This is a genomic window from Roseivivax sp. GX 12232 (genome assembly GCF_021272185.1).
GTDB lineage: Bacteria > Pseudomonadota > Alphaproteobacteria > Rhodobacterales > Rhodobacteraceae > Roseivivax.
The window spans coordinates 166,120-279,670 of record NZ_JAJSEC010000002.1 but is presented as its reverse complement, the minus strand read 5'-3'; the positions used below and the strand labels follow the sequence as shown (position 1 = coordinate 279,670).

Here is a 113,551-nt window from a genome sequence, read left to right as displayed (position 1 = left end):
TCCCCCAAAGGCCCGACCCCGCCTGCGGGATTGAATGGATGCGCGCTTACACCGCCCGGCACGGCTTGGCAAGGGGCCGGGGGTGGTTTTCGCCGCTCAAGGCGGCAGGCTGCCGGAAGGGGCGCAAGGGGCCACCCGGGCCCCCTGCCCTCAAGCCTCTTACAGGAACACCCGCTCGACGAACCAATAGGCCCCGACGAGGCCGATGGCGGCGGAGGCCGGCACCGCCACGAAGGTCTGGTAGGCGTTCAGCTTGTCGACATTGGTCGCCGCCAGGAGGCACAGGAGCGACAGCGCCGCCAGCGGCACCAGGAAGAGCGGCGCGGAGACCTCGAAGGCGGCCAGCACCTCGGTGTTGTTCAGAAGCACGCTCAGCGCCACGAAGACCAGCGCCAGCACCCCGTAGAAGACCTGCCCGGTGCGGTCGTTGAAATCCAGCGCATCGACGCGCAGCGCCACCCAGACCACCAGGAAGGCCACGGCGATCACCGTGAGCTGGCCCAGCTCCACGCCGATGTTGAAGCCCAGGAGCGCCGGGATGAACTGGCCTGGCGGCAGGCCGAACTCGCCCAGGACGCTGGCGAAGCCCAGCCCGTGCAACAGCCCGAAGATGAAGACCACCAGCGGTCGCCAGCGCGAGAACCCGCGCGAGAAGATGTTCTCGAAGGCGACGAAGACGATCGAGGCCGCGATGATCGGCTCGACGATGCTGCCGGGCACATTGACGATGCCGAGCGCGCCAAGCGCCAGCGTCACCGTATGGGCCAGGGTGAAGGCCGAGACCTGCCAGAGCAGCGGGCCGAATTTCGGCGTCAGGAAGAAGAGGCCCAGGACAAAGAGGATATGGTCGAGGCCCATGGGCAGGATGTGTTCGAAGCCCACGGGAATGTAGCTCAGGAAGGCGCCGAGCCCGCTTTGTGCGCCGCCGCCCGCGAGCGCGATGGGCTCGGAGGGTGTGCCGCCTTCGAGGTAGCCAGTGAAAGGCGCCTCGACGCCCTGCTGGCGCAGGACCAGCATGCCCCAGTCGGCGGGCCAGGTGACGGTCAGGCTCTGGGCACCCTCCGGCAGCGGCGCGGAGAAGCTCAGCGCCGTGTCGCGCGGCAGCTCGGTGTTGCCGACCGGGCCCGGGGCGATTTCCGTGAGCTCCAGCGCCACCGCCTCGCCGCCGGCGGTGATCTCGATCCGATCCGCGATCTCAGCCGCGCGGGCCTCGATCTCCTCGGTCAGCGCCTGTGGCTCCAGCGCCCGCAGCGCGTCGATCCGGTCGGTCTCGTCCAGGGTGTCGGTATCGGCCACCCCTTCGAGGTCGGCGCCCGCCAGGATGGCCTCGGCGTTCAGCGTCACCTCGAGGCTCAGGCCCTCGGGGGTGGTGGTCAGATCGCCCACCGCCGGGCGCACCTCATGGGCTCCGGCGAGCCCCGCTGTCAGAAGGAAGAAGAGAAGGCTGAGACACCGAAGCATGACGCAAGAACCTGTTCAAAAAAAATTGCCTGCGCCAAGACTTGGGGCTGGGGCTGCATTGTCAATAGCGCAGGCGGCAGGGGCCCGCCGGAATTGCCCGGAATCGCGCTTGCGGCGCGGCGCGGCTTTGGCCAAAACCCGGGTATGAGCCAGACACCCGACATTCTGTGCATCGGATCGGTCCTCTGGGACGTGATCGGACGGTCGCCCTCGCATATGGAGAAGGGCTCGGACGTGCCGGGCCGGATCATCCGGCTGCCGGGCGGCGTGGCGCTGAACATCGCCATGACGCTGGTACGCTTCGGCATGCGGCCCGCGCTTCTGAGCGCGGTGGGCCGCGACGCCGAGGGCGAGGACCTGGTGCGCCAATGCGCGGGGCTGGGCCTCGAGACGGCGCATCTCTACCGCTCCGACGACCTGCCGACCGACCGCTACATGGCGGTCGAGGGGGCCAACGGGCTGATCGCCGCCATCGCCGACGCCCATTCGCTGGAAGCAGCCGGGGCGAAGATCCTGCGCCCGCTGCGCGAGGGGCCGCTCGGGGATGGGAATGCGCCCTACTCCGGGCCCGTGGCGCTGGACGGCAACCTGACCAGCACGCTGCTCGAGGAGATCGCGCATGACCCGCTGATGGCGGCGGCCGACCTGCGCATCGCGCCGGCCTCGCCGGGCAAGGCCGAGCGGCTCCTGCCCTTCCTGCGCGCGGGCCGGGGCACGCTTTACGTCAACCTCGAAGAGGCGGGCATCCTCTGCCAGACCCGCTTTGCCGAGGCCTCCGAGGCCGCGCGGGCGCTGATCGCGCGCGGCGCGGAACGCGCGCTCGTCACCGACGGTTCGGCGCTGGCCGCCGATGCCGATGCCCACCAGGTCCTGACCCGCGAGCCACCGCGCGTGCTGGTCACACGGGTGACCGGCGCGGGCGACACCTTCATGGCGGCGCATATCGCGACCGAAGCGGGCGGCGCGGACCGCGAGGCCGCGCTGAGCCGGGCGCTGAACGCCGCCGCGCAATATGTATCCGGAGACACCCCCTCATGAGCCTTGTGCATCTGTCCGCCCCCGTCGCCGCCGCGCTAGAGGCCGGAAAGCCGGTGGTGGCGCTGGAATCGACGATCATCACCCATGGGCTGCCGCGCCCGCAGAACCTCGAGGTGGCGCGCCGGATCGAGACCACCGTGCGCGAGAACGGCGCCGAGCCCGCGACCATCGCGGTCCTCGAAGGGAAGCTCTGCGTCGGGCTCGAGGACGCGCAGCTTGAGTGGCTCGCCGATGCCGAACGGGTGGCCAAGCTCAGCCGCGCCGACATGGCGGTCTGCATGGCCGAGGGGCGCACCGGGGCGACCACCGTGGCCGCGACCATGATCGCCGCGCGCATGGCGGGCATCGAGGTCTTCGCCACCGGCGGGATCGGCGGCGTGCACCGCGGCGCCGAGCAAAGCTTCGACGTCTCTGCCGACCTGCAGGAGCTGGCGCGCTCGCCGGTGACCGTGGTGGCCGCCGGGGCCAAGGCGATCCTCGACCTGCCGAAGACGCTCGAGGTGCTGGAAACCCTCGGCGTGCCGGTCATGGCCTATGGGCAGGACATGCTGCCGGCCTTCTGGTCGCGCTCGGCGGGCCTGCGGGCGCCCTTGCGCATGGACAGCCCCGGGGTAATCGCCCGGGCCCATAGGATGCGCCGCGAGATGGCGCTTGATGGCGGGCAGCTCGTGGCCAACCCGATCCCCGAGACGGCCGAGATCCCGCGCGCCGAGATGACGCCGATGATCAGTCGCGCCATGCAGGACGCCGCCGATCACGGCATCACCGGCAAGGAGGTCACGCCCTACCTCCTCCAGCGCATCTATGAGCTGTCCGAGGGCCGCTCGCTCGAGGCGAACGTGGCGCTGGTCCTCAACAACGCCGCCCTCGGGGCCCGGATTGCCGCGGAATTGGTCGCAGAGCGTCCCTGAGGGGCCTTCCGCGCCGGAAAGCCGTTGTAGTTCGCGCGGCGGCGTCTTAGCTCTGTCCCGGGGACAGGGGTAATTTGGGAACATGACCGAGCCTTTTGACACCAAACCGCCGAAGCCGGGACTTCTGTCGCGGCTGCGCGCGTCCTTCCTGACCGGGATCGTGGTCATCGCGCCGGTCGGGCTGACCATCTGGCTGATCTGGACGGTGATCGGCTGGATCGACGCCTTCGTGCTGCCGCTGGTGCCGGCCCGCTTCAATCCCGAGGAATACATCGGCATCAACCTGCGCGGCATCGGGGTCATCTTCCTGTTGCTGTTCACGATCCTCGTGGGCTGGGTCGCCAAGGGGCTGATCGGCCGCTCGCTGATCCGCTGGGGCGAAAGCCTGGTCCTGCGCATGCCGATCGTGCGCTCGGTCTATTCCGGCGTGAAGCAGATCGCCGAGACGGTCTTCGTGCAGTCCGAACGCAGCTTCGAGAAGGCCTGCCTGATCGAATATCCGCGCAAGGGCATCTGGGCGATCGGTTTCATCTCGACCGACACCCGCGGCGAGGTGGCCGACAAAGCGGTGACAAGCGGCGGGCTGGTGTCGGTCTTCGTGCCGACGACGCCGAACCCGACCTCGGGATTCCTGCTGTTCTTCCCCAAGGAGGACGTGATCGAGCTCGACATGACGCTCGAGGAGGCGGCCAAGCTGGTGATCTCGGCGGGGCTGGTCTATCCGAACTCCAAGGATCCGACGCAGCCGCCCGCCCAGCAGGTCGAGCCGCCCGCCCGCGCGGCGGAGTGACGGGCGGAGGCTGGGGCTTTTGAGGCGACGCTTGGAGGCTTCTGGGGCCTGCTGAGACCGTTTCCTCGAAGGCCGAGATTTGCCCTCACAAACGCCGCGCCGACTGCCGAGGCGCACCTCTTGTCTCAGACACACCGGATCACCCGGCCCCGCGCCCTGTCCTTCAGTTGAACATGGCCACCAGGTCCGCGGTCTGCCGATGGCCCAGGTCGTCGCGGTGCTCACTCAGGAACCGGTCCGCCGCCGCGCGGCCGGCGTCGCGCAGCTGGCCGATCAGCGTCGGCACCGGCACCATCTTCGTCGCGACCGAGAGATCCGTCATCAGGTCGTCGTCGGCGATCATATGCACCAGCACGTTCTTCATCCGCCCCGGCAGCACCGAGCCGTCGGCCAGGAGTCGCTGCACGAATTCCACCGCGCGCAGCTCCTTCAGGAGCGCGGAGTTGAAGCTGATCTCGTTGATCCGGTTGTGGATCTCGGGCGCGGTGGTGGGCAGCGTCTCGCGGATCAGCGGGTTGATGTTCACGATCACCACGTCGTCGGGCAGATCCTTGGCGTAAAGCGGGAAGAGCGCGGGATTGCCGGAATAGCCGCCGTCCCAGCAGTATTCCGGCTTGCCCGAGATCGGGCAGGTCACCTCGACCGCCTGGAAGAGCGTCGGCAGGCAGGCCGAGGCCAGGATCGCCTCGCGGGTGATCGCCTCGCCGGTGAAGACCCGGATCTTTCCGTCGCGCACGCTGGTGGCCCCGACAAAGAGGCGCGGCCCCCCTGCCCCGCAGACCCCGCCGAAGTCGAGCTGATCGACCACCGGCGCCAGCGGATTGCGGTAATACGGCCCCCAGGCATAGGGCGAGATCACGCGGTTCGCGGTGTCGCCGATCGCGTAGCCCGGCGAATATTCCAGCGCCAGCGAGGTGATGCCGGGATGCGGCAGCCAGGCGTTCATCCAGTCCGGCAGGCCCAGCGTCTTGACCTGGGTGACCTCGTTCCAAAGCCAGGCGAGCCTCTCGCGGGCGCCTTCGCGGCCGCCGGCCTGCCAGCCGCATTTCAGCGCCGCGCCGTTCAGCGCCCCCGCCGAGGTGCCCGAGATCGCGGCGATCTCGACCTCCTCGTCCTCGAGGATCCGGTCGAGCACGCCCCAGGTGTAGGCGCCATGCGCGCCGCCGCCCTGCAGGGCCAGGTTGATGCGTTTGGTCATGGCGTCGCCCCTTCCTGCCTGCTGGAACGGGAGCTAATGCCGCAGCGCGGCATTGCAAGGTTCAGCCGAGGGCGTAGCCCGCCCCGCGCACGGTGCGCAGCACGTCTTCGCCGCCGTGCTGGGACAGCGCCTTGCGCAGCCGTCCGACATGCACGTCGACGGTGCGGGTGTCGACATAGACGTCGCGCCCCCAGACCCGGTCGAGCAGCTGCTCGCGGCTCCAGACCCGCCCCGGCTTCTCCATGAAGGTCGAAAGCAGCCGGAACTCGGTCGGCCCGAGCTTCAGGGGCTGGCCGTCGCGGGTCACGCGGTGGGTCTCGGCGTCGAGCAGGATGTCCTGGTATTCGAGCTGCTGGCCCGCCGCCGCGGGCCGGGTCCGGCGCAGCTGCGCGCGCACCCGGGCCATGAGCTCGATCACCGAATAGGGTTTCACCACGTAGTCGTCGGCGCCGGTCTCGAGGCCGCGCACGCGGTCGACCTCTTCGGAGCGGGCCGAGAGCATGATCACCGGCACGCCCCGCGTCTCGGGGCGGATCTTGATCTGGCGGCAGACCTCGATGCCCGAGAGCTTGGGCAGCATCCAGTCGAGGATCACGATGTCGGGCTGCTCCTCGTCGAAGAGCAGCATCGCCTCCTCGCCGTCCTCGGCCCGGGCCACGCGGAAGCCCTCGGCCTCCAGGTTGTAGCTCAGAACCTCGCGCTGCGCGGCCTCGTCCTCGACCACCAGCACGATCGGTTTCGCCCCGGACATGCCTCGTTACCCTTCCTTGGGATCCAGCGAATAGGTCGCGTCCGACGAGGTCTTGTCGGCTTTCTCGCGCGGCAGGTCGCCGCGTTCGCCGGAGACCACGAAGACCACCTGTTCGCAGATCGAGGTCACGTGGTCGCCCATGCGCTCCACGTTCTTGGCGATGAAATGCAGGTGCATGCAGGCGGTGATGTTGCGCGGGTCCTCGAGCATGAAGGTCAGGATCTCGCGGAAGATGGTGTTGTACATCCGGTCGAGCTCTTCGTCGCGCGCGATCACGTCGCGGGCGAGCTCGGCGTCGCGCTGGATATAGGCGTCGAGCGCGTCCTTCAGCATCAGCTCGACCTCGCGCGCCATGCGCTTCAGCGAGGCGCCGACCCCGGCGACGGGCTGGAGCTGCGCCAGGACCCCGGTGCGCTTGGCCATGTTCTTCGACAGATCGCCGATGCGCTCGAGGTTGGCCGACATCCGCATCACCGAAAGCACCAGCCGCAGGTCCGACGCGGTGGGCGCGCGCAGGGCCAGCACCCGCGCCGCCTCGTCGTTGAGGCTGTCTTCCAGCGCGTCGACCGCCCGGTCGCTGGCGCGCACCTGTTCGGCCAGCTCCTCGTCGCGGGTCGCCAGGCTCTGGGCGGCATCCCGGATCTGGGTCTCCACCAGGCCGCCCATCTTCATGATCTGGGCCTGGATGCCTTCGAGGTCGCGGTCGAAGGCCGAGCTGATGTGGGGCGTCATGTCACTCATGTCTTATCCGATCCGTCCGGTGATGTAGCTTTCGGTCCGGCTGTCCTGGGGGTTGGTGAAGATCTTGTCGGTCTCCCCGTATTCCACGAGATTGCCGAGGTGGAAGAAGGCGGTCTTCTGGCTGACCCGCGCGGCCTGCTGCATGGAGTGGGTGACGATCACCACGGAGTAATCCTGGCGCAGCTCGTCGATCAGCTCCTCGACCTGGCCGGTGGCGATCGGGTCGAGCGCCGAACAGGGCTCGTCCATGAGCAGGATCTCGGGCTCGGTGGCCACCGCGCGGGCGATGCAGAGCCGCTGCTGCTGGCCGCCCGAGAGCCCGGTGCCCGGCGCGTCGAGCCGGTCCTTCACCTCGTCCCAGAGCGCCCCGCGGCGCAGCGCCCGCTCGACGATCTCGTCGAGCTCGGCCTTGTTCTTGGCCAGCCCGTGGATCTTCGGCCCGTAGGCCACATTGTCGTAGATCGACTTCGGGAAGGGGTTCGGCTTCTGGAACACCATGCCGACCTTGGCGCGCAGCTGCACCGGGTCGACGCGCTTGTCGTAGATGTCCTCTCCGTCGATGCGGATCGAGCCTTCGATGCGGGCGATGTCGATGGTGTCGTTCATGCGGTTCAGGCAGCGCAGGAAGGTCGACTTGCCGCAGCCCGACGGGCCGATGAAGGCCGTCACCGTCTTGTCGAGGATGTCGACCGAGACGTCCTTGATGGCGTGGGTGTCGGCGTAATAGACCTGCACGTCCTTCGCGGCGATCTTGACGTCTTTGGCGCTCACTTCTCTCTCCGCTCGGGTTGGATTGTCGTACATGATGATAACTCCTTACCAGCGGCGCTCAAACTTGCGGCGCAGGATGATCGCGATGGCATTCATCGCGAAGAGGAAGACCAGCAGGATGATGATCCCGCCCCAGGCGCGCTCGTAATAGGCCGGATCGGCGCGTTTGGCCCATTCGTAGATCTGCGCGGGCATGGCCGAGTTGGGGTCGAGGAACCCCGAGGCGAGGCCGTCGGGATAGTTGGTCGCGATATAGCCCACCATGCCGATCAGCAGCAGCGGCGCGGTCTCGCCCAGGGCCTGCGCGAGGCCGATGATCGTGCCGGTCAGGATGCCGGGCAGAGCCAGCGGCAGCACGTGGTGGAAGACCGCCTGGGTCTGCGAGGCGCCCACCCCCAGCGCCGCGGCGCGGATCGAGGGCGGCACCGCCTTCAGCGCCGCGCGGGTCGAGATCACGATGGTCGGCAGGGTCATCAGCGTCAGCGTCAGCCCGCCCACGATGGGCGCCGACTGCGGCAGCTCCACGACCTGGATGAAGACCGCGAGCCCGAGGATGCCGAAGACGATCGAGGGCACCGCCGCGAGGTTCGAGATGTTCACCTCGATCAGGTCGGTGAAACGGTTCTTCGGCGCGAATTCCTCGAGGTAGATCGAGGCGGCGACGCCGATCGGCAGCGACAGCCCCAGCACCACCAGCATCATGAAGAAGGAGCCCAGCATGGCGACCCCGATGCCGGCCTGTTCGGCGCGGCTTTCCGAGGCGTCGGTGCCGGTGATGAAGTCCCAGTTGAAGGATTTCTGGACCAGACGCTCGGCGCGCATGGCGTCGATCAGGTCGAGGTGCTCGGGGTCGATGTTGCGGTCGCGCTCGGCGCTGGCGCGGTCGACCCGGCCCTTGAGGTAGCCATCGGTGCGCGAGCCCGCGAGGATGCGCACCTCGAGCCGCTCTCCGATCAGTTCGGGGTTTTCGATCACCCGGTCGCGCACCTGTGCGGCCGCCGAGGCCGAGATCAGCGGCCCCATGTCGCCGGCGCCGCCGAAGCTCTCCTCGAAGCCCAGCTCGCGCGCCTGTTCCCAGACCGCCTCCTGGATCAGGGGCTTGTAGGTGAAGGTCGTCGCCTTGGAGGGTTCCTCGCGGTCGAGCTTCTCGGGATCGAGATAGACCGGCACCTCGATGAAGGTCTGCTGGAAGGCCGAGACGCCGTTCCAGAGGATCGAGCTCAGGAGCACCACCAGGAAGAAGACCCCGGTCGCGATGGCGGCGATGCCATAGGCGCGGAAGCGGCCCTCGGCGGCGTTGCGCTTGCGGGTGTTGGCATCGGCCGAGATGATCGACCGGCCCTGACCGGAGGCGGCGGCCGGGCTGGCAGAGGCGTTGGCGTCGGTCATTCGTACTGCTCCCGGTACTTGCGGACGATGTAGAGGGCGAAGACGTTGAGCGCGAGCGTCAGCACGAAGAGCGTCATGCCGAGCGCGAAGGCCACCAGCGCCTCGGGCGAGGCGAAATCGGCGTCGCCGGTCAGCTGGCTGACGATCTTGGCGGTCACCGTGGTCATCGCCTCGAAGGGATTGCCCGAGATCCGCGCGGCGGCACCGGCGCCCAGCACCACGATCATGGTCTCGCCGATGGCGCGCGAGGCGGCCAGCAGCACCGCGCCGACGATGCCCGGAAGCGCGGCGGGCAGGATCACCTGCTTGATGGTCTCGGACTGGGTGGCGCCCAGCCCGTAGGAGCCGTCGCGCAGCGACTGCGGCACGGCGTTGATGATGTCATCGGAGAGCGAGGAGACAAAGGGGATGAGCATGATGCCCATGACCAGACCGGCGGTCATCACCGCGGTGCCCGCGGGCATGATGCCGATGCCGCCGTCGCCGAAGACCTTCATCAGAAGCGGCCCGACGGTCAGCAGCGCGAAGAGGCCGTAGACGATGGTCGGGATGCCGGCGAGGATCTCGATCGCGGGCTTGGCCACGGCGCGCACCTGCCTGGTGGCGTATTCCGACAGGTAGACCGCCGCGAAGAGCCCGATCGGCACCGCCACCAGCAGCGCGATGAAAGAGATGTAGAGCGTGCCCCAGAGGAGCGGCAGAATGCCCAGCTCCGAGCCGCCGCCGAAGGAGGGCGACCAGGTGGTCGAGAAGAAGAAGTCGCTGGCGGGATAGAGGCGGAAGAACTCGATGGTGTTGAAGACCAGGCTCAGGACGATGCCGATGGTGGTCAGGATCGCGATCGAGGCGGCCAGGATCAGGAGCGCGCGGATGCCCTGCTCCACGGTGTTGCGGGCGCGGAAGTCCTTGCGGGACTCGGCGATACCGTAGATCAGGCCGGCGAGCGCCAGGGCCAGCACGACCACGGTGCGCAGCGTGCCCGCGGTGGCGCTGAGCGCGCGGTAGTCCTGCGCCGAGATCAGCACCTGAGCGGTCACGTCGGAGCCAAGCGCCACGCCCGCGTCGGCGAGCCGCGCGCGCACGTCCGAGGTCTCGACCCGCATGGTCTCGGCCTCGTCGAAGGTCATGCTGCCGCGCGCCACGGCCACGTCGAGCCCGTTGGCCACCCGGCGCACATCGGCCATCACCAGGCTCGTCGCCCGGTCCGAGCGCGAGGCTTCCTCGGCGATGTCGCTGCGGATCATCTGCTCGACCGCGAAGGGCTGCAGCACCAGCCAGAGCGCCATCATCAGAAGCGCCGGCACGGCGACCTTCATCGCCACGTTGGTCCCGTAATAGGAGGGCAGCGAATGCAGGCGGCGGGCGTCTCCGCCGGCCCCGGCAAGCGCCCGCTGGCGTCCGCCGACATAGCCGATCACGGCCAGCGCCAGAACGATGAGGATCAGCCAGGATGACGGCATGGTCTGTGGCTCCGCTGTCTTGGGCAGTCAAAAAGGGAAGGGGCGGCGATATAGCGGCCGCCCCTTCCCGTCAATCATTGCGGGCCGGTTAGGAGCCGGTGCCCATGACGGTTTCGTTCTCGATCTTGGCCTGGGTCTCGGCCAGTTCCGGGTCGGGCACCAGGCCGTAGTTGGCCAGCGGTCCGCCGGGGCCGGCGATCTCGTCGGCGACGAAGAAGGAGGCGAATTCCTTCAGGCCGGGGATGACGCCGATGTGGGCCTTCTTGATGTAGAAGAACAGCGGGCGCGAGACCGGGTATTCACCGGCTGCGATCGACTCGGTGGTCGGCTCGACGCCGCCCATGGTGGCGACCTTCAGCTTGTCGGTGTTGTTCTCGTAGAAGGCCAGGCCGAAGACGCCGACACCCTCGGGGTTGCTGTCGATGCGGGCCAGGGTCTCGGTATAGTCGCCGTCGATGTCGACCGAGGCGCCATCGGTGCGGACCGCCATGCAGGCGTCCTCGGCGTCGTCCTCGGACATGCCGCCGTCGAGCATAGCCTGCATCGCGCCGGTGTCTTCGCAGCCCTGCAGCAGGACCTTCTCTTCGAAGACCTCGCGGGTGCCGTGCTTGGTGCCCGGGATGAAGGCCGCGATGTCGACCGCCGGCAGATCGGCGTTGGCATCGGCCCAGGTGGTGTTCGGGTTCTCGACCAGCTCGCCGTCGACGAGGATCTGTTCGCCGAGCGCGTTGAACCAGTCGGAGGGCTCGAAGGCGGTGAAGGCCGGGCCGTCGATCTGGCTGGCGAAGACGATGCCGTCATAGCCGATGCGGACCTCGATGATCTCCTCGACGCCGTTGGCGGCGCAGGTCTCGACCTCGCCGCTGCGGATGGCGCGCGATGCATTGGCGATGTCGATGGTGTTCTCGCCCACGCCTTCGCAGAAGCGCTTCAGGCCCGCCGAGGACCCGCCCGATTCCACGACCGGGGTCGGGAAGTCGAAGTTCTCGCCGAAGGCTTCGGCGACGATCGAGGCATAGGGCAGAACGGTCGAGGAACCGGCCACCTGGACGTTGTCGCGCGACTGCGCGAAGGCCGGAGCCGCGACGGCCAGCGCCAGTGCGGAGACGGTGAGGGTCTTGGTCATGAATCACTCCATTCGAGTGTGTGTTTTCCTATCGGACGAGCGCTCCCGAGGAAGCGAACTCGGCGCGACGCCTAAAGATCACCGCTGAAGCTTTTGTGACGGGGATGTAACAGTTTCATGACAGCGCCCCGGGGAATCTTCCCGAATTCGCCCCGAGGCATCACGATAAAGCCAGCGCCCTAGCCGGGCCCCTACCCCGGAATACCTTTTTGTCGGCGGGATTGGGCCGCAATCTCGTCCGCAATCGCCCGGAATTCCGCCGCCTTCGCGGGGTAAGATAAAATAATGGTCCGAGATCTGACATATTGGGGCGCAGCCCTGCACAATGGCCCACCGCTGAGTTTCCGGGCCTGGCTGACCGATGCGATCGTCAATCTCGCCGGGCTGATTCTGGCCCTCGGGGGGGCCGCCTTCCTGATGGGCTGGGCCACGGTTTCGGGCGCCTCGGGGCCGGTGCTCATGGCGCTGTCGCTTTATGCCGCGGCGCTGGTGGCGAGCTTCCTGGCCTCGCTGGTCTACAACTCCGGGCCCTGGCACGCGCAGCGGCCGCTCCTGCGGCGGCTCGACCACGCGGCGATCTACATCAAGATCGCGGGCACCGCGACGCCCTTCGCGGTGATCGTGGCCTCGCCCTTCGCGCTGTCGATGATGTCGCTGGTCTGGGTGCTGGCGCTCTACGGCGCCTCGCGGAAGCTGTTCTTCTGGTGGAAGCCCGGGCGTTTCGACCCCTTCGTCTACCTGGGCCTGGCCTGGTTCTCGGCGCTGCCCATGGTGGCGCTGCCGGGGCTGGTGCCGCAGGCGACCATGTGGCTGATGCTCGCGGGCGGGCTGATCTACACCGGCGGGGTCTATTTCTACATGCGCCACGACTGGCCCTATGCGCGGGCGCTCTGGCACATCTGCGTGCTGGCCGCCGCGAGCGCGTTCTACGCCGCGGTGATCCTCGGCGCGCCGGGCCGGCTGTTCTGAGCGGAGAGGGCGGGGCCTGCGCCCGCCGGCTTGTCCCTCACCGCCCCACTTAAGTCAGTGGAGAGACCCGCCGCCCCGGCCAAATCTCACTTGCCGAAGCGCCGCATCTCCACCGTCACCACGCCCGAGGCATCAGCGCGCACGACCGCCAGGTCGCCGTAGTTCAGAGGCGCGGGCCCGGGCAGCGACAGCGCCTCCCAGAGCGGCGCGATATTGCCCTTGTTGCCGACCCAGAGCAGCGCCCGCGCCTCGTTCCCCGGCAGGATGCGCGCGGCGATGCGCGAGTCGGGCACCGTCTCGATCTCGAGGTCCTGCACCGCGGCGACCGGCGCGGCGGTGGCGCGGTTCCGGGCGTAGCTCGTGGAATAGATCCGGTCGATCGGCGCCTCGGCCAGGGCCAGCGCCAGCGCCTCGGCGCGGGCGACGCCAGCCTTGGTCAGCGCGTCGCCGTCCTTCTCGCCGTGGCGCACGACGTAAAGCGTGGTGCCCGGCGCCAGCCGCGCCTGGGGCCCCGGCCCCGCGCAGCCCGCAAGCACAAGCGCGCCCGCGCCCGCCAGGAATATCCGTCGGTCCATCTGGTCATCCTCCCCCGTCCTGTCCCGGCGGAAAGACTGCCCCGCGCGGGACGCCCTTGGCAATCGCCTAGCGCGGCAGGATGACCTGCACCTCGGTGCCCTGGCCGGGGGTGGAATCGATCCGCACGCGGCCGCGGTGGCGGTTCACGATGTGCTTGACGATGGCGAGCCCCAACCCGGTGCCGCCCTTCTCGCGCGAGCGGTGGGAATCGACGCGGTAGAAGCGTTCGGTCAGCCGCGGCAGGTGCACCGGGTCCATGCCCGCGCCGGTGTCGCGCACGATGATGCGCACGCCCTCGTCGCGGACCGGCGCCTCGTAGCCCGGCCGGGTCACCGCGATGGTCACCCGCGCGCCTTTCCCGGCGTATTTCAGCGCGTTCTCGGTGAGGTTCACCAGCACCTGCCGCAGCTGGTCGGAATCGCCCCGGACCTCGACGCTCTCGGGCAGTTCGGTGACGATCTCGATGCCCGCGTCCTCGGCGATGCGCGAGAGCCCGAGCGCCACGGATTTCACCAGTTTCGCCAGGTCGAGCCGCGCGGTCGGGCGCACCCGTTCCTCGGCCTCGACGCGGCTCAGCGACAGAAGGTCCGCGATCAGCCGGTTCATGCGCTCGGCCTCAGCCTCCATGACGCCCAGGAAGCGCTCGCGCGCGGCGGGATCCTCCTTGGCGGGGCCCTTCAGCGTCTCGATGAAGGAAATCAGCGCGGTGAGCGGCGTCTTCAGCTCGTGGCTGACATTGGCCACGAAGTCGCGGCGCATCTGCATGGCGCGTTCGAGCGAGGTCTCGTCCTCGAAGCTGACCAGCACGCCGGTGCCGGGCACCGCCTTCACGCTGACCCGGAAGGTGGTGTCCTGCTGGCCGTCGTTGGTCAGGTAGCGCGCCTCGCGCGGCTGGGCGTCGCGCATCACCGCCTCGACGGCGTCCAGCACCACCGGCTGGCGCAGCGCGGTGATGAAATGCCGCCCCACGAGGCCCCGGCCCAGCATCTGCCGGGCCTTGTCGTTGGCCGCCTCGATGCGCTCGTCGCGCCGGATCAGGAGCGCGGCCAGCGGCATCGCCTCGAGGAAGGCCTCGGAGGTCATCCCCGCGCCGCCCGGGCCGCGGCGAGCCCCGCGTCGAAGGCGCCAAGCAGCGCCTCGGGCTCCTCGAGGCCGACGGAGACGCGGAACATGCCCTCGGAGATCCCGAGCGCCGCGCGGCCCTCGGGCGTCAGCGCGCGATGCGAGGAGGAGGCGGGATGCGACAGCGTGGTGCCCACGTCGCCCAGCGTCGGCGCGAAGGCCAGCGACTCCGCGCCCTTGGTGAAGGCATTGGCCGCGGCGCGGCCGCCCTCGATCTCGAAGCTGACCATGTTGCAGCCCTGCCCGGCCAGGAGCCCCTGCGCGCGGTTGCGGTCGGGGTGATCGGCGCGGGTCGGGTAGAGCACCTTGGTGACGCCCTCCTGGCCCGCGAGATGCGCGGCCAGCCGCTCGGCGCTGTCCTGGGTGCGGGCGAAGCGCAGGTCGAAGGTCATCATGCCGCGCTCGGCCAGCCAGCAGTCGAAGGGCGAGGGCGTCATGCCCGTCGTCACGGCGAAATCGCTCATCGCCTTCTGCTGGGCGGGATCCTTGGCGGCGACCCAGCCCAGCGTCACGTCGGAATGCCCGGCGAGAAGCTTGGTCACCGAGTGGATCACCACGTCGGCGCCGTGCTCGGCGGGCCGGATCGCGGAGGGGGTGGTGAAGGTGTTGTCGACGACCAGCGTGACGCCGCGCGCGCGGCAGAGCTCGGCGATGCCGTCAAGGTCCGCGACCCGCAGCGTCGGGTTCGAGACCACCTCGATCAGCGCCAGCTTGGTCTCCGGGCGGAAGGCGGCGGCGAAGGCCTCGGCGTCGGTCGGATCGGCGCGCGAGGTGGCGATGCCGAGGCGCGGCAGATCCTCGGCCAGGAGCCGCAGCGAGCGGCCGTAAAGCTGGTCGCCGCCGACCACGTGGTCGCCCGCCCGCGTCAGGCCCAGGAGCGCCGCGGTCACCGCCGCCATGCCCGAGCCCAGCGTCAGCCCCTGCTCCATGCCCTCGCGCCGGGCCACGGCGCGGGCCAGGGAGACGGCGTTGGGATGGCCCTCGCGGGCGTAGGTATAGCCCTGGACCCGGCCCTCGTATTGATCGTCGAGCGAATCCGGCGTCTCGGAGGCATAGACCACCGAAGGCTGGATCGGCGGGACCACCGGGCGCGAGGCGCCTTCCTCGAAACCGTCGGGGCGTTGCAGGGTGCGTTTGGTGCTCATGCACATCTCTCCTCAGGGCGGGCGCCATGCGCGCCGCGGATCATCGTCAAAAACCGTCGGGCGGCCGTCGGGGGCGCCGCGCTTAAAGCGCGGTCAGCCCCTCGCGGAACCGCCGGGCGTTCTCCTGGTATTTCCGGGCCGAGAGGCGCAGACTCTCGATGGCCTCGGCGTCGAGCTCGCGGACCACCTTGCCGGGCATGCCCATGACCAGGCTGCCGTCGGGGATCTCCTTGCCCTCGGTGATCAGCGCGCCCGCGCCGATCAGGCAGTTCTTGCCGATCCTGGCGCCGTTCAGGATTGTCGCGCCCATGCCGATCAGGCTGTTCTCGCCGATCACGCAGCCATGCAGCATGACCTTGTGGCCGATGGTGCAGCCCGCGCCCACCGTCAGCGGAAAGCCGGGATCGGTGTGGCCCACCACGTTTTCCTGGATGTTGGTGCCGTCGCCGATGGTGATCGGCTCGTTGTCGCCGCGCAGCGTCGCGCCGAACCAGACCGAGGCGCCCTGCCCCAGCGTGACCTGGCCGATGACATTGGCGTCCGGCGCCACCCAGGCATCCCCAGCCAGCTTGGGCGAAACCCCGTCCAGTGCGTAAAGCGTCATGGCTGTCCCTCCTCGAACTCCGATTGCAGGTGACGGACGTGATCGGTCAGCCCGGGCTGCTGGCTGCGCCGCAGCCGCGTGGCGGTGACGATGGACTTGAGCCGCGCCTCGGTCTCGTCGAGGTCCTGGTTGACCAGCACGAAGTCGTAGCCGTCCCAGTGGCTGATCTCGTCCCAGCTTTTCTGCATCCGCTTGGCGATCACCTCGGGGCCGTCCTGGCCGCGCCCCTCGAGCCGGCGCTTCAGCTCGGCGATGGAGGGCGGCAGCAGGAAGATCGACAGCGTGTGCATGCCGAGCGAGGAGTTGCGGATCTGCTGCGCGCCCTGCCAGTCGATGTCGAAAAGCACGTCGTGCCCGGCCTCGATGGCCTCGGCCACGGGCCCGCGCGGCGAGCCGTAGAAATTGCCGAAGACATGGGCGTGTTCCAGCATCTCGCCCTCGGCCACGAGCCGCTTGAACTCGGTCTCCGAGGTGAAGCGGTAATCCGTGCCGTCGACCTCGCCGGGACGCGGGGCGCGCGTGGTGGCCGAGACCGAGAAGACGATGCTCTCGTCCCAGGCCCGGAGCCGCCGCGCCAGGGTGGATTTGCCCGCGCCCGAAGGCGAGGAAAGGATGATCAGAAGCCCGCGCCGGGATGCCTCCATGCCGCTCACTCCACGTTCTGTACCTGTTCGCGCATCTGCTCGATGAGCGTCTTCAGCTCGAGCCCCACCTCGGTCAGCGGCGCCGAGCCGGCCTTCGAGCAAAGCGTGTTCGCCTCGCGGTTGAACTCCTGCATCAGGAAGTCGAGCTTGCGCCCCACCGCGCCTTCCGCCGCGAGCATGCCCCGCGCCGCGGCGATATGGGCGCGCAGCCGGTCGATCTCTTCGGTGACGTCGGATTTCACCGCGATCAGCGCCAGCTCCTGGGCGATGCGGGCCGCGTCGAGCCCCTCGGTGTTGTCCATGACGCGCGCGAGCTGCGCCTTCAGCCGCTCGGCCTGTTCGGGCCGGCGCGCCTCGGCGCGGGCCTCGGCGGTGTCGATCAGCGTGGCCATCCGGTCGAGCTGGCCTTTCAGGATCTCGCTCAGCGCCGCGCCCTCTTCGGCGCGGGCGGCGATGAAGGCCTCGAGCAGGGCGTCGAACTCGTAGACCAGCTGGCCGCGCAGCACCTCGGGGTCGTGGCGGGTCTGGACCTCTTCCATGACACCCCGCAGGCCCAGCACCTCGGCGGCGCTGGCGGGCGTGAGGCTCAACCCCTCGGTCCGGGCGGCGGCCTCGACGCGGGTCAGCGCCGCCAGCACGTCCGAGAGCGCCGCGTCGTTGACCGACTGCCGCGCCGTGGCGGTGCCCGGGGCGAGCTTCAGCGAGACCGAGACCGAACCGCGGGCCAGCCGCGCCTGGGCCCGGGCGCGCAGCGCGGGCTCGAGCCCCTCGATCCAGTCGGGCACGCGCAGGCGCAGGTCCAGCCCCTTGCCGTTCACGCCGCGGATGTCCCAGGCCCAGGACAGCCCCTCGGTCGCCCCCTCCGCCGAGGCAAATCCGGTCATCGAATGCCGCATGTGGCGCGACCCTCCCGCACGTCGTCTCGCTCCCGGGTTACGTGAGCCCGGGGGGCAAGGCAAGCGCGGGCCGCTGTTAACCAGCGGTAACGAAACTTGCGGCAATTTCAGGAAAATCCGCCTAGTTAAGGCTTTGGTAACGACGTTGACACAGGATCCGCCAAGGGGCTGGCGGTGCCGTTGCAAGTGAGGACCCGCGCATGACCCGCCCGACCCGGACCGAGACTGGAGTGATTTCCATGCTGACCCACAGCCAGGCGCTGCAACGCGCGCCGCTGGCGATCATCGACGCCTATTGGCACGGCTTGGCCGAGGTCTCGGGCGAGGTGCCGGCGCGAGCGCAGATCGACCCCAGGGCGATCGAGGATGCGCTCGACAACGCCTTCCTGCTGCACCACCTGCCCGAGGGCGTGACCCGGGTGCGGGTGGCGGGGCTGCATCTGAACGATCTTGCCGGCAAAGAGGTCGCGGGCCGGCCCCTGGGGGATCTCTTCCACCCCGAGGCGCGCGAGGAACTGGCGCGCGGGCTCGCGGCGGTCTTTTCCGGGCCCGCCGCGCTAAGCCTCCGGCTGAGCGCGCCCGAGGGCTTCGGCCAGGACGCGCTCCTGGGCGAGATGACGGTGCTGCCGCTCCGCGGCGAGCGCGGACAGGCCGATCGGGCCATCGGCGGGGTGGTGACCTCGGGGCCGATCGGCCAGACGCCGCGCCGCTTCGCGATCGAGGAGTTGGAGATCACCCCCATCGAGGGGCTCGCCCCCCTGCCCGCGCCCCGCCAGGGTTTCGCCGAACCCGCCGCGACCTGGGAGCCCGCGCCGCTCTCGGGCCAGCATCTGCGGTTGGTGATTTCCAACGACTGAGGGGCTGAGCTGCCTGGCGTCCTGAGGGGGCGGGCGCAGACTTAGACTACTGAGAACGCAACGAAAAACGCGCCCCGGTTTGATCTCGGGGCGCGTTTTTTCTCAGAAAATGCGGTCAGCTGTGGCTCGGAACGCTCACGGCCTGCCTCTTGCTTTAGAGACAGTCACAATCCGGCGCTCCGGCGGTCCGTCCAAGGGTCGCCCCGGCCCGCCCCAAGGATTATCGCCCTCACTCCGCCGCAGTCGTCAGACCGCCCGGCGGTGCGGCGAGGACCGAGGCATAGGCCGCCTGCCCGCCCGCATAGGCCATGGTCGCCGCCAGCATGCCCGCCTTCGAGCCGCAGTCGTAGCGCACACCCGAGAAGCGGAAGCCGCAGAGGCCCACGGTCTCGACGCCCGCGGCGATGGCATCGGTGAGCTGGATCTCTCCACCCGCGCCCGGCGGCAGCCCGTCCAGCGCCTCGAAGATGCTCGCGTCGAGCAGGTAGCGCCCGACCACCGCCTGGCGCGAGGGCGCCGCCTCGGGCGCCGGTTTCTCGACCATGCCGCGCGCGAGGATCAGCCCGCCTTCGCGGCCGGTCGCATCGAGCACGCCGTAGGAAGAGACCTCCTCGGCGCCGACCTGCATGGTGGCGACCATATGGCCGGCCCGCGCGGGGTCATAGGCGTCGATCATCTCCTTCAGGCAGCCCTCGCCGCCTAGGATCAGGTCGTCGGGCAGCACCACCGCCACCGGCCCCGGCAGCACCTCGTCGCGGGCGCAAAGCACCGCGTGGCCCAGGCCCAGCGGCTCGGGCTGCATGACGAAGCGCACCTGCATGGCGTCCTCGTCGACGGCATTGTCGTGCAGCATCTCCGCCAGCCGCGCCTTGCCGCGCTCGCGCAGGGTGGCCTCGAGCTCGGCATCGGCGCGCACGTAGCGCTCGATCGCCTCCTTCGAGGGGTGGCTGACGAAGATCATCCGCTCGATCCCGGCCTCGCGGGCCTCGTCGATGGCGAACTGGATCAGCGGCGTGTCGAGAACCGGCAAGAGCTCCTTCGGCGTCGCCTTGGTGGCGGGAAGAAAGCGGGTTCCGAGCCCCGCCACGGGGAAGATCGCGGTTCTGACCCGGCGGTCTCTGGCGGTTGGCGTGCGGTCCATGTTCAATGCTCCTTGCGGGTCTGCGGTCGGGCGGCGCCCGGCCTTCTGAGAAAAAGGGTATGGATGCCTCAGCTTAAGTCAAAAGCGCCGCGCCCCGTTCCCTCGAGTGCCCGGCGGGCCCGGGGTGACGTCGGCTAACCCCTTGATTTCGCGTCATCGGCCCCAGGTCCATTCGGGCCGAGACCTGCCGCATTTCGCGCCGTTTCGCTGCAATGCGGCGGCTCACCCTTCGAAATCGGCAGCCCGCCGCTGAATTCCTGTGCGTGGCCGCGAAAAATTGCCTAAAGAAGGGGCAGAGCGGCGCCCGGGCCCCTGCCCGGCCCGGATCGGGGCCCGCGGTCTGGACGATTCCGCCGCACCCCCTAGCCTTTTTCCTAGGCGCGGCCCTTCGCGGCCCGCAGGATCAACGCAAACAACCAGAGGCCCCAGGCCCCGAGCATGGACGGACAGACCCTGACCCTTCGCAGCGACACAGACGGACGCATCCGCAGATCGGCCCGCCCCTACGACCGGATCACGGTGATCGGCATGGGGGCCTGGGGCACCGCCCTGGCCGCCGTCGCCGCCTCCGCCGGCCGCGAGGTGCGGCTCTGGGGCCGGCGCGCGGATCTTGCCCGCGACATCAACGAGACCCGGGTGAACACCCGCCACCTGCCGGACGCGCATCTGCCCGAGGGCATCCTGGCCCTGACCGACCTGCCCGCCGCGCTCGAGCACAGCGAGGCGGTCCTGCTGGTCACCCCCTCGCGGACGTTGCGCAAGGTCTGCGCCGAGCTGCGGCCCTATCTGCCCCAGGGCGTGCCGCTGGTGCTGTGTTGCAAGGGCATCGAACAGGGCACCGGCTACCTCCTGAGCCACCTGGTCGAGGAAGAGTTGCCGGGCCATCCGGTCGGCGCGCTGTCGGGCCCGACCTTCGCCAAGGAGACGGTGCTGGGCCATCCGACCGCCGCGACCATCGCCTTCGAGTTCCGCTACACCGACCGACTCCGCCCCGAGGACAGCCCCGCCGCGCGGCTCTCGGTCTCGATGTCCTCCTCGGCCTTCCGGCCTTATATCTCGGACGACCTCGTGGGCGTGGAGATCGGCGGCGCGGTGAAGAACGTGATCGCCATCGCCTGCGGGATGATGACCGGCGCGGGTTTCGCCGAGAACACCCGCGCGGCGCTGATCGCCCGCGGCATGGACGAGATGAAGTTCCTCGCCGAGGCGCTGGGCGGCCGCCGCGAGACGATCACCGGGCTTTCGGGCGCGGGCGACCTGACGCTGACCTGCTCGTCCACCACCTCGCGCAACATGTCGCTGGGCGTGCAGCTCGGCCAGGGCAAGGCGCGCTCGGAGTGTTTCGACGGCAAGAAGGTCGTGGTCGAGGGCGAGGTCAACGCCATCTCGGTCGTGGACCTGGCGCGGCGGATCGGGGTGCATATGCCGATCTGCGAGACGGTGCACGCGATCCTGCACGAGGGCGCGGCGCTGGACGAAAGCTTCACCGACCTCTGGGCCCGGCCGCTCGAATCCGAGCCGCGGGCGCTCTCGATCGAACTGGTCCACCCCAAGGCAAGAAGGGATCCCGCCCAATGAGCCAGAGGCCCGCGATCACCACCCCGCTCGACGCGCGCCGCTTCGTGCTGGCGACCGATCTCGACGGCACCTTCCTGGGCGGCAGCCAGGCCGACCGGCGCCGGCTCTACGACTGGATCGAGGCCCACCGCGAGACCATCGGCCTGGTCTTCGTCACCGGCCGCGACCCGGGGTTCATCGTCGAGCTTTGCGACGGCGGCGTGCCCTGGCCGGAATATGTGATCGGCGACGTCGGCACGACCATCGCGAAGGTCGAGGGCCGCGAGATTACCCCGATCCCCGAGCTCGAAACCGAGATCACCGCCGCTTGGGGCGACGCCGGCGAGCGGGTGCGCGCCACGCTCGACGGTCACCCGGGGCTGAGGCTGCAGCCCACGGGCTTCCGCCACCGGGTGAGCTACGACCTCGACCCCGAGACCTTCGATGACAGCGCCAAGGCGCGCGTCGAGGCGCTGGGCCTCGACTGGCTGATCTCGGACAACCGCTATTTCGACGTGCTGCCCGCCGGGGTCTCGAAAGGCCCCTCGCTCCAACGCTTCGCCAGCGCCATGGCGCTGGACGCGGCCCGGGTCTTGGCGGCGGGCGACACGCTCAACGATGCCTCGATGCTGGAATGCGGCCTGCCCGCCGTGGCCGTCGGCGGGTCCGAGGCGGCGCTGCTCGAACGGGTGGCGCATCTGCCGCATGTGCACAAGGCCGAAGCCGTGGGCGCGGGCGGCATCCTCGAGGCCGTCGCCGCACTTGAACTCCATCCTGTCCCGGAGGGCGTCTGAATGGGAAGCGATCTGGTCATCGTCTATCACCGCCAACCCTACGAGGAGGTGGTCGAGAACGGCAAAACCGTCTTCAAGGAGAACAAGAGCCCCAACGGCATCGTGCCGACGCTGAAAAGCTTCTTCGGCCGCGTCGAGAACGCCGCCTGGGTGGCCTGGAAAGAGGCCGAGGACGTCACCGACCCGGGCTTCGAGCGCGTCGTCCAGATCGAGGACAGCTTCGGCAAATACACCGTCTCGCGGCTGCCGCTGACCGCCTCGGACGTCTCGAGCTTCTACCATGTCACCTCGAAGGAGGCCTTCTGGCCGATCCTGCACGGCTTCAAGGAGAAGTATAACTACGACCCGGTGGACTGGGGCACCTTCCGCAAGGTGAACCAGGCCTTTGCCGAGGCCGCCGCCGCCGAGGCCGCCAAGAACGCCGCGATCTGGGTGCATGACTACAACCTCTGGCTGGTGCCGGGCTACCTGCGCAAGATGCGCCCCGACCTGCGCATCTCCTTCTTCCACCACACGCCCTTCCCGGCGGCGGACATCTTCAACGTGCTGCCCTGGCGCGGCGAGATCATCGACTCGCTCCTGGCCTGCGACGTGGTGGGCTTCCACATCCCGCGTTACGCCTCGAACTTCGTCTCGGTGGTGCGCTCGCTGCGCGACGTGGGCGAGGTGCCGCGGGTGAAGGTCTCGGAGGATTTCATCTCCGAGGGCTCGGCGCTCTCGGACCGCACCCAGCCGGTGCAGATCCAGACCGAGGACCGCGCGGTCAAGCTGGGCGTCACGCCGGTCGGCGTCGACACCGATTACATCGCCCGGGTCACCAAGTCCGACGAGACCAAGGCCCGCGCCAAGGCCATCAAGGAGGAGCTGGGCGGCGACCGGCTGATCCTGTCGGTCGGGCGCACCGATTACACCAAGGGCGGGGCCGAGCAGCTTCTGACCTACGAGCGGCTCCTGGAGAAACACGAGCACCTGCGCGGCACCACGCGGCTTCTGCATGTCTCGGTCTCGGCCAACCGCAACATGAAGGTCTATGCCGATATCCAGCAGGAGATCGAACAGATCGCGGGCCGCATCAACGGGCGCTTCGGCACCTTCACCTCGACGCCGGTGGCGCTGATCTCGCGCGCCATCCCCTTCGAGGAGCTGGTCGCCTATTACCGCGCCGCGGACGTGGCCTGGATCACGCCGCTCGCCGACGGGATGAACCTGGTCTGCAAGGAGTTCGCCGCCGCCCGCGACGACGAGGACGGGGTGCTGGTCCTGTCGGAGTTTGCCGGGGCCGCGATCGAGCTGGGCTCGGCGATCCTGACCAATCCCTACAGCAACAAGAACATGGACCACGCCATCGAGACGGCGCTGAACATGAGCGCCGAGAACCGCAAGAGCCGCATGACCGAAGCGCGCCGCAAGGTCTGGACCTACAACACCGCCCGCTGGGCGCAGGATCAGCTCGCGCTGCTCTCGCCCGAGGATTTCGCGGCGGAGGGCTGAGCCGCCGCGAGGGGCCATGGGCAATGTCGCGCGCTATCCCTGGTTTCGCGCCGCCCAGAACCTGCTGTTCTGGCAGGCGACCTGGTTTCTGTATTTCCAGGAGGCGCTGACCCCGGCGCAGGCGATCCTGCTTTACGCGGTCTATGACCTCTCGAGCACGCTGGTCGAAGTGCCCTCGGGCGCCATGTCCGACCGGCTCGGGCGGCGGGTGACGCTGATCGCTTCGGCGCTTGCGCTGGTGGCGGGCTCGGTGCTCCTGGCGCTTGGCGGGGCCTTCTGGGTCTTCGCGCTGGGCCAGGCGCTTCTGGGCGCGGGCATGGCCTTCACCTCGGGCACCGACAGCGCGTTTCTCTATGAGAGCCTCGCCGAGACCGGCGAGACCGAGCGCATCGAGGCCGAGGAGCTGCGCGCCTGGCGCTTCTCCTTCGCCGCCCTCCTGGTGGCGGCGCCCCTGGGCGGGGCCGCGGCGCTCTGGAGCCTGCCCCTGCCGTTCTGGCTCTCGGCGCTCTCCTCGGCGGTGGCGCTGGGACTGGCGCTGTCCTTCACCGAGCCGCAGCGCATCCGCAGCTCGGGCGAGGTGCAGCTCTCGCAGCTGGGCGCCCTGGGCCAGGCGCTGCGCGACCGGGTGCTGCTCTGGCTCTTCGCGCTGGCGGTGCTGATGTATGGCTTCAGCCACCTGCCCTTCATCTTCGGCCAGCCCTTCATCCTCGAGGCGCTGGAGCCCTTGGGCCTAGCCGCCGATGCGCCGCTGGTCTCGGGCGGGATCACGGCGGTGATGATGGCGGTCTCGCTTCTGGCCTCGCTGGCGGCGCCGGGGCTGCGGGCGCGGATCGGGCTCGGACCCATGCTGGTCCTGGCTTTTGCCATGCAGGTGGCGCTGGTCGCGGTACTGGCGCTCAGCGCCTCGGCGCTGGCGATCCTGGCGCTGGCCCTGCGGATGGTGCCCGATGCCTTCTCGCGGCCCTTCCTCCTGGCGGCGATCCAGCCGCGGCTCAAGGGCGAGGCGCGGGCCACCTACCTGTCGATCCAGGCGCTGGTCGGGCGGCTGATCTTCGCGGCCTCGCTCTGGGTGGCCTCGTTCGGGACCGGCGGGGTCGACCGGATGAGCCAGCCGGAAATCTCCGCGATCCTGGGGGTTTACGCGGGCGTGGGCCTGGCCTGCCTGCTGGCGCTGGGCGTGACGGTCCGGGTGATGCGCGGGGCGGCCCCGAAGCAGAGGTGAGCCGCTCAGAGGTCGCACACGGCCATGCGCCCCGCGTCGCGGTTCAGATCACTCAAAGCTGTTCGGGGTGAGAAACGGCGGCGCGGCCTCACCGCGCGTTCTGCCCAACCGGGCGCGGCACGACGGCCCCAGCCCGCCGGAAAGCCCCCCGGGCGAGGCGCAAACGGCCCCGCCCGGCGGTGGTCTCGATCAGCTCGCCTCGGCCGCGCGGGTCTCGCGGTGAGCGGTCAGCTCCTCGGCGACGAGGAAGGCCAGCTCCAGCGATTGCGTCGCGTTCAGGCGCGGGTCGCAGGCGGTGTGGTAGCGGTCCGAGAGGTTCTCGTCGGAGATCGCATGCACCCCGCCGGTGCATTCGGTCACGTCCTGGCCGGTCATCTCGAAGTGCACGCCGCCGGGGATCGAGCCCTCGGCCTTGTGCACCGCGAAGAAGTCGCGGACCTCGCGCAGCACCGCGTCGAAGGGCCGGGTCTTGTAGCCCGAGGGCGACTTGATGGTGTTGCCATGCATCGGGTCGCAGACCCAGGTCACCTTGGCGCCTTCCTCGCGCACCGCCTGGACGAGCGGCGGCAGCTTCTCGCCCACCTTGCCCGCGCCGAAGCGCGCGATGAGGGTCAGCTTGCCCTCCTCGTTTTCGGGGTTGAGCTTGCGCATCAGCACCTTGAGGTCCTCGGGGTCGGTGGTCGGCCCGCACTTCAGCCCGATCGGATTCAACACGCCACGGGCGAACTCCACATGCGCGCCGTCCGGCTGCCGCGTGCGGTCGCCGATCCAGATCATGTGGCCCGAGCCCGCGAGCCATTTGCCCGAGGTGGAATCAAGACGGCAAAGCGCCTCTTCGTATTCCAGCAGGAGCGACTCGTGGCTGGTGTAGAAGTCCACGGTCTTGAGGTTGTGGTTGCTCTCGCTCTCGAGGCCCGCCGCCTTCATGAAGTCCAGCGTGTCCGAGATGCGGTTGGCCATGTCGCGGTAGCGCGCGGCCTTCTCGCTCTCGATGAAGCCAAGCGTCCACTGGTGCACCTGGTGGATGTCCGCGTAACCGCCCGTCGAGAAGGCGCGCAGGAGGTTCAGCGTCGCCGCCGCCTGGGTGTAGCCCTGCAGCATCTTCTGCGGGTTGGGCGTCCGCGCCTCAGGCGTGAAGGCCAGGTCGTTGATGATGTCGCCGCGGTAGGAGGGCAGCTCCTGGCCGTCCACCGTCTCGGTCGGGGCCGAGCGGGGCTTGGCGAACTGGCCCGCCATCCGGCCGACCTTCACCACCGGCACCTTGGCGCCATAGGTCAGCACCATGGCCATCTGCAGCATCACCTTGAAGGTGTCGCGGATCGCATCGGCCGAGAACTGGTCGAAGGCCTCGGCGCAGTCGCCGCCCTGCAACAGGAAGGCCTCGCCCCGGCCGGCCGCACCGAGCTGGCGCTTCAGCGCACGGCTCTCGCCCGCAAAGACCAGCGGCGGATACTTCGAAAGCTGCGCCTCGACGGCGCTCAGTTCTGCCGCGTCGGTATAATCCGGCATTTGCACCCGAGGCTTCTGCCGCCACGTGTTTTTCTGCCAATCACTCATCGCATCTCTCCAGTCTGCCGCGCTTGCCCGCGCGTCGGGGTCCGGGTGTAGCCCATCGCAGGGCCCGGCGCCATAACCCATTTCCCCGATTTTTCCCCCGTCGCTTGACGCCGGTGCTCGGTTCGGGACTCTGGGCGGATCGGGCGGATTTGAGTCGCGCGAGGGAGGATCCGATGACGCAGGATGCAGCGGTCACCGCCGGCGCAGGAGAGGCGCGGCGCAAGCATTTCGTCTTTGTGCTTCTGCCCAATTTCACGCTGATCTCCTTTGCCGCCGCGCTCGAGACGCTGCGGCTGGCCAACCGCATGGCCGGAGAGACCCTGTACAGCTGGGCGATCCTCGGCGAGGGCGGCGGCAAGATCACCTGTTCGGCCGGCACCACCTTCGAACTCGACGGCGACCTGGGCCAGCTGGGCCGCGACGACACCGTGGTGGTCTGCGGCGGGCTCGACATCCAGGCGGGCACCACCAAGCCGCTGTTGAACTGGCTGCGCCGCGAGGCCCGGAACGGCCACCGCATCGGCGGGCTCTGCACCGCGGCGCATGTGCTGGCGCGCGCGGGGCTGCTCGACGGCAAGCGCGCGACGATCCACTGGGAGAACCAGGACAGTTTCGCCGAGGAGTTCGACGAGGTGACGCTGACCAAGGCGGTCTTCGCGGTCGACGGCAACCGCTTCACCACCGCCGGGGGCACCGCCTCGCTCGACCTGATGCTGAAGCTCCTGGCCGACGACTACGGCGAGGGGCTCGCCAATGCGGTCGCCGATCAGCTGATCTACTCGGCGATCCGCACCGACCAGGACGTGCAGCGGCTCTCGGTGCCGACCCGGATCGGCGTGCGCCACCCCAAGCTCGCCGAGGTCATCCGCATGATGGAGGCCAATATCGAGGAGCCGATCAGCCCGGCGGCGCTGGCGCGCGACGTGGGCATGTCGACCCGGCAGCTCGAACGGCTGTTCCGCCGCTACCTCAACCGCAGCCCGAAGCGGTATTACATGGAGCTGCGGCTGCAGAAGGCGCGGAACCTCCTGATGCAGACCGACATGACGGTGATCAACGTGGCCCTGGCCTGCGGCTTCACCTCGCCGTCGCATTTCTCCAAGTGCTACCGCTCGCATTACCGCACCACGCCTTACCGCGAGCGCGGCAGCCACGCCGAGACGCGGGCGAAGTAGCGGGGGCTCTATTTGGATTGGGTGAGAGCGGCTTAACGCCCGGTGTCTCCGAGGAGGCCGTGAGCGTCTCTACACGCCGCGCGATTTGAGCCTGAAAGCCCGCCTGAGACGGGCCAAACGCCCTCGCGCATAGGCCAGAGATCCAGCGCAATCGCACCACCAACCGCCCCGCGCCCGACGCGCAAGCGAGCCCGCGTGACGTCGCTGCCTCGCCCTGCCCGAGCCCCCTGCCCGGCCCGCCGCAGCGCCGCTTGCGTCACCGCAATGTCACCCTTTCCTTTTCCAAAACCCGCGCCTAACCTCGCCCCAGGACTGAGATCCGAACACAGGGAGACCATTATGAAAAAACTGCTTATGGCGACCGCCGCCTCCGCTCTGACCGCGGGGGCCGCCTTCGCCGAAAGCCACGCGAGCGACGTGCGCCTCGGCATCCTGCTCAGCTTCACCGGCCCGATCGAAAGCCTGACGCCCGCCATGGGTTCCGGCGCGGAACTGGCCGTGGGTGAAGTGACCGGCAACGAGAACTTCCTGGGCGGCGCCTCGGTGACCCCGGTGCGCGGCGATGCGACCTGCGTCGACGCGGCAGCGGCCACCGCCGCGGCCGAGCGCATGATCACCTCGGAAGGCGTCATGGGCATCATGGGCGCCGACTGCTCGGGCGTGACCACCGCCGTCCTGGCCAACGTCGCCGTGCCGAACGGCGTGGTGATGATCTCGCCCGCCGCGACCTCGCCGGCGCTGTCCTCGGCCGAGGACAACGGGTTGTTCTTCCGCACCGCGCCCTCCGACGCGCGCCAGGGCCAGGTGCTGGCCAACGTGCTGAACGAAAAGGGCATCTCCTCGGTCGCCGTGACCTATACCAACAACGACTACGGCAAGGGCTTCGCCGATGCCTTCTCGGCCGCCTTCGAGGAGACCGGCGGCGAGGTGACCCTGGTCGCCGCGCATGAGGACGGCAAGGCCGACTACTCGGCCGAGGTCGGCGCGCTGGCCTCCGCGGGCGGCGATGCGCTGGTCGTGCTGGGCTACGTCGATCAGGGTGGCGCGGGCGTCATCCAGGGCGCGCTCGACACCGGCGCCTTCGACACCTTCGCCTTCGGCGACGGGATGATCGGCGACGCGCTGACCGATGCCTTCGGCAGCGACATCGACGGCTCCTTCGGCACCGCGCCGGGCAGCGAGAACGAGGGCGGCGCCCTCTTCGCCGAGATGGCAGCCGAAGCCGGCATCGACGGCACCTCGGTCTACGCGGGCGAGAGCTATGACGCGGCGGCGCTGATCCTGCTGGCCATGGCGGCCTCGGGCTCGACCGACTCGACCGAATATTCGGGCGCGATCATGGACATCGCCAACGCCCCCGGCGAGCCGATCCTGCCGGGCGAGCTGCAGAAGGCCCTCCAGATCATCGCCGACGGCGGCGAGATCGACTACCAGGGCGCCTCGGGCGTCGAGCTGGTGGGCTCGGGCGAAGCGGCCGGCTCCTATGCCGAATACACCGTCGAAGGCGGCGAGCTGAAGGTGGTCGGCTACCGCTGATCGTGGTGTTGCGCTAACAGGCGGCCCGGGGGTTCCATCCCGGGCCGTTTTCGTTAAAAGGCCGGATCAGCCGGCCAAAGAAGCCGGCGCATCGAAGGGATATTCCAGTGATCCGGGTCGAGAACCTCCACCGCCATTTCGGCGGATTCCGGGCCGTCGACGGCGCCTCTCTCGAGATCGCCACGGGGTCGATCACCGGCCTCGTCGGGCCGAACGGGGCCGGCAAGTCGACGCTGTTCAACGTCATTGCGGGCGCGCTGCCGCCGACCAGCGGGTCGGTCTTCATGGACGGTGAAGACATCACCGGGCTGGCGCCGCACGAACTGTTCCACAAGGGCCTGTTGCGCACCTTCCAGATCGCGCATGAGTTCTCCTCCATGTCGTGCCGCGAGAACCTGATGATGGTCCCGGGCGCCCAGTCGGGCGAGACGCTCTGGAACGCCTGGTTCGGGCGCGGGCGCATCGCCCAGGAAGAGGCCGCGCTTCTGAAGAAGGCCGACGAGGTCCTGGACTTCCTGACCATCAGCCATCTCAAGGACGAGAAGGCCGGCAATCTCTCGGGCGGTCAGAAGAAGCTGCTCGAGCTGGGCCGCACCATGATGGTCGACGCCAAGGTGGTCTTTCTCGACGAGGTCGGCGCCGGGGTGAACCGCACGCTGCTCAATACCATCGGCGACGCGATCAAGCGGCTGAACGAAGAGCGCGGCTACACCTTCTGCATGATCGAACACGACATGGATTTCATCGGCCGTCTTTGCGACCCGGTGATCGTCATGGCCGAGGGCAAGGTCCTGGCCCGCGGCACCATCGCGGAGATCAAGGCCAACGACGAGGTGATCGAGGCCTATCTCGGCACCGGGCTCAAGAACAAGGAGACCGCGGGATGAGCGACAGCGCCTATTCCGGCCGCGGCAACAAGGACCGCTCGATCGGGCGCGAACCGGCGGCGCGCTCGGGCGACCCGGTGCCCGCCGGCGGCAAGGCCCGCCCCGCCCCCGAGGGCCCCTTCCTGATCGGCGAGGCGATGACCGGCGGTTACGGCCGCGGCGCCGACATCCTGCATTCCTGCACCATCGCCGTGGAGCGCGGCGAGATCGCGGTGATCGTCGGTCCCAACGGCGCCGGCAAGTCGACCGCGATGAAGGCCGTATTCGGCATGCTGAACCTGCGCGAGGGCGCGGTGCGGCTCGACGGCGAGGAGATCACCCAGCTCAGCCCCCAGGATCGGGTGCTGAAGGGCATGGGCTTCGTGCCCCAGACCTCGAACATCTTCACCTCGATGACGGTGGAGGAGAACCTCGAGATGGGCGCCTTCATCCGCACCGACGATTTCTCGGACACCATGGCGCAGGTCTACGACCTCTTCCCGATCCTGAAGGAAAAGCGCCGCCAGGCGGCGGGCGAGCTCTCGGGCGGCCAGCGCCAGCAGGTGGCCGTGGGCCGGGCGCTGATGACCAAGCCCAAGGTGCTGATGCTCGACGAGCCCACCGCCGGCGTCTCGCCGATCGTCATGGACGAGCTTTTCGACCGGATCATCGAGGTCGCCCGCACCGGCATCCCGATCCTCATGGTCGAACAGAACGCCCGCCAGGCGCTGGCCATCGCCGACAAGGGCTACGTGCTGGTCCAGGGCCGCAACGCCCATACCGGCACCGGCCGCGAGCTTCTCGAAGACCCGGAGGTGCGCGCCTCCTTCCTGGGCGGATGATGCAGGGCATGGCACGCGGCATGACATATCACGACACAACGACGGGAGGCCCGGCGCGCATGGCGCCCGGAGCGGCCCGCACGGGGGGCTTCTGCTGATGGATCTTCTGAACGCCTTCGTGGCGCTTTCGAACTTCGTGCTGATCCCGGCCATCGCCTACGGCAGCCAGCTGGCCATCGGGGCGCTGGGGGTCACCATGGTCTACGGCATCCTGCGGTTTTCCAACTTCGCCCATGGCGACACCATGGCCTTCGGCACCATGGCCACGATCATCGCGACCTGGGGGCTGCAGTCCATGGGCGTCTCGCTCGGGCCGCTGCCGACGGCGCTCCTGGCGATCCCGGTGGGCATCGCGGCCTGCGCGGCGCTGGTGCTCGCCACCGACCGGGTGGTCTTCCGCTTCTACCGCGCCCAAAAGGTGGTGCCGGTGATCCTGGTGATCGTCTCCATCGGGGTGATGTTCATCTACAACGGCATCACGCGGATTATCCTCGGCCCAGACGACCAGCGCTTCGCCGACGGCGAGCGCTTCATCATCAGCGCGCGCGACTTCAAGGAGATGACCGGCCTCGAGGAGGGCCTGGCGATCCGCACCACCCAGGGCATCACGCTGGTGACCGCGGTGATCGTCGTGGCGCTTCTGTTCTGGTTCCTGAACCGCACGCGCACCGGCAAGTCGATGCGGGCCTATTCCGACAACGAGGACCTGGCGCTCCTGTCGGGCATCGACCCCGAGCGGGTGGTCCGGGTGACCTGGCTGATCGTCGCCGCGCTGGCGACCATCGCGGGGGTGCTTTACGGGCTCGACAAGAGCTACAAGCCCTTCACCTACTTCCAGCTGCTGCTGCCGATCTTCGCCGCCGCCATTGTTGGCGGGCTCGGCTCGCCGCTCGGCGCCATCGCGGGCGGCTTCGTCATCGCCTTCTCGGAGGTGGCGATCACCTATGCCTGGAAGAAGGTGCTGGAATATTCCCTGCCCGAGAGCCTCGCGCCCGAGGGCCTCGTGCAGCTTCTGTCCACCGACTACAAATTCGCGGTGAGCTTCGTGATCCTGGTGATCGTCCTGCTCTTCCGCCCGACGGGTCTTTTCAGGGGGAAAGCGGTATGACCGACAGGCTGCGGGCTGTTTCGCTCTTCGCGCTGGTGGCGCTTCTGATCCTCGGCACCGGGGTTCTGCAAAGCTGGAACTCGGCGCTTCTGATCCTGAACATGGGGCTCGTCAGCGCGCTCATGGCGCTGGGGGTCAACCTGCAATGGGGCTTTGCCGGACTCTTCAACGTGGGCGTCATGGGCTTCGTGGCGCTTGGCGGGCTGGCGGTGGTGCTGACCTCCATGCCGCCCGTGGGCGCGGCCTGGCAGGCCGGCGGGCTGCGCATCCTCGCGGGCCTCGCGCTTGGCGCGGCCTCGGTGGTGGCGGCGGTCCTGGCCTGGCGGCGGACCTCGGGAAAGATGCGCGGCTGGATCGTCGCGGCGATCCTGCTCGTGGGTTTCTTCCTCTACCGCGCGGTCTTCGACGCCGGCGTCGAGGCCGTGGAGGCCGTGGACGCGGCGACCTCGGGCTACCTCGGCGGGCTGGGCCTGCCGGTCCTGCTGGCCTGGCCGGTCGGCGGGCTCCTGGCCGCGGGCGCGGCCTGGATCATCGGCAAGACCGCGCTTGGCCTGCGCTCGGACTACCTGGCCATCGCAACGCTGGGCATCGCCGAGATCGTCATCGCGATCCTCAAGAACGAGGACTGGATGGCGCGCGGGGTGAAGAACGTGAACGGCCTGCCGCGCCCGGTCCCGTACGAGATCGACCTGCAGGCCGACCCGGCCTTCGTGGAGCGCGCGGCGGGCTTCGGGCTCGATCCGACCACCGCATCGACGCTCTGGGTCAAGGCGGGCTATGCGCTCCTCTTCACCGTGGTGCTGGTCATCGTGCTGATCCTTGCACAGCTCGCGCTGAAAAGCCCCTGGGGCCGGATGATGCGGGCGATCCGCGACAACGAGACCGCGGCGCGGGCCATGGGCAAGAACGTCACCGGGCGGCACCTGCAGGTCTTCATCCTGGGCTCGGCTATCTGCGGCATCGCAGGCGCGATGATGACCACGCTCGACGGCCAGCTGACGCCGACCTCCTACCAGCCGCTGCGCTACACCTTCCTGATCTGGGTCATGGTGATCGTCGGCGGCTCGGGCAACAACCTGGGCGCGGTGCTGGGTGGCTTCTTCATCTGGTTCGCCTGGGTGCAGGTCGAGCCCCTGGGCCAGGCGATCATGGGGCTGGTGACCTCGGGCATGGCCGAGGGCGAGCTGAAGCGGCACCTCCTGGACAGCGTGCAGCACATGCGGCTCCTGACCATGGGGGTGATCCTGCTCCTGGTGCTGCGCTTCAGCCCGCGCGGGCTGCTGCCCGAACGCTGAGGCACGCGCCTGCCCGACACGCGGGCAGCCCCCCGCGCCCCGCGCGACCTGCCCTGCCCGCGTAAGGCTAAGACCTTTCGGCAGGTGACAGGACGCGCGGGCCGCGCGTAGGCTTTTGCCAGAGGGATGCGAAGGAGAAGTGCGTCACGCCATGATCCAAGCCATGCATGACCAGGGACCGCCGCGTTTCACCCGGGCGCTGGTGGTCGACGATCACCCGCTGTTCTGCGACGCGCTGACGCTCACGCTGACCTCGATCAGCGATTTCGACAGCGTCGCCACCGCTGGCACCCTGCAGGAGGCCCTGGGCAAGATCGACAGCGAGGGCGCGGATTTTGTCGTGCTCGACCTCAACCTGCCGGATGTGAACGGGCTCGACGGGCTGGTCCGGCTGCGCAAGGCGGTGCCCGAGGCGGCGATCCTGATCGCCTCCTCCATGGCCGACAACCGGATGATCAGCCATGCCCTGAAGGCCGGGGCCAACGGCTTTGTGCCGAAACATTCCCAGCGGGCGGTCTTCGCCCGCGCCTATGAGACCGTCGCCCGCGGCGAGGATTACCTGCCCGACGGCTATATCGACCCCGAGGGCGGCCCCTCGGAGACCGGCCCCCTCGACGCGGTCGAACGGCTGGCCACGCTGACCAACCAGCAGGCCCGCATCCTCGCGCTGATCTGCGAGGGCAAGCTCAACAAGCAGATCGCCTATGAGCTCTCGATCGCCGAGACGACGGTCAAGGCGCATGTCACCGCGATCATGCGCAAGCTCGGCGTGCACAGCCGCACACAGGCCGTGCTCATCGCCCAGAAGGCAAGCTTCAACCAGGTCTTGCCAAGCGGCGAGGAGGCCCAATAACCTCGCCCCTCGAGGGAGGACTTCCAGCTTGGACGGAGCCATCGACAGCTCTGATCGCGACGACGCGCGAGCCGCGGGCCCGGTCCTGCGGACGGCCCAGGTCGCCGCGCGCGACCCCGAGGCCGCGGCCGGCATCGCCGAGGCGCTGGGGCCCGGCCCCTTCGCGCTGATCTGCCTCTTCGTCTCGCCCGAGGCCGCCTTCGGCCCCTTGATGAAGCGGATCGAGGAACGCTACCCGCACGCCCAGATCATGGCCTGCACCACCGCCGGAGAGATCGGCCGGGCGGGCTACGAGACCGGGCAGATCGTGGCCGCCGGTTTCGGCGAGGCCGACTTCCGGGTGCAGCTGGTGAAGATCCCCGACTTGGGCGGCGTGAAAGACCAGCCACTCATCGACAAGGTGATCCAGACCCGGCTGGCGCTTGGCGCCGCAGCACCCAAGGGCTGGTCGGAGTTCGCCTTCCTCATGGTCGACGGGCTGTCGCTCGCCGAGGAACGGCTGGCCTCGCTCCTGGCGACCGGGCTCGGCTCCATGCCGCTCTTCGGCGGCTCCTCGGGCGATGGCGCGCGGTTCTCCGAGACGCGTCTCTATTTCGACGGGGCCGAGCGGCGCAACGCCGCCGTGGCCGCGCTCATCCGCTCGCGCGCGCAGGTCAAGGTCTTCACCCTCGACCACCTCCAACCCACCGACACCCGCATGGTGGTGACCGGCGCCCGGCCCGAAGAGCGCATCGTCACCGAGATCAACGCCGAACCGGCCGCGCAGGAATACGCGCGGCTCCTGGGCAAGGACCCGCACCAGCTCGATCCCTTCACCTTCGCGGCGCATCCGGTGGTCGTGCGGCTGGGCGACAGCCACCACGTCCGCGCGATCCAGCGCGTGAACGACGCGGGCGAGCTGGTCTTCTTCTCCGCCATCAACGAGGGCATGGTGCTCACGCTGGCCGATCACGACGACATCGCCGCCCATCTCGACGCGCGGCTCGGCGACATGCAGGAGGATTTCGCCCCGGTGCAGATCCTCGCCTGCGACTGCATCCTGCGTCGCATCGAGGCCGAGCAGAGCCAGAAGGCGCGCACCATCTCGGACATCCTGCGCCGCCACAACGTCACCGGCTTCTCGACCTACGGCGAACAGGTGGGCGCGATGCATGTGAACCAGACCCTGACCGGCGTCGCCTTCTATCCCGCCGGGTCCGGGCGATGAGCTCGGCCTCGCTGATCAACCCCGCCGATTCCGTCGAGCGCCAGAACGAGAAGCTCCTGCATATCGCCGATGCGCTGATGCGTCGGATCGAGAACCAGACCGCGCAGTCGGGCGCGGCCTATGCGCAGTTCGAACGCGCGGCGCTTCTGGAAAAGCGGGTGCGCCAGCGCACCGAGGAGCTCGAGCGCACGCTGGACCTTCTGCAGGAATCCAACGCCCAGCTCGCCCGCGCCAATGCCGAGGCGCAGGACGCCCGCCGCGACCTCGCCGATGCCATCGAGACCGTGCAGGAGGGCTTTGCCCTTTTTGATCCCGACGACCGGCTGGTGATGTTCAACTCGCGCTTCTGCCGGGATTTCCGCGACGTGGCGCCCCGGCTGACCCGCGGCATGTCCTTTGTCGATTACATCGACCATATCGCCCAGAGCCGCTGCCTCGCCCTGCCCGAGAGCGACAGCCCCGAGGGCTGGCGGGTGCGCCGGCTTGCGCGCCACGCCGACCGCAACGTCATGTTCAACGTCGAGCTGACCCATGATCGCTGGCTGCAGGTCTCCGAACAGCGCACCTCCAAGGGCGGCACGGTGGTCCTGCAGACCGATGTGACCGACCTCGTGCGCATCGAACGGCAGGAGCGCGCGCGGCTCGAAAGCGCCCAGACCCGGATGATCCAGGCGACGCTCGACCACATAAACCAGGGCGTGGCGATCTTCGACGAGGCCGGGCGGCTCCTGGGCTGGAACCGGCGCATCGGCACGCTTCTGTCGGTGCCCGCGCGGCTGATGCAACTGGGCGTGACCTTCGACGCCATCATCGGCCAGCTCGGCCATGCCTTCGACTTCCTGGGCGGGGTCGACCGCGCCACCTTCCGCGCCTGGGCCGCCGCCCGCCACAAGAGCGAGGAGATCGACTTCGAGGTCCGCCACGGGCGGCGCGACGTGCTGCATGTCTTCGGCAGCGGCCTGCCCGACGGCGGCTTCCTGGTCTCGGTCACCGATGTCACCGCCGAACGCGAGGCGGCGCAGCGGCTCTTCGAGATCAACGAGATGCTGGAACAGCGGGTGATGGAGCGCACGCTGGAACTGGAAGACGCGCTCTCGGCCGCCGAACGGGCCAATGCCTCGAAGAACCGCTTTGTCGCCGCGGCCTCGCACGACCTGTTGCAGCCGCTGTCTGCCGCCGAGCTCTTCATCGCCTCGCTCGCCGACCGGCTGCCCGAGGAAACCGACCGCCAGGTGCTGAACAAGGCGGGCTCCGCGATCAAGAGCGCCGTCGGGCTGATCGACGCGCTCCTCGACATCTCGCGGCTCGACAGCGACAAGCAGCGTTTCGACATCCGCCCCGTGGCGCTGAACGAGGTCTTCGGCCCCCTGCGCGACGAGATGGAGGTGCTGGCCGCCGAAAAGGGCCTCGATTTCCGCATCGTGCCCTGCGGGGTCACGGTGGAAAGCGATCCGACCTACCTGCGGCGGATCATCCAGAACCTCGCCGCCAACGCGATCCGCTACACCGACAGGGGCCGGGTGCTGATCGGCGCCCGCCGCCAGGGCAACGCCCTGCGCATCGAGGTGCACGACAGCGGCCCCGGCATCGCCGAGGACGACCAGGACAGCATCTTCGAGGAGTTCCACCGCCTCGACGCCACCGCCAGCCGCAACGACGGGCTGGGCCTGGGCCTCGCCATCGTGGAGCGCGCCTGCGCCCGGCTGGGCCATCCCCTCGGGCTCTGGTCCGAGGTCGGGCGCGGCTCCTGCTTCCGGGTCAGCGTGCCCGTGGCGGGCCGCGCCAAGGCGCTGAAGATCCCGCCGCCGCGCCGCGACCGGGTGGACCTGGGCCGCAGCGGGCTGATCGTCCTTCTGGTCGAGAACGAACCCGAGCTGCGCCGGGCGATCCAGCTTCTGATGGAAAGCTGGGGCGTCGACGTGATCGACGCCGATACCGCCGAGGCGGCGCTGGCGCTGATCGAGGACCTGGGCATCACGCCGGATGTCATGGTGCTGGACTACCAGCTCGGGGCCGGGCTGACGGGCACCGAGCTTCTCTCCGAGCTGACACGCCGCTTCGGGCCGCGCCCGGCGCTGATCCTGACCGCCGATCGCTCCGAGACGGTGGCGCGCGCCTGCGAGGCGCAGGGCGTCGAGCGGATGTTGAAACCGCTCGACCGAGGGCGACTCGGCGCCTTCCTGACCGAGGCGGCGCAGAGTCTGCCGTAAGCGGGGCCTGGGCCCGAGGTCCGCGGATCAGGTTTGCAGGACCGTCGAGGTTTTACGGCAAGCCCCAACGAAGCAACGGGCCACCGGACGTCCCGCCAATGCGCAACCCCCAACCCCGAGGGCGCTCTCCGCGCCCTACCCCTGCAGCATCGCCTGGCAGCCGCGATGCGCGTTGGGTTTGCCGATATGGCGCGGGTTCTTGACGATGATCCAGATCGGCGCCTGCCCCGGCGCGCCGGCGCGGCTGTAGGTGCAGCCGTCGGGCGTGGTGAACCACTGCCCCTCATAGCTCGCGGGCGGCGTCACCGACGCGCCTTGCGCCTCGGGCGCCGTGGCCCTGGGCTTCTGGACCTGGGCCTGGAGCGGCGCGGCGGCAAGCGCCAGGGCCAATGCGGCGAGGGATGCGATACGAACGGTCATGCGGGCCTCCGAGTGATCAGGCATGGATTAACGAGAGGCCCCGAATGCCATGCCGGCCCGGGCGGCGGGATGGCGCGATCGGGGCAGGAGCATGGCGATTGGGCGCAATTGAGCCGATCAGCGCGCGATGACGATATCCGCCGAAAGCCCGCCCAGCCGGTCGCTGCGCCCCAGCCGCAGAACCCCGCCATGCGCCCGCGCGATGTCCGCGGCAATGGCCAGCCCCAGCCCCACGCCGGAGCCGCGGTTCTGGTTGCGCGCCGGATCGAGCCGCACGAAGGGCCGCAGCGCATCCTCGCGGTCCTCGGGCGCGATGCCCGGCCCGTCATCCTCGACCCGCAGCCTGAGGGCGTTGCGGCTGAGCCGCAGGCTGACCTCGCAGCGGGTGCCGTAGCGCACCGCGTTGCCGATCAGGTTCTCGAGCGCGCGGCGCAGCGCCACCGGGCGCAAGGGAACCTCGCCCTGCCCCTCGAGAGGGCCGAGGCTGACCGCCGTGCCCGCGCGCTGCGCGTCCTCGACGATGCGTGTCACCAGCGCCACCGGGTCGGTCGGCTCCGCCGGGCCCGCCTCGGCGTCGCCGCGGGCGAACTCGAGGAAGGCATCGATCAGCCGCTCCATCTCCTGCACGTCCTCCTCGAGCGGCGCGCGGTCCTCGTCGTCGAGAAGCGACAGCCCCAGCTTCATCCGGGTCAGCGGCGTGCGCAGGTCGTGGCTCACGCCCGAGAGCATCATGGTGCGCTGTTCGATCTGCCGCTCGATCCGGGCCCGCATGTCGAGGAAGGCATGGCCCGCGATCCGCACCTCGTTGGCGCCCGCCGGGCTGTAGGGCAGATGCCGCCCGCGCCCGAATGCCTGGGCCGCATCCGCGAGCCGCGTGATCGGCCTGAGCTGGTTGCGCAGGTAAAGATAGGCAATAGCGGTCATCAGCACCCCGAAGACCACCATGTTCACCAGAAGCTGGTGCGGGTTCGAGGCCGAGGCCCGGGTCCGCGCGAAGCGCACCTTGTAGAACTGCTCGCCGTGCTTGAGGTAGACGAAGACATCGGTGTCGTCGGGCACCTGCACGTGCCGGATGCCGCGCACCCTCTGCATAAGCTCGTCGACCACCACGATGGCCGAGAAGTCGTACCAGCGCCGGTCGGTCTCGGCGGGGATCTCCTCTTCGGTGATCGGGCGGAACTCGAACTGCAGCAGCGCGCGCCGGAAGCCGGTGTCATAGATCATCGCGACGTTCAGCGCCTGGGCGACCTCTTCGGTGAGCTGCCGGGTCACCCCTTCGAAATGCCGCTGGATGAAGACCACCGAGACCACCAGCTGCAGTGTCACCACCGGCAGGACCAGGATCAGGAAGGCCCGGCCGTAAAGACCGCGGGGCATGTAGCGTTTCAGCCAGTCGAAGGACATGCCATAGTGCTAGCGCAGGTCCGCCCCAGGAGCCATCGCGAAAGGAGCCTCCCCTGACCGATCCCGACCCAGATTTCGCGCCCCGCCCGGGCGTGCCCGAGACGCTTGGCCCCGGGATGGCGCGGATCCTCGCGCCGAATGCCTCGCCGATGACCTTCCGGGGCACCAATACCTACCTCCTGGGCGAGCGCGAGATCGCGGTGATCGACCCCGGCCCCGAAGACCCCGCGCATCTGCAGGCGATCCTGGCGGCGGTGCCCGCGGGCGGCCGGATCACGCGGATCCTGGTGACCCATGCGCATCTCGACCATTCCGCCGGGGTGCCCGCCCTCAAGCGCGAGACCGGCGCCGAGGTCCTGGCCTTCGGCACCGCCGAGGCCGGCCGCAGCGCGGTCATGCAGCGCCTCGCCACCGAGGGCGCGATTGGCGGCGGCGAGGGCCAGGACCTCGGGTTTGCGCCCGACCGCCTGCTGACCGACGGCGAGCAGATCACCGCCGGAGACCTGCCCCAGGCGCTCGAGGTGCTGCACACCCCCGGCCACACCGGCAACCACCTCTCCTTCGCGCTTGGCGACACGCTCTTCGTCGGCGACCTGGTGATGAGCTGGGCGACCTCGCTTGTCTCACCGCCGGACGGAGACCTGACGGCCTTCCTGACCTCGCTCGACCGCTTGGCCGCGCGCGACTGGGCGGTCCTGCATTCGGGCCATGGCGCGCCCGTGACCGCGCCGCGCGCTCGGCTGGAGGAGCTCGCCGCCCACCGCCGCGCCCGCCACGCCCAGATCCGCGCCGCCCTGGAGGAGGCCCCCGGCAGCGCCCGCCAGCTCGCGGCACGCATCTACACCGATGTGCCCGAGGCTCTCCTGCCCGCGGCCGCCCGCAATGTCCTCGCGCATCTCATTGACATGCATGAGAAATCCCAAGCGCGCCCGCGCGGTCCCCTGGGCGCCGAGGCGATCTTCGAGCCGCGGTGAAATTTCCGGCAAAAAATTTGCCGGACCCTCTGGACGCCCTGAATCGGCGTTGTTATACGCCCTCCCAGTGTTCCGGCGTAGCTCAGCGGTAGAGCAGTTGACTGTTAATCAATTGGTCGTAGGTTCGATCCCTACCGCCGGAGCCAAAACTTCCCTTAGCTACTGAAACCGCTCGCGGGTGGAGATTGTCTCCCACCGTTACGGGTGCGTTCTGCGAAAATAGTGCGCATGCGTTGCGCCGGTGATCGCAAACCATGTTGCCGCGTCCACGCGCGCCGCAACCCACGCGCCGCGATTCCCCACCTAGACCTCCGCCCCGCCCTCGATTATCTATAATCTATGGCGGACACCAAATCTGAATCCCACGCGGCGCGCATCACGCGCGAGCTGGCGCAGCGCATCGTCTCCGGGCAGCTCGCCGCGGGGGCGCGGCTACGGCAGGATCACATCGCTCTGGAGTTCAGCACCAGCCATGTGCCGGTCAGGGAAGCCTTCCGGCGGCTCGAAGCCCAGGGGCTGGTCGAGAGCGAGCCGCGCCGGGGCGTGCGGGTGGCGGCTTTCGGCGCCGAGGAAATCCGGGAGGTCGCCCAGATGCGGGCCTCCCTCGAAGTTCTGGCGCTGCGCAATGCCGCGCCGCATCTGACGCCGGCCATTCTCGATGAGGCGGAAGAGGCAACGCGTGCAGGGGATTGCGCCGGAGACGTCTACGGCTGGGAGGCCGAGAACCGCAGGTTTCACCGGGCGATCCTGACGCCCTGCGGCATGCCGCGCCTGTTGCGGACGATCGACGATCTGCACCTGGCGAGCGCGCGCATCCTCTTCGCGCGCTGGAGCGCCGACTGGGAAACGCCCACCGACCGCGACCACCGCGCGATCCTCGTGGCGCTGCGCGCCGGCAACATCGACCGGGCCGCAGCGCTTCTCGCGCAGCACGTCGGGAAGACCGAGGCGCAGGCGCGCCCGCAGGCGATGCGCACACCGGCGCGGTAACCAATTCCAGGCCAAATCTTGATTGCAGGGCCGCGCCTTTGCCGGGTGGCCTTGCCTTCCGTGCATGCGCGCGGCAATCATTAAGTATCAAACCAAGATTCTATCTATTATTTAGAAAGGACGCCTCCATGAGCCCGTCACCCGCCCTCTCCGCAATCGCCCGCGCGCCCCTCGACCTGCACAACCGCTCGCTCCCCTGGCAGATCGGCGCGGTGATCCTCGGCACGATGTTCCTCGCGCTCTCGTCTTACATCGAGGTGCCCATGGTCCCGGTGCCGGTGACCATGCAGACCTTCGCGGTCGCGCTCATCGGCGCGCTCTACGGATGGCGGCTCGGCGGCGTCACGATCAGTGCCTGGCTGATCGAGGGCGCCCTGGGCCTGCCGGTCCTCGCCGGCGGCGCCGCGGGCGCGCAGCACTTCGTCGGGCCCACCGGCGGCTATCTTTTTGCCTTCCCCATCGCCGGCATGATCGTGGGCTGGCTCGCCGAACGCGGCTGGAGCGGTAAACGCGTCGGGCTGGCCTTCCTCGGCATGCTCATCAGCAACTTGGTCTGCCTGGGTCTCGGCGCGGCCTGGCTGGCAGTCCTCATCGGGGTCGAACAGGCCATCATGGCGGGCGTCGTTCCCTTCCTGCTGGGCGCCGTCCTGAAATCCGCGCTCGGCGCGATGGTGCTGAAACTGATCGCAGGCCGGATGACGCGGTCCGGCGCATGACGGTCCGGCTGCGTCCGCACCACCTGTTGTGCGTTCTCACCCATGTGGGCAGGGGATATTCCCCTGCCTTCACCGCGAATATGGCCGAGGTCATCGCCCGGATCGGCGCGGGCGAGGAAATCGAGATCGTCACCGGCCCCGACGACATTTGCGCGCCCCTGCTCGGCGGAGAGGAGGCGCATTGCCACCGCGACAGCGTGCGCGCCCGGGATCATGCCGCCTCGGAGGAGGTCGGCGGGCTCCTGGGGTTGACCATCAGGCCGGGCGCGCGGCTGGTCCTGGATGCGGCGGCGCTCACCGCGCTGCGCGACGCTTTCGCCGCCAAGCGCGTGAGGTCGGCCTGCACGGGATGCGAATGGGCCTCGCTCTGCGGCTCGGTCGCGGCAGAGCGGTATGCGGGGGCGCGGCTCTGAGGGTGGCGTGTTGAGCTAGGTGGCGGCAGCGGGTTTGGGCCTCGGGTGAGGTGTTGGCACCCGCTTTAAGGCGCCCAACCGCCGCTGAAAGACCTTTTGCTGGGGACAGCGGCACGGGTCCTTGTCCGAGCCACGACTACTTGCCGAAAATGATCAACCACAATTTCCGAGACCATAACGCCTGCCCTTCCCAAAATTCCAAATTCCGGAAATATCGCAAATTGCGCACATGAATCTTGATCGGCACGCGAAGTGGCGACAAGGTGGACCGGCCGGCTTTTCATCTCAAAAAAAACGCCGGCCAATACTGCAATCATTGAAAGGAAATATCGTGCGTTTGATTTTTATGGCGACCCTGTTTTCGCTTTCGGCGACGCTGGCTCATGCGGACCGGCTGTCCGGGCAAGAGGCCGCCTCGGTCATGTCCCAGGGCACACTGCAGTTCGTGGCTGGGAGCGTGCTCACGATCCGCGGCGACGGAACCTTCAGCTTCCGGCACGGAAACGGATCCTCCCAGCAAGGGACCTATACGCTTTATTCCAACGGCCAGGTGGATCTGAACGACGCCAAAAGCGGGCAGACCTTCAGCTTCTATTTCGACGAAGCGGCGAATGCGACCTCCGTCGTCTATGTCGCCGGCCCCTGGAAAGGCGAGCGCTACGCGCTGCGTTGACCCGTGTCTTCGGCACCGGAGCTTGGCCGGTGCCGAAACGGTTTTCCGTGACAAACCCGGCGGATGGACGCCTCCTGCGTGATGCGTTCCCGCACGCCTGAAACGCCTCCCCGGCCGTGGCGGTCGTCGTCATGCAGGCGGGCGCCCTCGCGTCGCAAACCCGCTCAGAGCCCGGTGAAGGAATTATCTTGCCTTTCGTCTCGCGCTGAAATTTTCTCACATGCAGAGACGTTCAACATCAGCCCCGACTGCACTGGCAGCGGATAGAAAAGGACATCATGCCTTGTTTCGTAATTCTTTACTGGGCACTTTTCTCTTAGCCATCTTTTCATCCTCAATCGCCTTCGCAGCCTGTGTTGACCTGTCCAAGGGCAATAATTTCACATTGACGCGCACGAATCCGTTTTTCGAGGTGACGAACCGCGTGATGAACGATGGGACGCTCGAAGAAAAACGCGTGTCAAAGGTTGATGGATCGACGCTAAGAGTGACACTGACCTATTGGCAAGGCGTCATACCCGTCGACAGAAAGACAGCGCGCAGCCGTGCCCGGTTGAAAATGTCTGAAGAGGCAAAGTCACTGGACCTCAGCGCGCGCGGCAGGACGTATAAGATACCAACCGTCATCCTGATAGACGGAAAAGAAGTGGACCGCGGATTCTTCGAGATCAGACCAATCCGCAAGAGGAACCTCGTGATCGACAGTTGCACCTATCCCGTGATGGTCGTTCGCACGAGCATCGTGAGGAACAAGGGCGAGGTGATCAACGAGGAGGCTTTGCTCAGTCTGGAGGCGGGGATGCTCTTGGGAAATGTCGCCATGACGGCCGATTGGAAGCCGAAACATGGTGTGTTTTTTGACAAGATCAGAGCCAACTAGCGCCTGGAAACACATGTCGTCTCGGCCTGAGTGCATGTTTTTGTTCGCCTAGAGATTGCGGAAGTTACTCTCCAACAGCTTGGAGAGACATACGCTCTTCCCCGGCCCGCTTCTCCAGTTCCTCGGGGCAGCGCACGACCTCCAATTCCAATCCCACACCGCAAAACGGGCGACCTCCACAGATCGCCCGCCCCCAGGCCACACAAAAGACCCAAGCAAACTCCCCTCACTCGGCCTGCCGGACCTCCATCCGCAAGCCCTTGGCCGTCCGCTCCGGGAACCCCGCCCAGTAGCTGTGGTCCGCGTCCGGCGCGCCGTCATCACCCATCGACCAGACGCCCTCTTCGGAATTCTCCACCAGGTCAAAGAACCGCCCCGCGTCCTCCGCGCCCTTGAGGTGCTGATCGAACCAGGCGGTCGCGAAATGCTGCAGCACGTTGTTCATGCGCGTCGTGTCCCAGACCGCGTCGGCGTAATGCTCGAAGGGCGCCCAGCCCAGCGTCTCGGAGACCTCCCAGGCGTTGTCAGGCGCGGGCATCGGCGCGGCGGCGTTGTGGTTCGCGCCCTCGAAGCTCAAGAGGTAGCGGTCGGTGCCGCTGGTCTCCTCGAAGATGTTGCGGATGTGATCGTAGCCCGAGACGTCGTCCTGGTCGCCCGCGACCAGCAGGAGCGGCTTCTCGAAGCCCGCGAGCCCCTCGGCGTCCCAGAAATCGCGGTTGCGCCCCCAGGGGCCGATGGCGATCACCGCCTTGACGCGCGGATCGATCAGAGCGGCGTGGCTCTCGCTGCCTGCGGCGTGCTGGTCCAGGAGGTCGCGGGGTGCGACGAAGGCCCCGGGCGCCTCGCGGGTCACGGCGGTCTGTGACAGCCCGGCGCCGCCGAAGATCAGCGCGCCGTAGCCGCCCATCGAGTAGCCGACGAGCCCGGCGTTTTCGGCGTCGATGATCGCGCCGATCTCGCCCTCCATTTCGGCCAGCGCATCGAAGAGGAAGGCCTGGTCCAGCGGCCGGTTGACCAGGGTCGAGGCAAAGAGCGCCATGTCGTCATAGGTGCTGTCGGGATGGTCGGTGGAGACCACCACGTAGCCCTTGGACGACAGGTTTTCGCCCAGGTGGCTCATCAGGAAGCGGTTGCCGGGATAGCCGTGCGAGATAAGCACCAGCGGGAAGGACCCCGAGGCGGGTGCGGCATCGCGCGCCGCCCGGCCCGAGAGGCGCACCGGCGTCTCGCCGTCGCGCAACACGGTCTCATAGGTCGTGCCCGGGACGGTGCCCTCGGCGGCGGGATACCAGATTTCCGTGGTCAGGGTCCGGTCGGCGCGGGGGATCTCGCCCTCGGCCTCCTGCGCGGCGATGACATCCGCGCGGCCGGTGTCGGTGAAGCTGCGCGTGACGACGCCCACCGGGTAGCTGCCATAGGCCGCGCGCTCCGGGGCGTCGGGCCGCACCCGGTCGATCGGGTTCTCGGCGGCAACGGGCGGCGCGACGACGGCGGCTGCAATGAGCGAAAAGAACAGGCGTTTCATGGGGGTCCTCCTTCTTCGGCGCCAGCTTTGCTGTTGATCCGTGCGCATTCAACCGTCGGATGTGGGCCTGCCCCGGCGTCATGCGCGGCGATGCCGCGGTCGGAGGCCTTGGTCTCGGCGGATGAGGTGGCGCGCGGCGGGGTGACTGGGCGCGGGTCCCACATCGGTTTTTTTTCGGCTGTCCTGTGAGGGAAGAGCCCGCAATTGGCTGCTGAAAGCATTGTGTTTCTGAGAAAGACAACGCCTCGGACGCGGGCGCTGTCAGCCGCCGTCACTATCAAGCCGACTGCATCAAACTGCCTGGCCGACCGAGGCCACCAAGCCCCCTGCCCTCTAGGCCCGCAGCCGCAGATCGCGCAGCTCGGCGCCCTCCTCGCGCGCCTCCCCGCCAGCCACACCAACCGCCTCCCCCCAATCCGCGCGGCGGGTTTTGTCGAGCGCCACCAGGATCATCGCGCAGCCCGTCACGTCCTCGGCGCGGATCTTGGCCGCCATGTCCGCCAGCGCCGTGCGGATCACCCGCTGGCCGGGCTTGGTCGCCTCCACCACGACCTCCACCGGCGTCTCGGGCGGCGCGCCGCGGGCCAGCAGCACCCGGGCCAGCGCGCCTGAATTGCGCACGCCCATATAGATGCAGAGCCGCGCGCCCGGGCGGACGTGGTCCGCGATCTCGGGCAGGCGGCCCTCCTCCTGCAGCTGGCCGGTGGTCAGGACCAGCGTGTCCGTCGCCCCCCGGCAGGTCAGCGGCACCCCGAGGCTCGCCGCGGCGCCGCTGGCGGCGGTCACGCCGGGGATCACCTCGCAGGGCACGCCGGCCTCGCGGGCGGCGGAGAGCTCCTCCTCGAGCCGGCCGAAGATGCCGGGATCGCCGGACTTCAGCCGCACCACCCGGCGGCCCTTCCGGGCCTCAGCCAGCATGACCTGGTTGATGCGGTCCTGCGGCCAGCTATTGGCGCCGACAAGCTTGCCGACGAAGACCCGTTCGGCGTCGCGGCGGGCGAGCTCCAGGACCTCCGGCTCGACCAGCCGGTCGTAGAAGATCACGTCCGCCTCCTGCAGCCGGGCGACCGCGCGCAGGGTCAGGAGGTCGCGCGCTCCGGGCCCCGCGCCGACCAGCGCGATGCGGCCTGGGCTGGCACCCTCGGGCGCGGCGCCCGCGGCGATGGCGGATTTGAGCGCGGCGGCGGCCTCGCGTTCGCGCCCGGCCTCCCAAAGCGCGCGGGGGGCCTCGGCGAAGACCCAGCGCCAGAAGGCGCGCCGGGCAGCCTTGGGCACGCGCGCCGCGACGGCCCCGCGCATCCGGCCCGCGAGCGCGGCCAGCCCGCCGAGGTTCGGCGCGAGCATTTCCTCCACCCGGGTCTTGATCTGCCGGGCGAGGACCGGCGCCGTGCCCTCGGTGCCGATCGCGACGACCACCGGGTCGCGGTCGACGAGCGAAGGCGTGGTCAGGTCGCAAAGCTCGGGCCGGTCGACGACATTGACCGGACAGCGCGCGGCCCGGGCGAGCGCCTGCAGGCAGGCGTCGGCCCCGGCGCAGCCGGTCGCGATGAAGCCCATGGCTGCGCCCTCGAAAAGCGCGGCGGTCATGGGGCCCGCGTGGTGGCTGGCGCGGCCCCGCGCCACGAGGTCGGCCAGCTCGGGGTCGAGTTCCCCCGCGGCAAGGACCAGCGCCGCGTCGGTCTTCAGCATCAGCCGCGCCTTCTGCGCCGCTTCCTCGCCGCCGCCCGCGATGACGACGCGCCGCCCGGTGGTGCGGATGAACATCGGAAAGCTCTTCATGTCGGCGCTCCTGCAAGCTGTGGCTCAGGCAGGCGGCGTGGCCGGGCCGCCCAGTGGTCGCGGGCCCGGGCGTGATGCCCGAGCGTGTCGAGGGCCAGTTGCGCGGTCGAGAGCACGATCGCCTCGGCGAAGGGATCCCGCAGCCCCCCCTCCCAGAGCGCGGCCAGCGCGGCGGGGTCGCCCGGCGCATCCGCGAGCCGCTGGTGGCCCTCCAGCGGCTGGCCGCTCTGGCCCTGCCAGGCGCGCCCTCCGCGCAGCCCGTAGGTCGAGATGTCCTTGGTCGGGTGATGCTCGAACTCGCCGCCGCCGCCCTTCAGGACGGTCAGGTCGGCGAGCCCCATGCGCTCTGCCGCATCCGCCTGAAGCCTCCGGTAGGCGGGGTGGAAGACACCCTGCACCGCCGCCGCGGCGCGCCCGGGGTTGAGCATGCGGACGACCGTGTTCAGGCAGGAGCGCAACCCGAGCCTGTCGCGCAGGGTCAGAAGCGCGAAGAGCCGGGGCGACAGCGCCTCGAGCGGCAGATAGGCGATGCCCCCTGCCCCGAGCGCCTGCCCTGCCTCGGGCACCGACCGCGCGACCGGGATGCCCAGCCCCGGCAGCGCGGCGCGGACCGAGGCGGCTTCGCGCTGGTGCGAGTTCCAGCCGTGCAGGAGCACCGGGACGCCCGCCTCGGCCACGAGCCGCGCGGAGAGCAGGAACCAGGGCAGCCCACGGCTGCGCCCGGCGGCATAGCTCGGCCAGTCGAGCCCGGGGCGCGGGCCCAGCCAGGGCGGAATGGCGGCCCGCGCGGCTTCGGCGAAACCGGCGATTTCCGCCGCGGTCTCGCCCTTCATGCGCAGGACCATGAGGATCGCGCCGATGGCCTCGGGGTCGGCGTCGTCGCCAAGCATCAGCGTCATCGCCTCCCGCGCCTCGGCCTGGGTCAGCCCGCGCGACCGGCCGGGGCCGCGCGCGAGGATGCGGACATAAGGCGCAAGGCTCATTCCGCGGCCTCCCTGCTGGCGCGGCGGCTGGCGGTGAGAAGCGCGGCGATCTCCGGCTGGCAGGAGCCGCAGTTGGTGCCCGCGCCAAGCGCCGCGCCGACCTCGGTCACGCTGGCGAGACCGTCGGTCTCGATCGCGGTCAGGATGGTGTTCACGCCGAGGCTGAAGCAGGAGCATAGCGTCGGCCCGGGGTCCGGCAGATCCGCCGGCGCGCGGCCCGTCAGCGCGTGCTCCGCCGGGTCGCCCGGGAGCTGCGCCAGGTGGTCGCGCTGCAGCGCCAGCGGCTCGGGCCCGGCGAAGACCGCGGCAATGAGCCGGCCCTGGGGATCACGAAAGGCGATGCGCGCGCGCCCCCCTTCGCGGTCGATCACCGTCTGGGCCCCGGCCTCGGGCGAGCCGAAGAGCCCCCGGGCCCAGGCCTCCCAATCCTCGGGCGGGGCAAGCCCCGCCAGCTCCGCGCGCCAGCCCGCCTCGGTCCGGGCGCGGGCCCAATAGGCGGTGTCCGGGGTCAGCGCCCGCGCCGAGACCGCGAAGGCGTGAAACCCCGCCGCGAAGGGCGCCAGCGCGCAGACCGAGGCCTTGCTTTCCGGCTGGCCCGAGAGCGGATCGGTGACGGCGGCCACCAGCGCGTCGATCCGGGCCGAGGGCGCGGTCTCACCGGTCCAATGCATGGGCGCGAAGACCTCGCCCGGGCGCACCGCATCGGTGATCTGCGCGCGCAGGATCGCGCGGCCGGTGGGGCTGGTCAGTTCGACGAGGCTGTCGGGGCCAAGCCCCAAGCGGCGCGCGTCCTCCGGGTGGATCTCGGCGAAGGGTTCGGCCAGATGCGCCGAGAGCCGGGGCGAAAGCGCCGTGCGCGTCATCGTGTGCCACTGGTCGCGGATCCGCCCGGTGTTCAGCCGGAAGGGAAAGCGCCTCTCGCGCCGTGCGGCGGGCGGGCGGTGGCGCACCGGCACCATCCGCATCTTGCCGTCCGGGTGGAAGGAGGCGCCCTCCGCGAAGAACCGCCCGCCCCGGCGCGCTGCGATGGGCCAGCGCTGCGGGGTGAAGGCGTCGTAATCGGCGTCCGACAGGCCCGCGAGGCCCGAGATGTCGAAGTCGAGCCCGAAGCCGCCCGCGATCCCAGAAAGGGCGGCATGTTCGCGGAAGATTTCGGCCGGGCCGGCGTAGTCGAAGGCGTCTTGCCAGCCGAGGCGCCGGCCCAGCTCGGCCATCTGCTGCCAGTCGGGGCGCGCCATGCCGGGCGCATCGCGCACCGCCCGCTGGCGCGAGATCATGCGGTCGGAATTGGTCACCGTGCCGGACTTCTCCGACCAGGCGGCAGCGGGAAGAAGCACGCTTGCGAGCCGCGCGGTGTCGGTCTCGGCGGTGATGTCCGAGACCACGGCGAAGCTCGAGGCGCGGATCGCCTCGCGCACGGCATCGGCCTCGGGCAGGGTCACGGCGGGGTTCGAATGCATCACCCAAAGCGCCTTGATCCGGCCGTCGGCCACGGCGTCGAACATCTCCACCGCCTTCAGCCCCGGCGCCTCGGGCATGGCGGGCGCGTCCCAGAACTGCCGCACGGCGGCGCGATGCGCGGGGTTCTCGAGCACCATGTGGCAGGCGAGCATATTGGCCAGCCCGCCGACCTCGCGCCCGCCCATGGCGTTGGGCTGGCCGGTGACCGAGAAGGGCCCCATGCCGGGCCGCCCTATGCGGCCGGTCGCGAGGTGGCAGTTCAGGATCGCGTTGACCTTGTCGGAGCCCGAAGAGGATTGGTTCACCCCCTGGCTGAAGACGGTGACCACCTTCCTGTGGCCGATCCACATCTCGCAGAAGCGCGCCAGCAGCGCCGGATCGAGCCCGGTCGGATCGGCGCTGGCCTCGCGGGCGGCGGCCAGCGCCTCGGGCAGGCCCGCGACCTCGGCCAGGTAGTCCGCGTCGAGCGCGCCCCGCGCGGCGATCTCCGCCAGGAGCAGGTTGAAGAGCGCCACGTCCGAGCCGATCCTGAGCGGCAGATGCAGGTCCGCCTTGTCGCAAGAGGCGGTGCGGCGCGGGTCGACCACCACGATCTTCGTGCCCCGCGCGGCCTTGGCCTCCAGCACCCTGCGGTAGAGCACCGGGTGGCACCAGGCGAGGTTCGAGCCGACCAGCACCACCAGGTCCGCCTCGTCCAGATCCTCGTAGGTGCCGGGCACCGTGTCGGTCCCGAAGGCGCGGCGGTGGCCCGCCACGGTCGAGGCCATGCAGAGCCGCGAGTTGGTGTCGATATTGGCCGAGCCGATGAAGCCCTTCATCAGCTTGTTGGCGACGTAATAATCCTCGGTCAGCATCTGGCCCGAGACGTAGAAGGCCACGCTGTCGGGCCCGTGCTCGGCGATGGCGGTGCGGAACTTCTGGGCGACAAGGCCCATGGCGCTGTCCCAATCCGCCGCCCGGCCCCCGATCCGCGGGGTCAGCAGCCGGCCGCCCAAGTCCAGCGTCTCACCCAGGGCAGCGCCCTTGGAGCAGAGCCTGCCGCGGTTGGCCGGATGCGCCGGGTCGCCGCTGACCGCGAGCCCGCCCTGCGCATCCCGCGACAGGAGCACCCCGCAGCCGACGCCACAGTAGGGACAGGTGGAGCGGATGCCTGTCACGCCGCGCTCCGCCGGCCGATGGCCTCCGCCTCGATCAGGACGCGGCCTTGGGCGACGCGCACCGGGTAGGTCGCGATCCGGCCCGCGTCGGCGCCCTGCGCCTCACCGGTTTCGAGCGAGAAGACCCAGTTGTGCAGCGGACAGGTCACCTTGCGGTCGTGCACGATGCCCTCGGAGAGCGGCCCGCCCTTGTGCGGGCAGCTGTTGGAGGTCGCGAAGACCTCGGCCTCGGCGGTGCGGAAAAGCGCGAGGCAGCCAAGCGGCGTCTTCACGATGCGCGCGCCGCGCAGGGGGATGTCCTCGAGGGCGCCAAGGTCGATCCAGCTCATGTCTCTGCTCCGTCAGCTCGGGGGGATTGGCGCGCGCCGGGGTCGCGGGGCGCGGTGCGCGCGCGGGTCTGGGGGCCGCGATGGGCGTGGGCTCCGAGGCCGCAAGCGACGCCTTGGGACACGGGCGCCCGGTGGCCGCACCCCGCGCGAAGGGATGAAACGGCCCCGCTCATTCCGCCGCCTCCAGCGTCATATCGGCCAGCGGCGCGAAGCGCCGGGCGGCCTCGGGCGTGGCGCGTTCGGCCCAGGGGTCCTTCTGGTAGACCTCCTGGCTCAGGTCGAAGCGCGCGATCAGCGCGGCGCGGGTGGCCGCGTCACCGAGCGTCTCCTGCACCCAGTCGAGCCCCACCTTCGCGACCCATTTGTAAGGCCGGTCCAGATACTTGGCGTGCTCGCGGTAGAGCTGGACAAAGGCCACCGTCCAGTCGATGGCCTCCTGCTCAGAGGCCACATCGACCAGCCGCTCGGTCTCTTTCACGTCCATGCCCGCGGCGCCCGCGACGCCGACCTGGTAACCGCTGTCGACGCAGACGATGCCCACGTCCTTGCAGGTCGCCTCGGCGCAGTTCCTCGGGCAGCCCGAGACCCCCAGCTTGACCTTGTGCGGCGTCCAGGAGCCCCAGAGCCGCTGTTCGAGCTTCACCCCGAGGCCGGTCGAATCCTGCGTCCCGAAGCGGCAGTGTTCCGAGCCCACGCAGGTCTTCACGGTCCGCAGCCCCTTGGAATAGGCATGCCCCGAGACCAGCCCCGCGCGGTTCAGATCGGCCCAGATCGCGGGCAGATCCTCGCCCCGCACGCCCAGAAGGTCGATGCGCTGCCCGCCGGTGACCTTGACCGTCGGCACGGCGTATTTCTCGGCGGCATCGGCGATGGCGCGCAGCTCTCCGGGCGTGGTCAGCCCGCCCCACATGCGCGGCACGACAGAGAAGGTGCCGTCCTTCTGGATGTTGGCGTGCTTGCGCTCGTTGACGAAGCGCGACTGCGGGTCGTCGCGGTATTCCAGCGGCCAGTCGGCGAGCAGGTAGTAGTTCACCGCCGGCCGGCAGACATGGCAGCCGTTGCGGGTGGTCCAGCCCAGCTCCTGCCAGACCGCCTCCTGGCTTTTCAGCTCCTGCGACTTGATCAGCCGGCGCAGGTCCTCGTGGGTGAGATCGGTGCAGGTGCAGACGGGCTGCGCGGTGGGCGCGACGAACTCCGCGCCCAGCTCCACGGCCAGCACCTGTTCCACGAGCCCCGTGCAGGTCCCGCAGGAGGCCGAGGCCTTGGTGGTCGCCCGAAGCGCGCCGAGGTCGGTCGCGCCCGCGCCGATCGCCGCGGTGATCTGGCCCTTGCAGACGCCGTTGCAGCCGCAGATCTCTGCGTCAGCCGGCAAGGCTGCAACGGCGGCCAAAGGGTCCGCGGCGGCCCCTCCCTGGTAGGCGGGCCCGAAGATCAGCGTCTCGCGCATCTCCGAGATGTCGGTGCGGTCCTTGATCAGGCCGAAGAACCAGTTGCCGTCGGCGGTGTCGCCATACATCACCGCGCCAATCAGGCGGTCGCCCTCGATCACCAGGCGCTTGTAGACGCCGCGCGCGGGGTCGCGGAAAACGATGTCCTCGCGGCCCTCGCCCTCGGCGAAATCGCCCGCCGAGAAAAGATCGACGCCGGTGACCTTGAGCTTGGTCGAAAGCTCCTTCTGCGCGAAGCCCGCCTGCCCGCCCGAGAGCGTCTCGGCCAGCACCTTGGCCTGGTCATAGAGCGGCGCAACAAGCCCGAAGACCGCGCCCTGGTGTTCGACACATTCCCCGAGCGCAAAGATCGAGCCGTCCGAGGTGCCCATCTGGTCGTCGACATGGATGCCGCGCCCGACGGCCAGCCCCGCCTCCTGCGCCAGCGCCACGTTCGGGCGGATGCCCACGGCCATGACCAGGAGGTCGCAGGGGATCTCCTCGCCGCTGTCGAGCTCCAGCGCCCGGACCTGCCCGTCCTGCCCGAGGATCTGCTTGGAATTGGTCGCGCAGCGGATCGTGATGCCGCGGTCGCTCAACTCCTTGCGCAAGAGGTAGCCCGCCGCCTCATCGAGCTGGCGCTCCATCAGGTGGCCCATGAGGTGCACCACGGTGGTCTCGATGCCCCGCGCGTGCAGCCCCGCCGCCGCCTCGAGGCCAAGGAGCCCGCCGCCGATCACCACGGCCTTCTGGCCGGGGCGCAGCGCCATCATGCGCTCGGTATCCTCGAGGTCTCGGTAGGCGATGACCCCCTCGAGGTCGTGGCCGGGCAGCGGGATGATGAAGGGCTGCGAGCCGGTGGCGATCACCAGCCGGTCGTAGTCCAGCGTCACGCCCGCGTCGGTGGTCACGCGCCGGGCGGCGCGGTCGATGCCCGTCACCCGCTCGCCGAAGCGGCAGGTCACGCCGCGCTCGGCATACCACTCGGCATCATGGGTCACGATCTCTTCGAAGGTCTTCTCGCCCGAGAGCACCGGCGAGAGCATGATCCGGTTGTAGCAGCCGCGCGGCTCGGCGTTGATCAGGGTGACCTCCCAGTCACCCCGCGCCTCCAGGAGATGTTCGAGCAGGCGGCCCGAGGCCATGCCCGCGCCGATGACGATCAGTTTCTGGCTCATTGTGTCACTCCGCGGCCATGGCTTGGGGTTTGGGGGCGGATTTCGGCGTCGCGCCGTGCTCGTAGTCCTCGAGGAAGTCGAGCACCTCCTGCCGGTAGGCGTAGTAGTCGGGGTGTTCGAGCAGCTCCTTGCGCGAGCGCGGGCGCGGCAGGTCGACGTCGACGATCTTGCCGATGGTGGCCTGCGGGCCGTTGGTCATCATCACCACGCGGTCGGCCAGCAGGATCGCCTCGTCGACGTCATGGGTGACGCAGATCGCGGTGACCTTGGTGCGGTCCCAGACCTCCATCAGCACCTCCTGCAGCTCCCAGCGGGTGAGGCTGTCGAGCATGCCGAAGGGCTCGTCGAGGAGCAGCAGCTTGGGGCTGAGCGCGAAGGCCCGCGCGATGCCCACGCGCTGCTTCATGCCGTTCGACAGATCCGCCGCCGGGCGGTCCATCGCCTCGGCGAGGCCCACCCGTTCTAGGTAGTAGTCCACCACGTCCTGCCGCTCGCCCCGGCTGGCGCGCGGGTAGACCTTGTCGACGCCGATGGCGACGTTCTCGCGCGCGGTGAGCCAGGGAAAGAGCGAGGGCGACTGGAAGACCACCGCGCGTTCGGGGTCCGCGCCCTCGACGTGGCGGCCGTCGAGCTTGATCGCGCCCTGGCTGATCTCGTTCAGCCCGGCCGCCATGGTCAGCACCGTGGACTTGCCGCAGCCCGAATGGCCGATCAGCGAGACGAACTCGCCCTTGTTCATCTTGAGGTCGAAATCCTCGACCACGGTCAGCGGGCCCTTGGGGGTCGGATAGACCTTGTGCAGCTGCGAGAAGTCGAGGAAGCGGTCGGTGATCGCCCCGGCGCCGGCCTCGGCCACGGCCTTGGGCAACCCGTGGATCGGCGTGACGTTCGGCAGGGTCCGGCTGCCCTCGGCGCGGGCGGCGATGCCCACGTCCATCAGGTAGCCGGTGATCCGGGCACGCAGCGCCTTGAAGCCCTCGTGATGGTTCATCTCGCCCCGTTCGCGCGGGCGCGGTATGGAGACGGCGAACTCCTCGCCCAGCGTGCCGTCGGGGTTGAGCGCGATGATCCGGTCGGCCAGCACGATGGCCTCGTCGACGTCATTGGTGATCAGCACGCAGGTCTTCCGGTCGGCCTGCCAGATCGCCTCGATCTCGTCGGCGAGATTGGCCCGCGTCAGCGCGTCGAGCGCCGAAAGCGGCTCGTCGAGAAGCAGCATCTCGGGGTCCATCGCCAGCGCGCGGGCCACGTTGACCCGCTGGCGCATGCCGCCCGAGAGCTCCGCCGGCCGCCGCGTGGCGGCGTGGGACAGCCCCACCATCTCGACGTAATGCGCCGTCTTCTCGGCCTTCTCGGCGGCCGAGAGCCCCGGGAAGACCGTGTCGACCGCCAGCCGCACGTTGCCGGTGACGGTCAGCCAGGGCATCAGCGAGTAGTTCTGGAACACCACGCCGCGTTCGGGGCCGGGCCCCGCGACGGGCTGGCCCTTGAAGAGGACCCCGCCCGCCGAGGGCTGCTCGAGCCCGGCCATGAGGTTGATGAGGGTGGTCTTGCCGGTGCCCGAGAAGCCCAGGATCACCACGAACTCGCCCTCGGCTACGTCGAGCTCGATGCCCGAGAGCACCTCATCTTCGCCGTAGCGCTTGGTGACGGTCTCGAAAGTCAGGATACCCATGATATCTCCTTGCTGCGCTATCGCGTCGCTGCTTGAGCGCCGCTTACCGCTGGTTCGAGAAGGTGAAGGCGGCCTGGATCGCGAACATCAGCCGGTCGAGCAGGAAGCCGATGATGCCGATGGTGAAGACCGCGACCATGATCCGCGCGAGGCTGGAGGAGGAGCCGTTCTGGAACTCGTCCCAGACGAACTTTCCAAGCCCAGGGTTCTGCGCCAGCATCTCGGCGGCGATCAGCACCATCCATCCGACCCCGAGGCTGAGCCGCAGGCCGGTAAAGATCAGCGGCAGCGCGGAAGGCAGGACCAGCTTGGTGATCTTGGTCCGGGTGCTCATCTTCAGCACCTTGGAGACATTCACCAGGTCGCGGTCGATCGAGGCCACGCCGAGCGCGGTGTTGATCAGCGTCGGCCAGAGCGAACAAAGCGTCACGGTGATTGCCGAGACCAGGAAGCTCTTCTCGAAAAGCCCGTCGTCGGTGACATAGACCGCCGAGACCACCATGGTCACGATCGGCAGCCAGGCCAGCGGCGAGACCGGCTTGAAGATCTGGATGATCGGGTTCAGCGCGGCATTGGCGGTGGCCGAGAGCCCCGCGAGGATGCCGAGCGGCACCGCCACAGCGGTGGCGATCAGGAAGCCGAAGAACACCGTGCGGATCGAGGTGGCGATCTGCTGGTAGAACGAGGGCGCGCCGGTGAAGGCGACGGTTTTCACCTCGTCCTCGCGGCCCGCGGCGATCAGGCGCTCGTTGCGCCGGGCGACCATGGCCTCGAACTTCTCGCGCTTCTCGCCGGTGCGCACGGCGTCCGCGTGCAGGCCCGTGGCCTCTTGCCAGACCGCCGCGGGCCCCGGCACGGCGCCGAGCGAGGTCTGCACCTGCGGGGCGAGCGTCGCCCAGAGCGCGAGGAAGCCCAGGATCGCCACAAGCGGCACGCCCAGAAGGCGCCAGACCTCGCGGCCCTGGGCGCGGGGATTGTCGCCGGCGGCGGCGCGCAGAAGCGGCGTGATCCAGGCCAGGCCCAGGACCTTGAACCAGGCGTCGGCCTTGGTGATGCGGGTGAAGAGCCGGGCGCGGCGGGCCGCGCGGTCGTTCTCTTCGAGGGTGGTGGGGTCAACGGCGGTCATGGAACGCTCCGTGGGACGGGAAGTGTCGGGGGTCCGCCTCCCGGCCCGGTGCAAGCGTGCCCGTCGTGGGACGCGCCGGGGGCCGGAAGGCGGCATGGATGTGGGAAGGGCTCAGCCCTGGATGTCGTTGCCGACGACCACCTGCGCGCCCTTCAGCCCGATCGAGAGGCTCTCGAGGTAGGCATTGGGCGTCCGGCCGTCGTAGGGCACGCCGTCGATGACGTCCTCGGCGGGCGTGGCGGCCTTGTAGCCGTCGCTCTCCCAGGGGAAATCCGCCGGGTCGGCCAGCCCCTCGTCGACCAGGAGCTCCGCGGCCTCGAGGTAGATCGCGGGCTTGTAGACCGAGCGCGCGATCTCGTCGTACCAGCTGTCGGGCTTGGCCTCGGAGATCTGCCCCCAGCGGCGCATCTGGGTCAGATACCAGACCGCGTCCGAATAGAAGGGATAGGTCGCGTTGTAGCGGAAGAAGACGTTGAAGTCGGGGACCTCGCGCACGTCGCCCTTCTCGTATTCGAAGGTGCCGGTCATCGAGTTGGCGATCACCTCGTAGTCGGCGCCCACGTATTCGGGCCGCGACAGGATCTCGACCGCCTCCTCGCGGTTGGCGTTGCCGTTCTCGTCGAGCCACATGGCCGCGCGGATCAGCGCCTTGGTGACGGCCAGCGTGGTGTTGGGGTTCTCCTCGGTGAACTCCGCGGTCAGGCCGAAGACCTTCTCGGGGTTGTTCTTCCAGATCTCGTAGTCGGTCACGACCGGCACGCCGATGCCCTTGAAGACCGCCTGCTGGTTCCAGGGCTCGCCCACGCAATAGCCGTGGATCGTGCCCGCCTCGAGCGTCGCGGGCATCTGCGGCGGCGGGGTCACCGAGAGGAAGACATCGGCGTTGACCTGGCCGGTGGCGTCGCCCTCGCCGTAGAAGCCCGGGTTCAGCCCGCCGGCGGCGAGCCAGTAGCGCAGCTCGTAATTATGGGTGGAGACCGGAAAGACCATGCCCATGTTGAAGGCCTCGCCGTTGTCGCGGAAGCTCTCGACCACCGGCGCCAGGGCCTCGGCCGAGATCGGGTGCTGGGGCCGTCCGTCCTCCATGACGGGGATGTTGGGTTTCATCATCTCCCAGACCTCGTTCGACACGGTGATGCCATTGCCGTTGAGGTCCATGGAGAAGGGCGTGACGATATGCGCCTCTGTGCCGTAGCCGATGGTCGCCGCCAGGGGCTGCCCGGCGAGCATATGCGCCCCGTCGAGCGTGCCGTCGATCACGCCATCCAGCAGCACCTTCCAGTTGGCCTGCGCCTCGAGCGTCACGAAGAGCCCTTCGTCGAGGAAATAGCCCTGCTCGTAGGCCACCGCGAGCGGCGCCATGTCGGTCAGCTTGATGAAGCCGAAGGTCAGCTCGTCTTTCTCGAGGGGCAGCATCTCGGCCAGGGCCGGGCTGGTGAGCGCAGTGGTGGCCGCGAGGCCAAGGAGGATATTCTTCATGTCGCATCCTGTTGGTGAGGCCGGAGGAGATGGCCGGAAACGCGAAAAAAGCCGCTGACGCGCCCTGCCCCTTCGGAAAGGAGACAGAGGGTCGAGCGGCTTTGCTCAGACAACCCGGACGTTCGGGAAATTCAGGTCGGAAAGCGCCCCGTTGCGCCTTCGTGAGACCACCATGCGGTGCCCGGGGTCAGCCCGGCAAGCCTCGCGAGCCCTTGAGCGCGCGGATGTTCTGCATTGCAGCAAAATTTCCCGCGCCTGCCGAAAAATGCAGCATCAAAAGGACGCCGGATCGAACCTGGCGCCGTCGAAGAAGGTGTTTCCGGGGGATCTCAGCACCCCGTGCACGCCGGTGACCTGGGAATCGCCCGCGAAGGCGCCCTCGACCCGCGAGGAGGCCGGCGGCAGGATCGCACTGGTCTGCGCCAGGGCCGCGCGGTGGATGTCGCTGCGGAAGGTGCGCTCGGCGCTCCGCATGGCACTGGCGCGGTCGAGCCCGGTCCGCGCGGCAAGCTGGCTGCCGATCCAGGCCGCCTGGCTGCGCCAGGGGAAATGCGCGGCGCCTTCGTGGAAGCTGAGAAAGGGCTGGACCTCGCGCATGCCGAGCCCACCGCCCAGGTCGAACTGCCCGGTGAAGGCCCGTTCGATCAGCTCGGCCCCGACGTCGAGGTATTCCCGCCGCGCCAGCAGTTCGGCCGCCAGCGAGCGCGCATCGGCGGCCTCGAGCCAGCGGCTCGCGCGCCAGACCGCCCGGATCAGCCGCGCGGAAAGCTCCGGCTCGCCGTCCGCCCAGCACGCGCGGGTGGCCAGCACCTTCTCGGGCGCCCAGGACCAGATCGCCTTGCCCGCCAGCAACAGGACCCCCCCGTCCTTGGCCGCGACCTGCGAGGCCCAGGGCTCGCCCACGCAGAAGGCGTCGATCTCGCCGGTCTGGATCGCATCGGCCATCAGCGGCGGCGGCACGGTGCGCACCACCAGGCTTTGCGGGCTCGGCAGACCCAGGGCCGAGAGCCAGTGAAAGACCAGCTCGGCATGCATCGAGAAGGGAAAGGGCACCCCGAAGCGCAGCGGTTTCGGCGCCCCGGAGATCAGCAGCCGGCCCGCCCTTTCCGCCGCCATGAGGTCGAAGTCATGGCCCGCCGCGCGCATCTTCTCGGCCAGGGGCGCGCTGAGGCCCACCATGGTGCCGTTGACCGACAGGACCGAGACCACGTCGAAACCCGTCGCCCCGCCGCCGAGCCCCAGCGCGGTCGCGACCGGCACCGGCGCCAGCATATGCGCCGCATCGACCTGCCCCACCGAGAGCGCGTCGCGCAGCCGCGACCAGGAGGGCGCCTGCACCAGGTCGAGGCTCAGCCCTTCGGCGGCGGCAAAGCCCATCTCCTCGGCGACAATCAGCGGCGCCGCGTCGACCAGCGGCACATAGCCCAGCGAGATCGGCGTTGTCCTCATCCCAGGAGCCTCGCCGAGGTCACCAGCGCCTGCGCCACATCGGCGATGCGCCGGTTCTGCTCCATCGCGGTGCGGCGCAGGAGGGCATAGGCCTCTTCCTCGTCGATGCCGCGGGCGCGCATGACCAGCCCCTTGGCGCGGTCGATGACCTTGCGCTCCTCGAGCGCCTTCTTGGTCTCGGCCAGCTCGGTGCGCATGCGCTTGACCATCTGGAACCGCGCGATGGCCGCGTCGAGCACCGGTTTGACCCGCGCCCGCGTGAGCCCGTCGACCACATAGGCCGAAAGCCCCGCCTCGATCGCCGCGGTCGAGAGCGCCTGGTCGGTCCGGTCGACGAAGAGCGCCACCGGCCGGTCGAGCGGCCCCGAGGCCAGCGCCAGCTCCTCGAGCGTGTCGCGCGAGGGATCGGCCTCGTCGACCAGCACCACGTCGGGGCTGTGCAGCTGGATCTGCCGCTGCAGGGCGGCGCGCTCGCCGATGATGTGGATGTCGTAGTCCCCGGCCTCGCGCAGCGCATCGACGATGAGCTTGGCGCGGTCCGGGTCCGCTTCGACGATCACGATGGTGAGCACGGAGGACATGAGCTCCACCCAGCACAGCGCGCGGCGCTTGGCAAAAGAGAAGCGGCGGCGGGGGGGATGGCGGAGGCGCTGTGCCCAAAGAATGGGCAGTTTGTGGGTGGGGCTGGGTTGCAGGCTTGGGCTTGGGCTTGGGCTTGGGCTTGGGCTTGGGCTTGGGCTTGGGCTTGGGCTTGGGCTTGGGCTTGGGCTTGGGCTTGGGCTTGGGCTTGGGCTTGGGAGGTGTCAGCGCACTTGGGGCGCTCTGTCCACTGAAATCCGTGCCGGACCGCGCGAGGTCTTCAAGTGCCGAAGCGCCCGGCCCGAGCGCAGGCCACAGCCACAGGCATCGGGTCGCGCCACACATCACCCGCACGCTCGCCATTCCCCGCACCGCACGTTACTCCTGCACCACGCCACCCCTCAGCACGGAGGCCCCGCGTGCCGCAGACAGACTTCGACAGCCTGGTGATCGGCGCGGGCGCCGTCGGCCTCGCGACGGCGGCGGAATTGGCCGAGCGGGGGCAGAGCGTCCTGGTGCTCGAAGCCGGCCCACAGCCCGGCGAAGGCACCACAGCGCGCAACAGCGAGGTGATCCACGCGGGCCTCTACTACCCGACGGGCAGTCTCAAACACGCGCTCTGCGTCACCGGCCGGCGGCGGCTCTACGACTTCCTGCGCGACCAGAACGTCGCCCATGCCAAATGCGGCAAGCTGGTCGTGGCCAGCGATGCCGCCGAGGAAGAGCGCCTCTCCGAGATCCTCGAGCGCGGGCGCGAGAACGGGGTCGAGGGGCTGCGGCTCCTCTCGCGCCGCGAAGTCGCCGCCCGCGCGCCCGAGCTGCGCGCCAGCGCCGCGCTCTGGTCGCCCGAGACCGGGATCTTTGACAGCCACGGCTATCTCGTGCAGCTGATCGCCTGGCTCGAGGCGCGCGGCGGGCTCCTGGTGCTGCGCACGCCGGTCACCGGGGTCACGCCGATCCAAGGTGGCTACGCGGTCGAGACCGGCGGCGCCGAGCCCACGCGCATCACCGCGCGGCGGCTGGTCAATGCGGCGGGCCTCTGGGCGCCGGGGCTGGCCGAGAAGATCGCCGGGCTGCCCGCGGAGGCCCGGCCCCGGCAATGGCTCGCCAAGGGGTGTTATTTCCGCTTCACCGGGCGCTCGCCCTTCGACTGCCTGATCTACCCGGTGCCGGTCGACGGCGGGCTCGGCATACATGCGACGCTGGACCTCGGCGGCGCGCTGCGCTTCGGGCCGGACGTGGACTGGCTGCCCGAGGGCACGGGGCCCGAGGGTATCGATTACCGCGTCGATCCCGCGCGGGCGGGGGCTTTCGAGACCGCGATCCGGCGCTACTGGCCCGGCCTGCCCGAAGGGCGGCTCGAACCGGATTACAGCGGTGTGCGCCCGAAGCTGCGCGGTCCAGGCGGCGGCACCTTCGACTTCGAGATCCAGACCGAGGGCGCGCATGGGCTGCCGGGACTGGTCAATCTCTTCGGTATCGAGAGCCCCGGCCTGACCGCCTCGCTCGCCATCGGCGCGCGGGTGGCGGAGGGGTTGGTCGAGAGCTGAGGGGCGGAGGGGACAGACCAAAAAAGCCCGTGCCCGCACAGACCTCAGAGGTCAGACCCGGAGGTCCTCAACCCTGCTCACACCGGCCGCCGCAGCGCCTCGACCTCGCGCGCCATGTCTTCCCCCAGCGCCACCAGCTCCGCCGCCGGGGTGCCGCGCTGGCCCTCGACCTTGAGCGCGACCACATCGGCCTGGTAGCGCCGCGCGAGGCGGTTGACCGAGGCCCCCTCGGGCAGTTCGCCCTGTGCCTGCGCCCGCGCGAAGGCAGCGGCGAAATCCTCCTGCAGCGCGTCGAGGTAATCGCGCGCCAGGACACCCAGCGGCGCGGCGCTGCCGGCGCATTCCAGCACCGTCTTGACCAGCATGCAGGCGCGGTCCTCGGCGGCCCGCCGCGCGGTCTCGCGCAGATGCGCGGCGAGCGCGGCCAGGGGCGCGCCCTCCTGGGCCAGGCTCTCGGCCAGACCGGCGCGCTGGGCGGTGAAATACCGCTCGAGCGCCGCCCGGAAGAGCGCCTCCTTGCTGGAAAACGCCGCGTAGATGCTGCCGGGCTTCATCTGCAGCGCCGCCTCGAGGTCGCGCAGCGAGGTCGCGTGGAAGCCCTTCGACCAGAAAAGCTCCATCGCGGCGGCCAGGGCGGTCTCGCGGTCATAGGGGCGGGCGCGTGTCATGGCGCCAATATAGGGGCGCTGCCCGCGACTGTCGCGGGGGCAAGGGGTCGCCTCACGTTTGAGTGATTACTCAAACCCGCCCCTTGAGTGATCGCTCAAAAGACCGATGTCTTGGGCAGGCCGCCCGAGAGGCGGCACGACACACAACGCGGAAAGGCACAGCAATGACCGACTTCACGCTTCACGATCAGGACAGCGCCCCCGAAGACAGCAAGCCGCTGCTCGAGAACTCGCAGAAGGCCTTCGGGATGATCCCCAGCCTGCACGCGGTCATGGCCGAGGCGCCGGGCCTCCTCGAGGGCTACCAGCGGCTGCACGCGCTGTTCCAGGACTCCTCCTTCGACAAGGACGAGCTGACCGTGGTCTGGCAGTCGATCAACGTCGAGCACGCCTGCCACTATTGCGTCCCCGCCCACACCGGCATTGCCAAGAACATGGGCGTCGACGACGAGATCACCGAGGCGCTGCGCAACGAGACCAAGCTGCCGAACGACCGCCTCGAGGCGCTGCGCGACTTCACCCTGGCCGTCGTCCGCGGCCGCGGCAATGTCGATGACGCGGCCATGAAAGCCTTCCTCGACGCGGGCTTCACCAAGCGCCAAGTGCTCGAAGTGGTGCTGGGCGTCTCGCAGAAGGTGATGTCGAACTACGTCAACCACCTGGCCGAGACCCCGGTCGACAAGCCGTTCCAGAAGTTCGAATGGACCAAGGCGCAGGACAAGGCGGCCTGATCGCTTAACGCCTTTGACGCTGCCCTCGGCACGAGGGCTGACAAGGCCCCGTCGGTATCTCCGGCGGGGCCTTGGAACATCCGTCCCGGGGAATGTCCCGCGCCCCGGAACACTGTTCGCCGCTTGCGGTTAAGGCCCGGACGCGCGGCCTTATTTCGGCCGCCCCGTTGATCCCCGGCGCGCCCGGGGACAGGTCTGACGCCCGACACAATGCCCCCTCCCAAAGGAGCCACCAAATGCTGAAACCCATTCTCGCCGCCGCCGTCACCGCCGCGGGCCTTGCCGGGGCCGCCACCGCGCAAGAGGCCGACAGCCTGCGCGTCGGCATGTCGGGCGGCTACTTCCCCTTCACCTTCGTGCGCCAGGACGAGCTGCAGGGCTTCGAGGTCGACGTCATGGAAGCCGTCGGCGAGGAAGCGGGCCTCGAGATCACCTTCGAGACCATGTCCTTTTCCGGGCTGATCGGCGCGCTCGAGGCGGGCCGGATCGACACGATCGCCAACCAGATCACCATCACGCCCGAGCGGCAGGAGGCCTTCGCCTTCACCCAGCCCTACGTGATCGACGGCGCGCAGGTGGTGACCAAGGCCGGCAACACGGAGATCGCGGGCGTCGAGGACCTCAAGGGCCGCACCGTCGCGGTCAACCTCGGTTCGAACTTCGAGCAGCTCCTGCGCGACCTGCCTTATGCCGACGAGATCGAGATCCGCACCTATGAGACCAACATCGAGCAGGACACCGCGCTGGGCCGCGTTGATGCCTTCGTGATGGACCGGGTCTCCTCGGCGCAGGTGATCCAGGAAAGCCCGCTGCCGCTGGAACTCGCCGGCCAGCCCTTCTCGGAGATTCGCAACGCCCTGCCCTTCCGCGACACCGAGGACGGCCGCGCCCTGCGCGACCGCGTCGACGCCGCGCTGACCACCCTGAAGGAGGACGGCACCCTGGCCGAGATCTCGCAGAAGTGGTTCGACAGCGACATCACCACGGCAGCCACGGAGTGAACTGAGCGATGCGCGGGCTCGACCTCGACTACATGCTCGGGCTCGTGCCCGTGATCCTGGGCTATGTGCCGCTGACGCTCTTCATGGCGGTGGCGGCCATGGCCTGCGCGCTGGTGCTGGCCTCGCTGCTGGCAGTCGAGCGGGTGATCAAGGTGCCCGGCCTCGACTGGCTGGTGGTGCTCTTCATCAGCTTCTTCCGCGGCACGCCGCTCCTGGTGCAGCTGTTCCTGTTTTACTACGGGCTGCCGCAGGTCCTGTCCTTCCTGACCCAGATCAACGGGGTCACGGCGGCGATCATGGGTCTCACGCTGCATTTCTCGGCCTATATGGCCGAGGCGATCCGCGCCGCGATCACCGGCGTCGACCGCAGCCAGTGGGAGGCCGCGCAGTCGATCGGCATGACCCAGGGCCAGATGATGCGGCGGATCATCCTGCCGCAGGCGGGCCGCATCGCTGCGCCGACGCTGGTCAATTACTTCATCGACATGATCAAGGGCACCTCGCTGGCCTTCACCCTCGGCGTGACCGAGATGATGGGCGCGACCCAGAAGGAGGCCTCGGGCAGCTTCCTCTACTTCGAGGCCTTCCTGGTGGTGGCGCTGATCTACTGGATCATGGTCGAGCTTCTGAACCAGGGCCAGAAACGGCTCGAGACGCAACTGAACAGGGCCTACGCGCGATGATTTCCCTCCGTGGTCTCAGCAAGAGCTTCGGCGCCTCGGCGGTGCTCGACGGCATCGACCTCGACATCGCCGACGGCGAGCGCGTCGTGGTGATCGGCCCCTCGGGCACCGGCAAGTCGACGCTGCTGCGCTGCCTGAACTTCCTCGACCGGCCCGAGGCCGGGACGATCACCGTGGGCGATGTCTCCGTCGACGCGGCCCGCGCCTCCAAGCGCGACGTGCTGGCGCTGCGCCGGGCGACCGCCTTCGTCTTCCAGAACTACGCGCTTTTCGCCAACAAGACGGCGAAGGAAAACATCATGGAGGCGCTGGTCACGGTGCAGGGCCGGCCCCGCGCCGAGGCCGAGGCAAAGGCGCTCGAGGTGCTGGCCGAGACCGGCCTCGCCGAGAAGGCCGACAGCTTCCCGGCAGCTCTTTCCGGCGGCCAGCAGCAGCGCGTCGGCATCGGCCGGGCCATGGCCATCGGCGCGGAGCTGATGCTCTTTGACGAGCCGACCTCGGCGCTCGATCCCGAATGGGTGGGCGAGGTTCTGGACCTCATGCGCCGGGTCGCCGAGCGCCGCCAGACCATGCTGATCGTGACCCACGAGATGCAGTTCGCCCGCGAGATCGCCGACCGCGTGGTCTTCATGGAGGGCGGCCGCGTGGTTGAACAAGGCCCGCCGAGCCAGGTGCTCGACGCGCCGCAGGACCCCCGGTTGCAGCGCTTCCTGCGGCGGGTCGGGTAGCGCGGGCGGCGGATCTGGGCGATGCGTCGACCGGTATCTCGCCGGGCGCGTGATGCCGTTACCCGCGCCCTGCCCCCACGCCCTCAGGCGTGCGCCCGCTCCACCTCGCGCAGCGCCGCGATCAGCCTCGGCAGGTCGCGCGGCGCGGGCTCCAGACCCGCCAGCCAATGCTCGTGCACGCCCACGATGCGCAGGGGGAACCGCGTCAGCCCCAGCGCCCGCGCGATGGCGAAGCGGTGGTTGCCCGAGCTGGACTTCAGCACCCGCCCTTCGGCGTCGACCAGCGCGCTCGACTCGTAGGTCGCCACATCGCGCGAGAAGCCCTCGGTCTCGAGGCTGTGGACGATGCCGCCCACGTAGCCCTCGAGGAACTCCAGGATCTCGGCCTCGCTCCGCATCTCGATGCCCTTGTGCCGCGCCAGCCCTTCGTGCGCGAGCGCATCCGAGAGCATGGCGAACCAGAGCGTCTCGCGCGGCGCGCCGCGCTTGGCGACAAAATCCGCCGCCAGCCGCACCCGCTGTTCGTCCTCGATGGGGCGCGGTTTGCGGAAGTCGCGGGCCGGGATGACGAAGGGTTCGCGCGCCTTGAGCCAGGGCCGGAGCGGCTGCACCAGCCGCGAAGGGAAGACCCGTTCGAGCCGCTTCAAGCGCCCTTTCGAGACGACGTAGCGGCTGCCCGCATGCCAGCAGACCTTGGCGGTATCGACATGCAGGACGGCGGCGTCGCCGGCCTCGGCACTGAAGGTCTTTTGCGGCAGGCGGCGCAGGGACAAGGGGCACCTCATCGGGAAACGGAGACGGCGCGCCCGGGGGCGCGGACCCTCCCTATGCCGGGGGCGAGCGGCGCTGTCCACGCGGTTGCGCGGGACGCGCCCGCGGAAGGCACCGCGCGTGGCCGGGGGGCCGCGCTGGCCGGGCGGGTTGCGGGCGGCGACGTCGCGCTGTGCCCTCCGCCAACTCCGGGCGCCCCACCCTGCCCCAAACGACAGCGGGCCACCCGAAGGCGGCCCGCGCGTTCACATTAGACAAGGCCGCAAGCGCGCGACTTGTGCCTCAGCCGCAGTCCGCCAGAGACCGCGCCATGTCGCGCAGGAGCGCCGGATAGAGCGCCGCGCCCGCGTCGAGATGCGCGCCGAGCGGGTCCAGCACCGCCGTGCCCGCCTCGGTGCCTTCCAGCACGGTGGAGACGATGCCGGGGTTGAACTGTGGCTCGGAGAGGACGCAGGTCACATCCGCCTCGGTGATCCGCGCCTGGATCTCGGCGATGCGTGCGGGGCTCGGCGGGGTGGCGTCCGAAATCGAGATGGCGCCGACGACGTTGAGGCCGAAGCTCTCCTCGAAATACTGGTAGGCATCGTGGAAGACGATCACCGGCGCGCCGTCGCGGGACGCAAGGATCTCTGCGATCTCGGTCTCGAGCGCGGCCAGCTCGGACTGCCCGGCCTCGGCATTGGCGCGGTAGATTTCGGCGTTCTCCGGGTCGACTTCAGCGAGCGCCTCGGCGATGGCGCCGAGCCAGAGCGCGGCGTTCTCCGGCGCGAGCCAGCCGTGCGGGTCGAGGCTGCCCGGCGCGTGGTCGTGGCCGTGGTCTTCGGCCTCGGCATGGGCGTCGTGATCGTGGCCCTCGGCTTCGGCGTGGTCATCGTGCCCGTGGTCGTCCTGCGCGGCGTGGTCCTCATGCCCCGCTTCGCCCTCGGCATGGTCGTCATGCCCCTCGTGGTCGTGCCCGTCCCCGTGGTCGGCGTGGTCCTCATGGTCGGCATGCTCTTCGTGCTCATGCCCGTCATGGTCACTGTGATCGTCATGCGCGTCATGCGCATCATGGTCATCGTGACCGTGCTCCTCGTGGCCCTCCTCGCCATGCTCGCCGTGCTCATGCGCCTCGAAAAGCGCCCCTGAGCGGGTCTCGAGCCTGAGCGTCCCCGCCACCTCGAAGAGCTCCAGCCGCCGCGCGTCGCCGGCCAGCGTTCCCAGCGCCTCGGAAAGCCAGGGCGTCAGCGCCGGGCCGGTCCAGACCACCAGGTCGGCCTCCTGCAGGGCGCGGGCCTCGGAGGGGCGCAGGTTGTAGCCATGCGGGCTCGCGCCCGAGGGAATCACCAGGTCCGGGCGCCCGACGCCCTCCATCACGCGCGCGACCAGCGCATGGGCGGGCGCGATGTCGACGGCGACGCTTGGCGAATCGGCCAGAACCGGAGAGGCGAGGCAGGCAAGCGCCAGGGGCGCGGCGAGACGGGTCATGGACATTCTCCAACTGTGATCTTATAACGTCGAGACCCGAGCTAAATGATATATCATAACATGTCCAGCCACCAAAACGACCGCCCCACCCCCGAGGAGACGCCGCTGGGCTTCGCCCGCCACGATCACGCCAAATGCGTCGATCAGGGCCTCGCCGCGGCCGAAGAGCGGTCCCGGGCGGCGGGCCTGCGCTTCACCCCGGTGCGCCGCAAGGTGCTGGAGATCCTCCTGCGCGAACACCGCGCCGTGGGCGCCTACGAGATCCTCGACAACCTGCGCGAGGCGGGCTTCGCCTCGCAGCCGCCGGTGGCCTACAGGGCGCTGGAATTCCTGGTCACCCAGGGCTTCGCCCACCGGATCGAGCGGCTCAACGCCTTCATCGCCTGCGCCAGCCCCGGCGACGACCACGCACCGGCCTTCCTGATCTGCCGCGGCTGCGACAGCGTCGCCGAGACCCACATGCGGCCCTCCGACGGGGCCTTCGGCGCCGCCGCCCGGGCCACCGGCTTCCAGGTCGAACGCGCGGTGATCGAGGCCGAGGGCCTCTGCCCCGCCTGCGCCCCGGAGGCCTCATGAGCCTTGTCTCCGCCGAACGCCTGAGCCTCGCCTACGGCGGCCAGACGGTGCTGTCGCAGGTCGACCTCACGCTCGACCCGGGCGAGATCGTCACCATCGTCGGGCCGAACGGCTCGGGCAAGACCTCGCTCCTGCGGGCGCTCATCGGGGCCGTCGCGCCAAGCGCGGGACAGGTTCGGCGCAGGCCCGGGCTGAAGATCGGCTATGTGCCGCAGCGCCTGCACATCGACCCGACGCTGCCGATGACCGTGGCGCGCTTCCTGCGGCTCGCCGGGCGGGTGAGCCGCGCCCAGGTGCACCGCGCGCTGGAGACGGCCGGGGTGCCCGGCCTCTCCGAGCGGCAGATGTCGGGGCTCTCGGGCGGGCAGTTCCAGCGCGTCCTGCTGGCGCGGGCGCTGATCGAGACGCCGGACCTCCTGATCCTCGACGAGGCGACGCAGGGGCTCGACCAGCCGGGCTCGGCCGCCTTCTATCGCCAGATCGAGGCGGTCCGCGCCGAGACCGGCACGGCGGTCCTCATGGTCAGCCACGAGCTGCACGTGGTGATGAGCGCCTCGGACCGGGTGGTCTGCCTGAACGGCCATGTCTGCTGTGAGGGCACCCCGGCTGTGGTGGCCTCGGCGCCGGAATACCGCGCGCTCTTCGGGCCGGGCACCGGCGGCGCGCTGGCGCTCTATCGCCACGATCACGACCATCACCACCACCCCGATCATCCGCATGATCACGGGCACGAACATGGGCATGGGCACGGCCACGATCACGCCCAGGACGGCCAACACAGGCAGAACCGGAACGAGGCGGCGGAATGATGCTCGACGATTTCATGCTGCGCGCCACGCTGGCGGGCATCGGCGTGGCGCTGGCCGCCGCCCCTCTGGGCTGCTTCGTGGTCTGGCGGCGCATGGCCTATTTCGGCGATGCCACCGCCCATGCGGCGATCCTCGGCGTGGCGCTGTCGCTGGCGCTTTCGGTCTCGGTCTTCGCGGGCGCCCTGGCCGTGGCGCTGATCATGGCGCTGGCGGTCAACGCGCTGACAGGGCGCGGCTTCGCCATGGACACGCTCCTGGGCGTGCTCGCGCATTCCGCGCTGGCCTTCGGGCTGGTCGCGGTCTCCTTCCTCGAGGGCATCCGCATCGACCTCATGGCCTATCTCTTCGGCGACATCCTCGCGGTCTCGCGGCTCGACCTCGCGGTGATCTGGAGCGGGGCGCTGGCCGTCGTCGCGCTGATCGCCTGGCGCTGGTCGGCGCTTCTGACCGCAACGCTCAACACCGACCTGGCCTTCGCCAACGGCATCGACCCGCGCCGCGAGCAGCTCGTGCTGACGCTGGCCCTCGCGATCACCGTGGCGGTGGCGATCAAGGTGGTCGGCGTCCTTCTCATTGCCGCGCTGCTGATCATCCCCGCCGCCGCCGCGCGGCCCCTGGCGCGCACGCCCGAGGCCATGGCGGTCATCGCCGCTCTGATCGGCGCGGGTGCGGCGGTCCTGGGGCTGCGGGCGGCCTATCTCTTCGACACGCCCGCCGGCCCCTCGATCGTCTGCGTCGCGGCGCTGGCCTTCCTGACCACCTCGCTTCTCGGCGTGGGCGCGCGCAGGGCCTGAGCCGCCGCGCCCACCCGATTGCGGAGCGCGCGGGCCTGTGCGACATAAGCCATCCAAAGGGGTCAGCCGAGACGTGAGACGCCAGATGCGCCGATACCGCCTTCCCGCCGTCCTCTGCGCCGCGGGCCTCTGGGCCGGGGGCGCGGGCGCGCATCCGCATATCTTCATCGACACGCAGTTCGCGCTGCAGTTCGACGCCGAGGGGCGGCTGACCGCCGTGGCGGTGGAATGGCGCTACGACGCCTTCTACTCGATGCTGGTGATCGAGGAGAACGGCCTCGACAGCGACGGCGACGGCACGCCCGAGGACGCCGCGCTGAGCGATTTCGCGGGCCAGGACGTCGACTGGGAGGGCGGCTTTCCGGGCGACTTCCAGCTCCTGCTCGGCGGCGAGGACCTGGCGCTGGGGACCGCTCAAGCCCATGAGGCGGGCTATGTTCAGGGCCAGCTCGTGACCCGCCACATCCGCCCCCTGCCCGAGCCCCTGGCGCTCGAGGGCCGCGAGGTGCTCGCGCGGGCCTATGACCCGACCTATTTCGTGGCCTACGACGTGCCCGAGATGCCCACCGCGGAGGGCCCCGCCACCTGCGAGGTCAGCCGCAGCGAGGCCGACACCCAGGCGGCCGAGGCCAAATACGGCGACCTCCTGGCCGAGGTCGACGAGACCGGCGACCCCTTCGAGGCGGTCGACCTGCCCGACATCGGCATCCTTTTCGCAGACAGCTTCCGGTTCACATGCGCGCCCTCAAGCTGAGCCTCCTGGCCCTGGCGGTCACCGCCGTCGTGCTGGCGCTCGCGGGCGGGGCCAGCGGCGAGATCGCGGCCTGGCAGCGGGATTTCCAGAACGACCTCGCGGGCGCGCTGCGTGCGCTGCAGGGCGGCGACCGGGGCGCCAGCGCGGCGATCCTCGGGCTGTGCTTCGCCTATGGCGTGGTGCATGCCATCGGGCCCGGCCACGGCAAGGTGCTGATCGGCGGCTACGGCGTCGGGCGCAGCGTGGCGATCGGCCCCCTGTCGCTGATCGCGCTGGCGGCCTCGCTCGGCCAGGCGCTGACCGCGCTGGCGCTGGTCGGCGCGGGCTTCGGACTGCTGAGCCTGACCCGCGTGCAGATGACCGGCCTCGCCGACGGGGCGCTGGCGCTGGTGAGCTTCTCGGCGATCGGGCTGATCGGGCTTTGGCTGGCGTTTCGGGGCCTGCGCGGGCTCTGGGCGCTACGGGGCGCCGAGGCCGCGCAGGCGCATGGCCATGACCACGGCGGACACTGCGGCCACGCCCATATGCCAAGCGCCGAGGAGATCGCCCGCGCCACCCGGCCCCGCGACGTCGCAGCCCTGATCGGCAGCATCGCGATCCGGCCCTGCACCGGGGCGCTCTTCCTCTTGGTCATCGCCTGGTACATCGACCTGGTCTGGATCGGCGTCCTCGGCACCTTTGCCATGGCGCTCGGCACCGCGGCGGTGACCGTGGCAGTGGCGGCGATCTCGGTCACCTCGCGCCGGGCGGCGCTTGCGAGCCTCGTGAGTGACGGGCGGCTGACGGTGCTGGCGCCGCTTCTGGAGCTCCTGGCCGGCAGCGCCGTCATGGTGATTGCTGCGCAGCTCCTCCTGCCGCTGATCTGAGCGAAAAAGCGCAGTGACCCTGCGCGAAGGAATATTGCGCGAGGGTCTTTGGAACCCGATATTCATGTCATGCGTTGACCCGTGCCAGAGATGGCACCGACTTTGGGGGCTGACATGAAGATTTTCCGCCCGGCCGAGCGGCCGGTCTATCCTGACCCGCGCGAGCCCAAGATCCAGATCGCCCCGGATGCGGCGGCCCGGATGGTCCAGGATTTCGACGCCGAACCCGTCGAGGAGACACCCGGCATCGCGCTGACCGAAGGCGACACGGGCAAGACCTCCCTGCCGCGCCCGACCCCGGGGCCCGTCGACATGGCCGAGTTCGAAGGCGACCCGGACGGCGCCTGAGCGGCATTATCCAAGACAGTTCAGATGGTTCACAAAACAAGGGCGGCCCCGGAGGGCCGCCCTTGTTCGTTGCATTGTCGCGTCGCCGTCAGCGGAGGGCATCGCCTCCCGAACGGCGGGACGTCACTTTTTCATCCCTGTCGCGCTTCCCGGCCGTCAGCGCGTAGATAACTGCGGTCACCAAGGAAAGCGCAAACAGTCCCATGAGGAATGTGTCTAGCATTTGCGTTTCCTGCTTTTCTGCTCGTTTGTTGACTGCCCAACGACGCCTCCCCCCGATGGGTTCCCGCGCGGGAAGCCCAAATCCGGGGCCTCGCAAAGCTGTGACCGAAAGGTCACCTCACGCGGCGGGGCCGCGCTTTCTTCGAAATGGCCGGGAAACGGAGCTTAAAGCGGCAGGCGCGCGCGGCGGGCCTCGGCGGCGCGGGCCTCCTCTTCGGCGGCGCCGATCTGTGCGGCGCGGCTGGCGCCGGCGCGGGCGGCCTCGATCAGCGCCTTGAAGAGCCGCCGGTGGGCGCGGCGGTAGAAGATATGCTCGGGGTGCCATTGCACGCCGATGGCCATGGGGTCGCGCACCCGTTCGATCGCCTGGATCATGCCGCCGTCGTCGCGCGCCGCGACGCGCAGGCCGCGGCCCAGGTCGCGCACCGCCTGGCTGTGCAGCGCGTTGACCTTGAGACAGGCCTGGCCTGTCACCCGGCCAAGGAGCGTGCCGCCCTCCACGTCGACGCGCTTGCGCGGCAGGATGGTGTAATAATAGCGCGAGCCATAGGTGTCATAGGCGTCTTGGTCGAGCGTGCCGCCCAGCACCACGTTCAGCATCTGCGCGCCCCGGCAGATGCCGAGGATCGGCAGGTTCCGGGCGAAGGCGCCCTCGATCACCTCGCTCTCGAGCCGGTCGCGGTCGGGATCGAGCCGCACGCCGAGGCGCAGCTCGCCGCCGTAGAGCGTGGGCGCAATGTCGTCGCCGCCGCCGATCACCACGCCGTCGACCGCCTCGAGCGCGATCTCGCGCCCGCTTTGCCAGCGGATCGCCTTGCCGCCGGCGAGCCAGATGTTCAGCGCCATGAGCGGGAAGATCCGCCAGCCCGAACGCCGCGAGACGGTGACCCCGATGGTCGGCCGGTCGCTCATGCCAGCCCGCCCACGATCTCCGCCGAGCGGCGCACCCAGTCGGCCCGGGTGCTGGTGAGCTGGCCCCGGTGATCCTTCCAGGCGGCGCGCAGATCGGCGATGGTGCCGGGGTCGCGGGCGATCTCCTCGACCCGGACCCAGCGGTTCCATTCCAGCGCCAGCGACCAGTCGGCCTCGTTGATGCGGCAGTCGGGCAGCCGGTAGTGATAGGTCGGCCGCGCCGAGACGAGACCAAGATCCATGGCCCGCGCCACCCGGTCGCCGTCGATCTCGGCGAAGAGGCAGAGCATGTCGAGCCCGTGGTTCCGCGAGGGCGCGCGGTCGAGGTAAAGGTCGATGAGCGCGCCCATGTCGGGCACCTCCTCGGCGAGCCCGTCGAGGAGCGCGCGCGGATAGGGATCGACAAAAGGCAGCACCCGGCGCGCGAAGTCGATGCCGGCGGCGTCGCGGAAGCTGTTCTCGAGGAAGGCATAGGCGCGCAGCACCGGCAGGATCGCGGCCAGCTCCTGCGCCGGCACCTCGGGATTGAAATGCACGCCGAAGCCCAGGAAGGTGCCCGCCGCCGTGCCCGTCGCCCCGGCCTCGCGCAGGGCGACGCAGAGCGCGTCGAGCCGGGCGATCTGTTCCGGGCGGATCGGGGCCGAGACGATCTCGACCGGGACGACCGCGCGGGCGATGTCGTGGATGCGCTTCTCGAAGGCGGTCTCGGCGCGCTTGAGATACTGGGTGTCGAGATAGACCTCGAGGTCGCCGACCTCGGTGCCGCTGACCACGAAGCCCTTGTCGCCGCGCCGCTCGGTGCGCCCGCCCAGGACCTCCTCGACGATGGAGGTCACGCGTTCCTCGCCAAGCGCGCCGAACTCGATCTCGACGCCGACGCGGCGGGGCTCGCCCGCGCCCGTCAGGGGCTCCGGCAGGGGTTTGGGATCCAGCGGCATGTTAGTAGTCCACCACTTCCGGTTTGAAGTCGGACATGTGGAAGCGCACCGAGATGCGGAAGCGTTCGCCGTCCATGCCGTGTTCGAGCGTGCCGCCGAGCTGGGTCGAGAAGGCCTGGATCAGCCGCAGCCCCAGCCCGCCCATCGGGTCGACCTCGGGCAGCTTCTCGGGGTTCGAGGTGTTCTCGACCTCGAGCAGCACGCCCCGGTCCTCGCTGCGCTTCAGCCGCACGGCGATCTCGCGGTGGCCGCTGCTGTCGGCCTGGATGTATTTCTCGGCATTGGCCAGCGCCTCGGCGGTCAGGAGCGACAGCGGCATGGCCTGGTCGGGGTAAATCTCCACCGGGTCGAGGTCCTTGACGATCACGATGCCGTCGCGGTCGCGGTCGTTGATCAGCGCGATCTGGCCGACCAGCTCCTCGAGCAGCTCCTTCACGTCGACATGGCCGAGATCCGCGGTGCGGTAGAGCTGCCGGTGAATCGCGGCGAGCCCGCGGATGCGCTCCTGCAGGCGGCGCAGCACGCGCTTGGTCTCCTGCGTCTCGCTCTGGCGGATCTGCATGTTCATGATCGAGGAGATGAGCTGCAGGTTGTTCTTCACCCGGTGGTGCACCTCCTTGAGAAGGATAGTCTTCTCGCGGAGCGCGTTTTCCAGCTGCGCCTCGTCCTGCAGGATCGAATCCGACATCTGCAGGAAGTCGTTTTCCATGTCGCGCAGCTCCAGCGCCATGTCCTGGCCGCTCGACTGCGCCGGCAGGCGGCGGTCGCGGGCGAAGCTGCGCATCTGGTAACGCAGGGTACGGATGTGGCGGATCACCAGCCGGTTCACGGCGAGATAGGCGACGATCACGCTCGCCGCCCACATCAGGAGCGGCAGCGCCTTGGTATAGGCGCCGGCCTGCAGCGCGTTGACCTTGGGGCTGTCGGTCGGCCAGACGCTCATCGCATAAGCGAGGTCCGGCACGATGTTGACGATGGCGTAGATGTAGTCCTGCCCCGAGCCCGACCGCGCGAGGAAGCTATATTCCTCGCCCGCGGTCAGCGTCTCGAGGTCGAGATCGGCGGGCATGATGTCGGGCAGCCGCGCGAAGGGGCTGGCGCTTTTTAGGACCTCGCCCTCGGCGTTCATCAGGATCGCGTCGACATAGCCCGCCTCGCTGTCGTCCGAGAGCGTGTCGATCTCGCGCAGGACGCGGACCGGGGTCGAGATGATGATATGACCGACGTGCTGGCCCGCGCGCAGCACCGGGTAATAGACCGTGACCACCGGCTCGCCGCTGACCGGCGCGTGATCGAAGCGCAGCACTTCCGGCGTGGGCCGGCCAAGCGCCTCGAGCGCGCCGGGATACTGGCTGACGTCAAAGGGCTGGTTCGCGGTCGAGCAGAAGACCCGCCCGTCGATGCCGAGGAAACCGACGAAGCTCACATGCCCCGCGAGCCGCTGGTATTCGCGCAAGGAGGCCTCGCAGGTCGCCTCGTCCGAGATCGAGACGCGGGTGATCGCCCCCAGCGCCTCGGCCGCCCCGAAGGAGCGGGTCAGCATGGCCCGCTCGGCCTCCACGGCGGCTTCGGTGATGTCGGTGAGGTTGAGCTGCGTGCGCGCGCGGGTCTCGCTGTCGAGCTCGGTGGTCTGCACATAGGCGACCAGGCCGATCGGGATCAGCGCGATGGACAGAAAGGCGATAATCCGGGCACCCAATCCACTCGGGATCGGACGGGGTCCGGGCGCGGCGATCATCCGTTACCTCGCGTTGGCCGGTTTGTTGCCGGAAACCACCGCCATGGTGGCCTGGTCGGTCAGCTCGAAGGCCTCGTCGTCGCTGAGCGACAGAAGCTCGGCCAGACGGGCGCGGGCGCGGTTCGTGCGGCTCTTGATGGTGCCGACGGCGACGCCGCACATGTCGGCGGCCTCCTCGTAGGAAAAGCCCGAGGCCCCTACCAGGATCAGCGCCTCGCGCTGTTCGTCGTTCAGCTTCTCGAAGGCGCGCAGGAAGTCCGACAGCTGCAGCCGTCCGTCATGCGCCGGCTTCTCCGACAGGCTTTCGGTCAGCAGCCCATCCGCGTCGCCCACCTCCCGGCCCGCCTTGCGGCGGTTCGAATAGTAGGTGTTGCGCAGGATGGTGAAGAGCCAGGCCCGCATGTTGGTCCCGGGCTCGAAGGTGTGGATCTTCGTCCAGGCCTTCACCAGGGCATCCTGCACCATGTCGTCGGCCAGCGCGCCGTTGCGCGTCAGGGACAAGGCAAACGCGCGGAGCGCCGGCAGATGCTCCACGATCTCATCGCGGGGATCTGAACTCATTCGTCGCTCTCGCTCGATGTCTTCTTCGCCTGATCCTGATCCTTGAGCTGGGTCAAGAGATCGAGAAAGCGGTCCGGGACATCCTGGTCAAGCATGTCCTCGTAGACCCGTTTCAGGTTCTCGTCGATCACGTCATCTCGCTTATTTTTTCGTGCGGTCTGAGCCATTCTTTACCTTGTGCGCACCAAATTCAGGCCCCAATTCGGGAACCAACAGCCACCCGCCACGTTTGGTTCCCGAAAAAGTCACGAGGAAGGATAAAGAAATATGGCTCAGGCAGACCTCAGCAGCGAGATCGGCGCCGCGCTTCCCTACCTGCGGCGCTATGCGCGCGCTCTGACGGGGTCGCAGACATCCGGCGACCAATATGCCGCCGCCACGCTCGAGGCGGTTCTGGCCGACCGCGACACGGTCGAGGGCGCCTCCACCGCCAAGGTGGGCTTGTTCGCGATGTTCCACGGCATCTGGGTCACCACCGGCGCGCCGGTGACCGAAGAGGCCGAGGGCCCGCGCAAGGCCGCCCAGAAGCATCTCTCGCGCCTGACCACCAACAGCCGCGAGGCGCTTCTGCTGCACACCATCGAAGAGTTCACCATCTCGCAGGTGGGCGAGATCATGAACGTCAGCATCGAAGAGGCCGAGGCCCTGGTCGAGACCGCCCGCCAGGAGATGGCCGACGGCATGTCGGGCCGCGTCCTGATCATCGAGGACGAGGCGATCATTGCCATGGACCTCGAGAGCATCGTGGCCGACCTCGGTCACCGTGTGACCGGCGTGGCGCGCACCCGCGACGGTGCGGTGTCGCTTGGTGCCAAGGAGGTGCCCGATCTGATCCTCGCCGACATCCAGCTTGCGGACAATTCCTCGGGCGTCGACGCGGTGAACGACCTGTTGCGCGATCTCGGCGAACGTCCGGTGATCTTCATCACCGCCTTCCCCGAGCGGCTCCTGACCGGGGACAAGCCGGAACCGGCCTTCCTGATCTCCAAGCCCTACTCCGAGGAGCAGGTGCGCTCCGCGATCAGCCAGGCGATGTTCTTCTCCTCGACCGAGACGCTGCGCGCCTGAGGCGCCGCTCCCGCGAGGAGATGTAAAAATACCGGGGGCGCCGGGGCCGTGATGGCTCCGGCGCCCTTTTTCGTGCCTTGCCCTAGCGCACCAGCCGCATGATCGCGGCGGCGGCGAAGAGGATCAGGAAGACGAAGAACAGGATCTTCGCGATCCCGGCCGAGGCGGTGGCGATGCCGCCGAAACCGAGAACACCCGCGATGATCGCGACAACGAGGAAGGTGAGAGCCCACCCAAGCATGACGGTCCTTTCCCCCGGGGCTGCCGGGTTATCTGAACGGGAACCGGCACCCTGCCGGTCGATGGCCAGATAACCCCGAAGCGGGGGCGCGGGTTCCGCGCGGTCAGATGGGGCCCGGATGCGCGCTCAGGCGTGGGGCAAGACCCAGCCCCGGGTGGCCCCACGCGAGCGCAGGCCGTTAGGCACGGGCCCGGGCGACCCTCACGCGAGCGCGGGCAGTTAGACCCAGCCCCGGACGCCCCCCACGCGAGCGCGGGCACTCAGACCCGGGCCGGGCCGGCCCTCACGCGAGCGAGGGCAGCCAGAGCACGATCGCCGGGAAGCTCACCAGAAGCGCAATGGTGATGCCGTCGGCGATGAAGAAGGGCGTCACGCCCCGGAACACGTCCTGCACCGACAGATCCGGCCGCACGCCCGCCACCACGAAGCAGTTGAGCCCGATCGGCGGGGTGATCAGACAGAACTCCGCCATCTTCACCACCAGGATCCCGAACCAGACCGCGCACATCGGCCCGGACATGCCGAAGGTCGCCTCTTCCGCGCTGACGAACTCGCCCCCGTTCAGCGCCATGACCGCCGGGTAGACCACCGGCAGCGTCAGGAGCAGCATCCCGATGGCATCCATGAACATCCCCAGGACCGCATAGGCCAGGAGGATGCAGACCAGGATCAGCATCGGCGAATACTCGAGGCTGGTGATCCAGTCCGAGAAGGCGGTCGGCAGATCGGCGAAGCCCAGGAAGCGCACGTAGATCAGCACGCCCCAGATAATCGAGAAGATCATGATCGACAGCTTGGCGGTCTCGACCAGGGCGTCCTTCAGCTCTTTCAGGCGCATCCCCCGGGCGATGGCCATGCAGAAGACGATGAAGGCGCCGATGGCCCCGCCTTCGGTCGGCGTGCCCCAGGCGTCGCCGCCGAAGGGGTTGTAGACGAAGAAGATGATGATCACCACGACCGCCACGATGGGCAGCGCCGGCGGCAGGGCGACCAGCCGCTCGCGCCAGGTGAAGCCGCTGACCGGCGGGCCGAAGTTGCGCAGGGTCAGCGCCATGATCACGATCAGCGTGGCATAGACGAAGGCCGAGAAGACGCCCGGGATGAAACCCGCGAGCAGCAGCCGGCCCACGTCCTGCTCCACGATGATCGCGTAGATCACCAGGATCGCCGAGGGCGGGATCAGCGAGGCCAGCGTGCCGCCCGCGGCGACCACACCCGCGGCGAAACGCTTGTCGTAGCCGACCTTGAGCATCTCGGGGATGGCGATGCGCGCGAAGACCGCCGCGGTCGCCACGCTCGCGCCCGAGACCGCGGCGAAACCCGCCGTGGCGAAGACCGTCGAGACCGCGAGCCCGCCCGGCACCCAGGCGATCCAGCGTTTGGCGGCCTCGAAAAGCGCCCGCGTCAGGCCTGCGTAATAGGCCAGGTAGCCGATCAGGATGAAGGTCGGGATCAGCGAGAGCGCCTGGTTCGAGACCTTGGAATGCGGCACCTGCCCGGCGGTCTTGATCGCCACGGTCAGGGCCCAGCCCAGTTGCTCGAAGTCGTAGTCGCGCTTTTCCCAGAAGATCCAGATCAGGCCGATGAGGCCCGCCAGCGCCGCCGCGAAGGCCACGCGCATGCCCAGGACGACCATGACCAGAAGGCCGCCGGTGACCCAGAGGCCGATATCGATGGGTTCCATCCGTTCAGTCCTTCCGGCTCAGGGTTTCGGCCTCTTCGGCGGCGATCTCGGCGGCGGACTGGATCAGCGGCACCGCCACCGGGCTCTCAAGCCCCAGCAGGATGGCCCGCCCGTAGCCCCAGAGCTGCAGCACCAGCCGCAGGCACATCACCGCGAAGGCCACCGGCACCACCAGCTTGGCCGGCCAGATCGGCAGGCCGATGTCGATGGAGCTGTCGCGGCTCCAGAGCGGCGCGCCCATGTCGAAGCTGCGGTCGAAATGCGCCCAGGAGCCCCAGACCAGCGCGATCATCAGAAGCAGGATGCCGAAGGTGGTGATGAACTCCGCGATCCAGAGCGCCCGGCCCCGCAACAGGCCGATCACGATGTCCATGCGGATGTGCCCGCCGGTGCGCTGCACGTAGGAGATGCCGAGGATCGCGATCAGCGGCATGAAGGCCTCGATCCAGTCGACGTAGCCCGGCAGCGGCTCGTTGAAGCCGTTGCGGCCGGTGACCGAGATCACCGCCAGCATCATCAGCCCGAAGGCGAAAATCCCGGAGATCAACGCGAAGCTCCATTCGAGCCCCGCCAGCCGCCGGTCGAGCCGGCTCAACAGGCTGTCGTCGGCAAGCACCTTGGCGGTTCCGGCCATCTCCCCCTCCGTCGCTCGTCTGGTCTTGTTCTTGGCAAGGGGCCGCGCGGTGTCCCGGCGACGCGCTCAGGCGCCGCCGGGCCGGGCCCCCGCGATCAGTTCGTCGCCTGGGCTTCTTCCAGGGTCGACTTCATCAGGTCGTAGAGTTCCTGGGCCGGCAGGCCCTGGGCGCTCATTTCCTCGATCCAGGCCTGCTGGATGGGCTCGCCCGCGACCTCTTCGAACTGCGCCAGCTGGTCGTCCGAGATGGTGACCTTCTGGACGCCCTTCTCCTCGAGCACGCTGTCCCAGCGGTCGAGCAGCTCGCCGTAGTTGGCCAGGTAGTGGTCGATGGCCTCGGAGACCGAGCTGTCGAAAGCCTCGCGCTCGGCATCGGAGAGCGCCTCATAAGCGTCGATATTGGCCACCACCGGGCAGTTCACCGTGCCGGGGTTGAGGTTCGCGGTCCACCAGTCGGCCTGGTTGATCGTGCCGAAGGAGAGATGCGCGTGCTGGGCAAAGGCCACGGTGTCGACGACGCCGGATTCCATCGCCTGGTAGGCTTCCGTCGCGGTCACCGAGGTCGGCACGCCGCCCACCGCCGAGAAGGCCTCGCCCAGGCCGCCGGTGGCGCGCACCCGCATGCCGTCGAACTCGGCCAGCTCGTCGCGCGGCTCGCCGGTGCCGACGATGTTGTACTGCGGCATCGGCGAGGTCATCACCATGCGCGCGTTCCACTGGGCCATCTCCTCGGCCACCGCGGGGTGGTCGTAGATCGCATGGCTGACGGCCACTTCCTCGTCGAGGTTCGACACCCCCATGAAGGGCAGCTCGAGCACCGTGATCGCGCGGTTCTTGTCGGGGTGATAGCCGGCGCAGAACTGCGCCATCTCGAAGGCCCCGATGGAGATCCCGTCGAGGTTCTCGCGGTTGTTCGACAGGCCCCCGTAGGAGATGTTCATGGTGAACCCGCCGTCGGTCTTTTCCTCGACCAGCTCGGCGAGCTTGTGGATGTGCTCGGTGAAGGCGCGGCGCTTGCCCCAGACCGAGACGTTCCATTCCGTCGCCGCCGCCTCGGTGGCGAAGGTCAGCGCCAGGGCGCCCGCCGTCAGCTTCACGCTCAGTGATGTCATCAGATTATCCTCCCTTGTCCGGGCGTTGCTCGCCCTGTGACCCGAGAGCCTAGACGATGACCGCCCCGGTGCAAGGCCGAAGCTGCAGGAATGTCGGGTTGACGCGGAGGGTCTGCTGGGGCAGCGGCGCGCGCGACCGGGGTTTGCTGGCGATTCCAGTTGCTTGGCGGGCGGGACCGCCCTGCCCGTCCCACGGTTGGCGCCGGGTGCCGCGCGGCCCCGCCCTGCCCGTCCGGCCCCTGGCGCGCGGCCGCCACGCGACCTTGAGCGCGCCCTGAGGCGCCGCGCAAATTGCCAGCCAGCCGCCCCGCCCCCCGGTCAACCCCGGCGCCACGCCCATTCCTGCTTCCACCCGCCCGCGTGAGGCCCTAGCCTCACCTTCGCGGCAGAGGTGCCGCGGGAAAGGACGGGCGCATGGGCATGGATCTGGTCTCACTCGGCCTCGCCGGCTTCGCGGGCGCGGCGGCCATGTGGATCCTGCACCGGAGCTGGCCCCGGGCGCTGCCGCTTTGGCTCGTGCCCTTCGGCGCGGCGCTGGCGCTGATCGCGGCGCTGATCTCCTCGGACTACGGCTGGAGCGCGCGCACCGCCGCCGCCCTGCCCGAAGGCGTGGTCGTCGCCGACCGCGCCGCCACGCCCGCGCCGCACCGCCCCTGGGCCTATTTCGTGCCGGTCACTACGCGGCTTGTCGCCATCGACGTCGGCGGGCGGCGGGAACACCAGGTGCGCCCCTCGGTCTACCTGGCCGACCTCTATGTCTTCGAGCGCTGGCGCGCGCCGGAACGCACCGAGGTCATGGTCGATTGCGTCGAGGGCCGCCGCGCCCTGCCCGGCTCGGATACGCCCGCCTGGCGCGAGGTCGACCGCGCCGATCCGCTGCTCTCCACCCTGTGCCAGAGGCTCTGAGCGATGCATCTGTCCCTTCGCGTGAAACTGCTGGCCCTGCTGCTCGCGCTTTTCGTCGCGGCGCTGGCGGCGGGCGCGCTGACCCTGACGCAGCTCGCGCGCGGCGAGGCGGGCGGCTGGGCGCTCTGGGCCGGGCCGCTCTTGCTGCTGGTGATTTTCCTCTGCGTCGGGCTCCTGGTCGACCACGGCGTGGCGCGGCCGCTGGAACGGCTCGCGGGTGAATTGCAGCGCCGGGCGCATGGGCGCGAGGCGCCGCCGCTCGATCCCCGCATCGCGCCCGAGCTGGGAGACCTCGGCCCCGCCGCCGCGGCGCTTGAGGCCGCCCTGCGCGAGGCGCGCGGCGGCTCCGGTGGCACCGGCTCTGAGGCCGCCCGCTTCGAGGAGCTTCTGGCCGACCTGCCGCTGCCGCTTCTTCTGACCGGCCCCGACGGGCGGGTGGTGCTGTTCAACGGCCAGGCGGCGGGGCTGTTTGCGCAGGGCCCCGGGCTGCGGCTCGGGACGCGGCTCGACGGGCTCGTGACCCCCGCCTCGCTCGCCGCGGCTCAGGCCAAGGCCGACCGCTCGGGGCTCACCACCAGCGCAAGGCTCGACCGGGCCGAGGGCGCACCCCTGAACGCGCGGCTGCAGCACATGGCGGATGGCGGCTACCTCCTGGCCTTCGAACAGGCCGCGCCCGCCGACACCGAGGGCTGCCGTCCGCTGGTGCATGACTTCGCGCTCTGCGCGCCCGCCCCGGAGGTGCCGCTTGCCGACCGCCCGCTGTCCGAGCTGCGGCTCTGCGTCCTGCACCTCGAGACCACGGGGCCGCTCCCGCATCGCGACACGCTGACCTGCATCGAGGCGCAGATGCTTTGCCGGGGCGCGGCCCGCGCGGGCGAGAGCTACAAAAGCCGGGTGGAGGCCGGGACGCTGGGGCCCGCGGCGCGGGGGCTGGCGGAGTTCGCCCAAGGCGCGGTGATCGTCGCGCAGAACGCCCCGCTGGAGATGGCCTTCCTGCGCGCCCGCCGGGCCGAGACGGGGCTCGACTGGGACCTGCCGGTGCTCGACATCGTGGCGCTGGCGGCGCTGGTCTTCGGGCCGGGCCCGCGCATGAGCTTCGCCAGCCTGCGCGAGCGGCTCGGCGTCAGCCCGCGCGAGGGCCAGCTCGCCGCGCGGGTCTCGGTGACGCTGCGGCTCCTGCAGATGCTCGAGGGGCGCGGGGTGACGACCTATGGCGATCTCTGCGCCGCGCTCAGGGCCAGCGGGCGCGAGGCGCCCACTGATGCTGTTCACGCATCGACTTAAGCCAGGCCGTCAACGCTTTGAAATCGCGATGACTTTCGCCTTTCTTAATCTTACTCCGCAGCCACCTTGCGCGGGCGCAGCATGTCCTTGAGGTAATAGCCGGTGTGGCTCTCGCCGACCTCGGCGACCTCTTCGGGCGTGCCCGTGGCCACGATGCGTCCGCCGCCGTCACCGCCCTCGGGGCCGATGTCGATGATGTGGTCGGCGGTCTTGATGACATCGAGGTTGTGCTCGATCACGATGACCGTATTGCCCGCTTCCACCAGCGAATGAAGCACTTCCAGGAGCTTCTTCACGTCCTCGAAATGCAGACCCGTGGTTGGCTCGTCGAGGATGTAGAGCGTCCGCCCGGTCGAACGTTTCGCCAGCTCCTTCGACAGCTTCACCCGCTGCGCCTCGCCGCCCGAGAGCGTCGTCGCCTGCTGGCCGACCTTGATGTAGCCCAGGCCCACCTGCACCAGCGCATCCATCTTCTCGCGGATCGAGGGCACGGCGGCGAAGAACTCCTGCGCGTCTTCCACAGTCATATCAAGCACATCGGCGATGCTCTTGCCCTTGAACCTGATCTCCAGCGTCTCGCGGTTGTAGCGCGCGCCCTGGCAGGTCTCGCAGGTCACATAGACATCCGGCAGGAAGTGCATCTCGATCTTGATGACCCCGTCGCCCTGGCAGGCCTCGCAGCGGCCGCCCTTCACGTTGAAGGAGAAGCGGCCGGGCTTGTAGCCCCGCGCCTTGGCCTCGGGCAGGCCCGCGAACCAGTCGCGGATCGGGGTGAAGGCGCCGGTATAGGTCGCCGGGTTCGAGCGCGGCGTGCGCCCGATCGGGCGCTGGTCGATGTCGATCACCTTGTCGAGGTGGTGCAGCCCCTTGATCGTCTCGCAGGGCGCCGGGGTCTGCCGCGCGCCGTTGAGCCGCATGGAGGCCGATTTGAACAGCGTCTCGATGGTCAGCGTCGACTTGCCGCCGCCCGAGACGCCGGTCACGCAGACGAATTTGCCCAGCGGGAAATCGGCGGTGACCTCCTTGAGGTTGTTGCCCGTCGCCTTGACCACCGAGACCGACTTCTTGTTGCCCTTGCGGCGCTTGGCCGGGACCGGGATCTCGCGCGTGCCGGCGAGGTATTGCCCGGTGATCGAGCCCTGGTCGGCGGCGATCTCCTCGGGCGTGCCGCGGCTGACCACATGGCCGCCGTGGACGCCGGCGCCGGGGCCGATGTCGAGCACGTAGTCGGCTTCGCGGATGGCGTCCTCGTCGTGTTCGACCACGATCACCGTGTTGCCCTGGTTGCGCAGGTTCTTCAGCGTCGCCAGCAGCCGGTCGTTGTCGCGCTGGTGCAGGCCGATCGAAGGCTCGTCGAGCACGTAGAGCACCCCGGTCAGCCCCGAACCGATCTGGCTCGCGAGCCGGATGCGCTGGCTCTCGCCGCCCGACAAAGTGCCCGCCGCGCGGCTGAGCGTCAGGTACTCGAGACCGACGTTGTTCAGGAAGCCGAGCCGCTCGCGGATCTCCTTGAAGATGGCGCGGGCAATCTCGTTCTTCTGCTGGGTCAGCTCCTCGGGGGCCGACTCGATCCAGGCGTAGGCTTCCTTGATCGACTTCTCGACCACCTCGCCGATGTGCAGGCCGGCGACCCGCACCGCCAGCGCCTCTTCGCGCAGCCGGTAGCCGCCGCAGGCGCCGCAGGGGCGGTTGTTCTGGTAGCGCTCGAACTCCTCGCGGATCCAGCTGGAATCCGTCTCGCGGTAGCGCCGCTGCATGTTGGGGATCACGCCTTCGAAGCTGCGCGTCACGTTGTAGACGCGCCCGCCCTCGTCGTAGCGGAAGGGGATCTCCTCGTCGCCGGAGCCATAGAGAAGCACCTGTTTCACATGCGCCGGAAGGTCCTTCCACATGGTTGACGCATCGAATTCATAGTGCTTCGCAATCGCCTGAATTGTCTGGAGAAAATACGGGCTCTTGCCCTTGCGCCAGGGCGCGATGGCGCCGTCGTAAAGCGTCAGGTTCTGGTCCGGCACCATGAGCCGTTCGTCGAAGAACAGTTCGACGCCGAGCCCGTCGCAGTCCGGGCAGGCCCCGAAGGGCGCGTTGAAGGAGAAGAGCCGCGGCTCGATCTCGGGGATGGTGAAACCCGAGACCGGGCAGGCGAAGTTCTCCGAGAAGGTGATGCGCTCGGGCTCGCCCTCGCCTTCGCGCGGCGCGGTCTCCAGCACGGCGATCCCGTCGGCGAGGTCCAGCGCGGTGCGGAAACTGTCGGCCAGCCGCGTCTCCATGCCCTCGCGGACGACGATCCGGTCGACCACCACGTCGATGTCATGGCGGTATTTCTTGTCGAGCGTCGGCGGCTCGTCGAGCTCGTAGAACTGCCCGTCGACCTTGACCCGCTGGAAGCCCTGCTTGCGCAGTTCGAGGAACTCCTTGCGGTATTCGCCCTTCCGGTCGCGGATCATCGGCGCCAGCAGGTAGCCGCGGGTGCCCTCTTCCATGGTCATCACGCGGTCGACCATGTCCTGCACCTGCTGCGCCTCGATCGGCAGGCCGGTCGCGGGGCTGTAGGGCGTGCCTGCGCGCGCGAAGAGCAGCCGCAGGTAGTCGTAGATCTCGGTCACCGTGCCGACGGTGGAGCGCGGGTTCTTCGACGTGGTCTTCTGCTCGATGGAGATCGCCGGGCTGAGCCCCGCGATGTGATCGACATCGGGCTTTTCCATCATGTCGAGGAACTGCCGCGCATAGGCCGAGAGGCTCTCGACGTAGCGGCGCTGCCCCTCGGCGTAGATCGTGTCGAAGGCCAGCGACGACTTGCCCGAGCCCGACAGCCCGGTGATGACGACGAGCTGATCGCGGGGGATATCGACGTCGATCCCCTTCAGATTATGCTCGCGCGCGCCGCGTACCTCGATGTGCTTGAGCTCGGCCATGAGTCCCCCGTTAACGGATGCTCAACAGATAGGAGATCCTCCGCGCTTCGCCAACGGGAATGTGAGAACATTTCAGGAACGTGAAGCCCTGCGACGCCACGGCGGGGCCCGGCGCCGGGGGCGCGGCGCTTTTGTCGCGCCCCCGGGGGTGGTCTTAGCGGTAGAGAAGCGAGGTGCCGTCGGCGAAGAGATGCACCTTCTCGGGCTCCGCGGTCATCTTCACCGAGCGGCCGCGCAGGTCCTTGTGGATGCCCTGCAGCTTGCCGATCACCGGGTCGCCGTCCTGCGCCTCGAAGTAGAGCAGCGTCACCTCGCCGAGCGCCTCGGTGATGTCGACGCGGCCCTCGTAGATGTAGTCGCCGCCGTCGCTCTCGATGAAATCCTCGGGGCGGACGCCGACATTGACCTTCAGGCCCTTGTCCTCGGGACGGGTCGCGATCTTCGAGCGCGCGGTGCCGCCGCCGCCCATCTTGATCACCGTGGTCTCGCCCGTCTCCACCACTTCGCCGGGCAGGAGGTTCATCGCGGGCGAACCGATGAACTGCGCCACGAACTCGCTGTTGGGCGTCTCATAAAGCTCCAGCGGAGAGCCGACCTGGGCGATGCCCTTGTTGGCCAGGACCACGATCCGGCTCGCCAGCGTCATCGCCTCGACCTGGTCGTGGGTGACGTAGATCATCGTCGAGTTCGGCATCTTCTCCTTGAGCTGGGCAATCTCGATCCGGGTGGCGACGCGCAGCGCCGCGTCGAGGTTCGAGAGCGGCTCGTCGAAGAGATAGACCTTGGGGTCGCGCACGATCGACCGGCCGATCGCCACCCGCTGCCGCTGACCACCCGAGAGCGCCTTGGGCAGGCGGTCGAGGTAAGGCTCGAGCTGCAGCATCTTGGCGGCGCGCTCGACCGAGGCGTTGATCTCCTCGGGGCTTTTCTTGGCGATCTTCAGCGCGAAGGACATGTTGTCCCGCACGGTCATATGCGGATAGAGCGCGTAGCTCTGGAACACCATGGCGATGCCGCGCTGCGCGGGCGGCACGTCGTTGACCATCTGGCCGTCGATCTCGAGCGTGCCGCCGGTGATCTTCTCCAGCCCCGCGATCATCCGCAGCAGCGTGGACTTGCCGCAGCCCGAGGGGCCGACGAAGACGACAAGCTCGCCCTGCTCGATGTCGAGGTTGATGTCACGCAGCACCTGCACGGTGCCGCCATAGGTCTTCTCGACATCGGTCAGCTTCAGATTGGCCATTTCGTCCTCCCTTATTCGTTGTCCTCGAGCCGCATCAGCAGCGCCGGTTGCCAGGGCCCGAGATGCAGACGGCCATCCGGCGCGGGGCCGGTGGAGCCGAGCTCGATGCCGATCTGCCGCCAGCGTCCCTCGGGCATGTCGGTGGCCGCGGGGTCGTGGCTGAGATTGAAGGCGCAGAAGATCTCCTCGCCCTCGCCTTTGCGGATGAAGCGCAGGACCGTGCCATCGGCCGAGACCTCTTCCTGGGTGCCCTTCATCAGCGCCTGGTGGGCGTGACGGAAGGCGATGGCGCGGCGGTAGTGATGCAGGATCGCGGCGGGGTCCTGCTCCTGGGTGGAGACCGCGCGGTTGAGGTGGTCGTGGCTCACCGGCAGCCAGGGGTTGCCCGCGGAGAAGCCGCCGTTCTGGTTCGAGGGCTCCCAGACCATCGGCGTCCGGCAGCCGTCGCGGCCCTTGAAGGCCGGCCAGAAGCGGATGCCATAGGGGTCCTGGAGGTCCTCGAAGGCGACCTCGGCCTCGGGCAGGCCCAGTTCCTCGCCCTGGTAGATGCAGGTCGAGCCGCGCAGGCATTGCATCAGCGTGGCGAAGCAGCGCGCGCCCGCCTCCGAGAGCTGCCAGCGCGACAGGTGCCGCGGCACGTCGTGGTTCGAGAAGGCCCAGCAGGCCCAGCCATTGGCCGCCACCCGCTCCACCGCCTCGAAGACGGTGTCGATGTATTTCGCCGTCGGCATGTGCCCCGAGAGCAGCTCGAAGGCGTAGCTCATGTGGATGAGGTCATCACCGCCGGTGTATTGCCCGAGGATCTCGAGCCCGCGCTGGTCGTCGCCGACCTCGCCCACCGCCGCGGCGTTGTATTTGTTCATCAGCGACCGGAGCTTGCGCAGGAAGTCCAGGTTCTCGGGCTGGGTCTTGTCGTAGAGGTGGTTCTGCCAGGTATAGGGATTCACCGCGGGCGCGGTGATCGGGTTGCGCTCTTCCTCGGGCAGCGGAGGATTGTCCCGCAGCTGCTTGTCGTGGACGTAGAAGTTGATCGTGTCGAGCCGGAAGCCATCGACGCCCCGGTCGAGCCAGAAGGTCGCCACGTCCAGCAGCGCCTCCTGCACCTTGGGTTCGTGGAAGTTCAGGTCCGGCTGCTCCTGCAGGAAGTTGTGCAGGTAGTACTGGCAGCGCGTCGGCTCCCACTGCCAGGCCGAGCCGCCGAAGATCGACAGCCAGTTGTTGGGCGGCGTGCCGTCGGGCTTGGCGTCCGCCCAGACATACCAGTCGGCGCGCGGGTTGTCCTTGGAGGCCCGGCTTTCCTTGAACCAGGGATGGTCCTCGGAGGTGTGGCTCAGCACCAGGTCGATCAGGACCTTCAGACCCAGCCGATGCGCGGTGGCGATCAGCACGTCGAAATCCGCCAGGGTGCCGAACATCGGGTCGACGTCGCAGTAATCCGCCACGTCGTAGCCGAAGTCCTTCATCGGCGAAGTGAAGAACGGCGAGATCCACACCGCGTCCACCCCGAGGGAGGCGATATGCGGCATGCGCTGCGCGATGCCCAGAAGATCGCCGATCCCGTCGCCGTTGGAGTCCTGGAAGCTGCGCGGGTAGATCTGGTAGATCACCGCGCCACGCCACCAATCGGTGTCCACCCGCTTGCTCTGGGCCTGAAGGTCCGCCGGTTTGTTCATAGTGCCTCTTGTTACTTGACCGAGCCGGCCAGCAGGCCGCGCACGAGGTATTTCTGCATCGCGAAGAAGACCGCGAGCGGGACCGCGATGGACACGAAGGCCGCCGCGGCAAGGATGCCCCAGTCACCGCCGCGCGAGCCCAGCAGGTCGTCGGCGATCTTCACCGTCATCACCCAGCTTTCCGAGTTCGACGGCAGGAAGACCTTGGCGACCAGCAGGTCGTTCCAGGTCCAGAGGAACTGGAAGATCGCGAAGGAGGCGAGGGCCGGGAAGGAGAGCGGCAGGACGATCTTGGTGAAGACCTGGAAGTCCGTCGCGCCGTCGACCTTGGCGCTTTCGATGATGTCCCGTGGCAGGCCGATCATGTAGTTGCGCAAGAGATATATCGCGAGTGGCATCCCGAAGGCCGTATGCGCCAACCATACGCCCAGGAAGCTCTGCCCGATGCCCACCGTCTGGTGGAAGGTCAACAGAGGCACCAGCGCGATCTGTAGCGGAACGACCAAGAGGCCCACCACCATGGCGATGAAGAAGCCGCGGGCGGCGAAATCCATCCAGGCCAGGGCATAGGCCGCGAAGGCCGCCACAACGATGGGGATGACCGTCGCCGGGATCGACACGGTGAGCGTGTTGATGAAGGCCCGGTCCATGTTGTCCGAGGTCAGGATGGTCTCGTAGTTGTCCATCGTGAACTCGGGTGGCTGCGCCGCGGTGATGTAGATCGAGGGGCCGCGGGTGATCTCGTCGGCGTCGCGGTAGACGAAATCACCGTTGCGCATCACCTGCAGAGAGCGGTCGAAGATCGGCGGTATGTCCTGCACGATCTCCTGTCCGTCCTCGTCGGTCTCGGGGAAGACAGGCTCGCTGCCCTCCTCGTAGGCGATCTCGATGTTGGTGTCGTCCTGTTCGCCGTCGTCCTCGATGACCTGCACCTCGTAGCGGGCGTAGATCATGCCGGGCTCGGCGGCGCCTGGGGCACGCGAGGTGATCCCGAAGCCCGAGACGCTGCCCTCGCCCGAGGCGTCCTCGGAGCTGTCGAAGACATTGCCCTCGAGCACCCAGGTGTCGCCGTCCTGCACCGCGCCATCGGCATCGGGCGAGACGCGGTAGGCCTGCTCGACCGAGAAGGGCGCGCGCCACCAGCCGGATTCCGAGATCTGCGCGCGTTCGCGGAACGAGGAGACCGCGAGCCCGATGGTGGGAATGAGCCAGATCAGCACCAGCGCGATCACGCTGAGATTGGTGACGAGGGAAAGGCCCGACTTCTGTCCTGCGATATTGTCCATGTCCCTTACCTCCTCAGCGCATTTCCCTGCGGGCCTGGACGATGTTCCAGACCATGACAGGCGTGACGATGACCATGATGACGAAGGCGACCGCGGTGGCGCGCCCGTCGTCGCGGAACATGAAATCCATCATGTAGGACGGCAGGATTTCCGTATCGAAGTTGCCCCCGGTCATCGCGTAGACGATGTCGAAGACCTTCAGGACCAGGATGGTGATCGTCGTCCAGACCACCACGATGGTCGGCATGATCTGCGGCACCTTGATCTTGAAGAAGATCTGGAAGGGGTTGGCGCCGTCGATGATCGCGGCCTCGATGGTCTCCTCGGGGATGCCGCGCAGCGCCGCCGAGAGGATCACCATGGCAAAGCCGGTCTGCATCCAGACCATGATGAACATGATGAAGAAGTTGTTCCAGAATTGCAGCTGGAGCACGTCGATCGGATCCATGCCGAAGATGTCGCGCACCGCGTTGATGATGCCGATGTCGGGGTTGTTGGCGTAGACGAACTTCCAGATCAGCGAGGCGCCGACAAAGGAGATCGCCATGGGCATGAAGATCAGCGACTTGGCGACATTGCCCCATTTCAGCCGATCGGTGAGCTGCGCCACCAGAAGCCCCATGAAGGTCGAGGCGGCAGGCACGAAGATCACCCAGAGGATGTTGTTGAAGAGCGCCACCCGGAAGCCCTCTTCGGAGAACATCTGCAGGTAGTTCGACAGCCCGATGAAAGTGTCGCCCGAGCGGTTGTAGAGCGACCGGATGAAGGAGCCGATCACCGGGTAGACCAGGTAGAGCCCCAGGAAGAAGATCGCCGGCGCCAGGAACAGCCAGGGCCGGACCATGGTGGCGCGGTTGATGTTGCGTCCGTGATCGTCGTCGCGCGCCGGAAAGATGAACCGGTCGAGCACGAGGTTCGAGGCGTAGAAGTAGCCGGCACAGCCCCCTACCCCGAGAATGATCGTGATGATCCCTTGCAGTATTGGCGACATCGGTCTCCCCTCCCTTCGGCATGCGCCGCGCCCCTGCCGGACCCGATTGGGCCGGTGCCGGGCGGCGAAGACGGCGCCCCGACCTCAGGCCGGGGCGCCGCGCGGGTGTGTTTCTGGGCCGCTTACTTGATCGAGTCCCAGCGGGTCTGGATCTCGGAGGCGACGGTGCCCGCCTCTGCGCCGGTCACATAGTCGACCATGCCGGTCCAGAAGGCGCCCGCGCCGATCTCGGAGGGCATCAGGTCCGAAGCGTCGAAGCGGAAGGTGGTCGCCCCGGCCAGGATCTCGCCCTGGGCGCGCAGGCTGTCGTCGGCGTAGAGGTCGAGGTTCACCCCGCCATGCGCCGTCAGGAAGCCGCCCTGGGCCATCCAGAGCTCATGCGCGACCGGCAGCTTCAGGAACTCGATCATCGCGTTGGCGCCTTCGGAGGGATTGGTGATCCCGAAGAGCGTGCCCGCGCCGAGCACCGGGGTGCCGAGGTCGTTTTCCTCGATCGCCGGGAAGTAGAAGAAGTCGACGTTCTCGCCCTGCTCCGCATCCTCGGGGAAGAAGGCCGGGATGAAGGAGGCCTGGCGGTGCATGTAGCAATCCGGCGGGATCGCGAAGAGGCCCGCGGGGCTGTCTCGGAAGTCGGTGGTGGCCACCGCCTCGGCGCCGCCCTGGACGTAGTCGTCGTTGCGCGCGAACCAGCCGAACTCCTCGATCGCGCCGATCACGGCGGGATCGTCGAAGGGGATCTCGTTGTTGACCCACTGGTCGTAGACCGCGGGCTCCTGGGTGCGCAGCATCAGGTCCTCGACCCAGTCGGTCGCGGGCCAGCCGGTCGCGGCCCCCGAGCCGAGGCCGATGCACCAGGGCGTGCCGCCGTCGTCGACGATGTCCTCGGTCAGCTCCTTGAGCTCTTCCATGGTCTCGGGGATGTCGTAGCCCGCCTCGTCGAAGGCGATCGGGTTGTACCAGACCAGCGACTTCACATCGACGCGGTAGAACAGGCCATAGAGGTTGTCGTTGCCGTCGGGCCCTGTGTAGGTGCCGAGGTCGACCCAGCTTTCACCGGCGGCGAAGTTCTCGGCGACCCAGTCGGCGGTGCCCTCGGGCAGCGGCGTCAGCGCGCCCTGGCTCGCCATGTCGGAGGCCAGGCCCGGCTGCGGGAAGACCGCGAGGTTCGGCGCGGTGCCCGCGCGCGAGGAGATCACGATGTCCTGCTCGAAGCTGTCGGAGCCCGAGTAGTTGACCTCGGCGCCGGTGGCTTCGGTGAAATAACGGAAGACCGCGTCGACCTTTTCCTTTTCGCGGCCGGTCCAGGGGCCGGTGATGGTCACCGTCTGGCCGGAGAGGTCGTTGGCTTCGGCAAATTCATTGTAGCTGTCCCAGGCGAAATCGCCTTCGCCGATGGCGAAGGGCAAGTCCTGGGCCTGCGCCGCACCGGCCACCAGGGCCAGGGTTGCAGCGCTAACGTAAAGCGATGTTTTCATATTCATGTCCTCCCGTGGATCATGTGAGCAAGGTTGCCCGACGCCGCGCAAGGAAAAACTTTCCAAAGCGCTTTGACGCGGCCAAACTCGCGCAGCCGCGTCACCCTGTCAATGCTGGGCATGCAAAGAAACCCTTATGAACATAAGCGATTCTTGCTGCACTGCAGCTAGGCTCGTGGCAGAGATGCCCTTCCCATGCCCGTCTTTAGATGTCTAAAGTGCGAGGAAATCCAAAGCGCTTTGAGCCGTGCCGACATGAACCTGAAGGAACTTTCCGAGCTTCTGAACCTCTCTCAGACCACCGTCAGCCGCGCGCTGAACGGCTATCCCGAGGTGCGCGACGAAACGCGGCGGCGGGTGATCGAGGCGGCCGAGCGGCACAACTACATGCCCAACACCCGCGCCAAGGGGCTCGCGACGGGCCGCTCCATGTCCATTGGCCATGTGATTCCCCTGTCGAAGAAGCACGAGATCCTGAACCCGATCTTCGGTGACTTCATCACCGGCGCCTCGGAAGCCTATGTCGCGGCGGGCTACGACCTGGTGCTGAGCCTGGTGCCCGACGACGACCAGGCCGCGCATTACCGCAGCCTCGGCGCCAAGAACAACGTCGACGGGCTGATCCTGCACGGGCCGATGGTGAACGATTCGCGCATCCCGCTGCTGCAGGACCTCGACCTGCCCTTCCTGGTGCATGGCCGGGCCTCGGGCTGGCCCGAGGATTACGCCTATTTCGACATGAACAACCGCCGCGCCTTCGAGCGCGCCACCCGCCACCTGATCGAGCTGGGCCACCGCCGCATCGCCTTCGTCAACGGCCGCGAGGAGATGGACTTCGCCCACCGCCGCCGGCTGGGCTACGAGGCGGCGCTGGCGGCCTCGGCGATCGAGCCGGACCCCTGGCTCATGGTCTCGGGCGACATGACCGAGAGCCTCGGCGCCGAAAGCGTCGCGCGGATGCTCGATGCGCCCGACCCGCCGACCGCGGTGCTGGCCTCCTCGATCGTCATCGCGCTCGGCGTCGAGCGCGCCGCCCGGGCGCGCGGGCTGACCGTCGGGCGCGACCTGTCGATCATCACCCATGACGACGAGCTGAGCTACCTGCCCAACGGCCGGGACGAACCGCTCTTTACGGCGACGCGCTCCTCGGTCAGGGAGGCCGGGCGGCGCTGCGCCGAGATGTTGCTCGGCCGCGTCGCCAACCCCGGCGGGCCGCCCCCGCAGGAACTTGTCGAAGCCGATCTCATACTCGGGCGCTCGACCGGACCGGCGCCCAAAAAGGACAGCGCATGAACTTCTCCCGCAGCCAGTTTCCCGAAGGCTTCGACTTCGGCGTCTCGACCTCGAGCTACCAGATCGAAGGCCATGACTTCGGCGGCGCCGGCCCGACCCATTGGGACACTTTCGCCGCGACCCCGGGCAACGTGGTGCGCGCCGAGCACGGCGGGCGGGCCTGCGACCATTACCACCGCTACCGCGAGGACCTGGACCTGGTGGCCGCGGGCGGCTTCGATGTCTACCGCTTCTCGACCTCCTGGGCGCGGGTCCTGCCCGAGGGCACCGGCCAGGTGAACGCCGAGGGCCTGGATTTCTACGACCGGCTGGTCGACGCCATGCTGGAACGCGGGCTGAAGCCCGCCGCGACCCTCTATCACTGGGAGATGCCCTCGGCGCTGGCGGACCGCGGCGGCTGGATGAACCGCGACGTGGCCTCCTGGTTCGCCGAGTTCACCGAGGTGATCACCGACCGGCTCGGCGACCGGCTCTGGTCCGTGGCGCCGATCAACGAGCCCTGGTGCGTCGGCTGGATGAGCCATTTCCTCGGCCATCACGCGCCGGGGCTGCGCGACATCCGGGCGACGGCGCGGGCCATGCACCACGTGCTTCTGGCCCATGGCCGCTCGATCGAGGTGATGCGCGGCAAGGGCCAGGAGAACCTCGGTGCGGTCTTCAACTTCGAATGGGCCGAACCCGCCGACGACAGCCCCGAGGCGGCCCGCGCGGCCCAGACCTTCGACGGCTACCTCAACCGTTTCTTCGTCGAGGGCGTCTTCCGCGGGCGCTATCCTGACAGCGTGCTGGAAGGCTTCGCGCCGCATCTGCCGGAGAATTACCAGGACGATTTCCCGCTGATCACCCAGAAGCTCGACTGGTGCGGGCTGAACTACTACACCCGCAAGCTCTGCGCGCCGACCGACGGGGCCTGGCCGCATCAGACCGAGGTCGAGGGCCCGCTGCCGAAGACCCTCATGGGCTGGGAGATCTACCCCGAGGGCCTCTACCAGTCGCTGAAGCGCCTGCACGAATATGCCGGCGACATCCCGCTTTACATCACCGAGAACGGGCTGGCCTCGCCGGATGTGGTCAAGGACGGCGCGGTCGACGACCAGCCGCGCATCGACTACCTCGAGGCGCATTTCGCCGCCGCCCGCCGCGCCATCGACGAGGGCGTGCCGCTGGCGGGCTATTTCGTCTGGTCCTTGATGGACAATTACGAATGGGCGCTCGGCTACGAGAAACGCTTCGGACTGGTGCATGTCGATTTCGACAGCCTTGAACGGACGCCGAAAGCCTCTTACCACGCCCTCAAACGCGCACTTGCCTGAGGACAGATGACCGCAGCCACCCCCCAACTCGCCGTCGTGGCCGATATCGGCGGCACCAACACCCGCGTGGCGCTGGCCGAGGCGGGCAAGGTGCGCACCGAGACCATCCGCCGCTACCGCAACGCCCAGGAAACCGGGCTCGACGCGGTGCTGGTCCATTACCTCTCCGAGGTTTCGGCCCGGCCCGAGGCCGCCTGCGTGGCCATGGCCGGCCCGGTGCGCGACGGGGTCGGCAAGCTGACCAACCTCGACTGGGTGGTGAACCGTGCCTCGATCGCCGAGGCGACCGGCGCGGGCACAGTGGCGGTGCTGAACGACCTGCAGGCCCAGGGCCATGCGCTCGACGCGCTGGCGCCCGAGGTGCTGACCCCGGTGCGCCCCGGCCAGCCCGCCAGCGCCCGCGCGGCCAAGCTGGTGGTGGGCGTGGGCACCGGGCTCAACGCCGCGCCGGTCTATCACCTGGGCGGCCAGACCCTGGTGCCGCCGTCCGAGACCGGCCATGTCTCGCTGCGCGCCACCACGCCCGAGGACCTGGCCCTGCGCGACTGGGTGGCCGAAAGGCATCCCATGCCGGGCTTCGAGGACGTGCTCTCGGGCCGCGGCTTCGAGAGGATCTACGCCTATTTCTGCCATGCCGAGGGCGCGGGCGATCCGAAATCGGCCGATGCGATCATGGCCGACCTCGACAGCGACCCGCGCGCGAGGCGCACCGTCGACACCTTCACCCGGCTCCTCGGCGCCTATGTCGGCGATTTGGCGCTCATCACCCTGCCCTTCGGCGGCGTCTTCCTCTGCGGCGGCGTCACCCAGCATTTCGCCCCGCATCTGACCGGCCCCGGCTTCGCCGAGGCCTTCTGCGACAAGGGCCGTTTTTCCGAGTTCATGCGGCAGTTTCCGGTGCATATCGTAACCGACGACTACGCTGCGCTCACGGGCTGCGCCTGCCACCTCGACGAGCTCGCGCGGCTGCCCGGCTGATCCCGCGACGCTGCGGCAGCCGGTCCCCACAACCCGCGAAATATCGCCGGTGGGGTCTTGCCAAACGACAGGGATCGCGCTTGTTCCCAGCGTGACCCGTTAGCGATACCAGGAGACGTCCCGTCATGAACATCGCGACACCGCCCCGCGTGACCACCCGCGGCCTGAGCGACGCCATCACGCGCCACCTGCGCTATTCCTTCGGCCGCGAGCCCGAGTTCGCCGGGCTCGAGGACTGGCGCATGGCGCTGTCCTACGCCATCCGCGACCAGATCGCCGACAGCTGGTTCAAGGCCGCGGGCACCGCCCGCAACCAGGGCGCCAAGCGCGTCTACTACCTGTCGATGGAATTCCTGATCGGGCGCCTTCTGGAAGACGGCATCGTCAACCTCGGGCTGGTCGACCAGGCCCGCGAGGCGCTGGCCGCCCTGGGCCAGGACTACGACGAGGTGCTGGCCGACGAGCCCGACGCCGCGCTCGGCAACGGCGGGCTGGGACGGCTGGCCGCCTGTTTCCTCGAAAGCCTCTCGACGCTGGGCTGCCCGGCCTATGGCTACGGCATCCGCTACGAGCACGGGCTCTTCCGGCAAAGCTTCCAGGGCGGCCGCCAGGTCGAGGCGCCCGAGACCTGGCTTCTCCAGCGCCACGCCTGGGAGTTCGAGCGCCCCGAGGCGCGCTTCCGCATCGGCTTCGGCGGCCATGTCGAGGAACGCGAGGGCCGCAAGCTCTGGCTGCCCGGCGAACATGTCGACGCCGAGGCCTATGACACGCCGATCGTCGGCTGGCAGGGCCGCTGGGCCAACACGCTGCGGCTCTGGTCGGCCAAGGCCTGCGACCCCTTCGACCTGCCCGCCTTCAACCGCGGCGATTTCACCGCCGCCGCCCAGCCCGAGGCGCTGGCGCGGACGATCTCGCGGGTGCTCTATCCCGACGACACCACCGAACAGGGCCGCGAGCTGCGCCTCAAGCAGGAGTTCTTCCTGACCGCCGCGGCGCTGCGCGACATCCTCGCGCGGTTCGACAAGGAAGAGAGCGACATCCGCAAGCTGCCGCAGTATGTGGCGATCCAGCTCAACGACACCCACCCCGCGGTGGCGGGGCCGGAGCTGGTGCGCATCCTGCACGACGAACGCGGGCTGCCGCTGGACGAGGCGATGCAGACCGCGCGGGCCTGCCTGTCCTATACCAACCACACGCTCCTGCCCGAGGCGCTGGAAAGCTGGGGCGAGGATCTCTTCGGCCGGCTCCTGCCGCGCCACCTCGAGATCGCGGACCTGATCGACAACGCCCATTACGAGGCCAACCCCAATCGCACCCAGTCGATGCGCGCGGACGGCCAGGTGAAGATGGGCCAGCTCTCCTTCGTCATGGCGCATAAGGTCAACGGCGTCTCGGCGCTGCACACCGAGCTGATGAAGGAAACCGTCTTCGCCGAGCTGCACCACCTGCACCCCGAGCGGATCGTGAACCAGACCAACGGCGTGACCCCGCGGCGCTGGCTCCTGGCCTGCAACCCGCGGCTCTCCGGCCTGATCACCGAGACCATCGGCGACGGCTGGGTCGACGACCTCGAGCGGCTGCGCGAGCTCGAGCCCGCGATCGAGGACGCCGGCTGGCGCCAGCGCTTCGCCGAGGCCAAGCGCGCCAACAAGGCCGAGCTGGCGGAGTACATCTCGCAGACCCAGGGCGTCAGCCTCGATCCCGATGCGATGTTCGACGTGCAGATCAAGCGCATGCATGAATACAAGCGCCAGCACCTGAACATCCTCGAGACCATCGCGCTCTGGCAGGAGATGAAGGACAACCCCAACGCCGACTGGACGCCGCGGGTGACGCTCTTCGCGGGCAAGGCGGCCCCGGGCTATGCCTTCGCCAAGGACATCATCCGGCTGATCAACGACGCCGCCGAGGTGATCAACGCCGACCCCGCGACCCGCGACAAGCTGCGGGTGCTGTTCCTTCCGAACTACAACGTGACGCTGGCCGAGCGGCTGATCCCGGCGGCCGACCTGTCGGAACAGATCTCGACGGCGGGCAAGGAAGCCTCGGGCACCGGCAACATGAAATTCGCGCTGAACGGCGCGATGACCATCGGCACGCTCGACGGCGCCAACGTCGAGATCCGCGAACATGTCGGCGCGGAGAACTTCTTCCTCTTCGGCATGACTGCCTCCGAGGTCGAAGAGCGCCGCGCCGTCGAGGATCACGCGCAGCAGGCCATCGCCGCCGATCCGCGGCTCGCCCGCGCGCTGCAGGCGGTGGGCTCCGGCGCCTTCTCGCCCGACGAGCCCGACCGCTACGCCCATATCACCGAGAACCTCTCGGGCGCGGATTACTTCCTCGTGGCCTCGGATTTCAGCGACTACTGGCGCGCCAGCCGCGAGGCCGACGCCGCCTTCGCCGACCGCGCCGGTTGGATCCGCCGCGCCGCGCTGAACACCGCGCGTTCGGGCTGGTTCTCCTCGGACCGGACGATCCGCGGCTACATGCGGGATATCTGGGCGGCGCGCTCGCATCTGGAGGATTGATCCCCCGCGCTCCGTTGAAGCGGAGCGCAAGACGGCTAAGGTGGTGCACATGGCAAGCGATACCGACCCCAAGAGCTCCGCCCTCGCCCGCGTCTTCAACGGCTCCGGCGAGGACCCCTTCGCGATCCTCGGCCCGCACGAGGAAAACGGCACCCGCGTGGTGACCGCCTTCGACCCCGGCGCGGCCCGGATGGTGGCGGTGATCGGCAAGACCGAACACCCGCTCGAGCCGCTGCCCGGCCAGCCCGGCGGCTTCTCGGGTCCGGTGCCGGGCGCCGATCCCTACGGGCTGCGCGGCTACGACGCCAAGGGCGTCTACTGGGACATGGAAGATCCCTACCGCTTCGGCCCGGTCATGGGCGAGCTGGACGAATACCTGCTCGGCGAAGGCACGCATCACGCCCTCTGGGAGGCGCTCGGCGCCCATGTGATGACCCACGAGGGCGTGCATGGCACGCATTTCGCGGTCTGGGCGCCCAATGCCCGCCGGGTCTCGGTGGTCGGGCCCTTCAACTCCTGGGACGGCCGCCGCCACGTGTTGCGCCGCCGCGGCCAGGGCGTCTGGGAGACCTTCCTGCCCGGCGTCGGCGAGGGCGACGCCTACAAATACGAGATCATCGGCCACGAGGGGCAGCTTCTGCCGCTGAAGTCCGACCCGGTGGGCTTCGGCTCGGAACACGCGCCGGCCAATGCCTCGGTGGTGCGCGACATCTCGGGCTACGGCTGGTCGGACGAGGCCTGGATGCGCAGCCGCGAAGCGCGCAACTCCCGCGAGGCGCCGATCTCGGTCTACGAGGTGCACCTGGGCTCCTGGCGCCACAAGGCCCAGGGGCGGCGGATCTCCTACGTGGAGGCCGCCGAGGAGCTGGTCGGCTATGTCTCCGACATGGGCTTCACCCATATCGAGCTGCTGCCGATCTCCGAGTTCCCCTTCGACGGCTCCTGGGGCTACCAGCCGGTCGGGCTTTTCGCGCCGACCGTGCGGCACGGGCCCCCGCATGAGTTCCGCGACCTGGTGAACGCCGCGCATAAGGCCGGGATCGGGGTGATCCTCGACTGGGTGCCGGGGCATTTCCCCACCGACCCGCATGGGCTCGGCCAGTTCGACGGCACCGCGCTTTACGAGCACGCCGACCCGCGCGAGGGCTTCCACCAGGACTGGAACACGCTGATCTACAACTACGGCCGGACCGAGGTGAAGAACTTCCTCACCTCGAACGCGCTTTACTGGCTGAAGGAATACCACGCCGACGGGCTGCGCGTGGATGCGGTCGCCTCGATGCTCTACCGCGACTATTCCCGCAAGGACGGCGAATGGGTGCCGAACAAGGACGGCGGCCGCGAGAACTACGAGGCGATCGACGTCCTGAAGACCATGAACACCCTGAGCTACGGCGAGGCGCCGGGGATCATGACGGTGGCCGAGGAATCGACCTCCTTCCCCAAGGTCTCGCGCCCGGTGGACGACGGCGGCCTGGGCTTCGGCTTCAAGTGGAACATGGGCTGGATGAACGACACGCTCGAGTACATCAAGAAGGACCCGATCCACCGCAAGCACCACCACGACCAGATGACCTTCGGGCTGGCCTATGCCTTCTCGGAGAATTTCATCCTGCCGATCAGCCACGACGAGGTGGTGCACGGCAAGGGCTCGATGCTGACCCGGATGCCCGGCCAGGGGCTCGAGCGTTTCGCCAACCTGCGGGCCTATTACGGCTTCATGTGGGGCCACCCGGGCAAGAAGCTGCTCTTCATGGGCCAGGAGTTCGCCCAGGAGGCCGAATGGGACCACAACCGCGAGCTCGACTGGCCGGCGCTTGAGCGTCCCGGCCATGGCGGGGTGCAGCGGCTGGTGGGCGATCTGAACCGGCTCTACGCCGCGACGCCCGCGCTGCACGTGCGGGACTGCGAGCCCGAGGGTTTCCAGTGGATCGAGGCCGATGACGCCGACCGCTCGGTCTTCGCCTGGATCCGCCGCGGGCGCCCTGGCGATCCCGAGGTGGTGGTGGCCGTGAACTTCACCCCGATGGAGCAGCCGGGCTACCGCCTGGGCTTCCCCAGCGCCGGCCGCTGGCGCGAGGCGCTGAACTCCGACGCCGAGATCTACGGCGGCGGCGGCCGCGGCAACTTGGGCGGCATCGAGGCGGGTGGCACGCCGAGCCACGGCCAGGCGGCCTCGGCGGAGATCTACCTGCCGCCGCTCTCGGCGGTGTATTTCGTGAAGGAATGACGGGGGCGCTCCGGGGGTGATCCTGGGGCGTCTTTGCGGCTGGCGGTGACGGGCGGTCGGCTGGCTGGTGCTTGGCCTGCCGCGCCCTCTCACCCCGCCCGAACGGAGCGCCAGCGCCGGACCGGGGGCCGGCGCCGCAACGGATGAGCGGCGCGCTTTATCCCGGCCATGTTCCTCCTGACGACGAGCGATGCGCACCACCCGCAAGAGCGCCGGCCCACGGGGCCGGTCCGGCGCTGGCGCGGCGGGCCTGCGGCCCTTGATTCCGCGCCATAGGCGGAAGGTTGGGGTGAGGCTAACGGATTGGACCTCAGCGCGTGTTGGTCGGGCATCCACGCGAGCACCCTGCCCCGGCTGGCGCCGCGGGCCGAACAGGACTTGTCGCTTGGGACCGTGCGTTTGACCGAAAGCAGGCAGGTCCGGTTTCCCTGCAATCGGCAAAGCTGGTCGGGCCTAAGGGACCCCTCGCAGGTGCCGCTCCCGCGCCTTCACTCGCAGGTTCTACAAGCCAGCCAAGTCACCCCCAGCCGCGCCCAATCCCATCCACCCCCTAGCCACTCCCGCCGCGCGCTGCCACACTCACCCCAAAGGGCCCCAGACCCAGAGGGAGGAGACACCATGCCATCGACCACACGCCTCGCCCACCGCTCCATGGCCTTCGTGCTGGCCGGCGGGCGCGGATCGCGGCTGCGCGAGCTGACCGACCGGCGCGTGAAGCCCGCCGTCTATTTCGGCGGCAAGACGCGGATCATCGACTTCGCGCTGTCCAACGCGCTCAACTCCGGCATCCGCAAGATGGCGGTGGCCACCCAATACAAGGCCCACAGCCTGATCCGCCATTGCCAGCGCGGCTGGAACTTCTTCCGCGCCGAGCGCAACGAGTTCCTCGACATCCTGCCCGCGAGCCAGCGCTACGACGAGAGCATGTGGTACCGCGGCACCGCCGACGCGGTGGCCCAGAACATCGACATCGTGGACAGCTACGGCGTTGACTACGTGCTGATCCTCGCCGGGGACCACATCTACAAGATGGACTACGAGCGGATGATCGAGCACCACGTCGAGAGCGGCGCGGATGTGACCATCGGCTGCCTGACGGTGCCCCGCGCCGAGGCCTCGGCCTTCGGGGTCATGGCGATCGACGAGAACGACGTGATCACCTCCTTCCTGGAGAAGCCGAAGGACCCGCCGGGCACGCCCGACGACCCCGAGGTGACGCTGGCCTCGATGGGCATCTACGTCTTCAAGTGGGACTTCCTGCGCGACCTCCTGCTGCGCGACATGGAGGACAGCAACTCGAGCCACGACTTCGGCAACGACCTGATCCCCGAGATCGTCCAGAAGGGCAAGGCACAGGCCCACCGCTTCACCGAGAGCTGCGTGCGCGCCTCCTCCGAGGCCCCGGCCTACTGGCGCGACGTGGGCACGGTGGACGCCTTCTGGAAGGCCAACCTCGACCTCACCAATTTCTCGCCGGACCTCGACCTCTGGGACAAGGACTGGCCGATCTGGACCTATTCCGAAAGCGTGCCCCCGGCGAAGTTCATCCACGACGAGGAGAAGCGCCGCGGACTGGCGGTCTCCTCGCTGATCTCGGGCGGCTGCATCATCTCGGGCACCGAGGTGCGCGAATCGCTGCTCTTCACCAATGTGCACACCAATTCCTACTCCACGCTCGACCGCGCCGTGGTGCTGCCGCGGGCCTATATCTCGCGCCACGCCCGGCTGAAGAACGTGGTGATCGACCGGGGCGTGCATATTCCCGAGGGGCTCGTCGTCGGCGAAGACCCCGAAGAGGACGCCAAGTGGTTCCGCGTCAGCGAGGGCGGCGTGACGCTGATCACCCAGAAGATGCTGAACGCGCGGGCCGCCGCGGAATGACGCGCGTCCTCTCGGTCGCCTCGGAATGCGTGCCGCTGATCAAGACCGGGGGGCTGGCGGATGTCGCCGGTGCCCTGCCCGGCGCGCTGGCGCCGCTGGGCGTCGAGATGCGCACGCTGCTGCCCGCCTATCCCAAGGTGCGGGCGGCGCTCGGCGAAGGCCCCCGGCACGAGCTGGGCGAGGTCTTCGGCGGGCCCGCGGCGCTGATCGAGGGGCAGCTCGGCGAGGCGGTGCTCTATGCGCTGGACGCGCCGCATCTCTTCGACCGGCCGGGCGGGCCCTATCTCGACGAGGGTGGCCACGACTTCCCCGACAACCCGCGCCGCTTCGCCGCGCTGAGCCAGGTCGCCGCGCGGCTCGCCGCCGAGGGCATCGGCGACTGGCACCCCGAGGTGCTGCATGTGCACGACTGGCAGGCCGGGCTCGCGCCGCTTTACCTCTCGCAGATGGCGCCGAAGCGCCGCGTCGGCACGCTTCTGACCATCCACAACATCGCCTTCCAGGGCATGGCGCCGCCCTCGGAGATCGGCCCCCTGGGCCTGCCCGAGGCGGACTTCGGCCCCGAGGGCTACGAGTTCTGGGGCCAGGTCAGCGCGCTGAAGGCGGGGCTGGTCTGGTCCGACCGGATCACCACGGTCAGCCCGACCTATGCCGAGGAGCTGCTGACGCCGGAGTTCGGCATGGGGCTCGACGGGCTGCTGACCGCCCGGCGCGACGCGCTCTCGGGCATCCTGAACGGCATCGACACCGCCGCCTGGGCGCCGCCCTACCGCACCCCGCGCGGCAAGCCCCGGCACCGCGCGCGGCTCCGCCACGAGATGGGCCTGCCCGAGGCCGAGGGCCCGCTTTGCGTGGTGATCTCACGGCTGAGCCACCAGAAAGGGCTGGACGTGCTGCTCGATGCGCTGCCCGCGCTGATCGACCACGGCGGGCAGCTCGCGCTTCTGGGCTCGGGCGACCCGGCGCTGGAATCGGCCTTCCGCCAAGCCGCCGAACACCCCAATGTCGCAACCCGCATCGGCTATGACGAGGCGCTCTCCAAGCGCATGGTCGCGGGCGGCGACGCGATCCTGGTGCCCTCGCGCTTCGAGCCCTGCGGGCTCACCCAGCTTTACGGGCTGAGCCACGGCACCCTGCCGCTGGTCGCCCGCACCGGCGGGCTCAACGACACGGTGATCGACGCCAACCCCATGGCCCTGCAGGCCGGCGCGGCGACGGGGCTGCAGTTCCATCCCGTGACCGCCTCGGGGCTCGCGGGCGCCTTCGCGCGGCTCCATGCGCTTTGGCGCGCGCCGGGGCACTGGCAAAGGATGATGAAGAATGCCATGGCACTAGATGTCGGCTGGGACGTTTCCGCCCAAGCCTATGCCACACTCTACCGGGATCTCATATCCGCGCCATGACCGCTTCCACAGCGCCCCTGCCGGGGCATGCCGCGCCGCTCGGCGCCTGTTTCGACGGCGACGGCACGAATTTCGCCGTCTTCTCGCAACACGCCACGGCGATCCACGTCTGTCTCTTCTCCGAGGACGGACCCACCGAAACCCAGCGCATCCGCCTGCCCGAGCGGGACGGCGATGTCTGGCACGGCTACCTGCCGGGCATCCGGCCGGGCCAGCTTTACGGGCTGCGCGCCGAGGGGCCCTATGCCCCCGAGGAGGGCCACCGCTTCAACCCGCACAAGCTGCTGATCGACCCCTATGCCAAGCGGCTGACCGGGCATCCCACCTGGGATGACGCGGTCTACGGCTTCACCCGCGGGCACAAGCAGGAGGACCTCTCCTTCGACACCCGCGACAGCGCGGCCTTCATGCCGAAGTGCATCGTCACCGATCCGAGCTTCGCCTGGGGCGAGGTCGAGGCCCCGCGCCGCCCGATGGAAGAGACCATCGTCTACGAGGCGCATCTGAAGGGGCTGACCCAGACCCACCCGGACGCCGACCCCAAGGGCGGCTTCCTGGCGCTGGCCTCGGACGCGATGATCCGGCATCTGACCGAGCTCGGCGTCACCGCGGTCGAGTTGCTGCCGGTGCATGCCTTCATCAACGACCGCTTCCTGATCGACAAGGGGCTGACGAACTACTGGGGCTACCAGAGCATCGGCTTCTTCGCCCTCGATCCGCGCTACCTCTCCGAGGACGGCATCGCCGAGGCCCAGCACGCCGTCGCGCGACTGCATGCGGCGGGCATCGAGGTCTATCTCGACGTGGTCTACAACCACACCGGCGAGGCCGACCACCTGGGCCCGACGCTGGCCTTCCGCGGGCTCGACAACGCCGCCTATTACCGGCTCGCCGAGGATCCGCGCTACTACGTCAACGACACCGGCACCGGCAACACGCTGAACATCGAGCACCCGATGGTCATGCGCATGGTCATGGACAGCCTGCGCTACTGGGTCGAGACCTTCCGCATCGACGGCTTCCGCTTCGATCTCTGCGCCACGCTGGGCCGCACCGCCGAGGGTTTCGACCCCGGCGCCGCCTTCTTCGACGCGCTGCGCCAGGACCCGGTCCTGACCCGCACCAAGCTGATCGCCGAGCCCTGGGACATCGGCCCCGGAGGCTACCAGCTGGGCGCCTTCCCGCCGCCCTTCGCCGAGTGGAACGACCGCTACCGCGACGGGGTGCGGCGGTTCTGGCGGGGCGACGCGGGCTCGGCCCCGGATCTCGCCGCGCGGATCACCGGCTCGGCGGCGGAGTTCGACCACTCGGGCCGCCCCGCAACCTCGAGCGTCAACCTGCTGACCGCCCATGACGGCTTCACCCTGGCCGATGTGACCGCCTATCTCGAGCGCCACAACGAGGCCAACGGCGAGGACAACCGCGACGGCCACGGCGAGAACTACTCCGACAACTTCGGCACCGAGGGCCCGAGCGACGACCCCGAGGTGAACGCCGCCCGCGCGCTCCGGCGGCGCAACATGCTGGCCACGCTCTTTCTCAGCCAGGGCACGCCGATGCTGCTGGCGGGTGACGAGTTCGCCAACAGCCAGGGCGGCAACAACAACGCCTATGCCCAGGACAACGAGACCGGCTGGCTCGACTGGGCCAGCGCCGACGGCGCGCTCCTGGCCTTCACAAAGCGGCTCATCGCCTTCCGCAAGGCGCATCCGATCCTGCGCCAGAAGCGCTTCCTGCACTCGCGCGAGCGCATCGTCGACGGGCTGCCCGACCTCTTCTGGTGGCGCGAGGACGGCGCCGAGATGACCCCCGCCGACTGGGAGGAGCCAGGGCGGCTCTTCTGCGCCGCCGAGATGCGCATGGCCTCGGGCACGCCCGCCTACGCGCAGCGCGAGGAGGCCGTCTACCTGGCCTTCAACGCGGGCGACGGCTGCGAGGTGACGCTGCCCGAGCCGCCCGAGGGCCGGGTCTGGATCTGCCACCTCGACAGCCGCCGCCCCGAGGCCGAGCCCGCCCGGCAGGAGGGCCCCTGCCAGCTCGAAGGCCCCGCCGTCCTGGCCTTCGTGCTGGAGCCCGAAGAGGCGGGCTGAGGCCCGCTCAGGCAGAAAGCTTAGGAGCGGGGCCCAGGTCCCGCCCCTGCCCTTTTCCCCCCGGACCCCTTGCCATTCCCGACGCCTGCGACATGCTTGGGGAAACGCCGCGCGGCGCCCCCGGCGCAAATGCGCGCCCCGAGACAGTGAAGGAGACACCATGGAGATCCTGACCGTCGACACGACCCCGATCGAAGGCCAGAAACCCGGAACCTCGGGCCTGCGCAAGAAGACCCCCGTCTTCATGCAGCGCCACTACCTGGAGAACTTCATCCAGTCGGTCTGGGACGCCATCGGCGGCGTCGAGGGCAAGACCCTCGTCCTGGGCGGCGACGGCCGCTACTTCAACGACCGCGCCGCGCAGGTGGTCCTGCGCATGGCCGCGGCCAGCGGCGCCGAACGGGTGATCGTCGGCCAGGACGCGCTTCTCTCCACGCCCGCCGCCTCGAACCTGATCCGCACCCGCGGCGCCGACGGCGGCATCATCCTCTCGGCCAGCCACAACCCCGGCGGCCCCGAGGAGGACTTCGGCGTCAAGTTCAACACCGCCAACGGCGGGCCGGCGCCCGAAAGCGTGACCGCCAAGATCTTCGAGGCGACCCGCAGCTGCGTGCGCTACTTCATCGCCGAAACCCAGGACATCGACCTCTCCACCCCCGGCACCACCAAGCTTGCCGAGACCGAGATCGAGGTGGTCGACCCGGTCGCCGACTACCGCGCCATGATGGAGAAGATCTTCGACTTCGACGCCATCCGCGCGCTCTTCGAGGGCGGCTTTAGGATGCGCTTCGACGCCATGCATGCGGTCACCGGCCCCTATGCCAAGGCGCTCTTCGAAGAGGCCCTGGGCGCGGCGCCCGGCAGCGTCATCAACGCCGAGCCCAAGCCCGATTTCGGCGGCGGCCATCCTGACCCCAACCCGATCTGGGCCAAGGCGCTGATGGACGAGATGCACGGCCCCGAGGCGCCGGACTTCGGCGCCGCCTCGGACGGCGACGGCGACCGCAACATGATCGTCGGGCGGAACTGCTACGTCACGCCCTCCGACAGCGTCGCGGTGATCGCCGCCAATGCGACGCTGATCCCGGCCTATGCGGGCGGGTTGAAGGGCGTGGCGCGCTCCATGCCGACCTCGCGGGCGCTCGACCGGGTGGCGCTGCGGCTCAACGTCGACTGCTACGAGACCCCGACCGGCTGGAAGTTCTTCGGCAACCTTCTGGACGCCGGCCGCGCCACGATCTGCGGCGAGGAAAGCGCCGGCACCGGCTCCGACCACGTCCGCGAGAAGGACGGCCTCTGGGCGGTGCTCGCCTGGCTCAACATCCTGGCGGTCAAGGAGATGTCGGTCGCCGACCTCATGGCCGCGCATTGGCGCGCCTACGGGCGGAACTACTACAGCCGCCACGACTACGAGGGCGTCGACGCCAAGGCCGCCGAGGGCCTCATGTCCGACCTGCGCGGCAAGCTCGACGCGCTGCGCGGAACCGAGGTCGCGGGCCTCAGGATCGAGAAGGCCGACGAGTTCTCCTATCACGACCCGGTCGACAAGAGCCGCGCCGAGGGCCAGGGCATCCGCATCGCGCTGGCCGACCAAGGCCGCATCGTCTACCGGCTCTCGGGCACCGGCACCGCGGGCGCGACGCTGCGGGTCTACCTCGAACACGCCGAGACCGACCCCGCGCGGCTCGACATGGCCCCCGAGGAGGCGCTGGCCCCGGTGATCGAGGCCGCCGACGCGCTGGCCGGCATCGCCGAGCGCACAGGCCGCACCGCCCCCGACGTGACCACCTGAGAGACGACGAAGGAGCCCGCATGGCCCTGCAAGACGAGATCCGCCGCGACGACGCCCTGTCCCAGGAGATGGCCGAGGCCGCCGAGGCCGCGCTGATGACCTCCGAGACGCGCTTCGACGCCGAACAGATCATCGCCCGGATGCTCGGCGGCCAGGTGGCCGCCGGCGGGCTGGCGCGCTTCGGCTTCTGGGTGCCCGAGCTGCAGGACGCGCGGGTGCCCTCGGGGGACATCTTCCTCGAGGTGCTGCGCCCCGAGGTGCCGCTGGATCTGACCCGCGCCCACCAGGACGTACGCTTCGAGCGCGCCTATATCCCGGTGATCCGCACCGAGACGCATTGCTTCGTGGCCCTCACCGGCATGCGCGCCGGCAGCCGCGAGGAGATCGGCGATTTCTACGCGCTCTGCTGGCGCGACGCCGAGGACGCCTGGCACCGGATCCTCGACCCGCTGGCCATGTCCCTGCCCTTCGGCGCCATGGCCCCGGCCGAGCTCTACGACACCGAGGCGATGCTCGCCGCCCGCGGCGACGGCGCCTATTGGACGGGTCTTGCGGGGGCCGAGCCGCACAAGTTCGGCCCGGTCTCCAATATCCTGCAGATCCATGTGCCCACCGCGACCGGCGGCGGCACGCTGGCCTCGCTCACCCGGCAGTTCGAGCGGCTCGCCGCGCGGGTCGAGGCGGGGCTGCCGCTCGAACCCTCCGACAAGCTCTTCGCGGGCTACGAGGCGGTGCAGCTCCTGCCGGTGGAACCGACCACGGTCTACGAGACCGGCCCGGAGTTCTGGCAGGAAAGCGAGGGTGACGACAGCGCGGTGACCGTTTCGCTCCTGCGTCCCGACACCACCAACTGGGGCTACGACAACGTCATCGCGGGCATGGCCACGGTGAACCCCGTCCTGCTCGAGACCGGCCGGCCCGACGAACTCGTCGACCTCGCCGCGGCGCTGCACAATTTCCCCGGCCAGCCCAAGCGGCTGATCTTCGACGTGGTCTACGGCCATTCCGACAACCAGGGCCTGCGGGTGCTGAACGGGCATTTCTTCGCCGGGCCCAACATGTATGGCCAGAACCTCGACTACCAGAACCCCGCGGTGCGGGCGATCCTCCTGGAGATGCAGCGCCGCAAGGTGAACTTCGGCGCCGACGGGGTGCGGGTCGACGGCGCGCAGGACTTCAAGTTCTGGGATGCCTCGGCGCAGGTGCTGCGCCATGACGACGACTACCTGCAAAGCATGGCCGACATCGTGCAGGAGGTCGGCGGCACGAGCTACCGCCCCTGGTTCATCTTCGAGGACGGCCGCCCCTGGCCCGAGGAGGACTGGGAGCTTTCCTCGACCTACCGCTCGGTGATCGAGAGCCAGCGCGACGACGACGTCTTCCAGTGGGGCCCGCTGACCTTCGCCCACAACACGCCCTTCCTCTACACCTTCTGGCTGGGCAAATACTGGCGCATCCGCGAATGCCTCGAGGTCGGCGCGAATTGGATCTCGGGCACCTCGAACCACGACACGCTGCGCCGGGGCACCCAGGTGAACCCCAAGCTCAACGTGAACACCCGGCTCGGCCAGACCCGGATGGAGATCCTCGACAAGGCCTATGACAATCCCGCCGCCCACACGCTGACCTATGTGGCGCTGCCGGGCGTGCCGATGGACTTCCTGAACGCCATGGCGCGGGCCTCCTGGGGCTTCGTGCGCAACCAGGACGACCGCTACGGCGTGAAGGTCGTGGCCGAAGAGGCAATCTCGCTGCGCTGGCAGGTGGACGAATATTCCTACTCGATCCCGGGCAATTTCACCCGCCTGAAGGAGCTGGGCTTCGAGACCCGCGCCGATCTCGCGCGGTTCCTGACCTTCCTGCCGGCGCTGGTCGAGGTGACCGACTACGACCTCGAGGACATCGCGCGGCTTCTGAACACCACCGAGCCGCGGCTTGCGGGCCCGCATTACACCGTCGACAGCCTGAAGGCGGTGGCGCGGGCCTGGATGGATGACATGCAGGAATACTGCAACATCACCCATTCGCTGGGCGCGCTCGACCCGGTGCAATGCGACTTCGCCCATGCGCTGCGCGAGTTCCGCGCCGCCCGGCCCTGGCTGCGCGAGAACTACTCGGGCAAGGACCACTTCTCCTACCTGCAGCCGATCGAGGGCCGCACGGTCTTCACCGCGCTGCGCCACGGCCCGGACGGCGAACAGGTCTACACGGTGATCCACATGGAGGGCAAAGAGACCCCGGACCTCGACCCGCTGCGCCTGCCGGTGCCGGGCATCGAGGGTTTCGGCTGGGAGCTGGCGCTGCAATCGCCCGGCATCGGCGATGATTACATCTCCGGCCCGATCATCCTGAAGGACTCCATGGCCCTTGTCTTCACGCGGCAAGGTTGACGCCCCGGAGACCTCACCCTACCCCCCGCGCGCCCAAAAAGGCGCGCGGTCCCCAGCTCTCATCTCCGGGCGCCGCAACCGGCCTCCCCGCGCAACCCCCTCCCCAGCATGACCGGGCCGGAAATACTCCGGAGAGCGCGAGAGGCAGAGCCTCTCGCCCCGGGCGCCCCGTCAGGGGCGCAACGGGTCACACAACGGAAACAACAAAGCGCGCCCAACCCGCCTCAAAGACGGACGCGATGCGCCTCCTGCCCCTTGAACCCGGTCGGCACGTTGAAGGTCATGCCCGCGAGCTGGTCGTCCTCGGGGGCATCCTTGGCCGCCGAGGTGACATAAAGCGTCGCGAGCCCCGGGCCGCCAAAGGCCGGGCAGCTGACCTGCCCCGCGGCGAGCCCGATGGCGGTCATGAAGCGCCCGTCGGGGGCGTAGCAGGCCACCCGCCCCGCGCCCCATTGCGCGTTCCAGAGGTTGCCCTGGGCGTCGACCACCGCGCCGTCGGGGTTCAGCCCCTCGGGGCCGAGGTCGACGAAAAGCTCGGGTTCCGCGGCGGGCCAGCCATCGGCATCGAGCGTCACCCGCAGGATCTTCCGGCTCGGCGTGTCGGTGAAATAGGCATAGGCCCCGCCGGGCGCGAAGGCGATGGCATTGGGGATGCGCAGCCCTTCATAGAGCACCGTCAGCGCGCCCTGGTAGTAGCGGTAGATCCGCCCCTCGGCGCCGGTCTCGTCCTTGCGCATGGTGCCGATCCAGAAGCCGCCCCAGGGGTCGGCGCGGCCGTCGTTGGAGCGCATCTCCGGGCGGTCGGCCTCGAGCGGGATCACCTCCTCCTCGGCCTCGGTCACGGTGTCGAAGGTGAAGAGCCGGCTTTCCGAGGCGATCAGCAGCCGCCCCTCGGCCAGCCAGCCCGCCGCCGAGACATGCTCGTCGAACGTCCAGTGGCGCTGGCGCTGCCCGTCATGGCGGAACAGCTTCTTGCCGAGAATGTCGAACCAGTAGAGCGCGCCTTCCTCGGGGTGCCAGAGCGGCCCCTCGCCCAGTCGGCAGATCGTGTCGCTCAGGATCATAGTCGGCCTCTCCTCGTTGTCCGCTCCGCCACCTTGGGTGAAACCGCGGGGCGATGCCACCCCCATGACGGGCAGCGGGGGCAACTTGCCGCTTCCCAAGCGCCTGCCATCCGCGCTAGGAGAGCGGCCCATGAGAGCGCTGCGCGACAGGCTGAACCTGAGCTATACCCAGAAGCTGTTCCTTCTGGCCGCGCTGCCGCTCATCCTCGCCGTCTCGGCCATCGCGCTCCTGGTGGCGCATCAGTCCCGGGCGCTGGCCGACCGCGAGATCCGCAGCCTCGAGACCCAGCTGATCGAGGCCAAGAAGGCCGAGCTGAAGAACTACGTCACCCAGGCGCGGAACGGCTTCTACTTCATCTACGGCTCGGCGGCGCCCGACGACCAGGCAGCGCGCGACCAGGTGGCGCAGATCCTCGCGGCGATGATCTACGGCGACGAGGGCTTCTTCTTCGTCTACGATTACGACGGCACCAACCTGGTCTCGCCGCGCCAGACCGAGATGATCAACCAGGACTGGTCGGGGCTGACCGACAGCGAGGGCACGCCGATCACCGACGAGCTGATCCGCATCGCGCGCTCGGGCGCGGGCTACCACGAATACCTCTGGCCCAAGCCCTCGACCGGGGAAGAGGCGCGGATGATCACCTATGTGACCTCCTTTCCCTCCTGGCAGTGGGCGGTGGGCACGGGTGTCTTCATCGACGACGTGGTGCAGACCGTGGCCGCCGCCCGTGCCGAGGTCGAGCGCCGGGTCGAGCGGACCTTCCTCTATATCGGCGGCATCACCCTGGCGGCGCTGCTCCTGGTCTTCGTCTCGGGCCTGGCGCTGAACCTGCGCGAGCGGCGGCTGGCGGACACCCGGCTGCGCCAGCTCACCCAGCGGGTGCTCGACGCCCAGGAGGACGAGCGCGGCCGCGTCGCCCGCGAGCTGCACGACGGCATCAGCCAGATCCTCGTGGGGGTGAAATACGCCCTCGACATCGCCCGCCGGCGGGTCGAGACCGGCGACGCCCGCGCCAGCGAGACGCTGGAGCGCGGGGTGGAGCACCTGGCCGGCGCCATCCAGGAGGTGCGCCGGATCAGCCGCGACCTGCGGCCCGGGGTGCTCGATGACCTGGGCCTCGGCCCCGCGATCAAGGCGCTCTGCGAGGATTTCCGCAGCCGCACCGGGCTCGACGTGATGTTCGACACGGTGGTCTTCCGCAACCGGCTCGACCAGGACGCCAAGATCGCGCTTTACCGCATCGCCCAGGAGGCGCTGACCAATGTCGAGCGCCATTCCGGCGCCACCCGGGTCGAGATCGACCTGCGCGGCCATACCCGCGGCGCGACGCTGCGGATCTCCGACAATGGCCGGGGGCTGGCGGCGGCGGGCAACGCCGAGACCGGCGAGGCCCCGGGCGCCCGCGGCATCGGGCTGCGCAACATGCAGGAGCGCATGGACCACCTCGGCGGCACGCTGCGCGTCATGTCGGCCAAGACCGGCACGGTGATCGAGGCGCAGGTGCCGCTGACCCACCTGCTGCCGCCCGAGGACAGCAACGATCAGACCGCGCAGGAAAGGAAGCAGGCATGAGCGCTCCGACCCGCGTCGTGGTGGTCGACGACCATCCGATGGTCGCCGAGGGGATCACCGCGATCCTCGAGACCTATGACGACATCTCCGTGCTGGCCACGCTTTCGGACGCAGGGGCGATGATCGCCCGGCTCGAGGAGCTGGCCCCCGACGTGATCCTGATGGATCTCAACATGCCCGGGCTCTCGGGGCTCTCGGCTACCGAGATGGTGCTGGAGAAGCGCCCGGAGACGCGGATCCTGATCCTGTCGATGCACGACAGCCCGGAATACATCCGCACGGCGCTGGGGCACGGCGCCATGGGCTACGTGCTGAAGGATGTCTCCACCGAGGAGATCAAGACCGCCATCGACCGGGTGCAGGCGGGCGAGCGCTATCTCTGCGTCGGCGCCGAGGGCGCCATCGCGCCTGTCGGCAGCCAGGGCCGCGAGCAGCTCACGAACCGCGAGCAGACGATCCTGCTG

The 113,551-nt window shown here is 69.0% G+C and carries 98 protein-coding genes and 1 tRNA gene (1 of these 99 cut by a window edge); 51 read left to right on the top strand and 48 right to left on the bottom strand.

All coding sequences use genetic code 11. The features are described from left to right. Positions 1–159: 159 nt before the first annotated feature. Complete coding sequence (locus LR948_RS05270) at positions 160–1,461, bottom strand: HupE/UreJ family protein (RefSeq protein ID WP_232752930.1); 1,302 nt, start codon at positions 1,459–1,461, stop codon at positions 160–162. Between the two features lie 144 nt (positions 1,462–1,605). Here LR948_RS05270 and LR948_RS05265 point away from each other — a divergent pair, with 144 nt between their 5' ends. The 3 genes from LR948_RS05265 to LR948_RS05255 all read left to right on the top strand — a co-directional run bounded on the left by LR948_RS05265 (position 1,606) and on the right by LR948_RS05255 (position 4,200). Then, entirely contained in the window at positions 1,606–2,499 is an 894-nt protein-coding gene (locus LR948_RS05265; protein ID WP_232752929.1) for a PfkB family carbohydrate kinase, read from the top strand. Beyond that, the gene (locus LR948_RS05260; RefSeq protein WP_232752928.1) at positions 2,496–3,410 is read left to right on the top strand and encodes a pseudouridine-5'-phosphate glycosidase; all 915 of its coding nucleotides are present in this window, start codon (positions 2,496–2,498) and stop codon (positions 3,408–3,410) included. The genes LR948_RS05265 and LR948_RS05260 overlap by 4 nt, the downstream gene beginning before the upstream one ends. Positions 3,411–3,492: 82 nt before the next feature. Further along, positions 3,493–4,200, top strand: a complete 708-nt coding sequence (locus tag LR948_RS05255) for a DUF502 domain-containing protein (protein WP_232752927.1) — start codon at positions 3,493–3,495, stop codon at positions 4,198–4,200. A gap of 163 nt (positions 4,201–4,363) precedes the next feature. On the opposite strand, the gene LR948_RS05250 is transcribed toward LR948_RS05255, so the two are convergent. From LR948_RS05250 to LR948_RS05220, 7 genes are all read right to left on the bottom strand, one after another. Beyond that, positions 4,364–5,398: a patatin-like phospholipase family protein gene (locus LR948_RS05250; RefSeq protein WP_232752926.1), complete on the bottom strand. Its 1,035-nt coding sequence runs from the start codon at positions 5,396–5,398 to the stop codon at positions 4,364–4,366. Positions 5,399–5,459: 61 nt separating this feature from the next. Beyond that, a complete protein-coding gene (gene phoB, locus LR948_RS05245) occupies positions 5,460–6,149 on the bottom strand; it encodes a phosphate regulon transcriptional regulator PhoB (RefSeq protein ID WP_232752925.1) in 690 nt (229 codons plus the stop codon). A 6-nt stretch (positions 6,150–6,155) separates the two neighbouring features. Beyond that, positions 6,156–6,890 carry a phosphate signaling complex protein PhoU gene (gene phoU, locus LR948_RS05240; protein ID WP_232752924.1) on the bottom strand — a complete coding sequence of 245 codons (735 nt, stop codon included), beginning with the start codon at positions 6,888–6,890 and terminating at the stop codon, positions 6,156–6,158. 3 nt (positions 6,891–6,893) lie between these two features. Next, positions 6,894–7,694: a phosphate ABC transporter ATP-binding protein PstB gene (gene pstB, locus LR948_RS05235; RefSeq protein WP_232752923.1), complete on the bottom strand. Its 801-nt coding sequence runs from the start codon at positions 7,692–7,694 to the stop codon at positions 6,894–6,896. 12 nt (positions 7,695–7,706) lie between these two features. Further along, a complete protein-coding gene (gene pstA, locus LR948_RS05230; protein ID WP_232752922.1) occupies positions 7,707–9,050 on the bottom strand; it encodes a phosphate ABC transporter permease PstA in 1,344 nt (447 codons plus the stop codon). Next, positions 9,047–10,510, bottom strand: coding sequence for a phosphate ABC transporter permease subunit PstC (gene pstC, locus LR948_RS05225; RefSeq protein WP_232752921.1), 1,464 nt, complete (start codon positions 10,508–10,510; stop codon positions 9,047–9,049). Before pstC ends, pstA begins: the two co-directional genes overlap by 4 nt. An 88-nt stretch (positions 10,511–10,598) precedes the next feature. Continuing rightward, positions 10,599–11,636, bottom strand: coding sequence for a substrate-binding domain-containing protein (locus LR948_RS05220; RefSeq protein WP_232752920.1), 1,038 nt, complete (start codon positions 11,634–11,636; stop codon positions 10,599–10,601). Between the two features lie 285 nt (positions 11,637–11,921). Here LR948_RS05220 and LR948_RS05215 point away from each other — a divergent pair, with 285 nt between their 5' ends. After that, a complete protein-coding gene (locus LR948_RS05215) occupies positions 11,922–12,605 on the top strand; it encodes a hemolysin III family protein (RefSeq protein ID WP_232752919.1) in 684 nt (227 codons plus the stop codon). A gap of 86 nt (positions 12,606–12,691) precedes the next feature. Here the strand turns inward: LR948_RS05215 and LR948_RS05210 are convergent, their stop codons facing one another. The 6 genes from LR948_RS05210 to LR948_RS05185 form a co-directional block, all read right to left on the bottom strand. After that, positions 12,692–13,180, bottom strand: coding sequence for a histidine phosphatase family protein (locus LR948_RS05210; protein ID WP_232752918.1), 489 nt, complete (start codon positions 13,178–13,180; stop codon positions 12,692–12,694). A gap of 67 nt (positions 13,181–13,247) precedes the next feature. Further along, on the bottom strand, positions 13,248–14,264 hold the full coding sequence (locus tag LR948_RS05205) for a cell wall metabolism sensor histidine kinase WalK (protein ID WP_232752917.1): 1,017 nt from the start codon (positions 14,262–14,264) through the stop codon (positions 13,248–13,250). Further along, positions 14,261–15,448, bottom strand: coding sequence for a PLP-dependent aspartate aminotransferase family protein (locus LR948_RS05200; protein ID WP_232752916.1), 1,188 nt, complete (start codon positions 15,446–15,448; stop codon positions 14,261–14,263). Before LR948_RS05200 ends, LR948_RS05205 begins: the two co-directional genes overlap by 4 nt. Positions 15,449–15,530: 82 nt before the next feature. Beyond that, the gene (locus LR948_RS05195) at positions 15,531–16,052 is read right to left on the bottom strand and encodes a gamma carbonic anhydrase family protein (RefSeq protein ID WP_232752915.1); all 522 of its coding nucleotides are present in this window, start codon (positions 16,050–16,052) and stop codon (positions 15,531–15,533) included. Next, complete coding sequence (gmk, locus tag LR948_RS05190; RefSeq protein WP_232752914.1) at positions 16,049–16,696, bottom strand: guanylate kinase; 648 nt, start codon at positions 16,694–16,696, stop codon at positions 16,049–16,051. The genes LR948_RS05195 and gmk overlap by 4 nt, the downstream gene beginning before the upstream one ends. A gap of 5 nt (positions 16,697–16,701) precedes the next feature. Then, complete coding sequence (locus tag LR948_RS05185) at positions 16,702–17,592, bottom strand: YicC/YloC family endoribonuclease (RefSeq protein ID WP_232752913.1); 891 nt, start codon at positions 17,590–17,592, stop codon at positions 16,702–16,704. 200 nt (positions 17,593–17,792) lie between these two features. Here LR948_RS05185 and LR948_RS05180 point away from each other — a divergent pair, with 200 nt between their 5' ends. Beyond that, positions 17,793–18,449, top strand: coding sequence for a PAS domain-containing protein (locus LR948_RS05180; protein WP_232752912.1), 657 nt, complete (start codon positions 17,793–17,795; stop codon positions 18,447–18,449). A 229-nt stretch (positions 18,450–18,678) separates the two neighbouring features. Here LR948_RS05180 and LR948_RS05175 read toward each other — a convergent pair whose 3' ends face one another. Then, positions 18,679–19,590 carry a UTP--glucose-1-phosphate uridylyltransferase gene (locus tag LR948_RS05175; RefSeq protein WP_232752911.1) on the bottom strand — a complete coding sequence of 304 codons (912 nt, stop codon included), beginning with the start codon at positions 19,588–19,590 and terminating at the stop codon, positions 18,679–18,681. 438 nt (positions 19,591–20,028) lie between these two features. Here LR948_RS05175 and LR948_RS05170 point away from each other — a divergent pair, with 438 nt between their 5' ends. Genes LR948_RS05170 through LR948_RS05155 form a run of 4 tightly spaced genes read left to right on the top strand, consistent with a single transcriptional unit; the run spans position 20,029 to position 24,654 of the window. Continuing rightward, complete coding sequence (locus LR948_RS05170) at positions 20,029–21,168, top strand: NAD(P)H-dependent glycerol-3-phosphate dehydrogenase (RefSeq protein WP_232752910.1); 1,140 nt, start codon at positions 20,029–20,031, stop codon at positions 21,166–21,168. Then, the gene (locus tag LR948_RS05165; protein ID WP_232752909.1) at positions 21,165–21,941 is read left to right on the top strand and encodes an HAD-IIB family hydrolase; all 777 of its coding nucleotides are present in this window, start codon (positions 21,165–21,167) and stop codon (positions 21,939–21,941) included. Before LR948_RS05170 ends, LR948_RS05165 begins: the two co-directional genes overlap by 4 nt. Then, positions 21,942–23,432, top strand: coding sequence for a glucosylglycerol-phosphate synthase (gene ggpS / locus LR948_RS05160; RefSeq protein WP_232752908.1), 1,491 nt, complete (start codon positions 21,942–21,944; stop codon positions 23,430–23,432). A 16-nt stretch (positions 23,433–23,448) separates the two neighbouring features. Continuing rightward, the gene (locus LR948_RS05155; protein WP_232752907.1) at positions 23,449–24,654 is read left to right on the top strand and encodes an MFS transporter; all 1,206 of its coding nucleotides are present in this window, start codon (positions 23,449–23,451) and stop codon (positions 24,652–24,654) included. A 189-nt stretch (positions 24,655–24,843) separates the two neighbouring features. Here LR948_RS05155 and LR948_RS05150 read toward each other — a convergent pair whose 3' ends face one another. Next, positions 24,844–26,211: a class II 3-deoxy-7-phosphoheptulonate synthase gene (locus LR948_RS05150; protein WP_232752906.1), complete on the bottom strand. Its 1,368-nt coding sequence runs from the start codon at positions 26,209–26,211 to the stop codon at positions 24,844–24,846. A 173-nt stretch (positions 26,212–26,384) separates the two neighbouring features. Here LR948_RS05150 and LR948_RS05145 point away from each other — a divergent pair, with 173 nt between their 5' ends. From LR948_RS05145 to LR948_RS05105, 9 genes are all read left to right on the top strand, one after another. Next, the gene (locus LR948_RS05145) at positions 26,385–27,386 is read left to right on the top strand and encodes a GlxA family transcriptional regulator (protein WP_232752905.1); all 1,002 of its coding nucleotides are present in this window, start codon (positions 26,385–26,387) and stop codon (positions 27,384–27,386) included. A gap of 339 nt (positions 27,387–27,725) precedes the next feature. Then, the gene (locus tag LR948_RS05140) at positions 27,726–28,922 is read left to right on the top strand and encodes an ABC transporter substrate-binding protein (protein ID WP_232752904.1); all 1,197 of its coding nucleotides are present in this window, start codon (positions 27,726–27,728) and stop codon (positions 28,920–28,922) included. A gap of 107 nt (positions 28,923–29,029) precedes the next feature. Then, on the top strand, positions 29,030–29,809 hold the full coding sequence (locus tag LR948_RS05135; protein WP_232752903.1) for an ABC transporter ATP-binding protein: 780 nt from the start codon (positions 29,030–29,032) through the stop codon (positions 29,807–29,809). After that, entirely contained in the window at positions 29,806–30,630 is an 825-nt protein-coding gene (locus LR948_RS05130; protein WP_232752902.1) for an ABC transporter ATP-binding protein, read from the top strand. Before LR948_RS05135 ends, LR948_RS05130 begins: the two co-directional genes overlap by 4 nt. 97 nt (positions 30,631–30,727) lie before the next feature. Then, positions 30,728–31,738: a branched-chain amino acid ABC transporter permease gene (locus LR948_RS05125; RefSeq protein ID WP_232752901.1), complete on the top strand. Its 1,011-nt coding sequence runs from the start codon at positions 30,728–30,730 to the stop codon at positions 31,736–31,738. Next, positions 31,735–33,033, top strand: coding sequence for a branched-chain amino acid ABC transporter permease (locus LR948_RS05120; RefSeq protein WP_232752900.1), 1,299 nt, complete (start codon positions 31,735–31,737; stop codon positions 33,031–33,033). The genes LR948_RS05125 and LR948_RS05120 overlap by 4 nt, the downstream gene beginning before the upstream one ends. A 151-nt stretch (positions 33,034–33,184) precedes the next feature. Continuing rightward, complete coding sequence (locus tag LR948_RS05115) at positions 33,185–33,886, top strand: response regulator (RefSeq protein WP_232752899.1); 702 nt, start codon at positions 33,185–33,187, stop codon at positions 33,884–33,886. A 28-nt stretch (positions 33,887–33,914) separates the two neighbouring features. After that, positions 33,915–35,093, top strand: coding sequence for an FIST N-terminal domain-containing protein (locus LR948_RS05110; protein ID WP_232752898.1), 1,179 nt, complete (start codon positions 33,915–33,917; stop codon positions 35,091–35,093). Next, positions 35,090–37,303 (top strand): PAS-domain containing protein, encoded by a 2,214-nt coding sequence (locus LR948_RS05105; RefSeq protein ID WP_232752897.1) that lies wholly within the window; start codon positions 35,090–35,092, stop codon positions 37,301–37,303. Before LR948_RS05110 ends, LR948_RS05105 begins: the two co-directional genes overlap by 4 nt. 135 nt (positions 37,304–37,438) lie before the next feature. Here the strand turns inward: LR948_RS05105 and LR948_RS05100 are convergent, their stop codons facing one another. Together LR948_RS05100 and LR948_RS05095 are read right to left on the bottom strand one after the other, a co-directional pair. Next, on the bottom strand, positions 37,439–37,723 hold the full coding sequence (locus LR948_RS05100) for a hypothetical protein (RefSeq protein ID WP_232752896.1): 285 nt from the start codon (positions 37,721–37,723) through the stop codon (positions 37,439–37,441). A 117-nt stretch (positions 37,724–37,840) separates the two neighbouring features. Then, positions 37,841–39,127 (bottom strand): ATP-binding protein, encoded by a 1,287-nt coding sequence (locus LR948_RS05095; RefSeq protein ID WP_232752895.1) that lies wholly within the window; start codon positions 39,125–39,127, stop codon positions 37,841–37,843. A gap of 53 nt (positions 39,128–39,180) precedes the next feature. On the opposite strand from LR948_RS05095, the gene LR948_RS05090 reads away from it, so the two are divergent. The 7 genes from LR948_RS05090 to LR948_RS05060 all read left to right on the top strand — a co-directional run bounded on the left by LR948_RS05090 (position 39,181) and on the right by LR948_RS05060 (position 43,773). Continuing rightward, a complete protein-coding gene (locus tag LR948_RS05090) occupies positions 39,181–40,101 on the top strand; it encodes an MBL fold metallo-hydrolase (protein WP_232753177.1) in 921 nt (306 codons plus the stop codon). 71 nt (positions 40,102–40,172) lie between these two features. Beyond that, positions 40,173–40,247: transfer RNA gene (locus LR948_RS05085), tRNA-Asn, on the top strand. Positions 40,248–40,440: 193 nt separating this feature from the next. After that, a complete protein-coding gene (locus LR948_RS05080) occupies positions 40,441–41,091 on the top strand; it encodes a GntR family transcriptional regulator (protein WP_232752894.1) in 651 nt (216 codons plus the stop codon). A 128-nt stretch (positions 41,092–41,219) separates the two neighbouring features. Then, a complete protein-coding gene (locus LR948_RS05075) occupies positions 41,220–41,807 on the top strand; it encodes a biotin transporter BioY (RefSeq protein WP_232752893.1) in 588 nt (195 codons plus the stop codon). Continuing rightward, the gene (locus tag LR948_RS05070; protein ID WP_232752892.1) at positions 41,804–42,220 is read left to right on the top strand and encodes a DUF1284 domain-containing protein; all 417 of its coding nucleotides are present in this window, start codon (positions 41,804–41,806) and stop codon (positions 42,218–42,220) included. The genes LR948_RS05075 and LR948_RS05070 overlap by 4 nt, the downstream gene beginning before the upstream one ends. A gap of 331 nt (positions 42,221–42,551) precedes the next feature. Then, the gene (locus tag LR948_RS05065; protein ID WP_232752891.1) at positions 42,552–42,893 is read left to right on the top strand and encodes a hypothetical protein; all 342 of its coding nucleotides are present in this window, start codon (positions 42,552–42,554) and stop codon (positions 42,891–42,893) included. A 283-nt stretch (positions 42,894–43,176) separates the two neighbouring features. Beyond that, positions 43,177–43,773, top strand: coding sequence for a hypothetical protein (locus LR948_RS05060; protein ID WP_232752890.1), 597 nt, complete (start codon positions 43,177–43,179; stop codon positions 43,771–43,773). Between the two features lie 226 nt (positions 43,774–43,999). Here LR948_RS05060 and LR948_RS05055 read toward each other — a convergent pair whose 3' ends face one another. From LR948_RS05055 to LR948_RS05005, 11 genes are all read right to left on the bottom strand, one after another. Beyond that, the gene (locus tag LR948_RS05055) at positions 44,000–45,298 is read right to left on the bottom strand and encodes an alpha/beta fold hydrolase (protein WP_232752889.1); all 1,299 of its coding nucleotides are present in this window, start codon (positions 45,296–45,298) and stop codon (positions 44,000–44,002) included. A gap of 333 nt (positions 45,299–45,631) precedes the next feature. Next, complete coding sequence (gene cysG, locus LR948_RS05050) at positions 45,632–47,077, bottom strand: siroheme synthase CysG (RefSeq protein ID WP_232752888.1); 1,446 nt, start codon at positions 47,075–47,077, stop codon at positions 45,632–45,634. Continuing rightward, positions 47,074–48,060, bottom strand: coding sequence for a glycosyl transferase family protein (locus LR948_RS05045; protein WP_232752887.1), 987 nt, complete (start codon positions 48,058–48,060; stop codon positions 47,074–47,076). The genes cysG and LR948_RS05045 overlap by 4 nt, the downstream gene beginning before the upstream one ends. Continuing rightward, positions 48,057–50,678 carry a nitrate reductase gene (locus LR948_RS05040; protein WP_232752886.1) on the bottom strand — a complete coding sequence of 874 codons (2,622 nt, stop codon included), beginning with the start codon at positions 50,676–50,678 and terminating at the stop codon, positions 48,057–48,059. The genes LR948_RS05045 and LR948_RS05040 overlap by 4 nt, the downstream gene beginning before the upstream one ends. Beyond that, positions 50,675–51,007 carry a nitrite reductase small subunit NirD gene (gene nirD, locus LR948_RS05035; RefSeq protein WP_232752885.1) on the bottom strand — a complete coding sequence of 111 codons (333 nt, stop codon included), beginning with the start codon at positions 51,005–51,007 and terminating at the stop codon, positions 50,675–50,677. The genes LR948_RS05040 and nirD overlap by 4 nt, the downstream gene beginning before the upstream one ends. A 169-nt stretch (positions 51,008–51,176) precedes the next feature. Then, positions 51,177–53,612: a nitrite reductase large subunit NirB gene (gene nirB, locus LR948_RS05030; RefSeq protein ID WP_232752884.1), complete on the bottom strand. Its 2,436-nt coding sequence runs from the start codon at positions 53,610–53,612 to the stop codon at positions 51,177–51,179. Between the two features lie 4 nt (positions 53,613–53,616). Further along, on the bottom strand, positions 53,617–55,287 hold the full coding sequence (locus LR948_RS05025) for an ABC transporter ATP-binding protein (RefSeq protein WP_232752883.1): 1,671 nt from the start codon (positions 55,285–55,287) through the stop codon (positions 53,617–53,619). Between the two features lie 43 nt (positions 55,288–55,330). Beyond that, complete coding sequence (locus LR948_RS05020) at positions 55,331–56,413, bottom strand: ABC transporter permease (protein ID WP_232752882.1); 1,083 nt, start codon at positions 56,411–56,413, stop codon at positions 55,331–55,333. Positions 56,414–56,524: 111 nt separating this feature from the next. After that, a complete protein-coding gene (locus tag LR948_RS05015; protein ID WP_232752881.1) occupies positions 56,525–57,892 on the bottom strand; it encodes a CmpA/NrtA family ABC transporter substrate-binding protein in 1,368 nt (455 codons plus the stop codon). 273 nt (positions 57,893–58,165) lie between these two features. Next, entirely contained in the window at positions 58,166–59,341 is a 1,176-nt protein-coding gene (locus tag LR948_RS05010) for a CmpA/NrtA family ABC transporter substrate-binding protein (RefSeq protein ID WP_232753176.1), read from the bottom strand. Then, on the bottom strand, positions 59,338–59,922 hold the full coding sequence (locus LR948_RS05005; protein ID WP_232752880.1) for an ANTAR domain-containing response regulator: 585 nt from the start codon (positions 59,920–59,922) through the stop codon (positions 59,338–59,340). Before LR948_RS05005 ends, LR948_RS05010 begins: the two co-directional genes overlap by 4 nt. Positions 59,923–60,339: 417 nt before the next feature. On the opposite strand from LR948_RS05005, the gene LR948_RS04995 reads away from it, so the two are divergent. Then, positions 60,340–61,470 (top strand): NAD(P)/FAD-dependent oxidoreductase, encoded by a 1,131-nt coding sequence (locus LR948_RS04995; RefSeq protein ID WP_232752879.1) that lies wholly within the window; start codon positions 60,340–60,342, stop codon positions 61,468–61,470. Between the two features lie 77 nt (positions 61,471–61,547). Here LR948_RS04995 and LR948_RS04990 read toward each other — a convergent pair whose 3' ends face one another. Next, the gene (locus LR948_RS04990) at positions 61,548–62,138 is read right to left on the bottom strand and encodes a TetR/AcrR family transcriptional regulator (RefSeq protein WP_232752878.1); all 591 of its coding nucleotides are present in this window, start codon (positions 62,136–62,138) and stop codon (positions 61,548–61,550) included. Between the two features lie 164 nt (positions 62,139–62,302). Between LR948_RS04990 and LR948_RS04985 the strand changes: the two genes are divergently transcribed. From LR948_RS04985 to LR948_RS04970, 4 genes are all read left to right on the top strand, one after another. Continuing rightward, positions 62,303–62,869: a carboxymuconolactone decarboxylase family protein gene (locus LR948_RS04985; protein WP_232752877.1), complete on the top strand. Its 567-nt coding sequence runs from the start codon at positions 62,303–62,305 to the stop codon at positions 62,867–62,869. Positions 62,870–63,105: 236 nt separating this feature from the next. Then, on the top strand, positions 63,106–63,870 hold the full coding sequence (locus LR948_RS04980; protein WP_232752876.1) for an amino acid ABC transporter substrate-binding protein: 765 nt from the start codon (positions 63,106–63,108) through the stop codon (positions 63,868–63,870). An 8-nt stretch (positions 63,871–63,878) separates the two neighbouring features. Beyond that, complete coding sequence (locus LR948_RS04975; protein ID WP_232752875.1) at positions 63,879–64,553, top strand: amino acid ABC transporter permease; 675 nt, start codon at positions 63,879–63,881, stop codon at positions 64,551–64,553. Beyond that, positions 64,550–65,281 (top strand): amino acid ABC transporter ATP-binding protein, encoded by a 732-nt coding sequence (locus tag LR948_RS04970; protein ID WP_232752874.1) that lies wholly within the window; start codon positions 64,550–64,552, stop codon positions 65,279–65,281. Before LR948_RS04975 ends, LR948_RS04970 begins: the two co-directional genes overlap by 4 nt. A gap of 83 nt (positions 65,282–65,364) precedes the next feature. Here LR948_RS04970 and LR948_RS04965 read toward each other — a convergent pair whose 3' ends face one another. Next, complete coding sequence (locus LR948_RS04965; RefSeq protein ID WP_232752873.1) at positions 65,365–66,054, bottom strand: hypothetical protein; 690 nt, start codon at positions 66,052–66,054, stop codon at positions 65,365–65,367. A gap of 280 nt (positions 66,055–66,334) precedes the next feature. After that, positions 66,335–67,525, bottom strand: a complete 1,191-nt coding sequence (locus LR948_RS04960; RefSeq protein ID WP_232752872.1) for a zinc ABC transporter substrate-binding protein — start codon at positions 67,523–67,525, stop codon at positions 66,335–66,337. 54 nt (positions 67,526–67,579) lie between these two features. On the opposite strand from LR948_RS04960, the gene LR948_RS04955 reads away from it, so the two are divergent. The 6 genes from LR948_RS04955 to LR948_RS04930 all read left to right on the top strand — a co-directional run bounded on the left by LR948_RS04955 (position 67,580) and on the right by LR948_RS04930 (position 71,666). Further along, on the top strand, positions 67,580–68,095 hold the full coding sequence (locus tag LR948_RS04955; protein WP_232752871.1) for a Fur family transcriptional regulator: 516 nt from the start codon (positions 67,580–67,582) through the stop codon (positions 68,093–68,095). Then, positions 68,092–68,904, top strand: coding sequence for a metal ABC transporter ATP-binding protein (locus tag LR948_RS04950; RefSeq protein WP_232752870.1), 813 nt, complete (start codon positions 68,092–68,094; stop codon positions 68,902–68,904). Before LR948_RS04955 ends, LR948_RS04950 begins: the two co-directional genes overlap by 4 nt. After that, positions 68,904–69,698 carry a metal ABC transporter permease gene (locus tag LR948_RS04945; RefSeq protein WP_232753175.1) on the top strand — a complete coding sequence of 265 codons (795 nt, stop codon included), beginning with the start codon at positions 68,904–68,906 and terminating at the stop codon, positions 69,696–69,698. The genes LR948_RS04950 and LR948_RS04945 overlap by 1 nt, the downstream gene beginning before the upstream one ends. 85 nt (positions 69,699–69,783) lie before the next feature. Further along, positions 69,784–70,452 (top strand): DUF1007 family protein, encoded by a 669-nt coding sequence (locus tag LR948_RS04940; RefSeq protein ID WP_232752869.1) that lies wholly within the window; start codon positions 69,784–69,786, stop codon positions 70,450–70,452. Then, positions 70,434–71,318: a nickel/cobalt transporter gene (locus LR948_RS04935; RefSeq protein ID WP_232752868.1), complete on the top strand. Its 885-nt coding sequence runs from the start codon at positions 70,434–70,436 to the stop codon at positions 71,316–71,318. The genes LR948_RS04940 and LR948_RS04935 overlap by 19 nt, the downstream gene beginning before the upstream one ends. A gap of 114 nt (positions 71,319–71,432) precedes the next feature. Next, complete coding sequence (locus LR948_RS04930) at positions 71,433–71,666, top strand: hypothetical protein (protein ID WP_232752867.1); 234 nt, start codon at positions 71,433–71,435, stop codon at positions 71,664–71,666. A gap of 387 nt (positions 71,667–72,053) precedes the next feature. Here the strand turns inward: LR948_RS04930 and LR948_RS04925 are convergent, their stop codons facing one another. From LR948_RS04925 to LR948_RS04905, 5 genes are read right to left on the bottom strand one after another with little or no spacing between them, the layout of a single operon-like run. Then, positions 72,054–72,800 carry a gamma-glutamyl-gamma-aminobutyrate hydrolase family protein gene (locus LR948_RS04925; protein ID WP_232752866.1) on the bottom strand — a complete coding sequence of 249 codons (747 nt, stop codon included), beginning with the start codon at positions 72,798–72,800 and terminating at the stop codon, positions 72,054–72,056. Next, complete coding sequence (locus LR948_RS04920; RefSeq protein ID WP_232752865.1) at positions 72,797–73,738, bottom strand: amidoligase family protein; 942 nt, start codon at positions 73,736–73,738, stop codon at positions 72,797–72,799. Before LR948_RS04920 ends, LR948_RS04925 begins: the two co-directional genes overlap by 4 nt. A 1-nt stretch (position 73,739) precedes the next feature. Continuing rightward, positions 73,740–75,476 carry a sensor histidine kinase gene (locus LR948_RS04915; RefSeq protein WP_232752864.1) on the bottom strand — a complete coding sequence of 579 codons (1,737 nt, stop codon included), beginning with the start codon at positions 75,474–75,476 and terminating at the stop codon, positions 73,740–73,742. A gap of 3 nt (positions 75,477–75,479) precedes the next feature. Continuing rightward, the gene (locus tag LR948_RS04910) at positions 75,480–76,037 is read right to left on the bottom strand and encodes an RNA polymerase sigma factor (protein WP_232752863.1); all 558 of its coding nucleotides are present in this window, start codon (positions 76,035–76,037) and stop codon (positions 75,480–75,482) included. Beyond that, a complete protein-coding gene (locus LR948_RS04905; RefSeq protein ID WP_370634873.1) occupies positions 76,034–76,168 on the bottom strand; it encodes a NepR family anti-sigma factor in 135 nt (44 codons plus the stop codon). The genes LR948_RS04910 and LR948_RS04905 overlap by 4 nt, the downstream gene beginning before the upstream one ends. A 136-nt stretch (positions 76,169–76,304) precedes the next feature. On the opposite strand from LR948_RS04905, the gene LR948_RS04900 reads away from it, so the two are divergent. Continuing rightward, the gene (locus LR948_RS04900) at positions 76,305–77,105 is read left to right on the top strand and encodes a response regulator (protein ID WP_232752861.1); all 801 of its coding nucleotides are present in this window, start codon (positions 76,305–76,307) and stop codon (positions 77,103–77,105) included. A gap of 82 nt (positions 77,106–77,187) precedes the next feature. Here LR948_RS04900 and LR948_RS04895 read toward each other — a convergent pair whose 3' ends face one another. The 4 genes from LR948_RS04895 to dctP all read right to left on the bottom strand — a co-directional run bounded on the left by LR948_RS04895 (position 77,188) and on the right by dctP (position 80,776). Beyond that, positions 77,188–77,346, bottom strand: a complete 159-nt coding sequence (locus LR948_RS04895; RefSeq protein ID WP_232752860.1) for a DUF1328 domain-containing protein — start codon at positions 77,344–77,346, stop codon at positions 77,188–77,190. A 283-nt stretch (positions 77,347–77,629) separates the two neighbouring features. After that, complete coding sequence (locus LR948_RS04890; protein WP_232752859.1) at positions 77,630–79,030, bottom strand: TRAP transporter large permease; 1,401 nt, start codon at positions 79,028–79,030, stop codon at positions 77,630–77,632. Between the two features lie 4 nt (positions 79,031–79,034). Then, positions 79,035–79,664: a TRAP transporter small permease subunit gene (locus LR948_RS04885; RefSeq protein WP_232752857.1), complete on the bottom strand. Its 630-nt coding sequence runs from the start codon at positions 79,662–79,664 to the stop codon at positions 79,035–79,037. A gap of 95 nt (positions 79,665–79,759) precedes the next feature. Beyond that, the gene (gene dctP / locus LR948_RS04880; protein WP_232752856.1) at positions 79,760–80,776 is read right to left on the bottom strand and encodes a TRAP transporter substrate-binding protein DctP; all 1,017 of its coding nucleotides are present in this window, start codon (positions 80,774–80,776) and stop codon (positions 79,760–79,762) included. A 414-nt stretch (positions 80,777–81,190) separates the two neighbouring features. Here dctP and LR948_RS04875 point away from each other — a divergent pair, with 414 nt between their 5' ends. Both LR948_RS04875 and LR948_RS04870 read left to right on the top strand, forming a co-directional pair. Then, on the top strand, positions 81,191–81,682 hold the full coding sequence (locus tag LR948_RS04875) for a hypothetical protein (protein ID WP_232752854.1): 492 nt from the start codon (positions 81,191–81,193) through the stop codon (positions 81,680–81,682). A 3-nt stretch (positions 81,683–81,685) separates the two neighbouring features. Beyond that, positions 81,686–82,966, top strand: coding sequence for a PolC-type DNA polymerase III (locus LR948_RS04870; RefSeq protein ID WP_232752852.1), 1,281 nt, complete (start codon positions 81,686–81,688; stop codon positions 82,964–82,966). A gap of 50 nt (positions 82,967–83,016) precedes the next feature. On the opposite strand, the gene uvrA is transcribed toward LR948_RS04870, so the two are convergent. The 6 genes from uvrA to LR948_RS04840 form a co-directional block, all read right to left on the bottom strand. Next, positions 83,017–85,881 carry an excinuclease ABC subunit UvrA gene (uvrA, locus tag LR948_RS04865; RefSeq protein ID WP_232752850.1) on the bottom strand — a complete coding sequence of 955 codons (2,865 nt, stop codon included), beginning with the start codon at positions 85,879–85,881 and terminating at the stop codon, positions 83,017–83,019. Positions 85,882–86,035: 154 nt separating this feature from the next. Continuing rightward, positions 86,036–87,124 (bottom strand): ABC transporter ATP-binding protein, encoded by a 1,089-nt coding sequence (locus LR948_RS04860; RefSeq protein ID WP_232752848.1) that lies wholly within the window; start codon positions 87,122–87,124, stop codon positions 86,036–86,038. 11 nt (positions 87,125–87,135) lie between these two features. Then, positions 87,136–88,797 carry an alpha-amylase family glycosyl hydrolase gene (locus tag LR948_RS04855; RefSeq protein WP_232752847.1) on the bottom strand — a complete coding sequence of 554 codons (1,662 nt, stop codon included), beginning with the start codon at positions 88,795–88,797 and terminating at the stop codon, positions 87,136–87,138. An 11-nt stretch (positions 88,798–88,808) separates the two neighbouring features. Next, positions 88,809–90,083, bottom strand: coding sequence for a carbohydrate ABC transporter permease (locus LR948_RS04850; RefSeq protein WP_232752846.1), 1,275 nt, complete (start codon positions 90,081–90,083; stop codon positions 88,809–88,811). A 13-nt stretch (positions 90,084–90,096) separates the two neighbouring features. Next, positions 90,097–91,074: a carbohydrate ABC transporter permease gene (locus LR948_RS04845; RefSeq protein WP_232752845.1), complete on the bottom strand. Its 978-nt coding sequence runs from the start codon at positions 91,072–91,074 to the stop codon at positions 90,097–90,099. 122 nt (positions 91,075–91,196) lie between these two features. Then, positions 91,197–92,549, bottom strand: a complete 1,353-nt coding sequence (locus LR948_RS04840) for an ABC transporter substrate-binding protein (protein WP_232752844.1) — start codon at positions 92,547–92,549, stop codon at positions 91,197–91,199. Positions 92,550–92,804: 255 nt separating this feature from the next. Here LR948_RS04840 and LR948_RS04835 point away from each other — a divergent pair, with 255 nt between their 5' ends. The 10 genes from LR948_RS04835 to gghA all read left to right on the top strand — a co-directional run bounded on the left by LR948_RS04835 (position 92,805) and on the right by gghA (position 110,447). Further along, complete coding sequence (locus LR948_RS04835) at positions 92,805–93,842, top strand: LacI family DNA-binding transcriptional regulator (protein WP_232753174.1); 1,038 nt, start codon at positions 92,805–92,807, stop codon at positions 93,840–93,842. Continuing rightward, entirely contained in the window at positions 93,839–95,155 is a 1,317-nt protein-coding gene (locus LR948_RS04830; protein ID WP_232752843.1) for a GH1 family beta-glucosidase, read from the top strand. The genes LR948_RS04835 and LR948_RS04830 overlap by 4 nt, the downstream gene beginning before the upstream one ends. A gap of 6 nt (positions 95,156–95,161) precedes the next feature. Next, a complete protein-coding gene (locus LR948_RS04825) occupies positions 95,162–96,133 on the top strand; it encodes a glucokinase (protein ID WP_232752842.1) in 972 nt (323 codons plus the stop codon). 125 nt (positions 96,134–96,258) lie between these two features. Further along, the gene (locus LR948_RS04820; RefSeq protein WP_232752841.1) at positions 96,259–98,661 is read left to right on the top strand and encodes a glycogen/starch/alpha-glucan phosphorylase; all 2,403 of its coding nucleotides are present in this window, start codon (positions 96,259–96,261) and stop codon (positions 98,659–98,661) included. Between the two features lie 49 nt (positions 98,662–98,710). Continuing rightward, entirely contained in the window at positions 98,711–100,891 is a 2,181-nt protein-coding gene (gene glgB / locus LR948_RS04815; RefSeq protein ID WP_232752840.1) for a 1,4-alpha-glucan branching protein GlgB, read from the top strand. A gap of 618 nt (positions 100,892–101,509) precedes the next feature. Next, positions 101,510–102,772 (top strand): glucose-1-phosphate adenylyltransferase, encoded by a 1,263-nt coding sequence (gene glgC / locus LR948_RS04810; protein ID WP_255702807.1) that lies wholly within the window; start codon positions 101,510–101,512, stop codon positions 102,770–102,772. Next, the gene (gene glgA, locus LR948_RS04805) at positions 102,769–104,175 is read left to right on the top strand and encodes a glycogen synthase GlgA (protein ID WP_232752839.1); all 1,407 of its coding nucleotides are present in this window, start codon (positions 102,769–102,771) and stop codon (positions 104,173–104,175) included. The genes glgC and glgA overlap by 4 nt, the downstream gene beginning before the upstream one ends. After that, positions 104,172–106,265, top strand: a complete 2,094-nt coding sequence (gene glgX, locus LR948_RS04800) for a glycogen debranching protein GlgX (protein WP_232752838.1) — start codon at positions 104,172–104,174, stop codon at positions 106,263–106,265. The genes glgA and glgX overlap by 4 nt, the downstream gene beginning before the upstream one ends. A gap of 160 nt (positions 106,266–106,425) precedes the next feature. Beyond that, positions 106,426–108,057, top strand: a complete 1,632-nt coding sequence (locus tag LR948_RS04795; protein ID WP_232752836.1) for an alpha-D-glucose phosphate-specific phosphoglucomutase — start codon at positions 106,426–106,428, stop codon at positions 108,055–108,057. 20 nt (positions 108,058–108,077) lie between these two features. Beyond that, complete coding sequence (gene gghA / locus LR948_RS04790; protein ID WP_232752835.1) at positions 108,078–110,447, top strand: glucosylglycerol hydrolase; 2,370 nt, start codon at positions 108,078–108,080, stop codon at positions 110,445–110,447. A 224-nt stretch (positions 110,448–110,671) separates the two neighbouring features. Here the strand turns inward: gghA and LR948_RS04785 are convergent, their stop codons facing one another. Next, complete coding sequence (locus LR948_RS04785) at positions 110,672–111,511, bottom strand: SMP-30/gluconolactonase/LRE family protein (protein WP_232752834.1); 840 nt, start codon at positions 111,509–111,511, stop codon at positions 110,672–110,674. Positions 111,512–111,641: 130 nt separating this feature from the next. On the opposite strand from LR948_RS04785, the gene LR948_RS04780 reads away from it, so the two are divergent. Both LR948_RS04780 and LR948_RS04775 read left to right on the top strand, forming a co-directional pair. Further along, positions 111,642–113,087, top strand: coding sequence for a cache domain-containing protein (locus tag LR948_RS04780; RefSeq protein ID WP_232752833.1), 1,446 nt, complete (start codon positions 111,642–111,644; stop codon positions 113,085–113,087). Continuing rightward, a protein-coding gene (locus LR948_RS04775) for a response regulator transcription factor (protein ID WP_232752832.1) crosses the window boundary here: on the top strand, positions 113,084–113,551 show its 5' portion. The gene runs 177 nt beyond the window's last position; 468 of the gene's 645 nt are visible here — the first part of the coding sequence; its start codon is at positions 113,084–113,086; its stop codon lies beyond the right edge, outside the window. Before LR948_RS04780 ends, LR948_RS04775 begins: the two co-directional genes overlap by 4 nt.

Excerpts from the sequence above, each read along its gene's own strand:
- LR948_RS05270 (WP_232752930.1), bottom strand. The coding sequence starts at position 1,461 with ATGCTTCGGTGTCTCAGCCTTCTCTTCTTCCTTCTGACAGCGGGGCTC.
- LR948_RS05265 (WP_232752929.1), top strand. The coding sequence starts at position 1,606 with ATGAGCCAGACACCCGACATTCTGTGCATCGGATCGGTCCTCTGGGAC.
- LR948_RS05260 (WP_232752928.1), top strand. The coding sequence starts at position 2,496 with ATGAGCCTTGTGCATCTGTCCGCCCCCGTCGCCGCCGCGCTAGAGGCC.
- LR948_RS05255 (WP_232752927.1), top strand. The coding sequence starts at position 3,493 with ATGACCGAGCCTTTTGACACCAAACCGCCGAAGCCGGGACTTCTGTCG.
- LR948_RS05250 (WP_232752926.1), bottom strand. The coding sequence starts at position 5,398 with ATGACCAAACGCATCAACCTGGCCCTGCAGGGCGGCGGCGCGCATGGC.
- phoB (WP_232752925.1), bottom strand. The coding sequence starts at position 6,149 with ATGTCCGGGGCGAAACCGATCGTGCTGGTGGTCGAGGACGAGGCCGCG.
- phoU (WP_232752924.1), bottom strand. The coding sequence starts at position 6,890 with ATGAGTGACATGACGCCCCACATCAGCTCGGCCTTCGACCGCGACCTC.
- pstB (WP_232752923.1), bottom strand. The coding sequence starts at position 7,694 with ATGTACGACAATCCAACCCGAGCGGAGAGAGAAGTGAGCGCCAAAGAC.
- pstA (WP_232752922.1), bottom strand. The coding sequence starts at position 9,050 with ATGACCGACGCCAACGCCTCTGCCAGCCCGGCCGCCGCCTCCGGTCAG.
- pstC (WP_232752921.1), bottom strand. The coding sequence starts at position 10,510 with ATGCCGTCATCCTGGCTGATCCTCATCGTTCTGGCGCTGGCCGTGATC.
- LR948_RS05220 (WP_232752920.1), bottom strand. The coding sequence starts at position 11,636 with ATGACCAAGACCCTCACCGTCTCCGCACTGGCGCTGGCCGTCGCGGCT.
- LR948_RS05215 (WP_232752919.1), top strand. The coding sequence starts at position 11,922 with ATGGTCCGAGATCTGACATATTGGGGCGCAGCCCTGCACAATGGCCCA.
- LR948_RS05210 (WP_232752918.1), bottom strand. The coding sequence starts at position 13,180 with ATGGACCGACGGATATTCCTGGCGGGCGCGGGCGCGCTTGTGCTTGCG.
- LR948_RS05205 (WP_232752917.1), bottom strand. The coding sequence starts at position 14,264 with ATGACCTCCGAGGCCTTCCTCGAGGCGATGCCGCTGGCCGCGCTCCTG.
- LR948_RS05200 (WP_232752916.1), bottom strand. The coding sequence starts at position 15,448 with ATGAGCACCAAACGCACCCTGCAACGCCCCGACGGTTTCGAGGAAGGC.
- LR948_RS05195 (WP_232752915.1), bottom strand. The coding sequence starts at position 16,052 with ATGACGCTTTACGCACTGGACGGGGTTTCGCCCAAGCTGGCTGGGGAT.
- gmk (WP_232752914.1), bottom strand. The coding sequence starts at position 16,696 with ATGGAGGCATCCCGGCGCGGGCTTCTGATCATCCTTTCCTCGCCTTCG.
- LR948_RS05185 (WP_232752913.1), bottom strand. The coding sequence starts at position 17,592 with ATGCGGCATTCGATGACCGGATTTGCCTCGGCGGAGGGGGCGACCGAG.
- LR948_RS05180 (WP_232752912.1), top strand. The coding sequence starts at position 17,793 with ATGACCCGCCCGACCCGGACCGAGACTGGAGTGATTTCCATGCTGACC.
- LR948_RS05175 (WP_232752911.1), bottom strand. The coding sequence starts at position 19,590 with ATGGACCGCACGCCAACCGCCAGAGACCGCCGGGTCAGAACCGCGATC.
- LR948_RS05170 (WP_232752910.1), top strand. The coding sequence starts at position 20,029 with ATGGACGGACAGACCCTGACCCTTCGCAGCGACACAGACGGACGCATC.
- LR948_RS05165 (WP_232752909.1), top strand. The coding sequence starts at position 21,165 with ATGAGCCAGAGGCCCGCGATCACCACCCCGCTCGACGCGCGCCGCTTC.
- ggpS (WP_232752908.1), top strand. The coding sequence starts at position 21,942 with ATGGGAAGCGATCTGGTCATCGTCTATCACCGCCAACCCTACGAGGAG.
- LR948_RS05155 (WP_232752907.1), top strand. The coding sequence starts at position 23,449 with ATGGGCAATGTCGCGCGCTATCCCTGGTTTCGCGCCGCCCAGAACCTG.
- LR948_RS05150 (WP_232752906.1), bottom strand. The coding sequence starts at position 26,211 with ATGAGTGATTGGCAGAAAAACACGTGGCGGCAGAAGCCTCGGGTGCAA.
- LR948_RS05145 (WP_232752905.1), top strand. The coding sequence starts at position 26,385 with ATGACGCAGGATGCAGCGGTCACCGCCGGCGCAGGAGAGGCGCGGCGC.
- LR948_RS05140 (WP_232752904.1), top strand. The coding sequence starts at position 27,726 with ATGAAAAAACTGCTTATGGCGACCGCCGCCTCCGCTCTGACCGCGGGG.
- LR948_RS05130 (WP_232752902.1), top strand. The coding sequence starts at position 29,806 with ATGAGCGACAGCGCCTATTCCGGCCGCGGCAACAAGGACCGCTCGATC.
- LR948_RS05125 (WP_232752901.1), top strand. The coding sequence starts at position 30,728 with ATGGATCTTCTGAACGCCTTCGTGGCGCTTTCGAACTTCGTGCTGATC.
- LR948_RS05120 (WP_232752900.1), top strand. The coding sequence starts at position 31,735 with ATGACCGACAGGCTGCGGGCTGTTTCGCTCTTCGCGCTGGTGGCGCTT.
- LR948_RS05115 (WP_232752899.1), top strand. The coding sequence starts at position 33,185 with ATGATCCAAGCCATGCATGACCAGGGACCGCCGCGTTTCACCCGGGCG.
- LR948_RS05105 (WP_232752897.1), top strand. The coding sequence starts at position 35,090 with ATGAGCTCGGCCTCGCTGATCAACCCCGCCGATTCCGTCGAGCGCCAG.
- LR948_RS05100 (WP_232752896.1), bottom strand. The coding sequence starts at position 37,723 with ATGACCGTTCGTATCGCATCCCTCGCCGCATTGGCCCTGGCGCTTGCC.
- LR948_RS05095 (WP_232752895.1), bottom strand. The coding sequence starts at position 39,127 with ATGTCCTTCGACTGGCTGAAACGCTACATGCCCCGCGGTCTTTACGGC.
- LR948_RS05080 (WP_232752894.1), top strand. The coding sequence starts at position 40,441 with ATGGCGGACACCAAATCTGAATCCCACGCGGCGCGCATCACGCGCGAG.
- LR948_RS05075 (WP_232752893.1), top strand. The coding sequence starts at position 41,220 with ATGAGCCCGTCACCCGCCCTCTCCGCAATCGCCCGCGCGCCCCTCGAC.
- LR948_RS05070 (WP_232752892.1), top strand. The coding sequence starts at position 41,804 with ATGACGGTCCGGCTGCGTCCGCACCACCTGTTGTGCGTTCTCACCCAT.
- LR948_RS05055 (WP_232752889.1), bottom strand. The coding sequence starts at position 45,298 with ATGAAACGCCTGTTCTTTTCGCTCATTGCAGCCGCCGTCGTCGCGCCG.
- cysG (WP_232752888.1), bottom strand. The coding sequence starts at position 47,077 with ATGAAGAGCTTTCCGATGTTCATCCGCACCACCGGGCGGCGCGTCGTC.
- LR948_RS05045 (WP_232752887.1), bottom strand. The coding sequence starts at position 48,060 with ATGAGCCTTGCGCCTTATGTCCGCATCCTCGCGCGCGGCCCCGGCCGG.
- nirD (WP_232752885.1), bottom strand. The coding sequence starts at position 51,007 with ATGAGCTGGATCGACCTTGGCGCCCTCGAGGACATCCCCCTGCGCGGC.
- nirB (WP_232752884.1), bottom strand. The coding sequence starts at position 53,612 with ATGAGCCAGAAACTGATCGTCATCGGCGCGGGCATGGCCTCGGGCCGC.
- LR948_RS05025 (WP_232752883.1), bottom strand. The coding sequence starts at position 55,287 with ATGGGTATCCTGACTTTCGAGACCGTCACCAAGCGCTACGGCGAAGAT.
- LR948_RS05020 (WP_232752882.1), bottom strand. The coding sequence starts at position 56,413 with ATGACCGCCGTTGACCCCACCACCCTCGAAGAGAACGACCGCGCGGCC.
- LR948_RS05015 (WP_232752881.1), bottom strand. The coding sequence starts at position 57,892 with ATGAAGAATATCCTCCTTGGCCTCGCGGCCACCACTGCGCTCACCAGC.
- LR948_RS05010 (WP_232753176.1), bottom strand. The coding sequence starts at position 59,341 with ATGAGGACAACGCCGATCTCGCTGGGCTATGTGCCGCTGGTCGACGCG.
- LR948_RS05005 (WP_232752880.1), bottom strand. The coding sequence starts at position 59,922 with ATGTCCTCCGTGCTCACCATCGTGATCGTCGAAGCGGACCCGGACCGC.
- LR948_RS04990 (WP_232752878.1), bottom strand. The coding sequence starts at position 62,138 with ATGACACGCGCCCGCCCCTATGACCGCGAGACCGCCCTGGCCGCCGCG.
- LR948_RS04985 (WP_232752877.1), top strand. The coding sequence starts at position 62,303 with ATGACCGACTTCACGCTTCACGATCAGGACAGCGCCCCCGAAGACAGC.
- LR948_RS04980 (WP_232752876.1), top strand. The coding sequence starts at position 63,106 with ATGCTGAAACCCATTCTCGCCGCCGCCGTCACCGCCGCGGGCCTTGCC.
- LR948_RS04975 (WP_232752875.1), top strand. The coding sequence starts at position 63,879 with ATGCGCGGGCTCGACCTCGACTACATGCTCGGGCTCGTGCCCGTGATC.
- LR948_RS04970 (WP_232752874.1), top strand. The coding sequence starts at position 64,550 with ATGATTTCCCTCCGTGGTCTCAGCAAGAGCTTCGGCGCCTCGGCGGTG.
- LR948_RS04960 (WP_232752872.1), bottom strand. The coding sequence starts at position 67,525 with ATGTCCATGACCCGTCTCGCCGCGCCCCTGGCGCTTGCCTGCCTCGCC.
- LR948_RS04955 (WP_232752871.1), top strand. The coding sequence starts at position 67,580 with ATGTCCAGCCACCAAAACGACCGCCCCACCCCCGAGGAGACGCCGCTG.
- LR948_RS04950 (WP_232752870.1), top strand. The coding sequence starts at position 68,092 with ATGAGCCTTGTCTCCGCCGAACGCCTGAGCCTCGCCTACGGCGGCCAG.
- LR948_RS04945 (WP_232753175.1), top strand. The coding sequence starts at position 68,904 with ATGCTCGACGATTTCATGCTGCGCGCCACGCTGGCGGGCATCGGCGTG.
- LR948_RS04940 (WP_232752869.1), top strand. The coding sequence starts at position 69,784 with ATGCGCCGATACCGCCTTCCCGCCGTCCTCTGCGCCGCGGGCCTCTGG.
- LR948_RS04935 (WP_232752868.1), top strand. The coding sequence starts at position 70,434 with ATGCGCGCCCTCAAGCTGAGCCTCCTGGCCCTGGCGGTCACCGCCGTC.
- LR948_RS04930 (WP_232752867.1), top strand. The coding sequence starts at position 71,433 with ATGAAGATTTTCCGCCCGGCCGAGCGGCCGGTCTATCCTGACCCGCGC.
- LR948_RS04925 (WP_232752866.1), bottom strand. The coding sequence starts at position 72,800 with ATGAGCGACCGGCCGACCATCGGGGTCACCGTCTCGCGGCGTTCGGGC.
- LR948_RS04920 (WP_232752865.1), bottom strand. The coding sequence starts at position 73,738 with ATGCCGCTGGATCCCAAACCCCTGCCGGAGCCCCTGACGGGCGCGGGC.
- LR948_RS04915 (WP_232752864.1), bottom strand. The coding sequence starts at position 75,476 with ATGATCGCCGCGCCCGGACCCCGTCCGATCCCGAGTGGATTGGGTGCC.
- LR948_RS04910 (WP_232752863.1), bottom strand. The coding sequence starts at position 76,037 with ATGAGTTCAGATCCCCGCGATGAGATCGTGGAGCATCTGCCGGCGCTC.
- LR948_RS04900 (WP_232752861.1), top strand. The coding sequence starts at position 76,305 with ATGGCTCAGGCAGACCTCAGCAGCGAGATCGGCGCCGCGCTTCCCTAC.
- LR948_RS04895 (WP_232752860.1), bottom strand. The coding sequence starts at position 77,346 with ATGCTTGGGTGGGCTCTCACCTTCCTCGTTGTCGCGATCATCGCGGGT.
- LR948_RS04890 (WP_232752859.1), bottom strand. The coding sequence starts at position 79,030 with ATGGAACCCATCGATATCGGCCTCTGGGTCACCGGCGGCCTTCTGGTC.
- LR948_RS04885 (WP_232752857.1), bottom strand. The coding sequence starts at position 79,664 with ATGGCCGGAACCGCCAAGGTGCTTGCCGACGACAGCCTGTTGAGCCGG.
- dctP (WP_232752856.1), bottom strand. The coding sequence starts at position 80,776 with ATGACATCACTGAGCGTGAAGCTGACGGCGGGCGCCCTGGCGCTGACC.
- LR948_RS04875 (WP_232752854.1), top strand. The coding sequence starts at position 81,191 with ATGGGCATGGATCTGGTCTCACTCGGCCTCGCCGGCTTCGCGGGCGCG.
- LR948_RS04870 (WP_232752852.1), top strand. The coding sequence starts at position 81,686 with ATGCATCTGTCCCTTCGCGTGAAACTGCTGGCCCTGCTGCTCGCGCTT.
- uvrA (WP_232752850.1), bottom strand. The coding sequence starts at position 85,881 with ATGGCCGAGCTCAAGCACATCGAGGTACGCGGCGCGCGCGAGCATAAT.
- LR948_RS04860 (WP_232752848.1), bottom strand. The coding sequence starts at position 87,124 with ATGGCCAATCTGAAGCTGACCGATGTCGAGAAGACCTATGGCGGCACC.
- LR948_RS04855 (WP_232752847.1), bottom strand. The coding sequence starts at position 88,797 with ATGAACAAACCGGCGGACCTTCAGGCCCAGAGCAAGCGGGTGGACACC.
- LR948_RS04850 (WP_232752846.1), bottom strand. The coding sequence starts at position 90,083 with ATGGACAATATCGCAGGACAGAAGTCGGGCCTTTCCCTCGTCACCAAT.
- LR948_RS04845 (WP_232752845.1), bottom strand. The coding sequence starts at position 91,074 with ATGTCGCCAATACTGCAAGGGATCATCACGATCATTCTCGGGGTAGGG.
- LR948_RS04840 (WP_232752844.1), bottom strand. The coding sequence starts at position 92,549 with ATGAAAACATCGCTTTACGTTAGCGCTGCAACCCTGGCCCTGGTGGCC.
- LR948_RS04835 (WP_232753174.1), top strand. The coding sequence starts at position 92,805 with ATGAACCTGAAGGAACTTTCCGAGCTTCTGAACCTCTCTCAGACCACC.
- LR948_RS04830 (WP_232752843.1), top strand. The coding sequence starts at position 93,839 with ATGAACTTCTCCCGCAGCCAGTTTCCCGAAGGCTTCGACTTCGGCGTC.
- LR948_RS04825 (WP_232752842.1), top strand. The coding sequence starts at position 95,162 with ATGACCGCAGCCACCCCCCAACTCGCCGTCGTGGCCGATATCGGCGGC.
- LR948_RS04820 (WP_232752841.1), top strand. The coding sequence starts at position 96,259 with ATGAACATCGCGACACCGCCCCGCGTGACCACCCGCGGCCTGAGCGAC.
- glgB (WP_232752840.1), top strand. The coding sequence starts at position 98,711 with ATGGCAAGCGATACCGACCCCAAGAGCTCCGCCCTCGCCCGCGTCTTC.
- glgC (WP_255702807.1), top strand. The coding sequence starts at position 101,510 with ATGCCATCGACCACACGCCTCGCCCACCGCTCCATGGCCTTCGTGCTG.
- glgA (WP_232752839.1), top strand. The coding sequence starts at position 102,769 with ATGACGCGCGTCCTCTCGGTCGCCTCGGAATGCGTGCCGCTGATCAAG.
- glgX (WP_232752838.1), top strand. The coding sequence starts at position 104,172 with ATGACCGCTTCCACAGCGCCCCTGCCGGGGCATGCCGCGCCGCTCGGC.
- LR948_RS04795 (WP_232752836.1), top strand. The coding sequence starts at position 106,426 with ATGGAGATCCTGACCGTCGACACGACCCCGATCGAAGGCCAGAAACCC.
- gghA (WP_232752835.1), top strand. The coding sequence starts at position 108,078 with ATGGCCCTGCAAGACGAGATCCGCCGCGACGACGCCCTGTCCCAGGAG.
- LR948_RS04785 (WP_232752834.1), bottom strand. The coding sequence starts at position 111,511 with ATGATCCTGAGCGACACGATCTGCCGACTGGGCGAGGGGCCGCTCTGG.
- LR948_RS04780 (WP_232752833.1), top strand. The coding sequence starts at position 111,642 with ATGAGAGCGCTGCGCGACAGGCTGAACCTGAGCTATACCCAGAAGCTG.